Origin of the sequence: Enterobacter cloacae complex sp. Mu1197 (assembly GCF_040059225.1) — a bacterium.
GTDB classification, from domain to species: domain Bacteria; phylum Pseudomonadota; class Gammaproteobacteria; order Enterobacterales; family Enterobacteriaceae; genus Enterobacter; species Enterobacter quasiroggenkampii.
Genome location: NZ_CP157375.1, coordinates 2685218 through 2800560 on the forward strand (window position 1 = coordinate 2685218; position 115343 = coordinate 2800560).

The window sequence follows — 115343 nt, forward strand, 5'->3', positions numbered from 1 at the left end:
TATAGTTAAGCCCCAGATTGACCGCAACCGGGTTGTGGTAGCCGGTGCCGCTGTTGAACAGGTCAACGTTATCGCCAAAGTACTGCTCAAAGCTGACGCTGGTGTTCAGGTGATGAAACCACGGCAGCCAGGCTTTAGCGGTCACGTCATATCCGCGCGCCATGCGCTGCTCCTGAACGTCAGATCGCGCGCGCCATCCGGCAAAGGGCTGATAATAGTTCGCTGACAGGCGCAGATTTTCCCCCCACGCTTCCGCCCCCAGCCCGGCACGCTGCAAATTTTCATCCAGAAGATTATCGTAAAAGGTGTTGTAGCCCAGCAGCCACTTCCCGGCGACCCAGCGCTGACCGATTCCGGCATTGCTGACCAGGCCATCCGTCTGCTGCGTCAGGCCAAGCTGGCTCCAGCTCAGGTAGCGGTTAGTATCATTCCACGGGATAAACCAGCTCCCGCTGCTGCCGTTAAATTTGCCGTCGTTATCCACCAGCAGGTTCACGCTGGCGTTTCCCCAGGGCGACAGCCAGGACTCAATCTGCTGGTTCACTTCCCCGCTTACCGCGTCGCGCACCTGACCAAAGGCAAACTGACGCGCCTGCTCGCCGGTCGTCAGGCCATTGTCGGTCATGCTGGCTTCACCAAAGGCTTTCGCCATTTCGGCCAGGTGTTTTTCCCCTTCGCCGGTGGGCGCCGCCATGCCGAGATCGGGCAGACTGTCCCCGTTATTATCAAAGGGGTGCTGCGCCTGATGCATAAAGGAATTCGGCGCACCGTGAACGGCTCCGGCCGTAAGAAGGGGGAGTAAAAACAGCAAACGAATGCGGGACGATACAGCCATCAACGTCGTCAATAAGAACCTGTGTTTATGAATAAACTCTTATTATGTTAACGCGATAAGCCCTGAAATGCAGTCCTGGCGGACATTTCAGGATTATCCTGAAACAGCCCTTTCAGCTCCGGCACGCAGGAACCACAGTTCGTACCACAGCGCAGCTTAGCCCCCAGCGCGGTGACGGAATCACACCCTCCGGCAATCGCCTCCCGTATCGCCTCTTCCCCGACGCTGAAACAGCTACAGATAATGCGTCCCGGATCCGTCGCCCTCCCGACGCTCTGCCCGTTCAACAGGGCGTGGCGTTCTGCGGGCAGCACGGGTGGTGAATGAAAAGCGGCTTCAATCACCGTATGCGCCAGCGCCGGTAACGCGGTACCTTCCCAGAAACCCAGCATAAGCTGGCCTTCATACCAGGCCAGCACGCTGCTGCGTTCACCGGCCTGAGCAACCTGCAGTTGCCAGCCCCGGCCGCTGGCGTATTCCATTACCCACGACAGCAGCGGTTTATCGCACGCCACCGTCAGGCGTGAAGCTTTACGCCACCAGTAAACCGGAGAGGGCATTTCCAGTCCTTCGCGGGCATAGAGTTCTCCCTGCCAGGCGGGCTGCCAGGGCTGGATTCTGACGGCGGTTTGTTTACTCTCCGGCTGCCCCGAAACCGGATCGCAGCGCCCTTCCACCAGTGCATTCACCTTTCCCTGGCGGGCAAACTCAGCGTTCCAGTGCATCGGGGCAAAAGCGTTCCCTTCACGCTGAGCGTCGCTGATGCGCACTCTTCCTACCATGACGCCGCGCGGCGAACTGATGCGCGCCAGCTGGCCGCCGCACAGGGAAAACCGAACGGCGTCTGCGGGGCAAACCTCAACAAAGGGTTCGGCGATATGCTGCATGAGTCTGACCACATATCCTGTTCGCGTCATGGTATGCCACTGATCGCGGATGCGCCCGGAGTTGAGAATCAGCGGGTACAACGCGCTGACCGTCGCACCGTGCGACTGTGGGTCAACGGGAACAATGTTTCGGCACGGAAAATCCCCCCCAGGCCACTGCCAGGGCTCAAGCCGCTCCCACTCCTCACGGGTTAACGTAGCCAGGTCGTGAAGGTTTAAGGCCCGCGCGCCGTCATTTTCAAAGGCCGTCAGCGCCGCATGCTCGCAAAAAATCTCGTGGGGATGCTGCCAGGCAAAGGCGTCGCCGTGCCCCAGCCGTTTCGCCACCTGCGCGACGATCCACCAGTCCGGCTTTGCCTCACCGGGCGCGGGCAGAAACGCGCGCTGGCGCGAAATGCGTCGCTCGGAATTGGTTACCGTACCGTCCTTCTCTCCCCAGGCCAGCGCCGGAAAGCGAATATGGGCAAACCGGCTGGTGTCGGTATCGTTCATCACCTCAGAGACAATGACCAGCGGGCAGCGCCCCAGCGCCTGACACACCGCGTGGCTGTCCGGCAGCGAGACGGCAGGATTGGTGCCCATGATCCACACCGCCTTCACCTCGCCGCGGGCAATGGCGTCAAACAGCTCCACCGCCATCAAGCCCGGCGTCTGCGCAAGCCGTTCCGTTCCCCAGAAACGCGCCACCCGCGAGAGATCGTCCGGCTCAAAGTTCATGTGCGCCGCCAGCTGATTTGCCAGCCCGCCCACCTCTCTTCCGCCCATCGCGTTTGGCTGTCCGGTCAGCGAAAACGGGCCGCAGCCCGGACGGTTAAATTTCCCGCTGGCAAGGTGCACGTTAATGATGGCGCTGCATTTGTCGCTGCCGCTGGAGGACTGGTTGATTCCCATGGTGTAGAGCGTGATGGCCCTGGGCGCCGTCATAAACCAGTCGTAAAACGTACCAATATCCTGCGGCGAGAGGCAGCAAAACGCCGCCACGCGGGATATCGGCCACGCGTCCGTTCCCTGAATCACATTGAGCAGACCGACGAACAGCCCGGCGTCGCTGCCGGGAGTGAGCGCCAGATGCAGGTCAGCAATATCACAGGAGGCGGTTCTGCGCGGATCGATGACCACCACTTTCATCTCCGGATTGTTGTGCTTTGCCTGTACCAGGCGCTGATACAGCACCGGATGCGTCCAGGCCGCGTTTGAGCCCACCAGCACCACCAGATCGCTGTTTTCCACATCCTCGTAGCTGCACGGCACGACATCTTCACCAAAGGCGCGCTTGTAGCCAACGACCGCCGATGACATGCAGAGCCGGGAGTTGGTATCAATGTTCGCCGCGCCGATAAACCCTTTCATCAGCTTATTGGCGGCGTAATAATCCTCGGTAAGCAATTGCCCGGACGCGTAAAACGCCACCGCCTGCGGCCCCCATTTGTCGATAATGTCCTGGAGGCGCTCGCCTGCCGCTCCCAGCGCCTGCGCCCAGGCCACCTCAGCACCGTCAACAACGGGGCGCAGCAATCGCCCCTGTAACCCCATTGTTTCCCCCAGGGCCGATCCTTTCACGCACAAGCGGCCAAAGTTCGCAGGATGGGTTTCATCCCCCCGAACGCTGACCGTTTCACCGTCCACGCGGGCGACCACGCCGCAGCCGACCCCGCAGTAGGGACACGTTGTCCGGGTTTCCGTCATGAGGCCTCCGCACGCATTACCAGGGCATCATTACCGACCCACACCTTGCCGTTCTCAATTTTGACCGGCCAGGCGCGCACCGCGGGTTCGCCGTTCTCCACCTGACAGCCGTCGCGCAGGCGAATACGCTGCTTGTAGAGCGGAGAGATCACCACCGGCTCCCCCGCCGCATCGCCAAGAATGCCTCGGGAAAGCACGTTCGCGCTGCTGCCAGGCTCCCGGTCGTCAAGGGCATAGACGGTTTTGCCAAATCGGAACAACGCAATCGGCTTACGCCCAAGCCGCGCGCCAATGCCCGCCTGCTCGGGGATATCGTCGATGCCACAGATTTCCTGCCAGCGTTTACCTTGATCCGCTGTGATGTCGTTCACCGTCGTGCGGAACAGCGCCAGACGGTTCGGATCGTTAAGCGTGGTTTGCCATTCGCACTGGTAGGTCTCCACCACCCGGGCCATCTCCTGCTCCAGCTCGTGGGCGATGCCCAGGCTATCGTTGAGGATCACCTCCCGAAGGTAGTCGAGACCGCCTTCCAGGTTGTCCATCCAGGTGCTGGTGCGCTGCAGGCGATCCGCCGTGCGGATGTAGAACATCAGGAATCGATCGACGGTGCGGATCAGCGTGTCATCATCGAGATCGCTGGCGAAGAGATCCGCATGGCGAGGCTTCATGCCGCCGTTGCCGCACAGGTAGAGGTTCCACCCCTTATCGGTGGCAATCACCCCCACGTCTTTACTCTGCGCCTCGGCGCATTCGCGGGTACACCCTGAGACCGCCATTTTGATTTTGTGCGGTGCGCGCAGGCCTTTGTAACGGTGCTCGAGCCTGACTGCGAGGCCGGTGGAGTCCTGCACGCCGTAGCGACACCAGGTCGACCCGACGCAGGATTTCACCGTGCGCAGGGATTTGCCGTAGGCGTGCCCGGTTTCAAATCCGGCTTCCACCAGCGCCTGCCAGATCTCCGGCAGTTGTTCGAGCGTGGCGCCAAACAGGTCGATACGCTGGCCGCCGGTGATTTTGCTGTACAGTCTGTAGCGTTTCGCAATCTGGCCGATGGCGATCAGCCCGTCGGCGGTCACTTCCCCCGCAGGCATGCGCGGTACGATGGAGTAAGTACCGTCCTTCTGGATATTGGCGAAGTAGCGGTCGTTGGTGTCCTGCAGCGGCAGGTGTGCCGGTTTCAGCAGATACTCGTTCCAGCAGGAGGCGAGCACTGACCCCACCAGTGGCTTACAAATTTCGCACCCGTGTCCCTGACCGTAGCGGCTAATGAGCTGGTCAAAGGTGCGGATATGGTTGACGCGCACGAGGTGGTAAATCTCCTGACGCGAGTACGGGAAGTGTTCGCAGATGTCCTTTTTCACCTCCACGCCCTGCGCCGCCAGCTGGAACTCCATCACCTGCTTCACCAGTGCGCTACATCCTCCGCAGCCGGTCGCCGCTTTGGTGCACTGCTTAATCGCGCCGATATCCGTTGCGCCCGCACTTACCGCCTGACAGATATCGCCTTTGCTGACGTTATGACACGAACAGATTTGTGCGCTTTCCGGCAGCGCTGCCACGCCGAGCGCTTTTGGCGCACTGCCTGAAGACGCGGGTAATATCAGCGTTTCCGGCTCTTTTGGCAGGGCTATCCCGTTGAGCATCATCTGTACCAGCGTGGCGTATTCACTGGCATCACCCACCAGCACGCCGCCGAGCAGCGTTTTGCCGTCGTGGCTGACCACGATTTTCTTGTAGATTTGCTGCGGGCCGTGCGTCCACTGGTAACTCAGCGCCCCCGGCGTGCGCCCGTGAGCATCGCCGAAAGAGGCCACGTCCACGCCCAGCAGCTTGAGTTTGGTGCTCATATCCGCGCCGGCGAAGATGTTCTCCTCTCCCGCCAGCGCGGCGGCGGCCACCCGCGCCATCTGGTAGCCGGGCGCAACCAGCCCGAAGATTTTCCCTTCCCACAGGGCGCATTCACCAATGGCCAGCACGTCCGGATCGGAGGTCTGACAGCGGTCGTCAATGCCGATCCCGCCGCGCTCGCCGATAGCCAGCCCGCTGCTGCGCGCCAGCGCGTCCTGCGGACGAATGCCTGCAGAAAAGACCACCATGTCTGTTTCAAGCTGTTCGCCATCGGCAAAGCGCAACACCAGCCCGCCGTCCGCCGTGGCGATCTCCGTTGTCGCTTTACTGGTGTGAACGCCGACGCCCAGCGCCTCAATTTTCTTGCGCAGCATCGCCGCGCCGTCGTTGTCGAGCTGGACCGCCATCAGATTGGGCGCAAACTCCACCACGTGAGTTTTCAGCCCGAGCTGCTTCAGGGCATTCGCCGCCTCCAGCCCCAGCAGCCCGCCGCCAATCACTACACCCCGGCGTGAGCCCGCCGCATGCGCCGCAATCTTGTCCAGATCGTCAAGCGTGCGATAAACAAAACAGCCCGGTAGATCGTGGCCCGACACCGGTGGGACAAACGGATAGGACCCGGTCGCCAGCACCAGTTTATCCCAGTGGATCTCATGCCCGCTGGCGGTACGCACCACGCGCGCGTCACGATCGATAGCGACAATCTGCTGCGACAGGCGCAGCTCAATGCCGTTGTCGGCAAAGAAATCCCCTTCCACCAGCGAAAGCGACGCCGCGCTACGGCCGCCAAAATATTCCGACAGATGCACGCGGTCGTAGGCGGCATAGCGCTCCTCGCCAAAGACAACGATCTGATACTGCTGATGCAGATTGCGGTTCACGCAATCTTCGAGGAAATGATGGCCGACCATACCGTGCCCAACCACCACCAGAGTAGGTTTTGTCATAGCGTGCTGTCCTGCAACCTGCGGTTGCGTAGTGAAACGATCAAACAGCCAGTCCGCGTGCGCGGGCGCAGCCGTTGCCAGTAATTCGGTAAATGTCGCCGCGCTGCGGCAGTCCCCCATCAGCAGCACGCCAGCCAGCGCCCCCTGATGGATCAGTAAACGACGATAGTGACGGGTCAGCGGATCCCATGCGCTCCAGACCACATCGCCCTTCTGCTCTGCCGCGCGACCAAGGCTGAACAACTCCACGCCGGTCACCTTGAGGCGCATGCCGTTGTCGGTCAGGGCAAATGGCGCGGTGACGTCTCCGGCCAGCCGTGCGGCGAGGATATCCGCCTGCGCCAGACAGGGGGCGACCAGGCCAAACGTCTGGTCGTCAATTTCACAGCATTCGCCAATGGCGTAGACGTCCGGCACGGAGGTTTGCATTTGGTGATCCACCACGATGCCGCGCGCGCAGCGAATGCCGCTGGCCTGCGCCAGTACGACGTTAGGCTGCACGCCCGTCGCCAGCACCACGCGCGCGGCGGTGACGCTGCGTCCGTTCAGCAGCGTCACGCTATTCCCGTCAATCGCCGCGATGCCAGAGGCGAGCTCACAGCGCACGCCCCGCGCCGCCAGCGCCTCTTCCAGCAGCACGCCCGCCTGCTCATCCAGTTGCTGCTCCATCAGCCACAGACCGCGATGAACAAGGATGACGTTGTCCCCTGAGCGCGCCAGCGCTGCCGCCGTCTCAACCCCGAGCACGCCGCCGCCCAGCACTACCACCGGACCGGCGATCGCCCCTATGGCCCGGATATCCTCAAGGGTACGGAACGTGAAGACATGCGGCGCATCGCAGCCGGGAATTGGCGGAACAAAGGGCGTTGATCCGGTGGCAAACACCAGCGCATCCCAGCCCAGCGTGCGGACGGTGGTTTGCACTTCCCGCGTGTCCACATTCACGGCGAGCGCCTTTTCGCCCCGCAGCACCGTCACGCCCCGTTCCTGGTACCAGTCGTCATTCTGAAGACTGATGCCCGCCGCCGTTTTTTCACCGCCCAGCACCGGCGAAAGCTGGATGCGGTTATAGGCATGCTCCGGCTCGTCACCGATGACGGTAATTGCGAAACGATCGGCAGCACGCCCGGTGAGCGAGGCAATCAGCCGCGTGGCCGCCATGCCATTTCCGATAATGACCAGTCGCATCAAAGCCCCCTCGCTACGCCGCTTTCGGCTGCTTTTCATAGAGGAAATGCAGGATCTGCTGGCGCATGTGGTGATAGCGGCTGTCGTCAGCCAGCTGCACCCGGTTACGCGGGCGCGGCAGGTCAACGTGCAGGATCTCCCCGACGGTCGCCGCCGGGCCGTTGGTCATCATCAGCACGCGATCGGAGAGCAGCACCGCCTCGTCCACGTCGTGGGTAATCAGCACGATTGTGGTGTTCAGCGCCTGCTGGATCTGCATCACCGAGTCCTGCAGATGGGCGCGCGTCAGCGCATCCAGCGCGCCGAAGGGTTCATCCATCAGCAGGACTTTCGGCTTCATCGCCAGCGCGCGGGCAATTCCGACGCGCTGCTTCATGCCGCCGGAGATCTCCCCCGGGCGCTTGTGCAGGGCGTGCCCCATCTGTACGCGGTCGAGGTTGTGCTCAATCCACTCCCGGCGCTCCGCCTTGCTCATGCTGTGGCGAAACACGTGATCTACCGCCAGGGCCACGTTGTCGAAGCAGGTGAGCCACGGCAGCAGCGAATGGTTCTGGAATACCACCGCGCGCTCCGGACCCGGCCCGGCAATTTCGCGGTTGTCGCAAATCAGCCCGCCTTCCGTCGGCAGCGTGATCCCAGCGATAAGGTTAAGCAGCGTCGATTTACCGCAGCCGGAGTGCCCAATCAGGCTGACGGTTTCACCCTCATGGATATCAAAGGAGACGTTCTGCAGCGCCAGAAATTCGCCGCTGGCGGTGGAAAAACGCTGGCTCACGGCCTGGACCTGGATTAATGGTTTCATGTTCGCTCCTTATTTTTCCTGCCAGCTAAAGCGACGGGCGATCAGCATCAGCCCCTGCTCCAGCAGCAGCCCGACCACGCCAATGATGACGATGGCGAGGAGAATGTTTTCGACGTTGAGATTGTTCCACTCGTTCCAGATCCAGAAACCGATCCCTAAACCGCCGGTCAGCATCTCGGCGGCGACAATCACCAGCCAGGCGATGCCAATAGAGAGGCGCACCCCGGTCAGCACCGCGGGCAGCACCGCCGGGAAGAGAATGCGGCGCATGATGGTCCACTCTGAAAGCTGCAGCACCCGGGCGACGTTAAGGTAGTCCTGCGGGATACACCGCACGCCTTCGGCGGTGTTGATCACCATCGGCCAGATGGAGCAGATAAAAATGGTCCAGCTCGACGCGGGCTCCGCTTTCTGGAACAGCAGCAGGCCGATGGGCAGCCAGGCCAGCGGGCTAACCGGGCGTAATAGCGCGATCAGCGGGCCGAACATGCGCGAAAAAAAGGTGAAACGGCCAATCAGGAAACCAAGCGGGATCCCGGCGAACGCGGCCAGGCCAAACCCCACCGCCACGCGCTGTAATGAGGCGAGCACGTTCCAGCCGATGCCCATGTCGTTTGGCCCGTCGCGATAAAACGGATCGGCAAACAGGGTAATAGCGGAATCGAGCGTGCTGAGCGGCGTCGGGAAACCTTTGCTGTTAATCGCCGCCAGCTGCCAGAGCACCACCAGCAGTCCCAGCCCCAGAAAAGCCGGAATGATGCGCTGAAGGATCGCGTTAATACGACGCACAAACGTCGGCGTACGGCGGCGAACCTGCACCGGAGGCAGGAGAATCACCTCTCCACTCTCCGGCGTCTCGTGTGATTTTGTCTTTTGCAGATGCTGCATAATCAGGCCCCTTTACGGTGAATGGCGAAACGGCTGGCGTATCCTTCCGGGTCGGTACCGTTCCAGACGGTGCCGTCCATCAATGTGCTGCTGCGTAGTGGTGAAGTCGGTGTGGTAATGCCCCCCACCGCCGTGGCGGCATCCTGCCAGACCGCCGTCTGGTTAATGCGCTGTGCGATGCCCGTATAGTCCGGGGCGGCTTTGAGCAAGCCCCAGCGGCGGAACTGGGTTAAGAACCACATGCCGTCGGAGTGATACGGGTAGCTGACGGCCCCCTCGTTGAAGAAGCGGATCGGGTGCGCGTCCTGCCAGCGCTGGCCCAGGCCGTTGTCGTACTCGCCGAGCATGCGTCCGGTGAGATACTGCTCTTTGCAGTTGAGCCACGCCCGGCGGGAGAGGATCTGCGCGGTTTCGCGTTTGTTTTCCGGGGAGGCCTCAATCCAGCGCGCCGCCTCCAGCACTGCGCTCACCAGCGCCCGGGCGGTGTGCGGATTTTTCTCCACCCAGTCGCGACGCGTCCCGAGGATTTTTTCCGGATGGTCGGCCCAGATAGACTGCGACGTGGCGGCGGTAAAACCGATGCGGTCGTTGATGGCACGCGCGTTCCACGGCTCGCCGACGCAAAAGCCGACCATGTTGCCAATGCGCATGTTCATCACCATCTGCGGCGGCGGCACTACCACCGTACGCACGTCGTCAAAGGGGTGAATGCCCGCGCTGGCCAGCCAGTAGTAGAGCCACATGGCGTGCGTCCCGGTCGGGAAGGTGTGCGCGAAGGTATAGGTGCCAGGCGCCTGCTGCCCAATCAGCTTTTTCAGCCCGTCAAGGTCACGAACGCCCTTCTCTGCCAGATCGCTGGAGAGCGTAATCGCCTGGCCGTTCTGGTTGAGGGTCATCAGGTTAGCCATCTGCTGTGGCTTGCCAGCGATGCCCAGCTCCAGTCCGTACAGCAGGCCGTAAAGAATGTGCGCGGCATCGAGTTCGCCCGCCACCAGCTTGTCGCGCACCGCCGCCCAACTCGCCTCTTTGGTGGGCAGGATGGTAATACCGTATTTTTTATCAAACCCTTTCAGCGCAGCGATAACCACCGGGGCACAGTCGGTCAGCGGGATAAACCCGATGCGCACTGTTTCCTGCTCCGGTTTATCCGAGCCTGCCGCCCATGCGGCCTGCATGACACCCGGCAACAGAATTGCACCACTCGCCAGCATGCTGGCCTGCAAAAAACGCCGTCTCGACAAATCCGCCATGACCACTCCTGAAAAAAAACCAAAAAAAAGCGCCCACGGTGCCGAAGCACCAGTGGACGCCTTTATCCCGAAGACGGATGCACCGCCGTTGGCGCATCGTCAAAAATGGTTAATCTGATAATGCAAAGTGAATGCCAGGTTTTAACACACTGTTTCTTGCGGTGCTTACCGTTCTTCCCTCGCCTTTACGCACCGCAAACAGGCATAAAATGCCCACTGACCGTGCAGCTACTCCTTTGGTGTTACCTGCCATACATTCTTCACCATCAGCAGCGCGCGGGCGATATCCACCATCCTTTGGTTCTTGTCCATCGCCATTTTGCGCAGCGCCGTCCAGGCCTGTTCCTCACTCATATTCTGGTGGGTCATCAGCACGCTCTTCGCTTTATCAATGATTTTGCGCTCTTCAAGCGTATCGCGCAGCGACGCAAGCTGACGTGAGAGCTGCTCTATCTCGCGCGCCTGCTGGCGAACCAGGGTAAGCAACGGTTTTTCCGGATAGCGGATCGGCGGGTCATCCTGTTCATCGCCGGGGAGCGCGTACTCATCGTCACGGTGAATGCATTCGTCCACCGCGACCATCAGATCGGCGATGATCGTCTCCTCCAGCGTGCGCAGATGCTCAAGGCGCGCGGTTTGCAGAGCAAACCAGGCCAGTGCGGTAAGGCCGTTATCGGCGGCAGGCTGGCGGGTACAGGCCACGCGCCGGAGTTGCTCCGTTTCACGATCGGGCTGACAGTGCATTGAAAAGGTGGTCTGAACGTCAGCGGAGCTGTGTGAGAGAAAGATCTCAAAGCAGGCCTGCTGCCCGTCAATGCGGTCAACCAGCCTCTGACGAGTCACATCATCGAAAAAACCCTGCGTGAAGCCAATCGCCCCCAGCGCCCGCTCCTGTCCTGCCAGCTCTTTTCCCTGCATCAGGCTATAAAGCGCGACAAAACGTCCTGCGATTTGCGGATCGTCAATGCTGTCATTAAGCTGCGGCACGATACTGAGCAGATGGCGAAGCATACGGGAGTAGTGTTCCATCGCCTGGGGTGCCGTTACCGTCTGCTGAATCACACCGTCACGCAGCGCGGGAAGTGTATCCAGGCTCAGGAGCGCGCCGCCGATGCGTTCACAGACGGCACTTCCCGGGATCGGCGACTGTGTTTCAAGAATGCCGTAAAGGGCAGCGAGGTTTTCATCCACCAGCGCCCGGCTGGCTTTGCATTCGGGGGCGTACAGCTTGCCCTGTGAGCAGAGCCAGACGTTGGACGCCCCGCGCTCGCACTGTAACATGTGCACCAGTTGGCTAATGCCGTGCACAAGCACACCCAGCTGTGCCAGCTTGCTGAACTGCTCCTGGCGCATCATCTTTGCGCGCGTGAGCCATTCGGCAGCGCCTGGCGAAATGCCTGCCATTAATATCATGCTTACTCTCCCGGACAGCGAAACTCCGGGAAATTAAGCAATATTCGTGCCTTTATAAGAACAGGAGTCAACATGCAGAAGATTGTGATCGTCGCCAACGGTGCGGCCTACGGGAGTGAATCGCTTTTTAACAGCCTGCGCCTGGCCATTGCGCTGCGCGAAAAAGAGAGTGACCTCGCGTTACGCCTCTTTTTAATGTCGGACGCGGTCACCGCCGGGCTGAAGGGACAAAAACCGGCCGAGGGCTATAACATTCAGCAGATGCTGGAGATCCTGACCGCGCAAAACGTGCCGGTGAAGCTGTGCAAAACCTGCACCGACGGGCGCGGTATCACCGGGCTGCCGCTGATTGATGGCGTAGAAATTGGTACGCTGGTTGAGCTGGCCGAGTGGACGCTGTCCGCGGATAAAGTATTAACTTTTTAATAATAAACCCGTAAAAATATTATTTTCTTATGGACGCGGTTTCAGCATCAAGTTTACCTGCGGGGTTGCCGATAGGCATGGAAACAACACAGCAGGTATTTCACTTATGTTCAGATCGATTCGTGCACGCATCATCGCGGCGACGGCAGGCTGTCTGGTCGTCGCCCTTCTCCTCAATACCGTTATTAACTTCCAGGTCACACGCCAGGATAACCAGCAGTCACAGCGCGATATCCTGACCAGCACCAGCGCCAGCCATAACATGGCGATTGCCGACTGGGTCAAAAGCAAGATGACGGTGATTGCCTCTGCCCAGACCGTTGCGCTGAGTGACGATCCGGTTCCGGTGTTTAAACAGCTTGCACAGGCGGGTGGATTCACCAACGTTTATGTGGGCTACGCCAGCAAAACGGCGAAATTCTCTGAGCCCGCGGGTGTCCCGGCGGATTATGACCCGACCATTCGCCCGTGGTATCAGCAGGTGGTCAGCACGGACGGCCCGGTCGTCACCGCGCCCTACGTTGATGCCGGTACCGGTAAACTGGTGGTGACTTTCGCCGTACCGGTGAAAGAGAATGGCGCCCTGAAAGCGGTGGTGGCGGGCGATGTGGCCATGGACAGCGTGGTGGCGAACGTGCGCGGGATCCATCCAACCCCGTCCAGCAGCGGGTTGCTTCTGAACAGTGACGGCAGCGTGATAGCGGCTAACGATCCGGCGCTGACGCTTAAACCGTTCGCTGAGACCATCAAAGGCATCGATTTTGCTGCACTGAAAAGCGGTAACCTTGTCGACGGTACGCTTAACGACGTCGAAAAAACCTTCGTGGCGACAGCCGTGCCGGGCACAAACTGGCTGCTGGTCGTCGCCCTCGACAACGGTGACGCCACCTCCGGCATGCGTTCCCTGCTTAAGGCATCGGCGATTTCGCTGGTGATCCTGGCGCTGCTGAGCGCGGCCATTGTTCACCTCCTGATTGCCCGTCTGCTGAAGCGCCTGTCTGACATTCGCGACGCGATGCACAACATTGCCAACGGGACTAACGATCTGTCGCAGCGTCTGCCGGACAGCGGCGAGGACGAGGTGGCGCAGATTGCCCAGGCCTTTAACGCCTTCAGCGATAAGCTGTCGGTGGTGATGGTGCAGCTCCGTGATGCCAGTGAGTCGGTGAAAAACGCCGCCCAGGAGATTGCGGCGGGTAACCAGGATCTCTCCGGACGTACCGAGCAGGCGGCGTCCAGCCTGCGCGAGACGGCCAGCGCCGTGGAGCAGATCACCGCCTCCGTGACCCAGTCGAACGAGTCGGCGGCAGAAGCGAATGACCAGGCGAGCAAGGCCTCTGCGGCCGCTGCGCGCGGCGGCGAAGTGGTATCCCAGGCGATCAGCACCATGCAGTCCATCGAAGTCGCGTCGGCTAAAATTGGCGACATCACCAGCGTGATTGACGGTATCGCGTTCCAGACCAACATTCTGGCGCTGAACGCCTCCGTCGAGGCGGCCCGTGCCGGGGAGCAAGGGCGCGGGTTTGCCGTGGTAGCAGGCGAAGTGCGTAACCTGGCGAGCCGTAGCGCCCAGGCGGCAAAAGAGATCAAATCGCTGATCGATTCCACCACCGACAGCGTGGCCACCGGCTCCCGCTACGTGCATCTGGCCGGGGAAAGCATGGACGAGATCCGCTCCAGCATCGGCAGCGTTTCCGGCATCATGCGCGAAATCTCCATCGCCACCAGCGAGCAGATGAAAGGCATTCACGAGATCAACCACGCGGTGACCCATCTCGACCGCATGGTCCAGCAGAACGCCGAGCTGGTGGTGCAATCAGCCGCCGCTGCGGGTGCCCTGCAGAGCCAGGCGGGCGACCTTGCTGAAACCGCCGGCCATTTCCGCATTTAATTTTCTCGCGGCGCGCGTTTAGCGGGTAAAACGCGCGCCAGCGGAAATTCTGAGGAATTTTGTCATTTTTGTTTAATCGTTATGCCATTTTTTGATCAAAATCAGCATCCCTCCCCCTCCCCTTTGGTGTTATGCCATGAGTGAATTGTGAACAACATCACGCTCGGATATGGCAGCAGGGAGAGCGTTGTTTAAGACTACGGGGTAAAAAATGGCACTGGTAAAAACAAGTTTGAAGCTGTTTGGCGGGGATACGGTTGTGGTGCGTTGCTCAGAGCGCTGTCGTATTCATCTCATGAGTGCGAAAGCACAAAAACAATCCCAGGCGGATATCCTGACCGTGCAGGACGATAAGGCCTGGCTTACCGTGCCATATACCGGCACGTGGGATGTGCTGATCGACAGCCACAGCCAGTCGCTGGAGCATTCCGTCAGTTACGTAGCAGCATAACGTCAAACGCCCGGCAAGCCGGGCGTATTTTCAGGCAAAACCCGGTCGCAGCGTGCCGTTGAGCGGGTTTCCTTCCAGCAGCGCCTTCACCTTCGCCACCAGCTCATTCAGACAATCGTCCTGCATGCCGAGGCGGGTCAACTCCTGATCGAGGGAGAAGAGATACTGCGCGTTAGTTCCCAGCGGTCCGCTGGCGGCAGCAATCAACGGGGCAATGACCTGCGTGCGGGTGTCCGCTTCATACAGCGGATGGCGCGGGTCCATGATAAACACCAGCGCATTGACGGTGCGACCGTCGTCCAGCTCCAGCTTGCACCAGCTCGGCATATAGCAGCCGGTGATCATCTCACGCTTCCAGAGCAGCGTAAGCTCCTCTTCCAGCGTGGCATCCGGGAGGCGATACGCCACGCCCGTGGTGCGCCCGCCCTCTTTCAGTGCAAGCATACGTCCGGGTTGGCACGCGCTGCCGCGTCCGGCCGTCAGACGCAGGCAAAATGCGCGGTGCCAGCCAGGCAGCGTTCCCGTTGCCGATTCGACAAATTCCAGAGCCGGGTTCCACATCAGGGAGCCGTAGCCAAAAATCCATACCGGGCCATCATCCGGGCGGCAGGCAAGCGTGGCAGCAAGTGACGCCGCACGTTGTTCAGCTGACCAGAGAAGCGATTCCTCAATAGCACCAAATGCCGTCTTACAATCTGCCTTCATTAAGAAATCACGCGTTAACACTTTCCACCTCCGCCACTGCATGCTTCCTTGCGACATCTGTAATTCGCCTTCCGGGCCTTAGGTGCTGGTCATTTTGCCAGCAGTTAAATAACGATAAGCAATTAGCGGACCAGTTGCAATACAACGGCAGTTCAACCGCCTGAAAAGTCAAAATGAAGGCAGCGAATTATTTCACGGCTATTTCTTTTTGTGCCATTTATCGTCGTCTCCTTTTTCATATTCATGTTTTACGGCGGCCCAGGCGACTTTGTGTGCCGTCTCTTCACGACTGGCATCATCCCGGCGATCCTCCTTATCTTTGTACTGATCCCAGGCACTGTTAAACGCCTCTTTGTAGATATCCTGCGCGTGAGCGGGCAGCACGTTTTGCACGTTATCGGGTAATTCGCGTTTCGTTTTATATGGCATCACTCACCTCTCTTTTGCTTAAAGAGATAAGTGTGGACGACGATATGCCAGCGTGCCACCCGGTCTTAATTTATGGATTAACTTTATATCTAATTAATTGTTATTTAATAAATATTATGTGAAAACCGTCAATTACAGGAGTCAGATATTAAATTTATGACAAAGGGTAAAATTAAGTAAAAAATTAAGGGTATTTAACAGAGATCTGTTAATTTAATGCCCTCAAAAATCTATCTATAATTACAAGCACCTGCATTGATGGAGAAGCACATGACAGCAACACACGAGGCGGTAAAAACCCGCCACAAGGAGACGTCTCTCATTTTCCCGGTTCTGGCACTGGCTGTGCTGCTCTTCTGGGGAAGCAGTCAGTCACTGCCAGTGGTGGTTGGTATCAATATTCTTGCCCTGGTCGGTATCTTAACCAGCGCATTTAGCGTCGTTCGCCATGCGGACGTACTGGCCCACCGTCTGGGCGAGCCCTACGGATCGTTAATTCTCAGCCTTTCCGTCGTTATTCTCGAAGTCAGCCTGATTTCCGCGCTCATGGCGACCGGCGATGCCGCACCGACGCTGATGCGCGACACGCTTTACTCGATCATTATGATTGTGACGGGCGGCCTGGTGGGCTTCTCTCTGCTGCTGGGCGGGCGTAAATTCGCGACCCAGTATATGAACCTGTTCGGCATTAAACAGTATCTGATTGCCCTCTTCCCGCTGGCGATTATCGTGCTGGTCTTCCCGATGGCGCTGCCGGGTGCAAACTTCTCCACCGGTCAGGCGCTGCTGGTCGCGCTGATTTCCGCAGCCATGTACGGCGTGTTCCTGTTGATTCAGACCAAAACGCACCAGAGCCTGTTTGTGTATGAGCATGAAGACGACAGCGACGACGATGACCCGCACCACGGTAAGCCGTCGGCCCACAGCAGCGCGTGGCATACGGTTTGGCTGATCGTGCATCTGATTGCGGTGATTGCCGTCACCAAGATGAACGCCAACCCGCTGGAAACATTGTTAACCGAGCTGAACGCGCCGGTAGCCTTTACCGGCTTCCTGGTGGCACTGCTGATCCTGTCTCCTGAAGGGCTGGGCGCGCTGAAAGCCGTCTTAAACAATCAGGTACAGCGCGCAATGAACCTGTTCTTCGGCTCCGTGCTGGCGACCATTTCACTCACCGTGCCGGTGGTGACGCTGATTGCCTTTATGACCGGTAACGAGCTGCAGTTTGCGCTGGGCGCGCCGGAGATGATTGTGATGGTAGCCTCGTTGCTGCTGTGCCAGATTTCGTTCTCAACCGGGCGCACCAACGTGCTTAACGGGGCAGCGCATATGGCGCTGTTTGTGGCTTACTTGATGACAATTTTTGCGTAGCTTTTTGCCCAGCGGCGCTTCGCTTGCAGGGCCTACGGGTTTTGTAGGCCGGGTAAGCAAAGCGCCACCCGGCAAAATGCCCCATAAAAAAACCCGCCGAAGCGGGTTTTTTATTATTTGCTGGTATCCAGCTCGTCGAAGCTCTTCACCAGATCGTCAATCGCTTTAATCTGTTTCAGGAACGGCTCCAGCTTATCCAGCGGCAGCGCGGATGGGCCGTCACATTTTGCGTTATCCGGATCCGGGTGCGCTTCAATGAACAGACCCGCCAGACCGGTTGCCATACCGGCGCGCGCCAGTTCGGTCACCTGAGCACGACGGCCACCGGACGCGGCGCCAAACGGGTCGCGGCACTGCAGCGCGTGGGTCACGTCGAAAATCACCGGAGACTGGCCGGAGACATTTTTCATCACGCTGAAGCCCAGCATGTCCACCACCAGGTTGTCGTAACCGAAGTTAGCGCCACGGTCGCACAGGATCACCTGATCGTTACCACCTTCGATAAACTTATCGACGATGTTGCCCATCTGACCCGGGCTCACGAACTGTGGTTTTTTCACGTTGATCACGGCACCGGTTTTCGCCATCGCGGCAACCAGGTCGGTCTGACGAGCCAGGAATGCCGGGAGCTGAATCACGTCTACCACGTCTGCCACCGGCTGCGCCTGAGAGGCTTCATGCACGTCGGTGATCACTTTCACGCCAAAGGTCTGCTTCAGCTCCTGGAAAATCTTCATCCCCTCTTCCAGGCCCGGGCCACGGTAAGAGTTGATGGAGGAGCGGTTGGCTTTGTCAAAAGAGGCTTTAAACACGTACGGGATGCCCAGCTTCTGGGTCACGGTCACGTAGTGCTCGCAGATACGCATGGCGAGGTCGCGGGATTCCAGCACGTTCATGCCGCCAAACAGCACGAAAGGCAGGTCGTTTGCTACCTTGATATCACCAATGCTAACCACTTTTTGTTTCATAGGATCGCCTTATTCAGGTGTGAATCGGAATTAAGATTAATGCAGTGTAATTTGCTTGTGCGAGATCGCGTTGATCTGCGCACGAATCATTTCGCTAATGGGGTCTTCCGGACACTGCTCGACGAAATAGCTCAGATCGTTTAGCGCCACGTGCTCACAGTCGAGCTGGGCATAGATCAGCCCGCGGTCGCGAATTTCGTACGGGTCTTCCGGATTAAACTGCAGCAGCACTTCGCTGGCGCGCAGGGCCAACTCCATCTGACGCTCTTCCATTAACGCTGACTTCAGCGTATCGAGCAGCTTGCGGATCACTTCTGCGTTATCCGCCTCGTCGAGATCTTCGTTGAAGAGCTCAGCCACCGGGCTGATGTTGCCTTTCAGCCACACATCCAGCGTATGTTCATCCAGCGTGTCGCCGTTGAAGGGATTAATGAGCCACATCTCACCGTCCAGCCACTCCGCACGCAGGATCATCTGCGTCGGGAAAATGACCGGCACCAGCGGAATATCCAGGCGGTGCGCGACCCACAGTAAAATAGAGCCCAGCGCAACGGCGCTGCCCTGACGATTTTTTAAGACCTGGTCCAGCCATAATGCGTCAGACAGGCGATACACGCCCCGCGTGTCGCAGAAACCCCATTCGCCGTAGAAAAGCTCAAGCAGCTTCTCTAATTGCCAGTCTTGCGGTCGCGCCTGATTAATCTCTTCACGCGCCAGGCTGACCAGATTCTCCAGCTCATCGTAGACAAACTGCGACGAAAAATCGTCGCGAATCATCTCAGAAATCAGGATCATGCCATCGCAAAGCGGCACTTTATTAAATTCGAAATCGGCTAAGGACCTCATGACTTACCCCAGTAACGACCGAGCGCACAGCGACGCCCGGACGAGATAAAACTCAAAACGATGTAGATGATAACGCCAAACCGCCTTTCAGTCAGCCTTACGCCTTTATCAGTAAATGGCAGATAGCCTGCACTCATAGCCACTGCCCCAGCGTCAGGCGTTCATTGCCGCCGTAGTCGCGGCAGGTTTTGACGTCGGCGTAACCCGCCTGAGTAAACAATGCCCGCACACTTTCTCCCTGCGTCCAGCCATGCTCCACAAGAAGCCAGCCGCCGGAAAGTAAATGTTGTCGTGACATTGTCACAATGTGATCGAGGTCGGCTAAACCTTCCCTGGCGGCGACCAGCGCCGTCAGCGGTTCGAAGCGCACATCACCCTGTGCAAGGTGCGGATCATGCTCGTCAATATAGGGTGGGTTACTGACAATGATGCCGAACGTCTGGTTCTCCAGCGCGCTAAACCAGCTGCTTTGCAGCACCGTTACGTTGGTCAGGCCAAGACGTTCCACGTTGCGCTGCGCCAGCGCTACCGCGTCGGGCATCACATCTACCGCCGTCACCGCGCAGTCGGGTCGTTCACTGGCGAGCGCCAGCGCGATGGCCCCGGTGCCCGTACCGAGATCAAGAATGCGGCAGGCCGCCGTCGGTAAACGCGCCAGCGCCTGTTCGACCAGACACTCGGTATCGGGACGCGGGATCAGCGTCGCCGCCGAGACGTAAAGCGGTAACGACCAGAACTCGCGCTCACCGACAAGGTGCGCCACCGGCTCGCCGTGCTTACGGCGGGCAAGCAGCGTGGCGAGCCGTGCTTCCTGCTCAGCGGTCAGTTCGGTTTCACCGAAGGCCAGCAGGTACGTGCGGGCTTTGCCCGTCACATGCTCAAGTAAAATTTCGGCATCGCGTTTCGGGCTTTCGCTTTCGGAAAGCTCAGCGGCAGCCTCACGTAACCAGCGCTGAAAATCCATTATTCCTGCTCGGACAGTGCCGCCAGCTGGTCGGCCTGGTATTCCTGCACAATAGGCTCAATCAGCATATCCAGCTTCCCTTCCATCACCTCGTCCAGACGGTACAGCGTCAGGTTGATGCGGTGGTCGGTCACGCGCCCCTGCGGGAAGTTGTAGGTGCGGTTACGGTCGCTGCGATCGCCGCTCCCCAGCAGGTTACGACGCGTAGACGCTTCCGCCTGCTGGCGTTTCGCCATTTCGGCCGCGTGGATACGCGCGCCCAGCACGGACAGCGCTTTGGCTTTGTTTTTGTGCTGTGAACGCTCGTCCTGACACTCCACCACGATACCGGTTGGCAGGTGGGTAATACGGATGGCGGAGTCGGTGGTGTTAACGTGCTGACCACCCGCCCCGGAGGAGCGGAAGGTATCAATACGCAGGTCCGCCGGGTTGATGTCCGGCAGCTCCGCTTCCGGCAGCTCCGGCATCACCGCCACCGTACAGGCGGAGGTGTGGATACGGCCCTGAGATTCGGTGGCCGGAACGCGCTGCACGCGGTGACCGCCGGATTCAAACTTGAGACGACCGTATACGCCGTCGCCGCTGATCTTGGCGATAACCTCTTTGTAGCCACCGTGTTCGCCTTCGTTGGCGCTCATGATCTCCACGCGCCAGCGACGCGACTCGGCGTAGCGGCTGTACATGCGGAACAGATCCCCGGCAAACAGTGCCGCTTCGTCACCGCCGGTACCGGCGCGGACTTCCACGAACGCGTTACGCTCGTCGTCCGGATCTTTTGGCAGCAGAAGCACCTGAAGCTGCTGCTCCATCTCCTCAGAACGCGCTTTCGCATCCTGCAACTCTTCCTGCGCCATCTCGCGCATTTCAGGATCGTCGAGCATCATCTGCGCGGTTTCGATATCTTCCTGAACCTGTCGCCAGTCGGTAAAGCATTTAGAAACATCACTTAACTGCGCGTATTCACGTGAGAGCGCGCGAAAACGCTCCTGGTCCGCAATGGTCCCGGCATCGCCGAGCAGCGCCTGGACTTCTTCATGGCGCTCGTGCAGAGCTTCCAGTTTAGCGACGATAGAAGGCTTCATAGGCGTAAGTGCACCTTGTCTTAGAAAATGGGTATAGGGCGCTATTCCAGCCCGAGGCTGTTGCGCAGAATAGTCAGGCGTTCATCATCCCCGTCACGGGCAGCCTGCTGAAGAGATTTGGTTGGCGCATGGATCAGGCGGTTGGTCAGTTTCCACGCCAGATCCTGCATAATTGCATGTGCGTCGCCGCCCTGCTCCAGGGCCGCTAACGCTTTGGCTGTCAGGTCGTCACGCACCTGCTCCGCCTGTCCGCGATACTCGCGGATGGTCTCGCTGACGCTTTGCGCGCGCAGCCAGGCCATAAACTCACTGGTTTCCTGCTCAACAATGGTTTCCGCCTGCACCGCCGCCGCTTTACGCTGGGCGAGGTTGTGCGAAATGATGCTTTGCAGGTCATCCACGCTGTAGAGGTAGGCGTTAGGCAGCTTGCCCACTTCCGGCTCAACATCACGCGGGACGGCAATATCCACCAGCAGCATCGGCTGATTACGACGAGACTTCAGCGCACGCTCCACCATCCCTTTGCCGATAATCGGCAGCGGACTGGCGGTCGAGCTGATAATAATGTCCGCCTCTTTCAGACGTTCATCGATGTCGCTCAGGGCAACCACCTCTGCGCCCACTTCATCCGCCAGCACCTGCGCGCGTTCGCGAGTGCGGTTAGCGATAATCATCTTTTTCACTTTATGCTCGCGCAGATGGCGCGCCACAAGTTCGATGGTTTCGCCCGCGCCCACCAGCATCACGGTGACGGTGGAGAGGGATTCAAAGATTTGGCGTGCAAGGGTGCATGCCGCGAAAGCAACAGAAACCGCACTGGCACCAATGTCGGTTTCGGTTCGCACACGCTTCGCCACGGAGAATGACTTCTGGAACATGCGCTCCAGCTCGCTGGCCTTCAGATGCCCTTTTTGCGAATCCGCAAAGGCTTTTTTCACCTGACCCAGAATTTGCGGTTCGCCGAGCACCAGCGAATCCAGCCCGCTGGCCACGCGCATCAGATGGCTGACGGCATCGTTGTCCTGATGCCAGTACAGGCTGTTGCGCAGCTCGTCTTCATTGAGATTGTGGTAGTCGCATAACCAGCGGATCAGCGCTTCGTGCAGGTTATCCTGCTCTTCCACGCTTAAATAGAGCTCGGTACGGTTGCACGTCGAGAGCACCACGCCACCCTGCACCATCGGCTGTGCAAGCAGGCTGTCCAGCGCCAGGTCGAGCGTATCTGGCGAAAACGTTACGCGTTCTCGCAGCGAAACCGGGGCCGTTTTGTGGTTGATGCCGAGTGCTAATAGGGTCATGTTGAGCGGGAGTAGTACCAGCGTTAATAAGGTTAGCAGAACGCATCATACAGGATGCGCGAGATCAATAAAAGAGACAGCCCCCTTTCGGAGTAATAGGTTACACAACGCTTTGAGATAATTTGAACGTAGACGGTAGCCCCCTTCGACGCTAGCATTAACAGTTATAACTGCAACGTATCTCAAGGATTTGTCCTCATTATGACCCGACTGATTCGCCTGCTGCCCCTGGCGGCACTGGTTCTGACCGCGTGTACCGTCACTCAACCAAAAGGCCCGGGCAAAAGCCCTGACTCGCCACAGTGGCGTCAGCACCAGCAGGACGTCCGTAATTTGAACCAGTACCAGACCCGCGGCGCGTTTGCTTATCTTTCGGATGAGCAAAAAGTGTATGCACGCTTCTTCTGGCAACAAACGGGTCAGGACAACTATCGCCTGCTGCTGCTGAACCCGCTGGGCAGCACCGAGCTGGAGCTTATCGCGAAACCGGGCGAAGCGCAGATCACCGATAACAAAGGCCAGCACTACACCGCAACCGATGCCGAAGAGATGATTGGCAAGCTGACCGGAATGCCTATCCCGCTCAACAGCCTGCGCCAGTGGATCCTCGGCCTGCCGGGTGACGCCACCGACTACACGCTTGACGATCAATATCGTCTGAGCCAGGTGAACTACACCCAGAACGGCAAGACCTGGAAAGTGGTGTACAGCGACTATGACAGCAAGAGTAAACCGTCGCTGCCATCGAATATGGAACTGACCCAGGGCAGCCAGCGCATCAAGCTGAAAATGGACAACTGGATCGTTAAATGATGACCCACTGGCCCTCTCCGGCAAAACTGAATCTGTTTTTATACATTACCGGCCAGCGCGCTGACGGCTATCACACCCTGCAGACGCTGTTTCAGTTTATTGACTATGGCGACACGATCTCCATTGAACTGCGCCAGGACGGGCAGATTTGCCTCCTGACGCCGGTCGACGGCGTGGCGCATGAGGACAACCTGATTGTGCGCGCCGCGCGTCTGCTGATGAACGCCGCTGCGGAATCAGGTCGCCTGCCTGCGGGAAGCGGTGCGGATATTCGTATCGAGAAACGTCTGCCGATGGGCGGCGGTCTGGGCGGCGGCTCATCTAACGCCGCCACGGTGCTGGTTGCCCTGAACCACCTCTGGGGCTGCGGGCTGTCGCAGGACGAACTTGCCGCCCTGGGCTTGACGCTGGGCGCGGATGTTCCGGTGTTTGTTCGCGGTCATGCGGCCTTTGCCGAGGGCGTGGGGGAAATCCTCTCCCCGGTCAACCCGCCGGAAAAATGGTATCTGGTTGCTCACCCCGGCGTGAGCATTCCGACCCCGGTCATCTTTAAAGATCCTGACCTGAAAAGAAATACCCCGATTCGGTCAATAGAAACGTTATTAAATTGTGAATTCAGCAACGATTGCGAGGATATCGCAAGAAAACGTTTTCGCGAGGTTGATGCGGTGCTTTCCTGGCTGTTAGAATACGCGCCGTCGCGCCTGACTGGTACAGGGGCCTGTGTCTTTGCTGAATTTGACACCGAATCCGCCGCTCGTCAGGTGCTTGAGCAAGCGCCGGTTTGGCTGCATGGTTTTGTAGCGCGTGGGATGAACATTTCCCCCCTACAGCAGGCCATTCTGGCGCAGACTGAGTTTCGGTGACAACGTCACCCTGTTCCAGACGTTGCATCGCGCTCTTTAATACACCGCCTGGATAGCCTTTGCCTGGCCCGCACAGTTTACGGCGAACGCTATCCACCACTGGACGCATGCCTGAGGTTCTTCTCGTGCCTGATATGAAGCTTTTTGCTGGTAACGCCACCCCGGAACTAGCACAACGTATTGCCAACCGCCTGTACACTTCCCTCGGCGACGCCGCCGTAGGTCGCTTTAGCGACGGCGAAGTCAGCGTACAAATCAACGAAAATGTACGCGGTGGTGATATTTTCATCATCCAGTCCACCTGTGCTCCAACGAACGACAACCTGATGGAACTGGTTGTTATGGTCGACGCCCTGCGTCGCGCTTCCGCAGGCCGTATCACTGCTGTAATCCCTTACTTCGGCTATGCCCGCCAGGACCGTCGCGTCCGTTCCGCGCGTGTGCCAATTACCGCGAAAGTTGTCGCTGACTTCCTGTCCAGCGTTGGCGTTGACCGCGTACTGACCGTTGACCTGCACGCAGAGCAGATCCAGGGCTTCTTCGACGTCCCGGTTGATAACGTATTCGGCAGCCCAATCCTGCTGGAAGACATGCTGCAGCTGAACCTGGATAACCCAATCGTGGTTTCTCCGGACATCGGCGGCGTGGTACGTGCCCGTGCTATCGCTAAGCTGCTGAACGATACCGACATGGCGATCATCGACAAACGTCGTCCGCGCGCTAACGTTTCACAGGTGATGCACATCATCGGTGACGTGGCTGGCCGCGACTGCGTGCTGGTTGACGACATGATCGATACCGGCGGTACGCTGTGTAAAGCGGCTGAAGCGCTGAAAGAGCGTGGTGCCAAGCGCGTATTCGCTTACGCGACCCACCCGATCTTCTCCGGCAATGCCGTAAACAACCTGCGCAACTCCGTGATTGACGAAGTTGTGGTATGCGATACCATCCCACTGAGCGACGAGATCAAGGCACTGCCAAACGTGCGTACCCTGACCCTGTCTGGGATGCTGGCCGAAGCGATTCGTCGTATCAGCAACGAAGAATCCATCTCTGCAATGTTCGAACACTGATCGAGCACGGCCAAAAAACCCGCTGCGGCGGGTTTTTTTGTCTCTGGGTTTTATTTGTATGATTAATGCCTCCTTCACCTGCCATTCATATGACAGATGATGCGCATACGGATGATAGATAATTGTGAAAAACGTAGCCTCCTCACATGTTCTGCCCTTTCGCGCCCTCATCGACGCCTGCTGGAAAGAGAAGTACACCTCCTCACGCTTTGTGCGTGACCTGATTGCCGGGATCACCGTCGGCATTATTGCCATCCCGCTGGCGATGGCGCTGGCGATTGGCAGCGGCGTTGCGCCGCAGTACGGCCTGTACACCTCAGCCGTGGCCGGGATCGTCATCGCTCTGACCGGCGGCTCGCGCTTCAGCGTCTCCGGCCCGACTGCCGCCTTTGTGGTGATCCTCTACCCGGTTTCACAGCAGTTTGGTCTGGCAGGCCTGCTGGTCGCCACCCTGATGTCCGGGGTCTTTTTGATTCTGTTTGGTCTGGCCCGTTTTGGGCGGCTGATTGAGTACATCCCCCTTTCCGTGACGCTGGGGTTCACCTCGGGGATTGGGATCACCATCGGAACCATGCAGATCAAGGATTTCCTCGGCCTGCAAATGGCTCACGTCCCTGAACACTATCTGCAAAAAGTGGGCGCGCTGTTTATGGCGCTACCGACTGCGAACCTCGGCGACGCCGCCATCGGGATGGTGACGCTGGGCACGCTGATCGTCTGGCCTCGTCTGGGCATTCGACTGCCGGGCCATCTGCCCGCGCTGCTGCTGGGCTGCGCGGTGATGGCTATCGTCAATATGTTCGGTGGTCATGTCGCGACTATCGGCTCACAGTTCCACTATGTTCTGGCGGACGGTTCACAGGGCAGCGGCATTCCGCAACTGTTGCCGCAGCTGGTGCTGCCGTGGGATATGCCCGGCTCCAGCTTTACCTTAAGCTGGGACTCCCTGCGCGCCCTGCTTCCCGCCGCGTTCTCGATGGCGATGCTGGGGGCGATTGAATCCCTGCTCTGCGCCGTCGTTCTGGACGGGATGACCGGCACCAAGCACAAAGCTAACAGCGAACTGGTCGGTCAGGGATTGGGGAACCTCGTTGCGCCGTTCTTTGGCGGTATTACCGCAACGGCAGCCATCGCCCGTTCTGCAGCTAACGTGCGCGCGGGGGCAACGTCACCCGTTTCGGCAGTTATCCATTCCGTACTGGTGATCCTCGCCCTGCTGATCCTCGCCCCGCTGCTTTCCTGGCTACCGCTTTCCGCCATGGCCGCCCTGCTACTGATGGTGGCCTGGAACATGAGTGAGGCGCACAAGGTGGTGAACCTGCTGCGTCGTGCGCCGAAAGACGACATCATTGTGATGCTGATCTGTATGTCGCTGACCGTGCTGTTCGATATGGTCATCGCCATCAGCGTCGGGATCGTGCTGGCGTCCCTGCTGTTTATGCGCCGTATCGCGCAGATGACGCGCCTCTCCCCGGTCAACGTAGAGGTGCCTGACGATGTGCTGGTTCTGCGCGTGATTGGCCCGCTGTTCTTCGCCGCGGCGGAAGGCCTGTTCAGCGATCTGGAATCCCGCATCGCGGGCAAGCGGATTGTGGTGCTGAAATGGGATGCCGTACCGGTGCTGGACGCTGGCGGCCTGGATGCCTTCCAGCGCTTTGTTGCGCGTCTGCCGGAAGGCTGTGAACTGCGGGTGAGTAACCTCGAATTCCAGCCCCTGCGCACCATGGCGCGTGCGGGCGTGCAGCCGATCCCTGGCCGCCTTGCCTTTTATCCTAACCGTGAAGCCGCATTAGCGGATCTGTGAGCCGCCTGATGCAGAGGAACGTCTCTGCATCATCACCCCAATCGCCTGCTGAAGCCACCCAAGCACGGCAGGCGTCATCCATGTTCCCTTCATCAGATGCGGCTCCTGCTGCATGGCCGTGCGAAACTTTTGCTGGGTCTCCGGGCTGGTGCCTGCATATGACTGGAATAACGCCAGCCAGTTTTCAGCCAGCTTTTGCGCCTCCTCCGAGGCGGGATCGATATTCTCCCGCTGCGCCTGATGCAGTTTTGCCACCAGCGGCGGCCACTCCATCATGCGGTCAAAGTAGTGCTTCCGGGTAAAGGCCATCTCCTCGGCGGAAAGATATTTTTCCCAGATAATCAACTTCGACTCGGCGAACGCCCGTGTAATGTAATCGGTCATTCCCGGCGTGATGCCGGTCTGCACCTGCATCTGGGGCTCCACGCTGTGCATCTCATTCAGCCGGGTGAGAAACTCCGGCTTGCCCGCCGTGTCCTGCTCCAGGCGTTCCATCCAGCGCGTCGCCAGGTCCATCGCCCGCGGGTCCGAGACGGGTATGTGCTGTTTCAACAGCGTGTTTGCTTCCGCAACCAGCCCTGACCAGATGGCCGCCAGCGCATCCTTCTGCACCGCAAACGGCAGCTGCTGTAACTCTTCTTTGCTAAACCAGCGATCGTACATATTCATTAACTCCAGAGTCTGTAGCCAGGATTCCAGATCCGGCGTCGCATCGTTGAGCAGCCCGGTGCGCAGTTCGACCAGCCGGTCGCGCAGCGTATGTATGCTGCGCAGCTGTTTATCCAGCAGCGTGATTTGCGCATCGAGTAACTCGGTTAACGACAGCGACTCCTGTTCCAGGAAATCCCTGATTTCAGCAAGTTCCAGCCCCGCCTTTGCCAGCGCCTGGATCATATGCAGACGCTGAACATCCGCCAGGTTGTAGAGCCGGTAACCTGCTGCGCTTCTGGCAGAAGGCAGCAACAATCCTGTTTGCTCATAGTGATGCAATGTGCGTACGGTGATCCCGGCCCGTTTCGCCAGCTCACCCACCTGAATCAACATAACTGCTCCTTTTACTTTGCCAGTGCCGCTACTCTGGAGCCTTACGTTACGTGAGGGTCAACCCTTGATGCAAAAAAAAACGACTCACTGAGGAGCCGTTTCGGTATTCTTTAAGGTAGCGTCAACTGTGCTTATGCTGATCGCGACGACAGCGTTTATCGTAGTGGCGCACCCACCAGTATTTGTCACACACTTCCTCATGGCCGCTCACGCGTGCTCCCGCCAGCCACAACACTGCACCAATGAAGATGCTCAATATCGCACCATGCGCAAAGTATTGCGGGAGATCAAGCTGCGGCAACTGGTTTAAAATTGAATAACCCACGCCGGCTACCATCACGAACAGCCCCAACCCCATGAGCACGTTACCGAGTAACGAAGCGTTTTTGCGTTTCATGTGTCACCTCCGGAACTTTGGGTTGTCAGGGGAAAAGCCCCTAATCCTTGTGTGTAAAGTATAGACAACGCCCCTTTTATGAGTTGCGTGAATGATCACAATTACAGATAACTCCCAAACAAAAGTTTACAAATAACACGTTGAACAGCTTGAAATTCTAATTGTTTAGATAAGTAATTATTCGTATTTCGCTGCGACGATCGCAGAATTTTGTCAAGCGGCGCGCCAGACAGTAAACTACGCGCCAGATCTGGAACCCATTAGGAATTGAATCGTGACGATTAAACTGATTGTCGGCCTCGCCAACCCGGGCGCAGAATATGCGGCTACCCGCCACAATGCCGGAGCATGGTACGTCGATCTGCTGGCCGAGCGGTTACGTGCTCCCCTGCGTGAAGAACCTAAATTCTTCGGGTATACCTCGCGTATCAACCTTGCAGGCGCGGACGTTCGCCTGCTGGTCCCCACCACGTTTATGAACCTGAGCGGTAAAGCCGTGGCGGCAATGGCGACGTTTTATCGCATCAATCCGGATGAAATTCTGGTCGCCCACGATGAGCTGGATCTTCCCCCTGGCGTGGCAAAATTTAAGCTGGGCGGCGGGCACGGCGGCCACAACGGTCTTAAAGACATCATCAGCAAACTGGGCAATAACCCGAATTTCCACCGTTTGCGCGTGGGAATCGGCCATCCGGGCGATAAAAACAAAGTTGTCGGTTTCGTGCTCGGTAAGCCACCGGTTTCTGAGCAGAAACTGATTGACGAGGCGGTAGACGAAGCGGCACGCTGCACGGAAATCTGGCTGAAAGACGGCTTAACCAAATCGACAAACCGTTTACACGCTTTCAAAGCGCAATAATCCGCCCGATACGGCTTTTTTACCGCGCGTCATGCGGGTTACGTGTATAATAGGCGTAGTTATTTACTTTTCATCAATCGGTTATCGTTAACGGATTGATTATCAAGATATTAAGGTGATTTAGAAATGGGATTCAAATGCGGTATCGTCGGTCTGCCAAACGTGGGCAAATCCACCCTGTTTAACGCGCTTACCAAAGCGGGTATCGAAGCGGCGAACTTCCCGTTCTGTACCATCGAACCTAACACCGGCGTTGTGCCAATGCCTGATCCGCGTCTGGACCAGCTCGCGGAAATCGTGAAGCCGCAGCGCATTCTGCCAACCACCATGGAATTCGTTGACATCGCGGGCCTGGTAAAAGGCGCATCCAAAGGTGAAGGTCTGGGTAACCAGTTCCTGACCAACATTCGTGAAACCGAAGCGATCGGCCACGTTGTGCGCTGCTTCGAGAACGACAACATCATCCACGTTAACAACAAAGTGGATCCGGCTGACGACATCGACGTTATCAACACCGAGCTGGCGCTCTCTGACCTCGACACCTGCGAACGCGCGATTCACCGCGTGCAGAAGAAAGCCAAAGGCGGCGACAAGGACGCGAAAGCGGAACTGGCTGCGCTGGAAAAATGCCTGCCACAGCTGGAAAACGCCGGCATGCTGCGCGCGCTGAAAAACCTGACTGACGAAGACAAAGCGGCGATCAAATACCTGAGCTTCCTGACCCTGAAGCCAACCATGTACATCGCCAACGTTAACGAAGACGGTTTCGAGAACAACCCGTACCTGGACAAAGTGCGTGAAATCGCCGCGGCGGAAGGTTCTGTGGTTGTTGCCGTGTGCGCGGCCGTTGAATCCGACATCGCCGAGCTGGACGACGCCGACCGTGAAGAGTTCATGGCCGAGCTGGGTCTGGAAGAGCCGGGCCTGAACCGCGTGATCCGCGCGGGCTATGAGCTGCTGAACCTGCAGACCTACTTCACCGCTGGCGTGAAGGAAGTGCGTGCGTGGACCATCCCTGTGGGTGCGACTGCGCCTCAGGCGGCCGGTAAGATCCACACCGACTTCGAGAAAGGCTTTATTCGTGCACAGACTATCGCGTTTGAAGACTTTATCACCTACAAGGGTGAGCAAGGCGCGAAAGAAGCAGGCAAGATGCGTGCAGAAGGGAAAGATTACATCGTTAAAGATGGCGATGTGATGAACTTCCTGTTTAACGTTTGATTGGTTTTGAATGAAAAAAATCCACGCTTTGGCGTGGATTTTTTTCGTTCTTATTTACTTATTATTAACGTTAAAAAACACCTTCTTTTAGTGGATTATCTTTTTTTCCACCCCAAGGGTCGTCTAATAAAAACTTAGCTGTGACAGTGTTCTTTTCCGGCACAAGAGTGAAATTGTAATAAATTTCATCTTCTTCACAAATCTCATAATAGAGCGAATACGTTTTGTTGGTTACATTTATGTTTATGTCAAATTTCTCTGTCGCAGAAGCGATCTGAAGCTTATTTTTATCTGTAATAAAAAATGACACTACAATGCAGCGTTGAGCATTTTCATCTAAATTAAAAGTATTCTCTATTTTAATATTTACTTTTGCTCCAAATGCGTCCTCAGGTAAAGGATCAAAAATAACATAATCTTTATGAATCACAGCGCCTTGAGATACATTACCTTTACCCCACTGGCTCAGTTTTTCATCATAGTCTCGTGATCGTAGCAATATTTGACTATGTGAGATAAGTAGGTCAACTGTTTGTATGTTTTTATCATTCATTATTTTACCTTGACTTATATTCTTGTACCATCTGGCAATTCTGATAAAACATTACCAATATAATACTTGAAACCGTACCAGAGTTACTGCCTTTCTACATAAGTTATCAGCTCCAGCGTGCCGCTGGGCAAACCGTGGAATCAGAAGATCTCCGTCGCTTCAAGGCTGACAATACGGGCCAGCAAACTTTATTATCTGGATAGCTATGGCTAAGAATATGATGAGCCTCATATTTAGTGTTATGATTTTATTAAGCCACAAAAAATTTACTTTAAAATGGCTTTATCAGATTCTAATAAGATGGCGCCATTCTTGTTATCACTTTATTATCCAAGTCTAAAGAATAATGCCAATCATACCAACCATTTATTTTTTCCGAAAAGGAGCAGACAATCAAAACCTCTTTTTTATCGTTTAATGTCAAATAAGAAAAAGACGCACCTTCTGGAGGCGCAAATGTTGAAAGCAAAGTCCCATCTATATTTAAAACAGTTAATAGCACGGGAAGGGGTAATGGTTTACTCAATACAAAAATTAATTTTCTCTTTTCATCTATCATTGCCAGATCTAAATCATCTATAACGATAGTTACTTGGTGTGAATTATATACCCAATGCAATTCATTTTTTTCTTTATCACAGATAAAATTATTAATCATTTTAATCTCATTTTATAACTTAGGGCTTGAGCAACGACTCGTCAATAACTTCCAAATAATTCATGCGTTCTGCAGGTGGCACAGCCATTTCGACTTGTGAACCTCCACCAGGCAGATATACATTCGCACCTTTATCAACTTGAGGTCCAACTGCACCAATTTTAACTGGTAATGGTTTCTTAACTTCATAAGTTATTACTCTATCAATATCCGGTTTCCATTCCATTTTCACAGCGAGCTCATTTCTAACATATGAAGCATTAGGAATATCGTCAAATGTAGCAAACCCTCCAGGTCTCGTCGCTGGCTGGCCTGGAGATACGGCCATTTTTACTCGAGTCCCTGGGACTAATGTTGCATCTAAAGGAGGCTCATTTAATGGTCAAGGCGATTGTTCATTCACTAATTTTTTATAAGCAGAAGCCGCTTCAGTTGATGATTTGAAACGACCTTTATGCTGCCGCTGAAAATCATTCCAAGTATTAGTTCGCCCACATCGTAAACCTAATGGATCCCCCCACCCCAGCGCATTCGGCGCATACTGGTAAAGATTTATCCCTCCCGCCAGCCCTATCGGGTCCTGCTGCGTAAACCGTCCGCAGTCCGGGTCGTAATAACGGAACAGATTGTAGTGCAGCCCTGTCTCACGGTCCAGGTATTGCCCCTGCATGCGCAGGTTCTGAGAATATCCTGATATCTGCGTCTCGCTTTCCCGCAGCAGCTTGCCCCAGGCGCCGTTCACCCCTTTCCAGCGCACCTGCCCTTCGATATCCGTCATCCGCTCCGGCGTGCCGTTGGGTTGGCAGTGGAACCAGAAAATCTCCGGAGCATCAACGCCGTCAATACGCGCCAGCGGGTCGTAACTGTCCTGATCGCTGTAAACGTAGGTCAGCGGCACATCCCCGTGCACCTCCTGCAGCAGTCGGAACCCTTCCCAGACAAACCGGGTGGTGACCGGCTTGCCGGTTGGCTGTCCGCCCAGCATCTGGCGGCGCGTTTTGCTGATGCGGCGACCGAGCGGATCGTAGCGGAAGCTGACCTGCGTCTGCGGCTTGTTGCGATCCCGCGGCTGGCTGATGACTTCCGTCAGGCGATGTTCGCCATCGTAGCGGTAGTGCCAGCGGTACCAACTGAACGGGTTATCGTCCCGCTCTTCCCTCACCAGATTATTGCGGTAGTCGTAATCCCAGCTGCGGGACCCGCGGCGTGGCGACGGGCGCTGGGCATTGCGGGTAAAGACGTCCCGGCGATGCAGTCGGCCGAGGCGGTCGTACTCGCTGCGGATGGTCAGCAGCCACCGGGGATATTCTCAGGTTGGAGTCGTTCGTCGCGAGTATATTGAAAGTTTATGGAGGGAAAAGGTAAACAAGGCGCGAAAAAGCAAGCAAGCTGCGTGCAGAAGGGAAAAAGTATATTGTTAAAAATGGCTACATAATGAACCAATTGTTTAACATTTGTTTTTTGATGAAAACCCACGCCAAGGCGAGGATTTCATCAGAGATAAACCCCCTCTTCTAATGAGTTTTCAATACACGTTGCTTTTGCAAAGGAAATTAGAACATCTGAATCTTGCTTTTTATATTTAACTTCGTAACTACCAGGTTCTAAAGTAATAAACTCACCTGAAATAGCATCTGAGTCATCAGGCTCAAGATCTCCGCCGGTGACATCTTCTCCCGCCCCAATGAAAACCTTTCCAGAAGGTACATTTAAAAATAGCGACCCGGTATATTCATCAACATCACTTTTAATATGTACTTTATAGGCGCCATCACCTCCAAGATTGAGAAATAATACATTCCCTTTGTTTATTTCTTCAAGTTCATCTTCTGGAAGACTCCACCAATCTACATCATCATTAATTCTATGCTTTAATGACATCAAATCATAAATAACTAATGCGGCAGTATCTGTTTGTATGCTTATGATTTTTCTCATTGCGTAAGCAAAAGGCCGGAAATATCCCCCCGGCCTAGTCCATTAGTTAACAAAGCTTTCTAAAGATTTTATAACGCTTTTATAGAATTGAATCGACTCTTCACCGATTGGTATATTCTCAGTCGGTGAGTCAATTGCCACTCCACGCTGATCATATATTTTATTTCTGACAGGATTTTTAAAATAATGTTGTGGTAAAATATCCACTTCGCTCGTTTCGATAGTTTTAAACGTTACGAAATAACCGTTTTTCCAACATGAATTATTAGTAATAATTGGCGGCAATAGCAAATTATCTTTTGCCAATACAGCATCTTCTTGAAGTGAAGATGTAAAATAGTCATATATATATATAACTATAGCATTTTTGAATGGACCGACATCTATTTTACCCAGGGAGACCATACCATAGCCTAATCGACCATCATTTAACTGAAAATAAAAAACATCGCCTTCTTTAGGCCACTTTTTTTGTTTTTCATTTCCTGACACTACTGTAAGTCTGTCGGCCATTTTTCATTAATCCAATTTTTTTCAAGCCAATCTTTGCCCCACAAAATAGCATTTGAGGTTAAGTTACCTGTCAGACTCGTCAGCAAATGCCATCACACTCGTCAGCGGCTTATTAGGCAGAACGTAGAATATCAAATACTAATAAAAGATCATATAATGCTTTTGGTTAAGCAAATAATCCGTACTATTAATAGACACATCCACTAAGGCACGGTATGAGGTATATGTAGTTTTCAATTGACAACGAACAAACCGTAAAATTCTCAACCACTCATACCTTGGCCTTCGAGTATCGAGGGCCAGCATCGGTTTGAATATTAAAAACCTAAAGCCCCCGATTGTGTTTAAACATTACGTATTAAATCGAATATATTAAATTAAATAGCATTCGACCTTCATTTTCAAGGCTGATTTTGTATTCATGAGAAAATAACTTAAATATTTCTTCTTCATCCACAAAAAAACCTCTGTACGCTATAGAGGAAATTATTTGCCTAAACATATCTGAAGGAACATGCCTTCTTAGGTTTTTGAGATCTGATAAATTATTTCTGACAATATAATACGAATAATTCATTAGAATGAAATTTGATATTAGTAAGTTCTTTGTTGATTGATACTTGTCAAAACACTGTTCCAAAGCTCTATATATTATTTTTTTCGATTTTTTATATGTTTTGATAAAGTTATCAGGTTCGATAAGATAGCAATTTTTATCATTAAAAAACAGGCGATTATTACCGTCATCCGCAACAAACAAGAAATTCAACACCGATGTTTGATAGAGTTTTATATATTTAAGATCTTTAAAGCTTTTCTGTTTTTCAAATTGCGCATAAAATTGCTCAAGCAAAGACAATACTGATACTTTACCATGCCGAAGAGTATTTATACAGAGTCCATCATTAGTAATGCATAGCAAATTATAAGACTCATCATCCATGCCCATTTCAAAACACAAAAATCTTAAAAAAAAGCTTTTTGCTTTTATTACATAATCTTCTTTATTATTTTTTAAAGAAAAGAGTTGATACATATAAAACAAGATAAAGATATCTTTATCTATACGCTGTCGGTTATCTATTTGAAATAGATAACCTAATCGGGAAAGGAAAACTTCAAATGTATACTTTTCATCTTCACTTAAGTCTAACTTCTTTAAAGTACGCTGTAACATAACTTTAGGAAAGCAAGTTTGGCAACGACTCAACTCTGCATGCTTCCCATTTTCTTTTTTAAAACAAATGGGAAACAGATCCGGTTCATCCTGAACATAGACATAATTTCCAAAACTTTCAATCTCTGCTCTCGCATTAGTAAAGTGTTCAATTTTATGTAGATACATTTCAAAAATCATTAAGTAATCCTCTTACCACATTTCTTCCAATTACCTTTAGCATCTTTCTTTTCAATCTGGAATGAGGTGATTTTATCATTAAAACGAGAAAGGATATTTTTACCGATGCCCTTTGCTCCAGGTTCATTTTTCTTTGATAGAACGCCATCTTTCAGCCCAGTCTCTTTGTAATCAACTTTTGATATATCACTATGTTGATTAAGAAGCTCAACCCCAGAGTCATTTACGGTCATAACTGCACGATACTTTTCATTTCCAGGGTTAAATCCTGGTCGACTATCATGATTAACCCATATGGCTTTATCACCACGATTGTTAGGGACCAATCCGCCTTTACCACCGCGTTCAGAAGCTGATGCAATCGCTTCATCTTTACTCATATAGCGTATAACTTCCTCTTGTTTTAATCCCAGAGGGTCTATTCGCGTTAGACTATTTGCACCATACTGGTAAAGGTTTATCCCCCCCGCCAGCCCTATCGGAACCTGCTGCGTAAACCGTCCGCAGTCCGGGTCGTAATACCGGAACAGATTGTAGTGCAGCCCTGTCTCACGGTTCAGGTATTGCCCTGCATGCGCAGGTTCTGAGAATATCCTGATACCTGCGTCTCGCTTTCCCGCAGCAGCTTGCCCCAGGCGCTGTTTACCCCTTCCCAGCGCACCGGCCCTTCGATATCCGTCATCCGCTCCGGCGTGCCGTTGGGCTGGCAGTGGAACCAGAAAATCTCCGGAGCATCAACGCCGTCAATACGCGCCAGCGGGTCGTAACTGTCCTGATCGCTGTAAACGTAGGTCAGCGGCACATCCCCGTGCACTTCCTGCAGCAGCCGGAACCCTTCCCAGACAAACCGGGTGGTGACCGGCTTGCCGGTTGGCTGTCCGCCCAGCATCTGGCGGCGCGTTTTGCTGATGCGGCGACCGAGCGGATCGTAGCGGTAGTGCCAACGGGTCTGGCCGTTATCCTTCTCCACGGTGCGGCCATGGATGTCATAGCGCCAGCGAATGCCGTTCAGCTGTGTCAGGCGGTTGTGCGCGACCTTATCAGCAGATCCTTCCAGCGGGTTACCGGCAGCATCCCAGTGGTGGGACCAGCGGCGCGGCGATGGGTGCTAGCCATTGCTGGTAAAAACGTCACGGCGATGCAATCGACCAAGACGATCGTATTCGCTGCGGGTTGTCAGCAGCCACGGGGGCTATTCGCAGGATAGGGTTATTCGCCACGTGTATACTAACCACTTATTGAGGGCAAGGGTAAGCAAGGCGAGAAAGAAGCAGGCAAGATGCGTGCTGAAGGTGAAGATTACATCGTTAAAGATGGCGATGTGATGAACTTCTTGTTTATCGTTTGATTTGTTTTGAATGAAAAAATCCACGCTTAGCCTGGATTTTTTATTGCGGGTAATCTATCAATAAATAACCAGTTTTCCCGCTGGCCAAGTACCGGACCATCCACAGGGCATATGCCCAGCTTCATAAGCATTAATTAATCCGTCAAAAAAGAATGGCTCTTGTAGTAAAGAACTATACGCATCTTCAAGCAAATAATTCACAAGGTCCCATTTTAAGTTCTCAGTCATTGGACCTTTCTCACACTCTGGGAAGATTATTTTTGGGATAATATCATTCTCCACAACTTTCTTAGCTTCTTTGACCAAAGAGTTCCAGTATTGATATTTGCTAGTGTGTTTTTTTGCGAGATGACCTGTTATTTCATTACCAGCCTCCAAAGTGGCACTTTCCCACTCATCGCTATTCAAGCCTTTTATAAATAAGCTAAGGGACTGAGCCTGGATAACCCCTGGGAGGGTCATCGCTACACCAATATTAACAAACCAATTAATTTTTCTTAACCTTTCTATTGCTAGCGGAGATATTTTCACGTTTAAACCTGATTTATTCCTCCTGGGATCCTAGGTATGTTAACATTAGCAAACGATCCATGCTGATTTATAATAAAACTCTATGATTTGTGTCACAGACACTTTATTAAAAATATGAATAGCAAAGCAACAGAAATCGAATTAAATAAATCGATTAAATTTTTTAGTATTCTTTAAGAAAGATCCTCTTCTGCTACTAATCCGTCAGCAAAGTTGGCAAATGAATTTGTCAGATATCTTTGAAGTTTTGTGTGGTTCTCTTGCATAGTCAAATCCTCATCAAATGAATCTGTAGCAAAATATACAATTGAGTAATTATCTAAATTAAGACAGAAGAAATTCCCTCCCCAATCATTTGCGAAAGGAAACAGGTTTTTAGGAATCACTTCCCTATCCAACATGCTGATATAGCAACCGTCAATTAAAGATCCAGTGTCATCATTTGTCTGAGCATTATAAACAAACGATTTAAATCCTGCCACCTCTACTGGCTCAAAATCTTCATCACCGTCCCACCAACTTTTCACAGGAGTGCCACCATTAAATTGCAGATAATGCGAAACGAAATCATACGGAAGAGTAATAGATAATTTCTCTTCCGTTTTAGTAATATCTGCACGTCCAATCTTTTTTTCACAGTTAATGATATTATTCATGAGTATGTGGTTTAATGATTATTCTTGGTATGCAATTATATGGAACAAGCTTATTCTAGCTGTCTAAGTAACGTAAAACAGCGAGGTCTTCACGTTCTTTTGCATAAATAAAATTCAAAATATTTCTTAGGTCTATGCTTAAACGCACGCTCTTTGCCGTAGTTATACGCATCGTTAAAATATTTATACGCTTATTCGAATTGATTCAACTCATAACAAACCATGCCGAGGTCGATTAAGTGTGCGGTGTCTATATCCGATCCACGAGTGCGTAACGTCACCTCTCCCCATTTCATTGCCTCAACGTAATCCGCGAGATCAAAATATGCGCTGTACATGCATGCAGAGATCCAGTTAGCAAGTTCCGATTCGGACTTTGGCTCAGGAAGAGCTTGTCAGGCCTTTTGGTATTGTTCTAAAGCCTCGGCATATTTTTGGTTGTCGTGAAACTCGTTTCCTTTTTCTACAAGAGATGTAACTTTTTCATCAAATTTATCGAAACCGTTTTTCATATGCTTATTCATTATCAATCGAAAAGAGACCTCCTTGCCTATATAAAAGTGGTTTTAAGCGAAAAATGTTGTCAGAAGTAAGGAGGGTTCTAAAAGTGTTAGTTTTTATTATTAACCTAGCCAAAAAAGAATTGCTTAAAGCCTTCTGCCTCAACATCCTTTAGCTTGTTTTTTAGCATAAAATAGATATCTTTCAGAAAGTCCTCTCTAAAATTAAAATCATCATCTGTAGCATCACCATCATATTTACTTTGTTCTATCTCAATGGCAGAACAAAAAGCAGCCAAAAAGTCGGCTAACGAATTGGAAATAATGAAATTTCTTTTTTGAATACTACCATAAACAGGAGATGTGATATTTTGGGTATCACAAAAAAGAACATCTCCATTTCGTTCAGCAAAGATTATATATTCATCGCACCAGGTCGTGTCATTTTGAACTCGCCAGCCTGATAACATTTTATTAAGCTCCTGGGGCTCAATAATCTGTATAAAGAATGCACCATCAAATGTTGGGTGGTCATTTAAAATCAAATGGCTATAAAAAAATCGAATTTCACCATTTAAATTTACAGGAAAAGAAGTTTCATTTTCATCGTCTGCATAGTCTATCTCTCCCATATTTAAATCATTCATTTTGAATTTGTTAACAAAGTCTTGGATAGTATTTTTTATATGCATTATTCCTCTTTAAGAGTTAACATTATTGGCTACTCTTAAAATTACCATGATCCATAGTTGAAAAATGTACTCATAATCCAAAGAACTTCTTCGCGCCATTAAAAAAGAAAAACAAAGAATCAATAATGGCACGACACTATTCAATATTAAGGTAGTTTATTGCCCTTTCTTTTACGATTTGAGTCTATTTCGTAGAAATAATCTTCACAGAAAACGTCTAAAGCATTTTCCAGTGGAACAAGTTTCACCCCTCGGAAGCCTTTACTTTCTATAACTTCCTTGACTTCTTGTTTAACAATGATAAAACCACCTAACAATGTGTCATTCAACGAAAGTATATCATATTCCAGCGCATCATCCTTGAACTCAATTTTAAAAGGGATGATATCTCCGAACTTATCCTCTTCAAGAATAGATTTATCCTCATCTATTACATCGCCACCTGGAAAATATACATATTTAAAATCATCCCGAAGAACTTGACCATTCCCAATCGAAACTGGTGTTATATCTCGGCCAAAAAAAACAGTGTGCTTATAATTTTCAAAAATTGAAAATAAAGACTTATCCATCAAGTGTCCAAAGTCTTTTTTATAATAGTCAAATTTCAAAGCCCCAACATTTTTATTGCACAACAAGTAAATACGGTCTGGACATGCATCGTCTGTTATTCGATAAGGGAAGGAAAATGCAGAGCCTTCTATTTCCCAGTTTTCATCGATTTGTAATCTTTCATCAACCATGCCCTGTAAATTTCTTGGCATGAGTGATGATTCAAAGTCATTCATGATCACATAATAGGACATTAATTCATTCTCCTGCATTTTGTTGTGGGAACATGACCCATCCAAATTTTATTCTTCATATCAATCTGGATCCGCCTTATAGCTATCCTCGCCCCTTTAGCATCCAATCTTCCAGAATTATATCGTTGCTCTACACGAGCAATGCGCTGACGGACAATGTCACTATAGTTATGATGATTACTGCTATGGAAAACATCCATACCTTTCCCTGCATCTTGTTTCATCGCTGATGCACTACCTGGAACATGAATACCATTAAATGCAGAGTTCATGTCTTTTCCGATGCCAATATTATTGAAGAATGATTGGTTCTCTTTCCACACCTCAACGGGTATAACATGGTGAGCTGAAAGTCTATCACCAACTTTACCAGCCATAGCTTTATCTAATATACCGCTATTAGATAGCCCCCACGGATCCACCCACCCCAGCGCATTCGGCGCATACTGGTAAAGGTTTATCCCCCCCGCCAGCCCTATCGGGTCCTGCTGTGTAAACCTTCCGCAGTCCGGGTCGTAATACCGGAACAGATTGTAGTGCAGCCCTGTCTCACGGTCCAGGTATTGCCCCTGCATGCGCAGGTTCTGAGAATATCCTGATACCTGCGTCTCGCTTTCCCGCAGCAGCTTGCCCCAGGCGCTGTTTACCCCTTCCCAGCGCACCTGCCCTTCGATATCCGTCATCCGCTCCGGCGTGCCGTTGGGCTGGCAGTGGAACCAGAAAATCTCCGGAGCATCAACGCCGTCAATACGCGCCAGCGGGTCGTAACTGTCCTGATCGCTGTAAACGTAGGTCAGCGGCACATCCCCGTGCACTTCCTGCAGCAGCCGGAACCCTTCCCAGACAAACCGGGTGGTGACCGGCTTGCCGGTTGGCTGTCCGCCCAGCATCTGGCGGCGCGTTTTGCTGATGCGGCGACCGAGCGGATCGTAGCGGAAGCTGACCTGCGTCTGCGGTTTGTTGCGATCCCGCGGCTGGCTGATGACTTCCGTCAGGCGATGTTCGCCGTCGTAGCGGTAGTGCCAGCGGGTCTGGCCGTTATCCTTCTCCACGGTGCGGCCGTGGATGTCATAACGCCAGCGAATGCCGTTCAGCTGCGTCAGGCGGTTGTGTGTGACCTTCTCAGCAGATCCTTCGAGCGGGTTACCGGCCGCATCCCAGCGCCACTGCTCCTGGCCAGGCAGCGTACCGTCCTGAACGAGCAGGCGCCCGGCGCTGTCGTACTGCCAGCGGTACCAGCTGAACGGGTTATCGTCCCGCTCTTCGCGCACCAGATTATTGCGGTAGTCGTAATCCCAGCGGCGGGACCAGCGGCGCGGCGACGGGCGCTGCGCATTGCCGGTAAAGACGTCCCGGCGGTGCAGTCGGCCGAGGCGGTCGTACTCGCTGCGGGTGGTCAACAGCCCCTGGGTGCGGCTGGTCTCACGGTGGAGTTCGTCGCGAGTAAAATCGGAGACCGACAGCTTATCGAGAGCAATGCTGAGCAGATGTCCGCTGCCGTAGTAGAACTGCTTCAGCTCGCGGCCATCGGGCAGCGTGACGGAGGTGCGGTTGCCCAGCGCGTCATACTCCCACGTCAGCTCACCGTGCTCGCCCGCTTCGCGCATGACGCGACCGAGCGCGTCATACTCAAAGGCAAGCTCCTGCTCTGCCTCGGTGGTCCACACGTCGGCTGAAAGCGCAGGATGCAGACCAATCCGGCTTAATAGCCCGGACGGCGTGTAATGGTAGCGGGTCTGCCCTTCCGGTGTGGTGCGGGCGACCAGCTGGCCGCTCGCGCTCCAGGCGAAGGCGTGGGTGATAGCCTCCGGATGACCGGCGGCAAAGGTGCGCGCAATCGTGCGCCCGCAGGCATCATAGCGATACTGCGAGGCTACGCCATCGAGCCCCACCTCTTCCAGCAGCAGCGAGTCTGGCCCCCAGCGGAACTGATACGCTTCGCCGTTCTCGTTTTCCAGGGCAATCAGACGCCCGCGGCTGTCCCAGCGGCGTCGCACTTCTTCACCCTGCGTATTACGAGTGGCGGTTAAGCGCCCCGCCTCGTCGTATCTGAACTCACTTTCTTTCCCGTCGGCGCCCGCATGTTTCACCGGCAGGCCACGTTCGTTCCATTTGAGCGATTCTGTCCAGCCTTCCGGGCGATCGAGCTGCACCGGACGCCCTGCGGCGTCGTAGCGGTAGCGCGTCTCTTCACCGTCGGCGCCAGTCTCAGCCACCAGCCAGCCCAGCGGATGATAGCGATAGCGGGTAATACGCCCGGAACAGTCCGTCGAACGGACAATCTGCCCGGCCTCATTGTACTCCTGGTAGCGGCTGTTGCCTGCGGCATCGACCTCTTCCACGACCTGGCCAAATTCGTCCCGGCGCAACTGCGTCGTCTGCCCCATCGGGTCCACCACGCGCTTCAGCCCGTGATGTTCGTCGTACCAGAACCGGGTGGCGCTGCCGTCGGCTTCGATAATGGCCGCGGGAAGCGCGCGGTGCTCCAGCCAGGTGGTGGTGCGTGTAGTGCCGTCGGCATCGGTCTCCTGCACCCGGTTGCCCATCTCGTCGTAGACGAAGGTGACGGCGTTGCCGAGCGGATCGATGCGACGCGTGAGAAGCTCGTTATCATCCCACTTGTAGCGCCAGTTTTCACCACGCTCGTCAACGTAGCGGACAATCAGATTTTGCGCGTTCCAGTAGTGGCGGCGCGTCTGACCATCGTAGTGTTCGACGGTCGTCAGCCCGACGGCTAAATCATAGCTAAAGCGGCACCCGTCGCCGGTGCTGGTGCGGTTTTCCACCACGCGCCAGTGGTCGAATTTTTGCCAGCGGTATTCGCTCTCCAGACCGCCCGGCATCCGGTGCCAGACCATCAGGCCGTGGTCGTTGTAACGGTATTCACGCGTCACCACGCCGGAGGCGTCCGTCGCGCTCGCCAACTGGCCGCGCGCATCGTAGCACCACTGCATCAGCGGCCAGGTTTGGTTGCCGTCGAAATGGCTGGCTGCGGTCACGCGCAGCGGGAAGCGCTCATCTTCATAGCGCAGGGTGACGTCGATGGCCCGCGGCTCATCATGGATACCAATCAGCCTGCCGTGCTCGTCCCACGCCGTCAGCAGCGCGTTGCCGTATTCATCGCTAAGGGAGGCCAGACGCAGGATAGAAGGATTCATGCGGGTCGGTTTGTACAGACGCCACACCGCGCCGTCATCGTCGGCAATCGCCACGTCGCCGCTCTCATTGCGGCGGATAATGATGCCTTCGCTGATGCTGTAAAACGCGCGGTCGACAGGCGGCAGTTCAAAGCTCAGCTCGCGCCCGGTTTCATCGAACCAGGTCGCATGGTTATCTTCCAGCGCCAGATAGCTGTCAAAGGTCGTTGCCCAGCCCAGACCAAACAGCCCTTCGCGGGTGGTCAGGCTGTTGTAGCTGCGCTGCCAGCGAAGCGGGAAGCGCCCCGGCAGCGAGAAGTCGAGCTCATCGTCGTCGTTCAGCACCTTCACGCCGGTGGCGGCGTGAACCGGGTGCGAGGAGCCAAACACGGCGTTGACGGCCATATCCGCCAGCATCCCGCCGCCGGCCGCCGCCAGCGCGCAGGGCATGTTTTTCAGGATCTTGCCCGGACGCCCGCGCAGCAGGGAGAGCGCAATCATCCCCAGCGCCAGACCCGGCGTTTTACCGCTTTTGATATCGCGGACCGTGAGCGTGTCCCCGCCGATGATCACGTTCGGGGAGACGTCGTCGGAAACGGTGCCTTCGCAGGTGGTGCGATCTTTCGCACGCACCGCGGGCTGCCCGTTGATAAAGACGCTTTTAGAGCCTTCCGCCAGATACTGCGGCCCGGAGTGCTTTTCACACGCCACCTTGTCCTCTTCAAGCGGCGAGGTCCCCGCGGCTGCAGAGGCGACACTCGGCTGCCACATTTCGCTGCCAAACTGTCCGGCGGCGGAAAGCAACATGCCCGCGTAATCGGCAAAGCTGCCCGGTGACTGCGGCTCAGGGGACGGTGTATCGGCGGGCGTCAACGTCCCTGCCGCGCGGGCGGCGGGGATTGCGTTGGTCAGTACGTTGTTCGAACCGGTGGTAATTTTACCCGCAGGCGACGGCGGGAAAAGCGCATTGCCTAACCCTTCCGCGGCGTTGCTGATGTCGTCGGTGATCCCCGCCACGTTCGCCAGCACGCCACCGATAATCCCGCTTAACAGACAGCTGGACCCAATCGCTGCCACGCCCGCTGCGGCGGCTCCGGCACCGAGGAGTGGCGCGGCGGCCGTAGCCGCCAGCCCCACTGCCGCGCCGATCACCGCATAGGCGGCACCTTCCGCCACGATGCTGGTGATGTCAGCAAAAATGCTGGAGTGAATAATCTCGTCGCCCTTACGGGCCGCGTTGTTATCGCTCATGCCTTACACATTCCGGTTGTCATTTAGCGTCAGACTCTGCTTAAGCGCGCTCCAGCGCACCTCGTCCTCTTCGGTAAAGGCTCTTAATGCCGAGAGGGTAAAAATCATCAATAGTAGTTTGCCCGGCGTCTGCACGGCCAGCTGTTTTTGCCACAGGCGTTGCCCGTTACGGTCAAACGTGGTCTCAACTTCCAGCCCGTTAATTTTTCCGTCAGGCCCGGCGTTTACGTTCCGGAATTCGCTCTGGGCGATCTCACCCATCTGAGGACGCAACACATCCCACTGGCGGTGAAACTCTTGTTCGTAGTCGCTGCCATCGGGAATCACGCCGCGACTGACCACCACGGACAGCCCGCTTTCGTCATCGCGAATGATGTTCATGCTGTTATCCTGCCAGGCAGCAGGAAAAAGGGAAAATGAACCTTCCTGGAGGGTGTATTTCATAAGTAAACTCGGGATGATTAATATTGAGAGAAACAAGAAGGCCAATCGATGCTGGCCTTTTGGCTGACTGTTTTATTATTTACGCCATTGACCTGATTGTTCGACTAGTTAGCATAATTCATACTTATTTTTACAACCATATTATCCTTAATCTTAAATGAGAGTAACTTAATTCCTAACTCATAGGAAATCCATTGCTCCCCAGAATCATTTTCGCTCTGACCGGCCCCGTAAGCTTTATTGAGTTCTTCTATTGTTGAACCCACATGAATACCACGTGGTGTACTACACTCCCCGGAATTGATCGTAATTTGCGACACAATATAATCATTAACGTTTCGTTCGTTTTTATCCCACAAAAGATTGGAGCTAAAAACATCTAGCTCAGCCTGGTGATGTTGGTAGAATTTATAGTTAACTCCATCAAAAGGAATCTCACCAACAAATTGGCCTTCTGTTGGGACCTCAATTTCATGCGCAACATCATTACCCCATCTATCACCCAATGCGATAGATTTTTTATTTATCGCAATAGAAAAATCCAACTCTCTCAAAGCAGGTGGCACAGTATGAGCCACTACCTCAGAAGAATATAGAAAGCAAACAATAAAACTGAAACAAAAATATGCACGAATGAATTTGCTCACATTACGATTCTTTTTTAATCAGACTTTTTTCAACCGGCGGCACATCGCAAGCCAGTGTTAATCACTTCAATGAGAAGGATTATTTTATATCCAGGAAACCGCATCAACTTTCAGTGACAGTCATTGCTCTTAAAAAGCAATGACTGTTCGTCACTATATATTACAAATGAAGCTAATTACTCCAGTCACCCTTCTGGTTCATTAATATTTTATTGTTCTCAATTACTGTCAGTGTATTATCAGCTTTACTAAGCATATAAGTTGTGGACGCATTTTTAAACTTGTACCCAATAATAGGACAAGGCGAGGTAGAACACTCTGCTCGTATAGCTTTACCATGTAAGGTTACTGCTGCGCCATCTTTTTTTCGTTTCCCATAATAAGTTGCGTCATTGCACTCGCCGTTATCTGAACAGACAGTTGTTAACTTAATGGCATATGCCTTTGTATTAAAATATTCTGTTTTAGCTGCATCTTTATTGTTGTTTATTTGCGCAGCAAAATTCATATTCTTAAATCTTTCAGCCCAGCGCTGAATATCTTTATTGACAGGTTGTCCTTGTTCTGACGATTTATAGTTGATCACATCTGATTCAGGAACAACCCAGGCAGCATAAATCTTGCCGTCTGGGCTAATAACCGCAGCAGAGGCATTCTCCTGATAAAGATCTTTTAACCACCCTTCAATAAACACCCCTCCATCTGGGGTAACATGTGGCTCACCAAACACATCAAAATTGTTGGTAAAAGTCTCGTAGTCCTTTCCGAGCGTCTGCCTGAGATCATTAATGACTTCTTTGTCCTTAAAGATCCGACTCACCGTCTCCGGTTTACTATATTGCGCCAAATCGAGAGCAAGTGAGGATTCTATTGAGCAAATCAAACTAAGAGAAAACAATGAAGATAATACGATTTTTCTGAACATAAATCACTCACCTGATAATTTTAAAAATTCGTCCGCTTCACGGGCATAGCGCTTCTGAAGACCAGTACCGTAACGATCCCACCAGTTGTACTGCTTACCCCCTTGTGTAGTAATTGTATTTCCGTATATGGCCTTATCGTATTCTACACGGGCTTTTAGCAAGTTTTGCTGAAAATCTGCTGGCGACATATTTTCAATTTTTGTTATAGCTTCTGGCGTCAAGGTACCCGTCTTGGCTATTTCTCCGGACTCCATTGAGTTCAGTATAGCCTGCGCACCTGATGGGCCACGCATATGCGCCAGGGAAGTAATTGCACCTTGTTTACCAGGGTCAGTAAAATTCAGTGCTCCAGCAGACTTCGCCGAAGCACTCATAGCTTTGGAAACCTCTTCGAATTCTTCTGCGCTTCCCTGACCATATTTATTTCGCGCAGCCAGGATTTTGTCATAAGCGTTTCCATTTCCTTTTCTGAAGCCGTACAACTCGCGCCGTCCTCCTTGTTCCCCGGCACTCCCCTCTGAGGCCATGACCGATTTCACGACGCGATTATCAATCCTTCCTGGTTTTGTTGCTGATTGGGCCGTCTGCGCCACAGGTGCTTTTGTCGCCGACTGCGCAGTCTGTGTTGCCGGAGCTTTTGCCGCACCGCCTTTTTTTTGTTTCTCCGGCGCAAACTTCGCCTGCACCGCCGCATCAATATCCCCTTTATGCCCCGATCCCGGCGCCGTCGTGCCCGGCTTGGTTCCCGAGGTATTCAGATGCAGCTTACCGCCCGTGGTGATATACCCATCCCCTTCCACGAAGAAGTTAAACTCTTTGCCGATGAGGTTAATCTTGCCGTTAGCATTCAGCTCAATGGCACTCTCACCGGAGACCAGCCGCAGCTTCGTTCCGGAAGCAATGACGTACTGCTCCACCGCCGCATCCAGCTTGCCTTTCCCCGTCAGGATCTCGGTGCCACCTTTCACGGCCTGTGTCTGATTCGCTTCCACGCGATGCAGCTCATTTTTCTTCACGTAATGGCTGCGCTCGCCGCCGACGCTGTGCGTTTCATCATTTTTAACGCTGGTGTCCATGTTGCGCTCGGCCTGGATCCACACCTGCTCTGCACCCGCTTTATCCTCAAACCGCAGGGCGTTGGCGTTGTCCACGGAACCGTCTTTCGTGCGGCTCATAAAGCCCATCTGCGTCGCCGCAGCCGGCAGCGCCCACGGCGGCATGCTCGCGTCGTTGTACACGCGACCGGTAATGATCGGACGGTCCGGGTCGCCGTTGATAAAGTCCACCACCACCTCATCGCCGACGCGCGGGATTTGCACCCCGCCGTAGCCCTGGCCCGCCCACGCGCTCGACACGCGCACCCAGCAGGAGCTGGTGTCATCGCCCTTCGCCAGACGGTCCCAGTGGAACTTCACTTTCACCCGGCCGTATTTGTCCGTCCAGATACTCTCGCCCTTCGGCCCCACCACTTTCGCCGTCTGCGGGCCGTAGGTGCGCGGCCACGCCGTGGACTGCGCCGGACGGTAGGCAACCGACGCAGGAATGACCGTGAAATCGGTGCGGTGAATGGTCTCCCCCTCGCCGCTGGCATAGCGGTTCTCTTCGAGGTGGTAACCCGCCGCCGTCACCAGATACTCACCGTTGTCGCTGAAGAACGGCGCGTTGGTTAAGGTGAAGGTGTGCCCGGGCGCAATCCCCGCCGCCGTCGCGGTGGCCTGAATCTGCTGATGCTCCACCTGCCAGCGCTCCTGGCGGATACGGGCATAGAACTCCCCGTGCCCCTTGTCCACAAAGCGACCCGGCCAGTCGTACACGTCGATGCTGCCCGGCTTCGGCGATGCCGGGTTTTGCTGGGCCTGGAACAGCCACGCGTTCGGCTTGCGGAAGTCATAGTCGTCGAGGCTGTAAATCCCCGGCGTCACGCTGTCCTCCAGCGCCCACTGGCTGATGCCCTCTTCATCCGTACTGCCGCCTGACGGCGTCTGATGGTAAGGAATGACCTCATAGCCGCTGAACGGCTGGTACTGCGTGGCGGCGTCGGTGAGCACCAGGGTGTGCTTGTCCGCCTCATGGCGGAAGTGATACGCAATCCCCTCCAGCTCCATCAGGCGGCTGATGAAGTCCAGGCTCGACTCCTGATACTGCACGCAGTAGTCCCACACCCGGTAGCTGCCGGTGAGTTTATCCTCAACGTTGACCTGATGCTCACCCAGCAGGGTTTTCACAATCTGCGGCACCGTCTGGCCCTGGAAGATACGCAGGTTACGGTCGCGCTTCATCGGCCACAGGTCCGGCTCCACCGTCAGCTGGTACACCGCATAGCGGGTGCCCGTCAGCTCAACGGCGCTGACCGCCACGCGGGTAATTTTTCCGTTAATATAGCGGGACGTCAGCAGGTTCTGCGTCGGGATGGTCACCGTGACCGGCTGGCCCAGCAGCTTACTGCGGTCAATGCGCGCGTCCGTGCCGAGCACGGTCAGCGTCAGCGCGAACGACTCGGACATCGCCTCGCGGCCCGTCAGTTTCCAGAACAGAAGCCCCTCCACCGGGAGCTGAACGGTAATTCGGTTGAGCATAATCTTTATTCCATCTAGCTTATGCGATTCAGAAAAGAGGTTCGCATCAGTAACTGAGCGTCATTCTACGGATTCACCAGCCAGGTGCCCGGCTTGGCAATATCCAGCGTCTGGCCACGCGTTCTTCCGTTGCCCTGCAGTTCAATCTTCGCCTCACCGGCCGGCAGCTTGAGCGATGCATAACCGTTAGTTCCCGGGCGCAGCGCTTTTGGCTCGCCGTTTACTTTCAGCGTTTCGCCGTCGAGGATGCGGATATAGACCAACGCAACAGGGCTCGCGACAGGCGGTGGCGTCTGCTGTGCCGTCGCCTGCTCGCTCACCTTCGCCGTTTCTGGCTTCACGTCTGGCGCGTTCGCGGCGGTTTCGGTTGGACGCGTCTCTGCCGGTGCCTGCGCAGCCTGCTCTGGCGTATCTTTGCCGCCGCTAAACAGCATCGCGCCAGCGACAACGCCGACCAGCACGCCTGCGGCAACCATGCCCGGGATCCTGTAGCGACGCCAGTCGAGCAGCGACGCCGGTTTTTCGTCTTCCACCGGTACCAGCATCGTACCGGGCTTTTTCGCCGTCAGCACATCGTTGATACCCGCGACCGGCATCTCTATCAGCGCGGCGAACTCGTCGATGGACTGCGGACGGTCCTCCATGTGCAGCGCCAGCGCGCGGTCAATGGCCTGCAGCAGTGGAATGGAATAGCCCTGCGGCATGATTTCCACCAGCGGTTTGCAGGTATCCTGAATAGAGCGCACCACGCTGACCGGCGGCGGAGAACCCACAATCAGGGTACGCAGCACGGCGCCGAGGGCGTAAATATCCGTCCACGGGCCCTGCTCGCTTTCGTTGTCGTCGGTGTACTGCTCAATCGGCGCAAAGCCCGGACGCAGCATGGTTTCCGTTTCGTCGGAAAGGTTACCAATCGTGCGGCGCGCGGAGCCGAAATCGAGCAGCACCGGCAGGCCGTTATCCTGGATCTGGATGTTATCCAGGGAGATGTCGCGGTGCAGGTAGCCTTCGTCGTGGATGGTCTTGATCGCGCCAAACAGCATCGGCAGCGTGCGGCGGATCCAGGCTTCGTTGATCAGCTCCGGCTTTTCTTCACGCAGGCGTGACAGCGTGGTGCCGCTGTAAAACAGCGTCCCCATGTAGGCCGTGTCGTTTTGCACCCAGAAGCGCAGGACGTGCAGCAGGTTCGGGTGGTTAAAGCGCGCCAGCAGACGCGCTTCCTGAATGAAGCTGTTCAGGCCCGCGGAGAACGCTTTGCCAAAGCGCTCGCTGCGCAGCACCAGGGTCATGTCGTCGCCGCGAACGGCGAGCGAGGAAGGCATAAATTCTTTGATAGCGATAGTGCGTTCGAGCTGGTGATCCCACGCGCGATAGACAATGCCAAAACCGCCGCCGCCGATCACCTCTTTGATTTCAAACTCGTTGAAGCGGTACCCGACCGGGAGCGCGTTTGGGACAGTCCGATTGTTATCATTATCCGTCATCTTTTACAGTTCTCTTGATGATTATTACGCGGCAAACTGACAGTGAAACTCGCCCTGCTCGCAGGTGACGTGCAGACGTCGGTACTGCTCGTCGCTGCGGCTGGCGGTAAGTAAGATCTGGCTCATCTGAGGCAGCAGGGTGTTAGTCAGAATAGCGTCCACCATGCGGCCGCCGGACTCCACCTCGGTACAGCGCTGAACAATCTGTTCCACCACGCTGTCGTCAAACTCAGAAATAATGCTGTGATTCTCTTCCAGACGACGCTGAATGCGCCTGAGCTGCAGGCGAACAATCTGCCCCAGCATCTCGTCGCTGAGCGGGTAATACGGCACCACCAGCAGGCGGCCCAGCAACGCCGGTGGGAAGACCTCCAGCAGCGGCTGGCGCAGGGCACCGCTTAACGCGTCCGGCTCCGGCATCAACTCCGGATCGGCGCACATGGCGCTAATCAGCTCGGTGCCGACGTTGGACGTCAGAATAATAATGGTGTTGCGGAAATCAATGTGGCGCCCCTCGCCGTCCTCCATCCAGCCTTTATCAAAGACCTGGAAGAAGATCTCGTGGACGTCCGGGTGCGCTTTCTCAATTTCGTCCAGCAGCACCACGCTGTACGGGCGGCGGCGGACGGCTTCGGTTAATACCCCGCCTTCACCATACCCTACGTACCCTGGAGGCGCACCTTTTAAGGTGGAGACGGTGTGCGCTTCCTGGAACTCGCTCATGTTGATGGTGATGACGTTCTGCTCGCCGCCGTACAGGGATTCGGCGAGCGCCAGCGCGGTTTCGGTTTTACCGACGCCGGACGGACCGCACAGCATAAAGACGCCCACCGGCTTGTTCGGGTCGTCCAGCTTCGCCCGGGAGGTTTTCACGCGGCGGGCAATCAGATCCAGACCGTGACGCTGGCCGATAACACGCTGGTTCAGCGTGTCGGCAAGGTTCAGAACCGCGTCGATCTCGTTTTTCACCATCCGGCCCAGCGGGATCCCGGTCCAGTCAGAGACCACCGCGGCAACCACGTTTTCATCCACCGCGGCAAACAGCAGCGGCTCGTCACCCTGTAAGGCGTTCAGCGCCTGCTGCTGTTCCGCCAGCTTGCCGCGCAGCTCAGCGGTATCTTCCTCGCCCGCCGCGAACAGCGCGGCGCGCAGGCGGATAATCTCCTGCACCAGGCTGCGTTCTTCTTCCCAGCGCCCGGACAGGGCTTCGCGTTTTGTCTCATACGCGTCGCGTTCGGCGCGTAATGCCGTGACGCGCTCGGCATCACCGGCCCCCACGCGCGCTTCGCGTTCGGCAATCTCAATTTCCACATCCAGCGCGGCAAGATGGCGCAGGCAGTCTTCCAGCTGCGCCGGCGGTGCGCTCTGGCTGACCGCGACGCGGGCGCAAGCGGTGTCGAGCAGGGCCACGGCTTTGTCCGGCAGCTGACGCGCCGGAATGTAGCGATGCGACAGCTTCACCGCCGCACTGACCGCTTCGTCGAGCAGCAACACCTGGTGGTGCGTCTCCAGCGGCGACACGGTGCTGCGCAGCATGAGAATGGCTTTCGCTTCGTCCGGCTCGTGCACCTGCACCGTCTGGAAACGACGGGTCAGCGCCGGATCTTTCTCAATGTACTTTTTGTATTCTGCCCAGGTGGTGGCGCCGATAGTGCGCAGTTGGCCGCGCGCCAGCGCGGGCTTCAGCAGGTTTGCCGCATCGCCGGTCCCCTGCTGGCCGCCTGCGCCAATCAGGGTGTGGATCTCATCGATAAACAGAATGATCGGCGTGGCGCTGGACTGGACTTCGTTAATGAGCGCCTGCAGACGGGCTTCAAACTCGCCTTTCATGCCTGCACCGGCCTGCAGCATGCCGATATCCAGCAGCCACAGCTGAATATTTTGCAGCGGCTCCGGCACGTCGCCGTCGGCGATACGCAGCGCCAGACCTTCCACCACCGCCGTTTTGCCGACCCCGGCTTCCCCGGTCAGCAGCGGGTTGTTCTGACGACGGCGCATCAGGATATCGACCATCTGGCGGATCTCCTCGTCGCGCCCGACAACCGGATCAATCTTCCCGTCGCGGGCGCGGGCGGTCAGGTCCTGACCGTACTGGGCCAGCGTCCCCTGTGCAGCCGGTACCGCACCCGCCGGTGCGTCGACGGCGGCAGCGGCCTGCTGCGTCTCTTTACTGTTGGCGCAGATGGTATCGAACTGCTCAATCAATACCTCCACGTTAAGGCGGGTAAACTGCGCCGAAATGCTTTTCAGCAAGTTAGCCAGATTCCAGGTTTTCAGCATGCCGATCAGCAAATGGCCGCCGCGAATGCGGCTGACGCCAAACTTCAGCGAGCCGAAGACCCAGGCGCGCTCCACGGCGCTGTCGATATGCTCGGAGAGATCGGAAACGGAACTCGCCCCGCGCGGGAGCACATCCAGCGCGGCAACGATATCGCGCGTCAGCTGCTGTTCATCAAGGGCAAAGTGGCGGATGACCTGCTGCAGATCGCCATCCTGCTGCTGCATCAGCTGATGCAGCCAGTGCACCAGCTCAACATAGGGGTTGCCGCGCAGCTTGCAGAACGCAGTGGCGCTTTCCAGAGAGGTAAATAACAGCGTATCCAGTTTGCCGAAAAGCACGGCACGGCTAATTTCTGACATGTTAGTTTCCATTAACAATGATTCGGTATACGGAAGGATTACCGCTCTGCGCGATACACCAGATCGCCGCGCGGGACAGGCTGCGGCTGAAGGCCCAGCCAGGTGTTATAGCCTAATCGCGCATGACTGCCGAGCGTGGCGCCCTGCACCGCGTCTGCGCGCAGGATCATCCGCGTTTCCCATTCAAACTCCACTCCGGCGTACTGACGCACCCAGTCGCGCAGCTCGGTGACCCACGCTTCACCCGGCAGAAAGCGGTTGTACTCCTCCGCGCTCAGCGGGCCAATCTCGATGCGAAACTTATGCTGCACGTCGCGGACGGCGACACCGAGAAAGGCGGATTCACCCATGCGCGGCATGCGGCGTCCTGCTCCCAGCTGCGCCTGCTCGCGCGTGGAGAGCGGCATCCACTGCGGCACGTTGCTAACCAGTTTGACCGGCGCCTTAAAATAGCTGCGCAGGATCTTCTCCAGCCCCTCCGGATCCCGCCCGTGACGGGTCAGGTGCCCGGCGTGGGTAAAGCGTGCGTGTGAGCTCAGGCTGCCGTTGTCCAACTGACCCGGCTGGCCCATACCAATCAGCGACGCCAGATAGCCCTCAAAGCGCTTGTTATCGGCGCGGTCCAGCGAGACGGTGGGCTGCGCATCCGCCCAGGCGCGGTAAAACAGCAGCGCCAGACGATGGTGGAACAGATCGGCAAACGCGCTCAGGCTGGTGTCCTGATGATGATAAATACGCTCGCGGGCGTACTCGGTCATGTGGACCGGCAGCGGACCGTTCGGGCCAAACAGGCCGAAGCTGAGGATAGACACCTCATGCAGCCCGCTCTCTTCCCGCTGACGCACCCTGGCCAGCGTCGACGGGGCAAAACTCATCGACGGCTGCTGGCCGATGCGCAGCGGTTCAAATTTTGGCAGCGGCGCGCGGCCCAGCGGGTAGCGCTCGCCGCCCTGGGCATCAATGCGCCTTAACAGCTGAAACAGATCGTAGCGCCAGGGCGTCTCACGGACGCCGTGCCAGAACGCATCCGGCAGCTTCGTCAGGCGATGCACGCGCAGCGGTGCAGTGGCAGCGTCACTCATATCAGCGCCCTTTTACCCATGCGCGGCGCCCAGTAGCCAATCTCGCCGCGCTGCTGACTTTTCAGGGAGAACTCGGTGAAGCTGTTGATAGAGACCAGACGGGCAAAGAGGCGCTCCATCACGCTGCCGAAGAGCCACGGACTGGCCCCCGAAAAGGCTCGCTCATCCACCGTCAGGGTAATGCCGATCCCGCGGGCGAACACCACCGGGCCGGGTTCAGGCACGCGGCGGTGAACCGGCTCCAGCACGCAGTGACGAACGCCTTCCACCTGACGCGCCACGGGCGTTTCGGCCAGGTTGGCGTACAGCCCTAACAGCTGGCGCAGCGCGGCAGCCCCCTCCTCATTGTCACTGTCCATCAGGCTGAGGTAGTTCATCTGCAGCTGGCTGATAAGCCGCCAGGTGCTGAACCCTTCCGCCAGCGCCGGACGCGGTGGCGTCGGCCCTTTACGCAGCGTGAGGGATTTCACCGGCATGGAGTCCGCCATAATGAACTGCCCGAGCTCCTGCTGCAGCATCAGCGGCAGGTCGCGGCTGGTGCAGAGCACCTCGGCAGAGATATAGCGCAGGTTTTCCTGCCAGGGGGCGTGCTGTTCATCCACCAGCGAGACAAAGACCTCCGAGCCGATATAGCCGGTACGGGTGCCGTAGCGCAGGGCATGCTCGGACAGCACGCGCTGTTCACGGCGCAGGGAAAAATAGGCTCCGTAGTTGCCCGCATCACCGCTCCAGGTACTCCAGAACGGGCGAAACGTCTGGTCATCGCGTTGACCATCCGCGCTGCCATAGATTTTTTTGACCGCGTAAATCTCATAATCCAGCGGACGGATGTTATCGACCACCAGATGGTATTCATGCTGGCCTTCATTAAGCTTCTGACGCGCCGCGACCTTTGGGAACAGGTTGATGACCGGGGTGCAGTGCAGCGCCAGGTGGCTGGCATCGACCACGCGCTCCAGCTGTTCATCCGACTTTTCCAGCAGGATGAAGATGTCGAAGGCTTTTTCGCCTTCACAGCGCTGGATCAGCGTGCTCAGGCCGCTGAGGCTAATGAAGCGGAAACGGGCCGGAAACGCGAAATACTCCTGCAGCAGGCGATAGCCGTCGAAGTTACGCAGATCGTCCGGAAGCAGCGCCTGGTCAGGCTCAAAACCCTCCTGGCGCAGCGCGTCCGACGCCAGCAGCTGTCGCTGCGGCTGCGGGCTGACCGTCTGACAGACGATCCCGGCGTGGTGCTCCATCACCAGCTCCAGCAGCTTCAGCGCCTCGATATCCGGACCGGCGAGGAAAAACTCAAGACGGTCGAAATCCAGGTGCCCGAGATTTTGCGGGCCGTCGCAGGCGATGCGGATCCGCAGGGCGCTGCCGATCCCCCGCTGACTCAGACCCAGCTGTGCGAGCGGCAAATCGGCGGGGACACCGCCCAGCTCGACCTTGTCGATTTTCAGTGGCAGCAGGTTGACCTCGTGCGCCGTGGTATAGCTGCAGGTCACCCCGGTTTTTTTCAGCGCCAGGCTGTCCATCATGGTACCGCGCGGCACAATGAAGCCCTTGCTCAGGTCGCCCCGGCTGCTGTCGGGCTGAATCTCCGCAATCGCCATCGACGGCGTGGGCGCAAGATAGTTCGGCGCAATCATCTCCAGCAGACGCTGGGAGAAGCGCGGAAACTCCGCGTCCATTTTCATCTGCACGCGGGAGGTCAGGAAGGCGAACCCTTCCATCAGGCGTTCGGTATACGGGTCCGCCACGTCGATGCCGCGCATGCCCAGCCGTCCGGCGACTTTAGGGTAGCGTTCGGCAAACTCGGCCCCCATTTCGCGCAGGTAGGCCAGCTCACGGTTGTAGTATTCGAGCAGTTTACTTTCCATGATTACCCCGCATCTTTCAGTTCAAAATGGCCGTTTTCCAGATCGACATCGGTACGAAACAGAAACTCCAGCGGGTACGGCACACACCATAAACGCCCTTTTATCTCGATGGAGAGCACGTTGTGCAGATCCAGCGAGGAGGTATCCGACACGCAGCGGACCTGCAGCCCCTGCGGCAAAATGCGTGGTTCAAAATTGATGATGGCCTCGGTGAGCTTGCGCTGAATATCGTGCCATTCGATGTCCGACATTCTTTTCCCGGCCAGCGGCGCGACGCCGAAGTTAACCACCGAGCGGCTCACGTGCGGTAACGCGCTCAAATCACCGGAGGCATCGTGGTTGATGGTATTAAACAGCCACTGCAGATCCCGCAGCACATTGCGACGCAGGGCGGCATGGGTGATCAGATTACTGTTGGCCGACTCGCGTTTTTTTTCCGGATCGTTATCGGTGAGGCGATCGAGCAGCGAGGGCTGCATTTTGTCGCGCGCCCCCACCTTTTCCTGCTTGCTGCGGGCTTGCCAGCCGCTGCGCAGCAGATCGCCTTCGCCAGCGGGATTACTCATCGGCTCCATCCGTCGCGAACGTCACGAGGCTCAAGGACAGCAGCGGGCTTTCGCTTTGCTCGCTCAGCCAGGCCTTCTGGCCCTGGCCTTCATACAGCGTGCCGTCAGTATCGAGTGGGTGCCAGTCGGTGGTGCGCCCCAGTTTGACCGCATCAGAGGCTTCGGCTGCAAACGGGTAACGCGCCGGGATCTGACACACCTGTTCCGTTCCGTCGGTCAGGCGCACCAGCGCGTGACGCCAGACCAGATCGGTGACGCTGGCAGGCGCCTGGAAACGGATCTCCGCGATAGCGTTAAACGGCAGCCAGAAATAGCGGCCGTTGACGATGGTTTCGCATACCGGGCCGAGACGGGCATCGCCGTCCATCAGCCACTCAAAGGCCAGCGTCTCCTCGTTTTGAAGGGTGACACTACCAGGGTTTGCCTGCGCCTGTTCAAGGGCTTCCAGACGCAGCGCCTGCGCGCGTTCGCCCTCCTCGCTCAGCGCCGCGGCAAGGGTGGTCAGCCACGGCCACTGGGTTTCAGGCATCGCCGGACGCGCCTGTCCCGCCATCACCTGCGCGCGCTGCAGCTCGCCCTGAATGGACTGCTCCAGCAGCGTGACGGTGGGCTTCGCCTGCGGCTTTAGCGCCAGCCAGCTTTTCAGCTGGGTCAGGGCACGCGTCCAGTTGCCGCTCAGGGTTAAAAACTGCACGAACGCGGCGCGGAGGTCGGCATCTGCCGGACGGGCTTTGATTGCTGCTTCCAGACGCGCGAGCGCGTCGTTGAGCGACTCACCCGCCAGGTGTTGATAGAGCGTATTCATTGCCATTCCTTAATTTGCCGCGCGCCATGCGCCGACGGCCGGATCGCGCAGCTGAGGACGCAGGGTGTCAATCAGAACGATATTCAGCGGAGTGCCGGGTGCCACCCAGGCGCTCCAGGTTTTTTTCACCGCCGCGATACGCGCCTGCAGTTTTGCATCATCGCTGGCGGTTTCACGGGAAATCTCCACCGCGACCGTGCCGTTGCTCTTCCAGCTGTTCAGGGCGTTGTCGTAAGGCAGGATCATCCAGCTCTGGTCGCTGTTTGGGGTGCTGAATACCATGCGCTCTTTGTTGACGGAGGTGATCAGCGCGTTTTCCGGATCGGCGCTTTGATTCAGCCCGGTGACCGGGAAGCCATGAATGTATGTCACCGCCATCTCTTTCTGCCCGCCGTTGCGGGACTGCGACACAACGGTGTGTCCGCTCAGCCAGCTGCCGTTCCCGCAGCGGGTGGTGTCAGAATCCGGAATAAAGAGCGCCGGTGCAGAAGCGCCCCCTTCCCAGAAGGTCCGCAGGTGGCAGCCGTCCTGAAGCGTAAACTCCTGCCACGGCGTACGGTCGGCGGCAACGGTGCGGGAAGCCACGTTCTGATCGGGCGGCAGTAACGCGCCGCTGGCTGGGGTGGCGGTGACGGTCGCGGCAGACGCGGCCTGCTCCTGTTTCACCACCAGCGCCCAGTCCTGCGCTTTGCCAGCCGTGCCCTGCGCCAGCGTGGTACCCGCCGGATCGTTGAGCGTCCAGCTGAGTTTATTCACTTTGCTGCACTGGTGTTCCAGCAGTGAGCCAAGACGCGGCACAAAGTTCTCCAGCACGGAGACGTCTTTCTTGCCGTTCGCCACAATACGCAGCGCCACCTCAGGCTTACACCAGCTCTGCGGCGTGTTGTCTTTGATGTTGTCGATCCAGATATCCAGCTTCTGCGCAGGAGACTGCACGATGCGGAAATTTTCAGCCTGCGCGGTGGAGGTCGCCGCCAGAAGTGCCAAACCCGATAGCCAAAGTTTCATATCGTTCCTTGTGTGTCTAATCAGTTCCGCAGGGAAGAAATTGTGCTGCGTCAGAGAGGGTGTGCAGCAAAGTGGTGTCCTTAGGGTTGCCCATCCATACCGCCAGGGCAGTATAGTTATCCTGAGCATTCCCCTCCTGCTCGCCATTCTTTTGAATGATTTGGTTCATTAAGGTCAGCCACTCCTGCGGCGTATTCACCATGTGCAGCGACTGCTTCATTTGCTCTTCGCTGACGCCGTGCCAGAATCCGTCGGTGCAGAGTAAGAATGCATCGCCGTCTTCAACCTGTACCACGTCGCTGTAGCTCGCTTCCGGCCCGCCGTTTTCAATCCCGAGCGCCAGATAGAGCAGATTGCTGTTCAGGTTGTCGGTCTGGTGTCCGGCATCTTTCATCTGCTGCACCAGGCTGTGGTCGGTGGTCACATGCCACAGCCATCCGCGGCGGAACAGGTACAGGCGGCTGTCTCCGGCATGGGCCCAGTAGGCCAGCCCGTAATCACGGTCAATGAACAGGCTAACCAGCGTCGTGCCCATCCGGCGATAGTCCTGAACGGCCTGCTGTTCGCTGAGAATGGTGCGATTCGCCGTCTGCACGTAGTCGCGGATGTGCTGCGCATTAAGATGTTTGTCGCCATCGAAGCGGGAGATAATGCTGTTGCGGGCCAGCGCTGCGGCCACCTCGCCGCCCGGCAGCCCCGCGATGCCGTCGCAGACGACAAAGCAGGCTGAACGTTCCCCTATGGTTTCTCCCGTCTGATCCTGGTTGCTGGCGCGCGTCCCCTGGCGGGAGAGAGAAGCCGTTGCGATATTCATTTGTCTTCCGATCCGCTCTGTGAGTCTTTGTACTGATTGACCTCCATGTCATACGCATGAAGGAAGGCCTCGCCGAACAGGGTGTGGAAGTCGTCCTCAATCTCGCCCGCCGTCTCGCCATAGCTGCGAACAAAGTAGTCCCACAGGGCGGCTTTGCGGCTGCCCGGCAGCGCCAGACGCGAGGTCATGCCGTTCTGCTTCGCCTGCTCTTCCAGCTGCTCCGGGTTAAAGGACTGCAGCATCGCGGCAATGATGGCGCGGATGCCGGAGATCATACCCAACTGGTGCGCCTGCAGATCGATCAGCGCATCGCGCACGGATTTGGTTGGTGGCATAAAGCCCGGCATCGGGGTGCCGAACATTTGGATTAATACGGTTTTGCCGGTCGGCAACAGCTTGAACGGGTTGTTGGCATCGTCCAGCACCATGGTCATGTCGGCTTTTACGCCGCGCTTGAGGATAGAGCGCGAGGAGAGCAGCGCCACGGTCCCCTGAGAGAACATACCGAGGATCTGCCCCAGCTGACGCATATTTTCACGGTCAAACTGCGGAACGGGCTGCATTTCACTGAGCCCCATCCCCTCCAGCAGCGCTTCCAGCAGCTCGCCCTGCAGCACTTCACCCTTCTCACCGCTGTTTGCCGTGGCGGTTGGGGCGGCGGCGTTATTGACCGGGTCGATGCGCAGGCGGCCCTTCGGGGCCTGCGCGCTGCTGCGCGCAACGGCCTGCGGCGTAGGCATGGTGAAGCCTGCGTAATCCGGTCGCGCGGGTTCTTCTTCAGCACGCGGTTCTTCCTGCGGCTCAGGGGCGAACAGCGGGGAATCGGCCAGGACGTCCTCTTCCTGCTCAGGTTCCGACACGGGGGCAGGCTTCTCGCTGATAATGTCATCCGGATGGGTTAACGGCGCGCCGCCCATCAGCCCGAGCGGGTCGTCATTGCGCGCGGCTGGCGCGCTGGCTTTACCGCCAAACAGGGCCAGCGGATCGAGCTCGTCCGTTGCCTCTTCTTCTGGCTTAACGGGGCTCGACTCGCCCGGCGGCACCAGGGTTGACGGGGTGACGTCGTCAAAAATACTCTCTTTTTTAAACAACGCTTCGTCACTGAACAGCGTATCCGGATCGACATGCTTACGCTCGAGCTTTGGATCGCTGTCGTTGAACATCGCCAGCGGATCTTCGGCGTTACGCTCCGGAGCCGCAGGCTGGGAGAACGGATCGTGCGATGCAGCAGGCTGCGGCTTTGTGCGGTTACTGGAGATGCTGTCGGAGATGGAGAACTCCTGCATCAGGCTATCCCAGATCTCCGTTGGCACGGCGGTCGGCTCGGCTTTCCCGCGCGGTGCGGCGCTCGCCGGTTTCGGCTGCTGCGCAGGCGCAGGGGCGACCGTCGGACGCGCCTGCTGGTGCAGGCTGGCCGCCATGCGGCTTACGGGCTGCGTATCGTGGATCAGTTCGGTCACTTCAATACGGTAGTCATCAATACCGAGAACATCGCCATCCTGCAGCTCAACCTGACGTCCCCGCTCCAGCGGAATGTCATTTAATACCACGCGGGTGACGCTGCCGCGGTTGGTGACGCGGCATTCGCCCTGGGCGTCAACGTGAACAATCGCCTGCAGACGAGAGATGGTGCGGTCATTGTCCGGCAACACCAGATTGTTATCCGTACCGCGCCCAATGGTGCCGCCCGGGGCGTAAAAATCACAGCTGCTTTGCGGCGGCTGATGACCGGGTTTCGTAGAAATAATCGTGAATCGCATGGCGTATTCCTGCTGGTATGATTAGCGCTCAAACGCTGCCGCTCTCAGGACGAGAACGGCGGCGTTTGGGGGCGATTCCATTGCTTCTATTTTGCGGTTTTGAGCGGACGAATCGCGTCGCTGTTGGCGATTAAGCTGCACTTTAAAACCTGATATTGACCCGGTTCGGTACCGCCTACTTTCTCTTTCAGTAAAGAAACAATCACCTTGTCAGCTTTTTCAAAATTCTCAGCAGGGAGATTGCTTGCTTCCAGCCATGCGGCTGCACTGGCCTCTGCATCATCTTTGAGACTTTTACTGTCCGCAATCTTACTGATGCATCGATTTTGCACCCAGTTTTCAAAGATTTGTTGCTGAGAAAAAGCGCTAACATCAGGCAGGGTTTGGGCATAAACAGCAGGGGCATTTATAGCCAGGATCAGCAGTAATAAACGTTTCATTTCAGGCTCCAGAATGTTGCGTTGGTTGGAATAAATGAACCATTACCCGGTGAGCCCAGAAAATGGCAATCATCAGAGCAAATATTTCCATTCCAGAGTGTGACATGCCCGGTAGCGTCGCTCCAGCCGTGCCCGGTGAAGATGATAATGCCCTGTTTGCCTGCAAATTGCGCAGGAGTGGGAGAAGAGACAGACATATCGGCATTGCCCAGTACCGTGGGCAGAAATGCAATCATATCTTTAACGCGGAACATATAGCGCTTTTTGTCGTTTCCGGTCACTGTCGCATATTTACTGTTAGAAGGAATCGGAATGCCACAGTAATTTAAAACGTAGCTCATACGAATTGGGCAGGCATTTTTAAAAATACCGGCGTCAATATTATGCTGAACTTTTCCACCCAACAATTTGCCAACCTGTTCTACGCTTACGTTCACTTCTCTGAATCTGTTCCAGGCGGCACCAAAAGCAGGACGCATTTGAGACATCTTGTTTCTCCTTGATAAGAAGCTCAGGATGGGGCTGTCGCTCTCGGGGCGAGAACGGCGACGTTTGGGGTTAAACACATTCTATTCAGTCTGCGTAAGCTTAAACTGGCCTGAAGGACCTTCTTGTAAGGTGAAACGGGCCGCATAGCGAATAGAATCGTTTTTTCCTGACACTTTCAAAGCAACATCATATTCTCCGGCTTGCCACGCAATCCCCTTCCACTGGTGACACTGCTGGGTCGTTAACGTCACCTCAGGGCTAAACGTTGACGGCGGCGATATCGTTTTCCATTCATTTCCCGCTCGTTTCATAATGGTGGGTGAATGGCTGGTGACAGGCGCGTCTAACCCGGAATTAGCAGGGATAGCAAAGCAGGGTTCGTTGTTCTTTAGCGTAACCGAAAGTGACTGATATTGTGCAGGATGAGACACACAGGCGCTCACCGTAAATGCGATTGCCACAACACTGAGGAACTGTTTCATAACCATACCCGCCGGTCTTTAGGATTTTGAATAAACAACGATAACACCTGAAGGTATTTATCCTTCAGGTCTGGCCCGATAATTCCCTCAAACCCTGCAATATTTCGGAAATCACCCAGGCCGTAATTTATCAGATAATAAAAATCTGAAATGATAGAAGCCTGCTGCTCCATACCAAAGTCCGATAATTTTTTATCCGGGGGCAGAGAATAATTATAACTTGCAGCCCAACTGAATGCGCCTCGGGTTCGTACATTCATTCCAATCTGATGTTGCAACACATGCACCATCTCGTGAATAAACCAGTGTCTATATCGCGGAACTTCTATTGAGAAGTCATCCCGATAATGCGGCTCGCGAAAATAGAGCTCACCATTGGGTGTCATCGCAACATCAGTCGACTGCATATTAAATGGCAAATAGCTTTTGTTATGGACTTTAACTTCTGAATACTTTATTGCGTCACCAAAAACCGAGCGCGCCAGTGCTATTTCGCCAATGGTGAGAGGACGGGCGCCTCCTTCCTGCAAACTTGCCATGCTATCTTCCTTCCCGGTTGATAATGACCGGGGAAAACTCCCCGGCCACATACGCAATTACGCTTCTTTGTTTTCTTTGATGTTCCAGCCAGCGCTGCTTTCAGCACCTTTACCACCCGACGTGGTCTGCTCCCAGTACTGCTGTTTCACTTTCGCAGCCTGGAATGCGTAGGTCACACCAACGGTATCGCCGTTGTCTGCACCGGTGTACTGAACAGAGGTCACCAGCACATCTTCAAGCGTAATGCGGGAATATTCCACCTGCTGGCCGCCCGCTTTACAGACGGACAGCTCAACTTTGGTCAGGTGTTTACCGCTGGCGCAGTGTTTCAGGATAGCGGTGGTGGATTTGTCGATCAGCGCGTTAACGTGCAGGTCGTTAAAGTTAACTTTACCGGCACCGCCGCCACCGCCAACGCTCATATTACCTGGCTGGGAAGCGCCCCAGGAGAAGGAGGTAATATCAGTCCAGCCGGTGTGGTTAGAATCTTTAGATTCGCCCGTAACACCCTCGACCTTCAGAAACATATCAATAGCCATAATATCTACTCTTCGTGGATGAACAATATTGCTTTCGAAAAAGCACTTATATGGCAAACAGGAAAGCATGGGGCTGAATAAAACCGTCCATATTTTACCTCTGCCTCATATCAAATGACCCGCGTCATTTGACAGTCTTACATTCCCCCGCAATAACGGAATGAATGTGAAGTCATTATTACCGTGCGTTATTCTGGAACTTGTTAAGGACGGCATTAACAACTTAGCCGTCTTTCTTGCCGGGTGGCGCTGTGCTTACCCGGCCTACATTGAGCAACAGTATCAATAAGTTGCACGTTTCATCGTAGGCCCGTGCAAGCGTAGCGCCGCCGGGCGAAACTCACAAAACGCACGTTGCTCTTACGCGTCTTTCGTCTTCAGCGACGGCAGTTTAGATACCAGACGCAGGGAAACGGTCAGACCTTCCAGCTGGTAGTGAGGACGCAGGAAGAACTTCGCGGCGTAGTAGCCTGGGTTGTCCTCAATCTCCTGCACCTGCACTTCCGCAGCTGCCAGCGGTTTACGGGACTTGGTCTCCTGGGAGGAGTTCGCCGGGTCACCGTCGACGTAGTTCATGACCCAGTCGTTCAGCCAGCGTTCCATCTCTTCGCGCTCACGGAAGGAGCCGATTTTGTCGCGTACAATGCACTTCAGGTAGTGAGCAAAACGGCAGCAGGCGAACAGGTACGGAAGGCGTGATGCCAGGCGCGCGTTAGCGGTCGCATCCGGGTCGTGGTACTCCGCCGGTCTTTGCAGAGACTGCGCGCCGATGAAGGCGGCAAAGTCGGAGTTTTTGCGGTGAACCAGCGGCATAAAGCCGTTTTTCGCCAGCTCGGCTTCACGACGATCGCTGATGGCGATCTCGGTCGGGCATTTCATGTCCACACCGCCGTCATCGCTCGGGAAGGTGTGACACGGCAGGTTTTCCACCGCCCCGCCGGACTCCACGCCGCGAATCGAGGTGCACCAGCCGTACTCTTTGAAGGAGCGGTTGATGTTGGCGGCCATCGCATAGGCCGCGTTCGCCCAGGAGTAGCTGTTGTGGTTCGCGCCGTCGGTCTGCTCTTCAAAGTCAAAGCTGTCCACCGGGTTGGTGCGAATACCGTACGGCAGGCGCGACAGGAAGCGCGGCATCACCAGGCCCAGATAGCGGGCATCTTCCGATTCACGTAGTGAACGCCAGGCCGCGTACTCGGTGTTCTGGAAGATCTTGGTCAGGTCGCGCGGGTTGGCCAGCTCCTGCCAGGACTCCATCTGCATCACGCCCGGTGCGGTACCGGTAATGAACGGACAGTGCGCCGCAGAACCGATGCGCGCCATTTCCCCCAGCAGCTCAACATCCTGCGGGCTGTGGTCGAAGTAGTAGTCGCCGACAATGCAGCCAAACGGCTCGCCGCCGAACTGACCGTACTCCTGCTCGTAGATCTTCTTGAAGATCGGGCTCTGGTCCCAGCCCACGCCCTTATAGCGCTTCAGGGTGCGGCCCAGCTCCTGCTTGGAGATGCTCATAAAGCGGATCTTCAGCATCTCGTCGGTTTCAGTGTTGTTCACCAGGTAGCTCAGACCGCGCCAGGCGCTCTCCAGCTTCTGAAACTCTTCGTGGTGAATGATCTGGTTCACCTGCTGCGACAGCTGCTCGTCAATACCGGCAATCAGGTTCTGAATAGTGCGGTAGGTATCGTTCGAGAAGGTGACGGTATTTTCCAGCGCCTGCTGCGCCAGGGTTTTGACCGCGCTTTCGACGGCGGAACGCGCCTGGTCGGTTTTCGGGCGGAACTCTTTGTTCAGCAGCGCGCTGAATTCATCCTGGCTGAACGCCTGACCCGCCTGCTGCTCGTGTTGTTGAGTCTGGTTGCTCATCGATTATTCCTCGCTACCTTTCGCACTTTCGTCATTTTTCGGCAACTGGCTCAGGGATTTGAGCAGCGTCGGATCCTGCAGAATTTTTGCGATCAGCTCTTCCGCACCGTTTTTACCGTCCATATAGGTCAGCAGGTTGGAGAGCTGGGTACGCGCTTCCAGCAGCTTGTTCAGCGGCTCAACCTTGCGGGCTACCGCGTCCGGCAGGAAGTCGTCCATGCTGTCGAAGGTCAGATCCACGTTGAGCTTACCTTCGCCGGTCAGGGTGTTATCCACCTGGAACGCCACACGCGGCTTCAGCGCCTTCATGCGTTCGTCAAAGTTGTCGATGTCAATTTCGAGGAATTTACGCTCGTCGACGGCCGGCAGGTTTTCCACCGGTTTGCCGACCAGATCGGCCATGACGCCCATCACAAACGGCAGCTGAATCTTACGTTCTGCACCGTAGATCTCTACGTCGTACTCGATCTGCACGCGGGGGGCACGGTTACGTGCGATGAATTTCTGCCCACTGTTACTCATTGCCATGATGTTCTCCATCAAAGATGCGCGGTGAAGGTGAAACGCCAGGCTCCATGCCTGACGTCATAATGCCTGGACGCGCTATTCGCGGCGCCCAAAGATGTTTTCCAGTTGGTTAACGCCGTCTGGCGCCAGGTCGCGAATAATGTCCATAAAGTTGAGTTCTGACAGCCGCTGCACCCGTTCAATCATCAGCGGCGCGGGGTGACTCGGTTCGTACTGTGCAAAATACTGCTTCGCTTTTTCCAGCATCAGCTGGGCGTCGGCGCGGCTGGTGACCTGCACGCTGCGCCAGTCGGTGACCGGCTGAACGGGCTGCGTTGCCGCTGATGGCTGCTCCGCCTGTGGGTCCGCCTGCGCCTCACGGTTCGGCAGCAGCTTGCTGATGTCGGTCACCTGACAGGCGCTGGCCACCAGCCCCACGGTTTTCAGCAGCTGCTCCATCTCGGGCACGCCGCTTTCACCGAGATGCCCGGTGAGCAGCTCGCGAATCGCCAGCAGCCGTTCGTTGATGACGATAACCGCTGCGGTTCCCGGCTGGTCGCCGCGGGCCAGCTCGTCAATCAGCCGTGGACGGCCGCCGGGATAGTCGGGACACTCCGTCTTACTGCCGTCCAGCAGGGCCTGGGCATCCCTGAGCGAAATTTCATCGCCGTTTGAACGCAGCAGCGAGGCGTTACGCACGGCGACGGTGAGGTCAGACTTATCGCTCAACCCTGCCAGGGCGTTAATGCGGTAGAACGGATCGGTTTCGCCATACTCTTCCAGCAGCGGATAGAGCGGCTCCCAGTAACGGGCGATCGCCTCCTGCACCAGCAGCAATCCGTCCGCGTAGCCCGCCAGCCCGCGACGGCGGGTCCAGGCATGGGTTAACGCCAGCAGGACGCGAAGATCTTTGGTGCGGGTCAGCAGGCTGGTGGCGTATTTTTCGACCGTGTTCCAGTCAGCAGGCTCCGCCGGGATAATGGTGTCGCCAAACTGCTGTTCCGCTTTTCCAAGGCTTGCCTGGTTCATCGCCTGAAAGTCGGCGTCGTACTCCAGATTTTCGCCGCAGGGCTTGTCGGGGCTTATCGGCGCGAGAAATTCTTCGATATTCATGTGATCCCTGCTTATTCAAACATAGGCGGATAGAGACCGTGACGGCCCGGACGGGCCCCCCCTGCCGGATCGAACAGCAGGGTGAAAAGCTGCCCGGTGAAGTTACCGCTGTGAACGTGGGTGTACAGCGGGTAACCGTCGCAGCGGTTGGTCCACCAGTAGCTGGTCTGACGCAGCGGATCAAAACACTCTGCCGCCTGCGGCCAGCCCAGCGTGCTCTGACCGTCCTCGTCATAGCCAATCACATCCAGGATGTCGGAGCGCTTTTGCGGCTCGACCGGCTGCGGCGCCGGAATGGTCATCAACATCTCATCCAGCTGCGAGGCGGAAAAACTGTTGCGCACCGCGTGCAGCCCCAGGCGCCCAATCTGCTGATACCAGCTTTCGGCCTGGCTGAGCAGGCTGGTCGACCATTCGGACGGCGCGAAGCTCAGCTGAAGGCAAACCGGATATTGTCGGCCAACGCTGTCGCGGCCGGGCAGCAGACAGCCCATCTGGATCATCTGGCTGCCCAGCATGGGCGGTACCACAAAATTCCAGACTGGCGCTTTCTGAAACGGGCGCTCGCCGCTGCGCTGCTCTTCCTGCTGCCAGGCCAGCAGACCGACCTGGAACCAGTGCGACCACTGGCGCTGTAAGGTGTCAGGAAAGCGACGCTGCAAAAAATCTCCGGCGCTGGGTAACTTGCCATACCAGCTGTAGCGGTTCATCGCAGGGGTATTCGTCATACGGCTGTCCTTGCGGTTATGGGCATGAGAAACGGGGAAGCTGGAACGGGTTACGAATGCTGTTCGGCGCAAACTCCAGCGTGACCTGATGTCCGTCGACGTTGAAGGTGGCCTGACGGCTCAGGCTACCCGAGCCCGGACTGGTGCTCGCTTTATCGAAAAAGCGGTTCAGCGCCCAGGCGCCGTTGGTGACCAGCGTCGCCGTACTGCCGTTCGCCAGCCCCAGCTGCATACGGACCTGGTTGGTGCCGCCCGGCCCCGGCCAGTTCATGATCTGCACGGCCTGCGGGCCGTGGCTGTAGCGCAGCAGCTGACCGTCAACGTCCAGGGTCAGGTTCAGAATGGTGTTATCCATTCGCACGGTGCGAACCGTCACCTTGAAAGACGGCGTGGTTGCGCCGTTAGCAAAGAAGGCGTCGCGAATCGACTGGGCCTGCTGGAACGGCCTCAGCAGCCCTTCACTTCCCGGCAGCGTTTTCCCGTCAATGCCCGGCATAAAGCGCCAGTTGGCCTGCGTGGTATCCACCTTGTTGGTCAGATTGTCGCGGAAGAATGCGTCCATCAGCCCGGTTCCCGGCGCAAACATGCGCGCGAGATCGTCCGGCGTCACCTCGGTGCTGGCGCTGCGCACCAGCGGGTAGCGACCGGCAATTGCCTGGCGGCAAAATCCGCCCACTTCAACGTTAATGCGCTTACGTACGTTTTCCAGGTCACGGCGCTGGGTGTCGCTGCTGGCGCCTACCGCCATGTTGCTGAACATGGTTTGCAGCCCGCCTGGCAGACGACCGGCGCTGGCCTGCAGACGGCTGATCGCCTCCCCGCCCGGCGCAGGCATGCCGCTGTTGGCCGCATCCTGCACGGCGGTCAGGTAGCGATAGAGTTCATCCACCTGCTTGAGAAAATCATCAAACACGATGGTCTTCCCGCCCTTCTCCAGCGGCTGCGCCAGCTCAATCATCGGCGCATAGTGGTCGGTCACCAGCTGTTCCGGTGCCTGCGTGACCACCGCGGCCTGCGTCGGTGCTGCGTCGTTGTTGCTGAACAGGGCTTCCAGCGTACGGGTGGCGCGGTTGCTTTGATCCTGCGCTTTACCCGCATCTTCTGGCGCTGGCGCATTGCGTGACAGCGTCAGGACCTGGCTCAGGTTCTGCACCAGACGGCGCAGCGGTGAGTTGGCGCCGGAGAGCAGGCGCGCGGTGTTGATGCGCTGGGAAAGGTCGGCGCTGTTATTGAGCTGGATGTCGGCGAGGAAGCGATCCCAGTTGGCGATAAAGTCGCGCATATAAAGCTGACGCACGGCGTTATCGATCTGCTGCTTATCCTCCTGCGCGGTGGCGGCCCCCAGCACCCAGGCGTCGTCCTCGTGCAGGGCGGAGGTAACGCTGTCAATCTGTCCGTTAAAGCTTTTCCAGTAGCCGTCCGGCGTATAGAGACCCGGTACGCCCTCGCTCACCGGCTTGCCGCTTTTGCGCGAAAACACCAGCTCGCTCTGCGGTCCGCCGAGGTCGGAAAGGGAAACCGGCTTCAGGTTGTCATCATGTTCCAGCAGGCGCTTGAGGCGGCCATAGACGCGCGTGGAAAGCGGCTGCTGGTTGATCATCGCTCTTTCGCGTGCGACCAGGGATTCGTCCTGCGCGTACGGCGAGGCCTGAATTTTCGGTTCCAGCAGCTGCGTCAGATGCCATTCAAGCTGCTGCAGCTGCGCCTTCGTGACGTTCTGCGGCAGGTTACGCTGCAGGTTGAGCATTACCCATGAATGCAGGAATTTGCCATCATAGTGTTTCGGCTGATACAGCATCTGATAGGCTTTCAGCGCTTCATAGCTGTATTCCACATCGCTGCCGTTGTCGTTGCGCAGCCAGGTGGTGATGTGCATGGCAACGGCAGGCAGCAGCATCTGATCCAGCGCTTTCTGGTACAGGGACTGGGAGGCGTCGCTGACGTCATCCCCGCGATAAAGCCCCATGCGGCGGGAGATCGGCGGATCGTTCACATCAAAGGCGTCGCTTTTCGGCAGATCCACCAGGCTATTCAGCAGCGGCAGCAGTTCGAACAGGTCACGCTGAGTCTGGTTCTGTAAGGCTTTGCTCTGCTGGTCAAGTAGGGGCACCTTCGCATCCACCTCTTCCAGGTAGGCCTTGTTTTTGGCATAGCTGGTGAGCCACAGCCCGCCCAGGATCGCGAGCAGAGCCAGCAGCGCCGCATAGCCTGACCAGATCACCGCCCGGTTGCGCAGCTCCCACCAGCGGTTTTCCCCGGCGATCCCGGCTTCCTGGAAGATGACGTTTTGCAGCAGGTTCTTGATAAAGAAACTCTGGCCTTTTGCGCCCGGGATTGGCGCTTCTTTGCTGACCGAATCCCAGTTATCGCTCTCTGCCCCTTCCGGCAGCGACAGGGCGCGGTTCAGTTCGCCCATCACGCGGTCGAACGGCATGCCTTCCTGCGTCCCGCTGGCGAAGTAGATCCCGCGCGGGGAGAATTCGGTTTCGAAGTTCGAGCGGGCGAAAACGGTGCTCAGGTAATCCGCCAGCAGCGGACGCAGCGCGGCGAACTCCTGCGGGAAGAGATACGCTTCTGCGCGGGTTTTCGCGTCATGCTCTTTAAGCATGGTTTCCGGCAGCCCGGCGTCGAGGCGCTGCTGCAGCAGAGAAAACTCCTGCTGGAAGTTGCCCATCAGGTCGTAATCGGCGTGTTTAGTTTGTTCCCACGGCAGCGTGAAGCCCCAGATCTGATCGCGCTGCGCTTTGTCGTAGTCGGCAAACCAGGCGCGGAAGCCTTTAAGCAGGTCGGCCTTGGTCACCATCACGTAGACCGGGAAGCGGATACCCAGCTGTTCATGCAGCTCGGACAGACGCTGACGCAGGTTTACCGCCTGCTGGCGGGACGCCTCGGCTGACTGGGTGAGCAGGTCAGAAATGCTGATGGTAACGATCACGCCGTTGATCGGCTGGCGGCGGCGATACTTACGCAGTAACCCCATAAACTGCAGCCATTCCCCGGCGTCCTGCACCTGCTCGCTCTCCTGGGTGGTATAGCGACCCGCGGTGTCCAGCAGCACGGCCTCGTTGGTGAACCACCAGTCGCAGTTACGCGTGCCGCCAATACCCCGCAGGGCGGTCTTACCGAAACGGTCGGCCAGCGGGAACTGCAGCCCGGAGTTGACCAGCGCCGTGGTTTTACCGGATCCCGGCGCGCCGATAATGACGTACCACGGCAGCTGGTAGAGGTACTGCGTGCTGAAGCGCTGCGTCCACTGGGCGCCCTGTCCCGCCTTGCTGAAGTGCGCTTTTTTCAGCATCTGCGCGGCTTCATCAAAACGGCTGGCGAGGATCTGCTCCTCGCTGTTCAGTCGCTTCTGCGGATCCGCCGCTTCCGGGCTGGCGGTATTCTCTTTGAGCTTATCCATCAGCTTGCGGTTCAGCCAGGCGTTGTACAGGCGCGGCAGAATATGGCCCTGCGCCCAGAGCAGGTAGACCACGGCAATGCTGATGATGCGGTTCTGTTCCGATTCAAGCGGTCGGGTGTCCACGATGGACAGCAGCGGTCCAATCATCCAGATCACCGCCGCCAGCGCCGTGACGCCGAGGAAGCTCCACAGAATGCGGTTAGTCAGTATGGAAAGAAGAGTCGTCAGCATTCCTTAGTTTCCTTGCGGCAATCCGTTCAGCTCGGCCTGGGTATTTTCAGGCGACACCAGCAGAGTAATTTCCACACGGCGGTTACGGGCGCGGTTTTCAGGCGTCGTGTTCGGCGCCACCGGGTTAATCTCGCCCCGCCCTTCCGCTTTCACGCGGCCAGGCTGAGAGAGGCTTCCCTGCAGCATTTTCTGTACCGAGCGGGCGCGTTCCAGAGAGAGTTCATAGTTAGAGGCAAAGCGCGCGCTGCGGATCGGCACGTTGTCGCTGTAGCCCACCACCAGAATTTTGCCGCTCACGTTATTCATCGCCTGCGCGATGCGGTGGATGACCGGTTCATAGCGGTCACGCACGACGGTCGAGGCAGAGGCAAACAGCCCGTCGCCTTTCAGGATAACCACACTGCGATCCGCTTCATCTTTCACCGCGACGAGGCCAGCCTCGATTTCCGGTTTCAGGAAGCCGCGCAGGTTCAGCACCGCCGGAAGCTGACGCGCCGGCTGCTGAATAGTGGTTTCCGGCAGCTGGGACTGGTAAATCTTCGCCAGCACCGGGTTGGTGCTGTCGCCAAGACGCCAGTTAAGCACGATATAAAACAGGCAGGCGATAAACCCGGCCAGCGCCACGCAGGCCCACAGGGGGACCATGGGCCGCCAGAGCTTGCGCAGCACCGGACGATCTTCCGGATGAGGAGAAAGCGGCGGCGGATAGCTGCCGCGCACGCCGCGGATCATCTGCCACAGCCGCTGCTTGATGGTCTCAAGCTGGGTGCGGCCATTGTCCAGCACCCGATAGCGCCCTTCGAAGCCGAGCAGCAGACAGTAGTTGATCATCTCCAGCAGCAGAATGTGCTCGCGCGGGTTTTGCGACAGGCGCGCCAGCAGCTGGAAAAACTTCTCGCCGCCCCAGGTTTCGTTATGGAACGTCACCAGCAGGCCATTGCTTGACCAGACCCCGCTGCTGCCCCAGGGGGTGAGCGCGGCAGCCTCATCGAGCGCCGTACACAGGCAGTAGCGTGCCCCGACGATCACTTCGTAGGGCAGCCCCGCCTGCTGGCAACGGACTTCGAAACGGCGAATTTCATCGATCAGGCGCTGGCGTAGCGCCACCTGATCGTCATGCGATACCGAATGACGGATCTGCGGAATCGCATTGAGCAGCGGATTGGCGGCCGCCACCAGCTGATTGTTGCTACTGGCCCCGGTGAACGCGGCATCGCTGCCGGTATCCTGTCGTTCCTGCATATTTAGCGCTCGCTTTATTATTCTGTCGGGTTACGGATGGCCCAAAACTCCATATCCAGCCCCGGGAACTCCCCTGCAAGGTGCAGGGCGAATGCGCCGGACTTATCCATCTCGTGCCACAGCTCGCTGCCCTTCTCGAGCTCGAAGTAGCTGTAGCCGGCATGCCACGGAATCTGCGGCGGTGCGACCGGCATGGCGCGCAGCATAATGCCCGGCAGCTGAAGCTGAACCAGATCGCGGATTTTCGACACCGGTGCGACCTTCATCTGCGCCGGGAAATGGGTTTGCAGGTGTTCGCCCGGCACATTGGCTTTGACCGCCAGCACGAAGCCGAACTCACGCACCATGCTGGTTTCAGGCACCGTGGCGATGTTGAGGCCGTGAGAGCGTTCGTTAAGTGGCAACTGGATCGCATGGTCTTCCATCACCAGCGACAGCCCCTGACGCAGCATCAGCATCAGCTTGCTGAAGCAGTTTGCCAGATCGTCATGATCGTAAATCGGCAGCACGCTTTCAGCGGTTCGCTGCGATGTCCAGGTGGCAAGTTCGGTCGCGAACGGCAGCCAGCTGCGCCAGAGCGTTTCCGGGTGCAGCAGCGGAAGGGTTTTTAAATGAGACACCTCGCCAAGGTGACGGTTAACCAGCGACAGCAGCGTGAACTCAATCAGTTCAGAGGTGTTAAAGCGGCCGGGCTGGCGCAAACGGCCGCCAATTTGCTGGCTGCGCTGCACCAGCAAGCCGTGCAGATCGTTGATCATGCTGTAGATCTGCGGGCTGTTATTGGCATTCAGCATCGGCGGGATGTAGCTGTTGTCGAGCCGTACGTGGTTGTCGTTACGCTTTTCGGTCACAAACGCCACGCCGATGGCGGTCCACTCTGCCGTGAGGTCTTTTTCGAGCATCAGGGTCAGACGCAGGCGGCCAAACTGGACGGTGGCATCCCCCACCGACATGGCGTTATCGTCTTCCACCTCTTGCTCAAACGCGATAAAGCGCGCCAGCGAGGCTGGCTCTTCGCTGAAAATCACCTCTTCTCTCTCACCCCGACGAACCGGCAGTGCGAGCACCACTTTTTCGTTGGTGAGATTGTCAGGAATTTTCAACGGTACAGGACCGTTGCGCCCGTTACGGACCTGGAAAAAGGTGCCGTCCGGCAGCAGCCCACTGCAGTAGCTCAGGGCTATGCATCCCTGACGAAGCATCGCTTCATCCAGTTCAACGTCGAGAAAGCCCCAGAGATACGATCGCTGCAGCGCGCCCCATTCACGAACATGGTTGAGCAGATAGCTTTCAGTCCGCTGAAAATGGTGTGGACGCAGGAACATGCCTTCGGTCCAGACGACCTTTTCTGCTTTCGTCATGATGATGTGTTTCCTGTTTTGAAGCGCGTTACTGGCTGATGACCCGAATGCCGTTCACGTCGAGAAAAACGTTGGCCTGAAGTTCATCTGCGGACCATTTCCAGAACTGGTAGATATGATTTTCGCCAGGCACGGGCAGAGGGAGTGAAACGCGCCATTTTTTGCCATCCAGCACCTGATACTCCGCCATCACGCCGATGTAGCGAGCCTCCGGCGAGCTTTGCCCGCTGAGGGTTTTTGACAGCTGTCCCGGCATCAGGAAGAACACATCGCTGTTCAGCAGATTCGCGCCAAGCGTAGCTGACGCGTTGTTCTGCAGGGAGTAGAAGTCGCTGGACATGAAATCCGCATCGGATTTCAGCAACAGTACCCGGACCTTAAGCGGCGCAGATTCATTGATTTGTGGATGAGCCTGAAACTGCAGATTGTAGCGGGAGGGGTCGCTGTGTGAAGACGACGTACAACCACTGACCAGCGCGAAAATCATCGCGTAAAAGGGTAACCACAGCTTATGAAAATTTTTATTATTCATAAAAATGCGCTCATGAAAGCCGTTTAGTTCAGGATCCAGGTACCGTTAGCGCTGTCTTTGCAGGCTTTGCTGTTACCGTCGACATCAACACAGGTCGCTTTTTTACGCGCCTTTGGACGAATAGCCTGTTTACGCACGGTGGCTTCGTACTGGTCGGCCTTGATAACAGCGCGCATCGGAACGTAACCAATCAGCTGTTCGTTACCTTCATCGGCAAGCGCCATCCAGTAGTGTTCAACCTGCCCCAGTACCACGTACGTTTTTCCGGTCTCGAGAGTGCGGATAACTTTACCGCCAAAGTCAGGACGGCTCATCAGGGAGGCCGGATACATGGCACGATACGGCTCGTTAACCGGGTTGAACTCCGTCGGCGCCGTCACAGCGTGACGGTGGGTTAAGGTGACGCCGTTGACCTGGCTGGTCTCGATCGTATCGTCGTTGATCACAGGTTTCTGCGGTGCTTTACAGCCCGCCACCGCCATTACAAACAGAAGTGAAAACAGTACGCGCATTTTCATATGCTTTTCCGTAGCGATATTTCGATGATGGAGATAAGGGGATGAAGTTTGACTTAAGTGCTATTGTTAAAATAGCCAGGATATTTTCGGGGCGTTACTACTTTAAGGGCATAGCTACCGCACGAGCCTTTCAGAATAAGGCCCAGTGTCTTCCTGACATATTTTGACAAACGGTAAACAAGTTTACATGAGCTTCGTATCAATTCAATATTTACCGCCGCGTAACTGTTGGTAAATGAAGCAGTCGGAAAATTATAGGATTAATCCTATGATAAAAAACGTTATGGCCCACCCTTTCTTATTTCTTCACCACAAAACGACATAACTTTATGTTTTATATATTAAAAAACACAAAGGAGAACCACTTTCATTAACGCAATCACGCTATTATCGCCACTACCATAATTAGTAGAATTCGCGTTTTTTTGATGTCAAAGGAATATATCTCTGATGAATTATTTGTTGCACTAACAGGGTATCTTTAATATTGAAGACGCTTCATCGCCTGGGTGAGAATATTTCACTTATGCAGCAAGATGTTAATTTCATGCCGCAAAAAAAGCGTATATTTTCGGCCGTAATAATTCCACTGTCAGGTATACCTTATATCTATTATTCATTAAGCGTGAGTAAACCTTCCTGCCATTCTCTCAATTGAAAAATGCCTCGAGCAGCCCACCAGCCGCGAATCGCGGCGATATCCCCAGCGCATCAGCTTCATTCGAAGTTTTACTGGCGCTACATACTTTCCTGCTCACCGCCATCTATCTCGCCTACCGGACGATAGATAAGATTTATTATTAAAATGATAAAAATTCGTTATAATTTCTTTAAATATTTAAACACCAGACCAGATAAATTACTGTAATAAAAAGAGTTTGCGTTAAGGCACTTTTCCGTTCCGTATGTGCGTTGCCATTCGGTCGTCATTGCTTTCACCTATTGCTCTCGTCAGTGATTTTTTGAGCTCAGGCGTTGTGTGATCGAACAAATCAGGAGTGGGTATGAACAAGAAAAGACGCTCGGTGCCAGGCATCAGACACTATGACGGCCCTGCCGGCGGCTGGGGCGCATTGAAAGCAACGGCCATTGCGGTACGCACCCAAATGGATACCCTTGACGCCCCCGCGACGCTGCTGCGCACCAACCAACCTGACGGCTTCGACTGCCCGGGCTGCGCGTGGCCTGATAAAGAACACAAATCGACGTTCCAGTTCTGCGAAAACGGCGCCAAAGCGGTGACCTGGGAAGCAACCAGCAAACGCGTCACCCCCGCGTTTCTGGCCGAAAACAGCGTCTCCTCGCTGCTGGCAAAATCGGACTTTGAGCTGGAAGGCTACGGTCGGCTCACGCACCCCCTGCGCTATGATCGGGCGAGTGACACCTTCCGCCCCGTCGACTGGGACGCGGCGTTTCAACGCATCGGCGAAGTATTGCGCGGGCTCGAGCCGGACCAGGTCGAGTTCTATACCTCCGGACGCGCCTCTAACGAAGCGGCTTATCTGTTCCAGCTGTTTGCTCGCGAATACGGCACCAACAACTTCCCCGACTGCTCGAATATGTGTCACGAGGCCACCAGCGTCGGTTTGCCCCGTTCGATCGGGATTGGGAAAGGGACCGTCTCGCTGGATGACTTTGATAAGACTGAACTGGTGATCTCCATCGGCCATAACCCCGGCACTAACCATCCGCGCATGATGGGGACCCTCCACGAGCTGGCCCGCCGCAACGTGCCGATTATCGTCTTTAACCCGCTGCGCGAGCGCGCTCTGGAACGTTTTGCGGATCCGCAGAGCGTAATTGAAATGGCGACCTATAGCTCCACGGATATCGCCTCGACCTATTTCCAGGTGAAGGCCGGAGGCGATGCCGCCGCGCTGAAAGGGATTGCCAAACACTTGCTGGAAATGGAGGCCGAACGCGGGGACGTGCTCGATCGCGCGTTTATTGCCGAACACACCCAGGGCTTTGAGGACTTTGCCGACGATATCGCACACACCCGCTGGGACGACATTGAGCGCGAGTCGGGTCTGAGCCAGGCGGCGCTCAAACAGGTGGCTGAGGCCTATGCGAAATCGAATGCCACCATCATTACCTACGGGATGGGCATTACCCAGCACAATAAAGGGACGGCTAACGTCCGCCTGATCGCTGACGTGCTGCTGATGCGCGGGAATATCGGCAAGCCCGGCGCGGGAATATGCCCGCTGCGCGGTCACTCAAACGTGCAGGGGAACCGTACCGTCGGGATTAGCGAGAAGCCCACGCCAGCCTTCCTGAACAGTCTGAAGGAGGTTTTCGGCTTTGAGCCACCGTCTCACCACGGCCATGACGCGGTGCAGGCCACGCAGGCGATGATCGACGGCCGCGCAAAAGCGCTCATTTGCCTCGGCGGTAATTTTGCGGTGGCGATGCCCGATCATGAACGCGGCTTTCCGGCCATGGGCTCCCTCGATTTGAGCGTTCACGTCGGGACCAAGTTGAACCGTACCCATCTGCTGGTGGGCAAAGAGACCTTTATTTTCCCGTGTCTTGGCCGTACCGAGCTGGATATTCAGGCCACCGGCCGCCAGTCCATTACCGTCGAAGACTCGATGTCGATGGTCCATGCCTCATCCGGCAAGCTAAAACCCGCTTCGCCTTTACTCCGCTCGGAACCCGCTATCGTCGCGGGCATGGCGAAAGCCACCCTGCCGGATACCCGCGTGGACTGGATGACGCTGGTTGAGGATTACGACCAGATCCGCGATCTGATCGAGCAGACCATTCCGGGCTTTGAGAACTATAACGCGCGGATCCGCGTTCCCGGCGGCTTCCGTATGCCGCTGCCGCCAACGCAACGTCTCTGGCCAACGGCGACGGGAAAAGCGATGTTCTCGGTCTTCGACGGCGTACATGAGAACGCCAGCGGTGAAGGTGAGCACGTTCTGCGCCTGATCACGCTGCGCAGCCACGACCAGTACAACACCACCATTTACGCGCTGGATGACCGCTACCGTGGCGTGTTTGGCCGTCGCGACGTGCTGTTTATGAACGAAGACGATATGGCGCAGTCAGGGCTGGAACACGGCGACCGCGTGGATATCGAAACCGCCCTGCCCGGCAACGGACAGCGTCTGGAAGACATTACCGTGGTGGCGTACAACATCGCGCCGGGGACCGTCGGGGCCTATTATCCGGAGGCCAACGTGCTGGTACCGCTTGATTATCTGGATAAGGACAGCGGTACGCCGTCGTATAAATCCGTTCCGGTTCGCATCACCCTGCGCTCAAAAGAGATCCGCATGCTGTAAGGCTGTTCGCGCAAAGAAAAAGATGGATATTAAACAGTTAAAATATTTAATCGCACTCGACGAGACCCGCCATTTTGGCAAGGCGGCCTCGCAGTGCAACATCACCCAGCCGACCCTCTCCATGCGCATCCGCAGCCTGGAAGAGGAGCTGGGGCTGGTGCTGATTGTGCGCGGGCAGCGCTTTGAAGGGTTTACGCCGGAGGGTGAACGCATCCTCGCATGGGCCCGCGCGCTGCTGGCCGCGCATGACGGGCTACAGGCGGAAGCCGCGCTGTGCAAAGGCCAGGTGGTGGGTGAACTCCGTCTGGGGATGGTGCCGCTGGCGAGTGTGGATCCGATGATCTTTATTCGCCTGCTGACGCAAAAATACCCGGAGCTGACCTATAGCCTCTATTCCATGTCCTCCGCGCAGATTGCCGACGGCGTCAGCCGCAATCAGCTTGAGCTGGGGATTTGCTATCTCAACAGCATCGACACCAGCCAGTTCGATATTATCCAGCTTCCCAAAACGAAGATGGGCCTGCTGCATGACGTCCGCCATTTCCAGCTCGGCCAGGAGAGATTGACCTGGCGCGACCTGACGGATTTTCCGCTGGGGTTCCTGACCAAAGGGATGCATTACCGGGCGCATATGGAGGCCAGCTTTCAGTCTGCTGGCATTGAACCGAGGTCCGTTTTCGAGAGCGACACCACGTTCCAGATCATTCAGGCGGTGCAAAGCGGCGTATGCTGCGCCGTGATGCCGCTGAACAACGGACTGGAAGATCTGAACAGCCATTTCAGGATTGTCCCCATCGCCGATGCGAACATTGAGGCCCCTGTCGGCCTGATTATGCGCAGGCAAAAACCGGTCTCCTCGCTGGCGCTGCGTTGCTTTACCGACGCGCAGGAGATTTATCACGCCAGCAATGAGGCGTAGGCCTGACGCGTCACGACGCTAAACCCCTCAATCAGTACCGCGTCGCAAACGGCCCGGTGTTCCGGCAAACTCACCAGCGCGTGGAGCGCATCGCGAAGGGCGTTCAGGGTGTCAGGCGAAGTGTGGGGCGAGGTAATGAGCGGCAGCCCTGGCGTCAGCGGGGTACGGTCAATGACAGCCAGCCCCGTCAGACCTTCCGGTTCGTGACGCTGCAGCAGTGCCCAGGTGACACAGTCGATGGCCGCGATATCCCCTGCTCCGCGTTTGACATCCTTCAGCGACTGGCGATGGCTGCCGCTAAAGGACGTTTGCGCGAAAAACGGACCGTCCGCCGCCAGAGGCGCTACTTTTTTTCGCAGCGCATTGTAGCCGGACTGCGAGTCCGCAGAGTTACAGACCGCCCGTCGGCCGCGAAAATCCGCCAGCGTGAGATGCCGATCCGCCTCGCGCACTACCAGAAAGCTGCGGTACTGGATCCCTTCGCAGCCCGTGGCCGCGTAGTGAAAACAGCCGACAACTTGCACGTCCGGAAGTTGCGTGACCAGCGGGTAACCGCAGGTCTGGCTGAGGATAAGCCCGGGCTGTTGCCAGTGCGTGAGCAGATCGGACTCCGGCCCGTCGGGGACATCATCGACGGGCACACCGCGTGCGGCCAGCAGCCCCTTTACCGCCAGCCAGAGCGCACGCGTGTCGGCGCGATCCACCGCATACATGGGAAACGCCAGCAGGTTACTCATACCCTTCTCCCTGTTGCTTTCCGGGGTGAACGGTGACGTCGACGGGACTGAGCCAGAACCGGCGCAGCCATTCACCGTAGCCCCTGACCAGAAAACCGCGGTTTCGCTCCCGGTACGCCTCCCGGTTTTGCTGGTAGATCGCCTTCAGTCCGTACCATGGCACGCCCGGTAGATCATGATGTACTGAATGATAGTTGAGATTCAAAAACAGTATCCGCCAGAACAGCCCGGCCTCGTTAATGACGGAGCGCGCCAGCGGATCGTCCGCCGCACGATGTTCGAAAAACGATCGTACCTTGGTCAGCGCCAGCGCCGGATAACTGACCGCCAGCACAAACCAGACGGGTGAAAAACCAACGTCCGTCATCCAGGCGAAGAGTGCCGCCAGCAGCGTAATGTGAACCAGCCACATCGTCATCGCCCGCAGGTGAAGATGACGAAACGCCGCCACGGCGTTGCCCAGCGTCTGAACGATATCCAGCAGCGGCGCCAGCAGAAGCCGCCCGGCAAAGGTATTACGGGCCCGGATCAGGCGCTTCTGCCAGGGGGAAAAGCGCGCCCAGCTTGCCTCGGTAAAATAGTACGACTCCGGGTCATCCACCGGATGGGTCAGGCTATCGTACCGATGGTGGGCCAGATGGGAATCCCGGTACAGGCCGTACGGGTACCAGACCGCCAGCGGGAGCGTGCCGAACAGCTGGTTAAGCCAGGCAAAACGGGTGGGATGCCCGTGGATCAGCTCATGCTGCAACGACATGTACCAGGCGGTAAACCCGATGAGCAGCAGCGTGGCGGGCAGCAGGCCGAGCGTTTGCCAGAACGCCAGCGTGGCAAACCAGCCCGCATAAATCGTGAACATTAACAGCCAGGTGGGCAGTTCGCTTCGCCACAAGAAACCCGACGCGAGGCGGTGGATTTGATTGCGTTGTTGTGGATGTAAATAGAGGGAGCTTCGTTTACCCATTCCTTCAGACGCCGTTTCGCCAGAGACAGAGCCCTGAAGATCGGGGATAACGCCTGAAATAACAAAGAACTTAAATCGCTTTGCTTTGCCAGAAACACAGAGCGCACGCGTCGCTTGACTTATTCTGTATTAAAGGTACTTTTCAGGACATGAAGAAGATCCTGATTATCGTTCCCGACGGCGGCATGCTGTTTGAAGCCGCCGGTATCGCCGACATTCTGATGCAGGCCAACCGGCTGCATCCGGAAGGGCTTGCGCAGCCCCGCTACCGGATTATCATCGCCACCACGCAGCCTCACCAGGTGATCCACGGCCAGTCCGGTCTGAACCTGCTGGCGGACTATCGGCTTCCGGAGCTGGATCCGCGCGAACCGCTGGACACCATTATCATCACCGGACGCGGTATGAACGAGCAGGAGAGCACCGCCGTAGTCGACTGGCTGCACCTCGCTGCGCCGCACGCCCGGCGGATCGCCTCTATCTGCGGCGGCGCGATGCTGCTGGCCCAGACCGGCTTGCTGGACGGTCGTCGCGCCACCACCCACTGGCGGCTGCTGGAGACCATGCAAACCCTATATCCGGCTATCACCGTCGAAGGCGGCCCACTCTACATTCAGGACGGCCCCATCTGGACCTCTGGCGGCGTGAGTTCCGGGTTCGACCTGACCCTGGCGCTGGTGGAGGACGACTACGGATTTACCCTCGCCCGCGACGTGGCGCAGGATATGGTGATGTATCTGCGACGTCCCGGCGGACAGCTGCAGTTCAGCCGCTACAGCCTGCAGCAGCCCGGCACAGCAGGGCCGATAGGCGAGGTGCAAAGCTGGATCCTGCAGAATCTCACCGCCGATCTGTGCGTGGAGAACCTGGCCGAGAAAGCGGCGATGAGCCCGCGTAACTTCACCCGCGTGTTTACCCGCGAGGCCGGGGTCTCGCCTGCCCGCTACGTGACCGAAGCGCGTCTGGCCGCCGCCCGCCAGCTGCTTGAACAGACCCGCGATCCCCTTGAGCGCGTTGCTGAGCAAAGCGGCTTTGGTACCAGCATTAACTTGCGCCGCATCTTTGAGAAACAGCTTCACCTCACGCCCGGCGAATACCGCCAGCGCTTTCACTGCCGCAAGATGGCGTAATCTGATCCTTTTTTGTCGTTTACGCCAAGCGGCCCGACGCCTACAGTGACTCCAGACAACAGAGATAAGGAGTGCACCATGGTTAAGGTCGGTATTAACGGTTTCGGCCGTATCGGACGTAATGTCCTGCGCGCGGCGCTGGGCAACCCGGCGCTTCAGATTGTGGCCATCAACGATCTGACAGACAGTAAAACCCTCGCCCATCTGCTGAAACATGATTCCCTTCTGGGCAAGCTGCCCGCGCCCGTTGAAGCGGCTGACGGCGCGCTGCAGGTAGACGGCCAGCGGATCGCCGTATTTAGCGAACGCGATCCGGCGAATATCCCGTGGCGTGATGCCGGGGTAGACGTGGTGATTGAAGCCACCGGCTTCTTCACTGAACGGGAGAAAGCGGCGGTGCATATCACCCACGGCGGCGCTAAGCGCGTCATCATTTCCGCTCCCGCGAAAAACGACGACCTGACGATTGTGATGGGCGTCAACCATGATCAGTACGATCCCGACCGGCACGCGGTGGTAAGCAACGGGAGTTGCACCACGAACGGTCTGGCACCAGCCGCTCAGGTGCTGCACCAGCAGTTCGGGATTGAGCATGGCCTGATGAACACGACGCACGCCTACACCAACAGCCAGGCGCTGCACGATCAGCCGGAAAAAGATCTGCGCGGCGCCCGCGCGGCGGCGCTGTCGATTGTGCCCTACTCCAGCGGCGCGGCGAAAGCGCTGGGGAAAGTGATCCCCTCCCTGGACGGCAAGCTGACCGGGTACTCCCTGCGCGTGCCGGTGCCGGTGGTGTCGATTGTCGATTTAACCGTGACGCTGAGCCGCAACGTGACCGCCGAAGAGGTGAATGACGCGTTCCGCAACGCGGCCGCCAGCGGCCCCCTGAAAGATATCCTGGGCTACAGCGATGAACCGCTGGTTTCCAGCGATTACCAGGGCGACCCGCGCTCGTCAATTATCGACGGGCTTTCCACGCTGGTCATTGGTGGAAACATGGTGAAGATCCTGGCGTGGTATGACAACGAATGGGGCTTCTCTAATCGCCTGGTGGATCTGGCGGTGCTGATGGATAAGAAAGGGCTGTAAACCTGAGGCCGGGTGGCACGAACGCTCACCCGGCAAAAAATCACTCCGCTTTCACTTTCACACCCATAAACACAATCACCATCGCCGTTACCAGCAGGAAACCGCTGCCCGCGAACACGCCGCTGGCGCCGTTAAGATCAAACACTGCCCCACCTCCGGCCGCACCGGCGCTTATCGCCAGCTGGATTGAGGCCACCAGCAGCCCCCCTGCACTTTCGGCTTCATCCGGAACAGTGGTCGCAAGCCAGGTGGACCAGCCCACCGGAACCAGGCCAAATGCAAAGCCCCACAGCGCAACCAGCAGCCCGTCCAGCATGGCCAGATGACCAAAGGCGACCATCATGAGTGCGAGAACGCCCATCGCAAACGGCACCAGCGCCAGCGTCAGGCGCAGATTACGTGCCAGCAGATGCCCGGCCACGGAGGTGCCCACAAAGTTGGCGATACCAAAGCCCAGCAGGATCAGTGAAATGGTCTCCACGCTCGCCTGGCCTACCGTCTCCAGGAACGGACGCAGGTAGGTAAAGAAAGCGAAATGGCCGCTGAAGATCAGGATGGTTGCCAGCATGCCGCCGATCATCCCCGGACGGCGCAGCACGCGGAACAGCGTACTCAGGCTACCGCTGCTCTCCGGCTTCATGGACGGCAGCACCCAGAGCTGCCACAGCAGCGCCAGCATGCTCGGCAGAATGCAGAGCACAAAGACGTTGCGCCAGCCGATCAGGCTGCCCAGATAGCTACCCAGCGGCGCCGCGACTACCGTGGCAATCGACACGCTGGAGAAGATCACCGCCAGCGCTTTCGGCACTTTATCTGCCGGAACCAGGCGCATCGTCGTGGCCGTCGACATCGCCCAGAATCCCCCGATCGCTATCCCCAGAAGCAGGCGCCCCATTAGCAGGACGTGCAGATTGGGCGCAAAGGCCACCAGCAGGCTGGAGATAATTTGCAGCACCGAGAAAAACATCAGAACCCAGCGGCGGTCGATACTCTTGGTTGCCGGGGTGATCAGCAGTCCGGTGACCAGCGCCACCAGCGCGGTGGCGGTGACAGCTTGTCCAGCCATCCCCTCGGTAACGCCCAGGCTCGCGGCCATGGGGGTTAACAAGCTGGCGGGCAGAAATTCGGCCGTAATCAAACCAAATACCCCCAGCCCCAGTGAATAGACGGCCCGCCAGGCGGGTTTTGCAGGCGCTACCGCCTCGCTCGCCGCGACACATGAACTCATCTGTTGATCTCCCGTTATAAAAATGTGACTAGTGTCGCAAAAGAATAGAAGGTTCACCCTGGACGATCTATGACATATAATCTCCACTTATTGATTATTCGTCCGGAGTTGCGCCATGACCGTCCAGTCACCCGATTTGATCAGCGAACTTTTACGCGGCATGCGCCTGTCAGGCGTGAAATACCGGCGGATTGAAGCCAGTGCGCCATTTGGCGTCGCGTTTCATCAGGCTCCCGGCAGGGCGCAGTTTCATTTTGTGAGCCACGGTAGCGCCCTGTTGCGCATGGAGAGCGGTGCAACGTTCGAACTGAGCGGTGGCGACGCCCTCTTTATCCCCGGCGGGAATTCCCATGCCCTGCTCTCTGACGAACAGGCCACCCTTACCCCTGTCAACGCCTTTCCGAGCGAGCCTATCTGCAGCTCGGTCTGTGCTATCACCTGCGAGCCCTGCCCGGAGAGCGAGAACACCCTTATCTTTAGCGGATGCATGGATTTTGAGCTGGGCGGCATGCAGCCGCTGATCAAGGCGATGCCGGAAGTGATGATGGTCAGCCGGCTGATGTCCACCTGGCCGGAAATTCATCCGCTGCTGGCGGCGATGGAGCGGGAATCCGCGGCGCGTCAGGCCGGGTATGCCGGGATCCTTGCGCGGCTGGCCGATGTGGTGGCGGCGTTAATTGTGCGGGGCTGGGTTGAAGGCGGCTGTGGCAAAGCCACCGGCTGGGTGCAGGTGCTGCGCGACCCGCGCCTGAGCCGGGCCATTTACGCCATGCACCAGCAGCCAGGCCTGAACTGGAGCGTCGCCGATCTGGCAAAAGAAGCCGGGACATCCCGATCCGTTTTCGCGGAACGGTTTCTCGCGGCGACGGGAACGACCCCGGCAAAATATCTCAGCGAGCTGAGAATGCGGCTGGCCATTCAGTATATTCGTCATGAGAACCAGCCGATCGAAACCGTCGCGCTGCGGCTGGGTTACGGATCGCTGGCGGCTTTTAGCCGGGCATTTAAGCGCATCATTGGCCATGCGCCGGGCACGCTGCGGGAAGCCAGCCAGACTCCGGAAGAAGCCTGACTGGCGTACGGCATCAGAAATAGTATTTAAAGCGTACGCGTCCGCCGTAGCGATCGTCGTTTTTATTGTCACCCTCTTTTGGAGAGGCGTTGACCCAGGACGCATACGCGCCCAGATAGATGTTGAAGTTTTTCATCTTCATGACGTTCGGAATGAGGTACGACGTATGGATGGTATGAATGTCGTATTCGCCCGGGTCGCTGATCCAGCAGTCGTTTTCACACTCGGCGTCAAAGGTTGAGGTATTAAACTCGTCGATTTCGTTATGAGCATAGATATAGCCCAGCTCAAAATTACGCCAAAGGGCATTGATGCCTGAGGTAAAGTCGGTTTCGCCCGTCGCGTCCAGGTAAGCCGTGTTGAAGTTCATGACCACCCCGTTTTCCGGATCGGTTTTAAGTCCGTCCCAGGTCATAGTAAACCCGTAGCCGGTCCGGTCTGACTGATCGACCCAGCGCCCGGCATCGTCACGATAGCCGTAAGCGTTGTTTACCAGGTTGGTCTCCATAGCGAACGCGGTTGAAAACGGTCCGCTCTGCCATGAGACAACCGGGCGCACGTAGGCGACGTTTTTATCGTTCTCAAGCTCCGCGCCGTGATAACGCTGGTCGACGTACAGATCGCTGCCGTCCTTAAACAGGGTATTCAGTTCGAAATACCAGTTGTCCAGCGTTTTGCTCACCAGGAAGTTACCGCCGCTGTCGGTTCGGCCACGTCCCTCTTTCAGCATATAGATATAGCCGTAGCCGTCGCTGTAAAGGTCGTCTGCCGTATTGCCCGAGTATTCCACAAAGGTATCCTGATTGAGCGGAAACATATCATACGCTTCGAAGCGGCCAACCTTAATTTCCCAGTCTTTTTCAGAGCCGAAGAAAAATACGGCGTCATCCAGATACATTTGCCCAGCAAGATCGCCGAGCGGCTGAACGGAGAATCCGGCATAATTGCCGTTATTCATTTTACGATAACCATCAAAACCCAGCAGAATACGGCCATTAATATCCCAGCGTTCTTTATCCCCGGGTGCCCAGTCGTTATTAGCGCTTTGCTTAACAGACGTCAGGCTACCCGTTTTACTGGCAGCATCCATATTAAGCTCAACGTCACCATAAAATTTAATATCGCCAAAACCTGACAGCGTCAGTTTCGGCGGCGCCTCGTTGTTGACCGGCTCCTCTGACTGCACGGTGACCGTCGCTGCCTGCTGTACCGTCGCCTGTTGCTGCTTAAGCACTTCGATTTGCGCTTCCAGCTGCGCCAGCTTTTCCTCCACGCTTGCTGAGGACTGGGCGGCTAAAAGCGCCCCGGAATAGAGCGCACCTGTCAATATGACCATTTTCTTTAATTTCATAGATTCCGTCCTGATTAAAAAGGAAATACCCAATGATTGAGTTTCGCCATTTCGTACAAATACAGGCAGGAACGCTATTATGTTTTTTGATAACTGAATTATGAATTTTAACTTGTGTGAACCGGGCAGAATAATTCCTTTATTATTAACGAGAGAAACACAACCCGCCTCACATTATTATTTCATCGACTCGCCCGACGTTTATTATATAAAATGCAAATATAATTATTTAAGATAATAATTAGACCGATTTCATTCCCACAACAAATTATCAAACGTCCTGCAGCCTGCCTGAGAACGCGGTAATTTGTCTGGTTCTGCGCAAAATGGGATATTCAACACGCGAAGCGGGCAATATTCGTCTAAGGTTTTCAGGTGATTGACAACAGCGGTCACGCTGCCCGGTAAAGACAGGAGACGAAAAGATGATAAAACCTCGTACATTGCGCCCCGCTTGTTTACATCTCGCGCTGGGAGGCGCGCTGCTCGGTGTCGCAACGTTTGGCTATGCCAACGAACAACCTGCGACTCAGACAACCCCGCCCGATATTTTACTGGGGCCCCTCTTCAATGATGTGCAAAGCGCTAAACTGTTTCCCGATCAAAAAACCTTTGCGGATGCAGTCCCCAAAAGTGACCCGCTGATGATTCTGGCGGATTACAGGATGCAGCATGCGCAGTCCAGCTTTGACCTGCGCCATTTTGTCGAGATGAATTTCACCCTGCCCGAAGAGGGAGAAAAGTATGTTCCACCGGCGGGGCAATCGTTACGTGAGCACATTGACGATCTCTGGCCCGTACTGACGCGCACCACCGATAAAGCCAGCAACAAATGGGATTCCCTTCTGCCGTTACCGAAGCCTTACGTTGTGCCCGGCGGTCGTTTCCGCGAGGTCTACTACTGGGACAGCTATTTCACCATGCTGGGCCTGGCTGAGAGCGATCATTGGGACAAAATCAGCGACATGGTGGATAACTTTGCGTATGAGATCGACACCTTCGGCCACATTCCCAACGGCAACCGCAGCTATTACCTGAGCCGCTCCCAGCCGCCGTTTTTCTCACTGATGGTTGAACTGCTGGCGACCCATGACAGCGATGCGCTGAAGAAATATCGTCCGCAGATGGAGAAAGAGTATGCCTACTGGATGGACGGCGTCGATGCCCTGCAGCCGGGGCAAGCCAGCAAGCGCGTGGTGAAGCTGGATGACGGCGCGATCCTCAACCGCTACTGGGACGATCGCGACACCCCGCGCCCGGAGTCCTGGCTTGACGATGTGAATACCGCGAAAAGTAACCCTAACCGACCGGCAACCGAGATCTACCGTGATTTGCGTTCCGCCGCGGCCTCGGGATGGGACTTTAGCTCCCGCTGGATGGACGATCCGCAAAAACTCGGCACCATCCGGACCACCAGCATTGTGCCCGTGGACCTGAATGCCCTGATGTTCAAGATGGAAAAACTGCTGGCCCGGGCAAGCCAAGAGAGTGGCGATGCCGCCAGCGCAAACAAGTATGAGGCGCTGGCCTCCGCGCGCCAGAAAGCCATCGAGAGCCACCTGTGGAATGACAAAGAGGGCTGGTACGCCGATTACGATCTGAAGAGTAAGAAGGTACGCAATCAGCTCACGGCTGCGGCCCTGTTCCCGCTTTACGTGAAGGCTGCGGCGCAGGATCGTGCCGATAAAGTCGCCGCGGCAACCTCCTCACGTCTGCTACAGCCGGGCGGAATAGCGACCACCACCGTCAACAGCGGTCAGCAGTGGGATGCGCCAAACGGCTGGGCCCCGCTGCAATGGGTGGCGGCGGAAGGGTTGCAGAATTACGGGCAAGAGAAGGTCTCGATGGATGTGACCTGGCGCTTCCTGAAAAACGTTCAGCATACTTATGACCGGGAAAAGAAACTGGTCGAGAAATACGACGTGTCGACAACCGGTGCGGGCGGCGGCGGCGGCGAGTATCCGCTGCAGGACGGCTTCGGCTGGAGCAACGGCGTGACGCTGAAGATGCTGGATCGGGTCTGCCCGAAAGAGAAACCGTGCGACAGCGTGCCGGAGAATCGGCCTGCCGCGAATGATGAGGTGGCGCCGGTGAAGGCGACGGCGCAGTAAGTGAGTATTGCCGGGTGGCGGCTACGCCTTACCCGGCCTACTTTTTAAACTCACAGGGCTTTGCTTAGAAACTGTAACTCGCCCCTAGCTGATACGTTCTGTCGCGCCCAATCCAGCAGTTGGTCGCGTCGTAGCAGGTCAGCGTCTCTTTGTTGGTGATGTTCTGTGCGCTGGCCTTAAGCGTCAGCCCTGCCAGCGAAGGCAGGATTTCGCCCATCCGATAGGATGCCGCCAGATCGTACTGGGTGGTACCGCCCAGCTTACCCGCATCGTTAGCAGGTGAGATTTCCATCGGGCCGGTATAGCGCGCCCCCGCCCCCAGCATCAGCCCTTTCAGCGGCGTGTTCTCAAAGGTGTAATCCCCCCAGAGATTGAAGGCATTCTCCGGCACCTGCGTTGGACGTTTCCCTTTGTACTTATCATCTTCCGTATTGATCGCGTGGGTGTAGGCATAGTTCGCAATCAGCGTCAGGTTGTCCGTCGGGCGGCTGATGGCAGACAGCTCAGCCCCTTTGGATTCCACCTCCCCGGTCTGACGATAGTTCAGGAAGCCCGGATCGGAGGTGACGACATTTTTCTGACGGATGTTGAACACCGAGGCGGTAAAGGTGGTGGCGTAGTCGGCCAGCAGATATTTCACGCCGCCCTCCACCTGCTTGCTGGTGGTCGGTTTGACGTCTTTCGCCGCGAGCGTTCCCTTCGGCGACACCGGTGCAAAGCCTTCGGAATAGCTGATAAACGGTGACAGACCATTATCAAAAGCGTAAAGCGCGCCCAGGCGTTTGGTGACGCGATCCTGAGAGACCCAGTCCTTATCACCGTTTTGCAGATAATTGGTGGTCACGGAGCGATAATCGTCGTAGCGCAGGCTGCCCAGCAGATTTAAGCCCCCCCACTCCACCTGATCCTGCAGGTAGTAGCCGTTCTGCTGATAGCTCAGACGGTTTTTCTGGGCGGTATACAGGCCCAGCGCGCTTTCGCCGATCTGCGAATAGTCAGGGTTGCGCATATCCATGCCCGGCGTGGTCGACGCGTAACGGTAGTGGAAATGGGAGTTCAGCTTCTGATAGTCAAACCCGGCCAGCAGATGGTGTTGCCAGTCGCCCAGCGCCACGGTTTTCGTCACCTGGTTATCGATGTTGAAGCTCTGCAGATCTTCATCGGTGGTGTAGGCAAAGCGGTTGAGCTGATAGACCTCGCTTCCCGTGCCCGTCGCATAGACGCTGCGCTGATGCGTATCGACGTCGAAATAGCGCGCCTTCTGGTTAAAGCCCCAGCCGCTGTCGAACGCATGTTCAAAGCTGTAGCCCAGCATCCACTGGCGCTGCTTAAATCCGTTCCACTCATCACCGGCATAGTCGCGCTTGCCCGCGTATTTCGATCGCAGGTAGGCGAGCGGCAGCGGGTTCGACGGCGTCAGACTCGGGGTGTTTTGCGCCAGCGCGTCCAGGGTGAGGCGGGTTTTGCTGTCCGGTTGCCAGGTTACGGACGGGGCAACCAGGTAATTTTCATACCGGGTGGTGTGCGGCTGATCGTCATTTTCCGTCGCTTTCCCCAGCAGACGGTAGTTCCAGTCGCTGTCGGCGATCTGCCCGGTTGAGTCGAGATAGCCCTCTTTCAGGTTGCGGTTGCCGGTGTTAAAACCGAATTCGGTTCGCGCTTCTCGCTGCGGCTTTTTACTCTGGATATTCACCAGCCCGCCCGGCGAGCCGCCGCCGTAGAGAACCGATGAGGGGCCTTTCAGGATATCAACGCTGTCAATCAACAGCGGATCGATGCGGGCTTTGGTATTGCCGGTGACGTTATAGGGCAGCTGCAGCCCGTTGTAGAACTCCTGGTCGACGGTAAAGCCACGAATTTTATATTCGCTCATGTAGGAGGTATTTCCCCGCACCTCGGTTGAGACCCCTGGCGCATAGCGCAGGATTTCATTCACGGAATTCGCATGGCGCTTGTCAATTTCCGGCGCAGAGAGGGTCGTGATGACCTGCGGCGTTTTACTTTCAGCAACGGCCGATTTCGTGGCGCTGTTCGTCCAGGCCGGCAGCGCGCTGCCCTGCTCTGCGCCAGTGACGACGATAGTGGATTCTTCGGCGAATGCCGGAACGTGCAGTGCGAGCGAGACGGCGCCTGCCAGGGCGCATAGCGTAAAACGTGAAGGAGTCATAATGTCGTCTTGTTGTTAGATGCGATACGGAACGACAATTATTATCATTTAGATTAACAAATCAATACGCAGGCAAAAAAACGGCCCTCCGCAGAGAGCCGTTTACGTCATGTTATGCTCGTCGCAGTAACCTGAATATGCCCAGCACCACAATGGCGCCCACGACAGCGACCAGAAAACTGTGCAGGTCAAAACCACTTATGTTGCCTCCGAAGCCAAACATCGTCGCCAGCCAGCCGCCCACAACCGCACCAACGACCCCGAGTACACAGGTCAAAATAAAGCCGCCGCCATCGTTTCCCGGCATGATCAATTTCGCGATAGCGCCAGCAATAAGACCAAAGATAATCCAGGCGATGATACCCATAGCGATGCCCTCTTGCAGGTTTAACGCATGCGCAGAAAACCTTCTGCACAGCTAACATAAGTATAGGTCATCGCCGGAAAATCATTTTCTTCTCACCGACTTATCTTTGTCTAAACAGGCAAAAAAAACTCACCGGTTTGTATTAAGTTTCATCGCAGATTGCCGATAACGCTAAGACAGTCTGTCATCTATCAAGGAGCCATCCGGCGTGAGTCATTACAGTGAGCAGTTCCTCAAGCAAAATCCGCTGGCTGTATTAGGGGTATTACGCGACCTGCAAAAAGGTGAAGTGCCGCTGCGCATCAGCTGGTCGAATAATCAGTTCATCAGCAAGATCCTTGACGCCTCGCAGGAGCGGCTGGTGATTGATTTAGGCAGCCAGGAGTATGAAAACCGCGCGGCGCTGAAGGCGGAGAATATCGCCGTGATGGCCGAAACGCAGGGCGCCAAAGTGGAGTTTGTCCTGTCGCGACTGGAACTGAGCGAATATCAGGGGCTTCCGGCCTTTGTGACCCCCCTTCCTGGCAATCTCTGGTTTGTCCAGCGTCGCGAATATTTCCGCATCAACGCCCCGCTTCACCCCGCTTACTTCTGCAAGGCCAAAATGCCGGACAAAAAAGAGATCCGCTTCCGTCTCTTCGATCTGTCGCTGGGCGGTATGGGTGCGCTGATGGATACGCCGAAGCCTGACGGACTGGTAGAGGGCATGCGTTTCACGCAAATTGAACTGGATATGGGGGGCTGGGGGCGCTTTTATTTCGATGCACAGCTGATTGCCATCAGCGACCGCACCGTCGTGGACAGCAAAAATGAAACCATCACCACGCCGCGTCTGAGCTTCCGTTTCCTGAATGTCGGGCCCGGCGCAGAGCGCGAGCTGCAGCGCATTATCTACTCCCTGGAGCGCGAGGCGCGGGAACGCGCAAATAAGGTTTTGTAAGAAACATCGGGCAGCGTGACCGCCGCCCGTCTGCGGCATTACATGGCATCCATCGCTTTCTGTACTTTCCAGATATAACGAGGCGCCTGTGGTGCCGGGTGATTTTTCGCCACATGCTCAAAGAATTCGTCTTTGTCCATGCCGTTAATCTCTTCTATCGCCTCTTTGCGGTCAGAGGAGAAGGTTCTCAGCAACGCGCCGGCACCGTTAACGTAAGAGACCACCAGCGCGTACTGCATCACCTCCGGATCCTTAATGCCCTTCAGCACGCCGTGCTCCATGATGCTCAGATAGGCCGTGCCCATTGAAATGTTGCGTTCCGGATTCTTCAGCTCGCTGGTCGACGGCTGACCGCTCCAGCCCATATAGCGGTAAACTTCTTTCCCCGCCGTTGACGCTTTAAGCTGCATCAGCCCCACCGCGTTGGATTTGCTGACAAGCGTGGGGTTACCGCCGGACTCCACCGCAATGATCGCCGTGATGAGACGCGGACTGACGCCCCAGGCTTTCCCGGCTTGTTCACTGATCGGCATCCACTGCATCGCCCGCTTCACCGGCACTTCCGGGTTCCAGGGTGGGTTTTGATAATCATGTTTTGAACTACAGCCAGCGAGTAACACAATCAAAAAAGCAAACCATCTCAATTTCACGTCATCTATCCTTATAGCCGGTCATCGCGGTGCGCCGCTCTTGAAGCAGGCGGCGTATAAGCGGCATGATATAGACAATTAGTTTCTCATTCAGCAAGGAATTGCCATGTCTCAGTTTCATCTCATCGCGCCGTCGGGCTACTGCATTAACCAGGACGCGGCGCAGCGGGGCGTTCAGCGTTTGCTGGAGTCGGGCCACCGGGTAGAAAATCAGACGATTATCCCCCGCCGCCAGCAGCGTTTTGCCGGTACCGAAGCGCAGCGGCTGAATGATATCAACAGCCTGGTTAACCTGAAGGGTGAAAATAGCATAGTGCTGGCGGTGCGCGGCGGATATGGCGCGAGCAGGCTGCTGGAGAGCATTGACTGGCAGGGCCTGGCGCAGCGCCAGCAGCAGGATCCGCTGCTGATATGCGGCCACAGCGATTTCACCGTCATCCAGCTTGGGCTGCTGGCGCTGCATAACGTTATCACCTTCAGTGGCCCGATGCTGGCCGGTAACTTCGGCGCCCCGGAGCTGAATGCGTTCACCGTGGAACACTTCTGGCGCGCGCTGCGCAATCCCACCTACAGCGTGGAGTGGCGGGGCTTTGGACCGCACTGGGAATGTGAAGGCCAGCTCTGGGGCGGCAACCTGGCGATGCTGGTTTCGCTTATCGGCACGCCGTGGATGCCGCACATCGAGGACGGAATTCTGGTGCTGGAAGATATCAACGAACATCCGTTCCGCGTCGAGCGCATGCTGTTGCAGCTCTATCATGCCGGTATTCTTGAGCGCCAGTCCGCGATCGTGCTGGGCAGCTTCAGCGGCTCTGCCCCGAATGACTATGACGCGGGTTACTCCCTGGAAACCATGATTGAGTTCATTCGCTCGCGGCTGGATATTCCGGTGATCGCCGGTCTGGATTTCGGCCATGAGCAGCGCACCGTGACCCTGGCGCTGGGGGCGCACGCCTCCCTGATCCATAATGAGTCCGGCTCCCGGCTGACCATCAGCGGCCATCCTGTCATAAAGGCATAAAAAAGCCGTTATACCCCCTTAATAAAACGCTGTTGCCGTCGTTAATATGTTAGGGTTTTAGTAACAGCGTTAACATTGAGGTGGGAGTAAGAGAACATTGGATGCCGCAGCGATAATCAGCCTTTTCATTCTGGGTTCGGTCCTTGTAACCAGCAGTATTTTATTAAGTTCATTTTCATCGCGTCTCGGCATACCTATTCTTGTTATTTTCCTCGCCATCGGCATGCTGGCCGGCATTGATGGCATTGGCGGTATCCCATTCGATAACTATCCTTTCGCCTACATGGTGAGTAACCTGGCGCTGGCGGTGATCCTGCTGGACGGCGGCATGCGCACCCAGGCGAGCTCCTTCCGCGTGGCCTTAGGGCCCGCGCTGTCGCTCGCGACGGTTGGCGTGTTGATAACCTCCGGCCTCACCGGAATGATGGCGGCGTGGCTCTTCCATCTCAATATCATGGAAGGTTTGCTGATTGGCGCGATTGTCGGCTCAACCGATGCGGCAGCGGTGTTTTCTCTGCTTGGTGGAAAAGGGCTCAACGAACGCGTTGGATCCACGCTTGAGATTGAATCCGGCAGTAACGACCCGATGGCGGTGTTTCTCACCATAACGCTTATCGAGATGATTCAGCAGCACGAAAGCGGGCTGAGTTGGACGTTTGCGTGGCATATCCTGCAGCAGTTTGGCCTGGGGATTGTTATCGGCCTGGCGGGCGGCTATCTGCTTCAGCAGACAATCAACCGCATATCGCTGCCGTTGGGGCTTTACCCGTTGCTGGCGCTGAGCGGCGGCATCCTCATTTTTGCCGTTACCACGGCGCTGGACGGCAGCGGCATTCTCGCCGTCTACCTCTGCGGGTTCCTGATGGGCAACCGCCCTATTCGCAACCGGCATGCCATTTTGCAGAACTTCGACGGTCTGGCCTGGCTGGCGCAGATCGGCATGTTCCTGGTGCTGGGGCTTCTGGTCACCCCCTCAGACCTGCTGCCCATCGCGGTTCCGGCGCTGCTGCTGTCCGCGTGGATGATTTTCTTCGCCCGTCCGCTGTCGGTATTTGCAGGCCTGCTGCCGTTTCGCGGCTTCAACCTGCGCGAGCGGATATTCATCAGTTGGGTGGGCCTGCGCGGCGCGGTGCCGATTATCCTTGCCGTCTTCCCGATGATGGCGGGTCTGGATAACGCCCGGCTGTTCTTTAACGTGGCGTTCTTCGTGGTGCTGATTTCGCTGCTGTTCCAGGGAACGTCCCTCGGGTGGGCGGCGAAAAAAGCCAAAGTGGTGGTGCCTCCCGTGGGCTGGCCGGTTTCCCGCGTGGGGCTCGACATTCATCCGGAAAACCCGTGGGAACAGTTCGTCTATCAGCTAAGCGCCGACAAATGGTGCGTGGGGGCTTCGCTGCGCGATTTGCACATGCCGGCCGAAACGCGCATTGCCGCCCTGTTCCGCGACAATGTTCTGCTGCACCCTACCGGCAGCACCCGCCTGCGCGAAGGGGACATTCTCTGCGTGATTGGCCGCGAGCGCGACCTGCCCGCACTGGGCAAGCTGTTCAGCCAGTCGCCTCCGGTGGCGCTGGACCAGCGTTTCTTCGGCGATTTCATTCTGGAAGCCAGCGCCAGGTTTGCCGATGTGGCGCTGATTTACGGCCTGGATGAAGGTGCTGAAGACGGAGATAGCCAGCAAACGCTGGGCGAAATCATCCAGCAGCGGCTTGGCGCTGCCCCGGTCGTGGGCGATCAGGTCGAGTTTGCCGGGATGATCTGGACGGTAGCAGAGAAAGAAGATAACGCTGTGAGGAAAGTCGGTTTGAGGCCGATGGAAGAGGAAGCGGAGTAGCGGTTTTTTTTGCCGGGTGGCGCTAACGCTTACCCGGCCTACACTCGAGGATTTTGTAGGTCGGGTAAGGCGAAGCCGCCACCCGACACAAACATTTGTTACACCGTCACAACCGGCACTCTCGGTGCCAGCGCGCACATCAGTTCATACCCTACCGTCCCTGCTGCGGCTGCCACGTCATCAATTTTGATTTCGTTACCCCACAGCTCAACCGGCGAACCGATACCCGCCTGCGGGCAGGGCGTCAGGTCAACGGCCAGCATATCCATTGATACGGTGCCTACCGTCCCCGTGCGGACACCATCGACCCACACAGGCGTGCCGGTCGGCGCAATGCGCGGGTAGCCGTCGGCATAGCCGCCCGCCACGATACCAATCCGCTGCTCGCCCTTTGCCCGATAGCGGCTACCGTAGCCCACCGTGTCGCCAGCCTTCAGGGTTTGCACACCAATGATTTCGCTGCGCAGGGTCATTACCGGCTTCAGGCCGCTGTTGGCGATATCCTGCCACTGGCCCGAGGGCGACGCGCCGTACAGAACGATCCCCGGACGCACCCAGTTGTAGTGCGCCTCGGGATGCCAGAGCGTGGCCGCCGAGTTGGAGAGCGAGCGCGGACAGTCCAGCCCTTCTGCCGCCTGCTCAATGCGGACCATGGCATCGGCAATGCCGTCCGGTTTTTCCGCATCGGCAAAATGCGCCATCAGCGTCATTTCACCTACGTTCTTCAGCGCACGCAGTTGCTGCCAGACCGTATGCACCCGCTCAGGCTGGAACCCCAGGCGGTTCATGCCGCTGTTCACCTTGAGATAGATATCCAGCGGAGCATGGAGCTTCGCATCCTGAATCGCTTTGATCTGCCAGTTGCTGTGAACGCTGGTGGTCAGCCGGTACTTATCCAGCAGCGGCAGATCGTCGGCGTGGAAGAAGCCCTCGAGCAGCAGTATGGGCCCTTTCCAGCCGCGCTCGCGCAGCAAAATGGCCTCTTCCAGATTAAGTAACGCAAAGCCATCGGTGGCGCTCAGGGCGCTCCAGATACGGTCAATGCCGTGGCCGTAGGCATTCGCTTTCACGACCGACCACACGCGTGCGCCAGGTGCCGCCCGGCGAACAATCTGCAGGTTATCCTTCAGGGCCTGCAGGTTCAGCTGAGCCAGAACAGGACGGGACATGACAACTCCTTAGTTATGCGCGCCGTGCAGGTGCTGTGGACGCGACGGCGTAAACCCCGATTGATAGCGCGCGGCGCTTAAATCGTCAAACGGAATGGCTGGCGTGCGTCCGGAAATCAGGTCGCTCAGCAGCTGGCCGGAGCCACAGGCCATCGTCCAGCCAAGCGTGCCGTGTCCGGTATTGGTCCACAGGTTTTTGAACGGCGTGCGCCCCACAATCGGCGTACCGTCCGGCGTCATTGGACGCAGGCCGGTCCAGAACGTCGCCTGCTCGACAAAGCCACCGCGCGGGAAGAGATCCCCTACCACCATCTCCAGCGTTTCACGACGCGGTTTCAGCAGCTCGGTATTGAAGCCGACGATCTCCGCCATGCCGCCTACGCGGATGCGGTTATCGAAGCGGGTAATGGCGATTTTGTAGGTTTCATCCAGAATGGTAGAAACCGGCGCGCCGCTCTCCTCTTTTACCGGAATGGTCAGCGAGTAGCCTTTTAGCGGGTAGACCGGAATATCGAGAATGCCCTTCAGCATGGCGGTGGAGTACGAGCCAAACGCCATGACGTAAGCATCCGCTTTGATCACCTCTTCGCCACACTTCACGCCGTAAATTTTTTCCCCTTCCGACAGCAGCTTGTCGACAGCGGTGTTAAAGCGGAACTTCACCCCCGCCTGCTCGCACATCTGCGCCAGACGCTGCGTAAAGAGCTGGCAGTCGCCGGTTTCGTCGTTCGGCAGGCGCAGGCCGCCCGTCAGCTTATGCGCCACTTCCGCCAGCGCCGGTTCAACCTGACCAAGCTGGCTGGCTTCCAGCAGCTGGTACGGTACGCCAGCATCTTCCAGCACGGCGATATCGCGGGTGGCATTTTCGTACTGCTGCGCCGTGCGGAACAGCTGCAGCGTTCCGCCCTGACGGCCTTCGTACTCAATCCCCGTCGACGCGCGCAGCGCTTTCAGGCAGTCGCGGCTGTATTCCGCCAGGCGCACCATGCGCCCTTTATTCTCCATGTAGTGGCGGGTGTCGCAGTTGCGCAGCATCTGCCACATCCACTTCAGCTGGAACTGCGTGCCGTCAAGGCTGATGGCCAGCGGCGCGTGGCGCTGGAACATCCATTTAATCGCCTTCAGCGGAACGCCCGGCGCTGCCCACGGTGCCGCATAGCCGGGAGAGATTTGCCCGGCGTTCGCCGCGCTGGTTTCCAGCGCAGGGCCTGACTCACGATCGATAACGGTGACGTCATGTCCCGCCTGACTTAAATACCAGGCGCTGGTTACCCCAACGACACCACTTCCCAGTATGACAACACGCATAGCCACTCCATTATGTGCAAAAGAACAATCTTCTAATTACAGATTGATAACCTAGTTGAAAATATTATTCAACATACGACTTTTTTATGGTGACTTACCTCACACATCCCCCAGCATCAGGGGATAGTGCTAATTTGGGATCTCCTGCTGCGCGTTATTTTTAACCAGCATAATATGCTGATGGACGCCCTTTTTTTGCCGTATCAAAAACGCGAAATCGCAAAGAAAAAATTTCTGCCTCAGCACGCTTTTTAACACGTTGATCTATGCTTGAAAGGAGGCTCTCCAGACAGAGAGAGCACCCACAACGAGGGCGCGCTAATGGCTACTATTGATTCCCTGAACAAGGACAACACACGTCTGAGCGATGGACCCGACTGGACCTTCGAGCTGCTGGATGTTTACCTCGCCGAGATCGACCGGGTCGCAAAACTGTATCGCCTGGATACATACCCCCATCAGATTGAAGTCATTACATCCGAACAGATGATGGACGCCTACTCCAGCGTCGGGATGCCGATCAACTATCCGCACTGGTCGTTTGGTAAGAAATTTATTGAAACGGAGCGGCTGTATAAGCACGGCCAGCAGGGTCTGGCGTATGAAATCGTCATCAATTCCAATCCGTGTATCGCCTATTTAATGGAAGAGAACACCATTACCATGCAGGCGCTGGTGATGGCGCACGCCTGCTACGGGCATAACTCTTTTTTCAAGAATAACTATCTGTTCCGCAGCTGGACGGATGCCAGCTCCATCGTCGATTACCTGATCTTCGCCCGTAAATACATTACCGACTGCGAAGAGCGCTACGGCGTGGACGAAGTGGAAAAACTGCTCGACTCCTGCCACGCGCTGATGAACTACGGCGTAGACCGCTATAAACGTCCGCAGAAAATCTCCCTGCAGGAGGAGAAAGCGCGGCAGAAAAGCCGCGAAGAGTATCTCCAGAGCCAGGTGAACATGCTGTGGCGCACCCTGCCGAAGCGTGAGGAGGAAAAAACGATCGCCGAAGCGCGTCGCTATCCGTCCGAGCCGCAGGAAAACCTGCTCTATTTTATGGAGAAGAACGCCCCGCTGCTGGAGCCGTGGCAGCGTGAGATCCTGCGCATCGTGCGTAAGGTGAGCCAGTATTTCTATCCGCAAAAGCAGACGCAGGTGATGAACGAAGGCTGGGCGACATTCTGGCACTACACCATCCTCAACCACCTGTATGACGAGGGGAAAGTTACCGAGCGGTTCATGATGGAGTTTCTCCACAGCCATACCAACGTGGTGTTCCAGCCGCCCTACAACAGCCCGTGGTACAGCGGCATTAACCCGTATGCGCTTGGTTTTGCCATGTTCCAGGACATCAAGCGTATCTGCCAGTCGCCGACGGAAGAAGACAAGTACTGGTTCCCGGATATCGCCGGGTCTGACTGGCTGGAAACGCTGCACTTTGCGATGCGCGACTTTAAGGATGAGAGCTTCATCAGCCAGTTTATGTCGCCGAAGATCATGCGTGACTTCCGCTTCTTCACCGTGCTGGACGATGACCGCAACAACTATCTGGAGATCTCCGCAATCCACAACGAGGAGGGATACCGTGAGATCCGCTCTCGCCTCTCTTCCCAGTACAACCTGAGCAACCTTGAACCGAATATTCAGGTCTGGAACGTGGATTTACGCGGTGACCGCTCCCTGACGCTGCGCTATATCCCGCACAATCGCGCGCCGCTGGATAAAGGGCGTAAAGAGGTGCTTAAGCATGTGCATCGCCTGTGGGGCTTTGATGTGCAACTGGAGCAGCAGAATGAAGACGGGAGCGTTGAGCTGCTGGAACGCTGCCCGGCGCGGTTGAATACGCTGTAGTGCAGCCTTTTTTGCCCGGTGGCGCTACGCTTACCGGGCCTACAAGACCCGTAGGTCGGGTAAGGCGTAGCCGCCACCCGACGAAAAAAAACCTCTCATACGAGAGGTTTTTTATTTCAGCGGCTCTGAATCGCCAAATCGCCCGGCAGCGTTTTCTGCATGCGGTGCCAGATTTCACCGGAATCGTGACCGTAGCGGCGCACCGTCTCATAAACCTGATCGTGCAGGCCTTCAGAGCACAGCTTGCTCAGCTTATGGTAGAAGCCCAGCGCCAGGCTGCGGGCTTCTGGATTGGCAAAGTAGTGGCGGCCAATGCGGGTGTAGAGCCCTTTCATGCCGTTGAGGATCAGACCGTACACCGGGTTGCCGGAGGCAAACGCCAGCCCACGGAAGACGTTGTAATCGAGGGTGGCAAACGCGTCGGCGTGATCTTCCACTTCGTTGGCACTGGCCAGTACCGCAAGCGCATCTTCCGGATGCTGACGGAAAGCCGTACGAATGAAGATCGTCGCGATGTTGGTGCGAACGGAGAGCAGATTATCAATGAGCTGCGGCACGCTTTCATGATCGAGACGCGCCAGCGTTTCAAGAATGTTCAGCCCGGAGGTTTCCCAGAAGTTGTTCACTTTTGTTGTCTTGCCGTGCTGGATCGTCAACCAGCCATCGCGCGCCAGTCGCTGAAGCACTTCACGCAGCGTGGTGCGAGTGACGCCAATCAGTTCAGAGAGTTCGCGTTCAGCCGGAAGAATGGACCCCGCAGGGAAACGATTATTCCAGATGCTTTCAATGATGTACTCTTCCGCGAAACCCGCCGGGCTCTGCGCCTTAATGACCATAGTGAGATTTCCATTACACAGCTTTAGCAAATTGGACTCATCATACCAGAGGCACGCAGTGGCAGGTAGCGCGGCAAAGAGAGAAAAGAGGGATCGCCGTTTCATTTTTGTGAAATTTACACTGCAGCGTTATCCGCCTCCGGCCCGCGATTTTTGCGTATACTGATGTTTTGTCTTACTTGACGGGGAAGGACGTCTGTCGTGGAAATTTCATTTGGGCGCGCGCTGTGGCGCAATTTTTTAGGCCAGTCTCCTGACTGGTACAAACTTATACTTCTGGTGTTCCTGGTCGTTAACCCCCTCCTCTTTAGCGTGAGCCCGTTTATGGCCGGGTGGCTGCTGGTGGCGGAATTTATCTTCACCCTGGCGATGGCACTGAAATGTTATCCCCTTCTGCCGGGCGGACTGCTGGCGTTTGAGGCCGTCGTCATCGGCATGACCCGCGCTGAGCACGTTAAGGCCGAGCTGGCATCCAATCTTGAAGTGCTTCTGCTGCTGATGTTTATGGTGGCGGGCATCTACTTTATGAAACAGCTGCTGCTGTTTATCTTCACGCGTCTGCTGCTCAGCATTCCGTCGAAAATGTTCCTCTCGCTGTCGTTTTGCCTTGCGGCTGCCTTCCTGTCGGCCTTCCTGGACGCGCTGACGGTGGTCGCGGTAGTGATAAGCGTGGCGGTGGGGTTTTACGGTATTTATCACCGCGTGGCCTCCTCTCGTCCGGGTGAGGATTTGCAGGATGACAGCCACGTCGATGCGCATAACCGTGAGGTACTGGAGCAGTTTCGCGCCTTCCTGCGCAGCCTGATGATGCATGCCGGCGTCGGTACCGCTCTGGGGGGCGTGATGACGATGGTGGGCGAGCCGCAAAACCTGATCATTGCCAAAGCGGCGGGCTGGCACTTCGGTGATTTCTTCCTGAGAATGGCACCAGTGAGCGTGCCGGTGCTGATCTGCGGTCTGGCGACCTGTCTGCTGGTGGAGAAGTTTCGCCTCTTTGGGTACGGAGCACAACTTCCGGAGCCGGTGCGCCAGGAGCTGCATAAATTTGATCTGCAGAGCCGACGCCAGCGGACGCGCCAGGAGACACTGCGTCTGATTGCTCAGGGGATCATCGGCGTCTGGCTGATCGCCGCGCTGGCGTTCCATCTGGCTGAAGTGGGGCTGATTGGCCTGTCGGTCATTATTCTCGCCACCACCTTTACCGGCGTAACGGATGAGCATGCCATCGGCAAAGCCTTTACCGAAGCCCTGCCGTTTACCGCCCTGCTGGCGGTGTTCTTTGCGGTCGTGGCGGTGATTATCGACCAGCATCTGTTCGCGCCGATTATTGCTTTTGTCTTAAAGGCGTCGCCGGATGCTCAACTGTCGCTGTTTTACCTGTTTAATGGCCTGCTCTCGTCGATCTCAGATAACGTCTTTGTCGGGACGGTCTACATCAACGAGGCCAAAGCGGCCATGGAGCAAGGCGTGATCAGCGCCGGACAGTTTGAGCTGCTGGCCGTGGCGATCAACACCGGTACCAACCTGCCGTCGGTGGCGACGCCAAACGGCCAGGCCGCCTTCCTGTTCCTGCTGACCTCCGCCCTCGCCCCCCTCATACGTCTTTCTTATGGCCGGATGGTGTGGATGGCGCTGCCCTATACGCTGGTGCTCACGATCGTGGGATTGCTTTGCGTCAAAATTACCCTCATTCCCTGTACGCAATGGTTGATACAAGCGGGTATACTTGCGGCGCAGTAAATACTGCAACTCGGGCAGTTCGCTGCCCGTTTGCCTTTTCGCACGATAAACATCCAATTACGTTTTATTTCGCCAGGTACAGGTGGCGCGAAAAACGAATTCGTTTACACTGCGATTTCTAAGCATGTTCCAGGGAAATGATTATGTTGAGATTTTTAAACCAGTGCTCCCGCGGTCGCGGAGCGTGGTTGTTAATGGCCCTGACCGCCTTTGCGCTGGAAATGGTGGCGCTATGGTTCCAGCACGTGATGGGACTGAAACCTTGCGTACTCTGTATTTACGAACGCTGCGCCCTGTTCGGCATTATGGGTGCGGGCCTGGTAGGCGCGATTGCCCCGAAATCGCCGCTTCGCTACGCCGCTATCGCGATCTGGCTGTACAGCGCCTGGAAAGGCATTGAACTCTCCTGGCAGCACACCATGATGCAGCTGCATCCGTCACCGTTTATGACCTGCGATTTTGCCGCCCGCTTCCCGAGCTGGCTGCCGCTGGACAAATGGCTGCCGCAGGTGTTTGTTGCATCCGGTGACTGCTCCGTTCGCCAGTGGGAATTCCTGACCCTCGAGATGCCGCAGTGGCTGGTGGGCATTTTTGCCGCCTACTTCGTCGTGGCGCTGCTGGTGCTGATCGCTCAGCCGTTCAAACCGAAGAAACGCGATCTATTTGGGCGCTAATTCGCCCGGCGGCGCTTCGCTTGCGCGGGCCTACGGTTTTGTAGGTCGGGTAAGCACAGCGCCACCCGATATAATAAAAAACCCGCCTCGGCGGGTTTTTTAATCTCAGCGGGTCGGGTGGTTCATGATGTGGTCTTCCCAGTCACGCACCTCGGACTCTTTCACCGCAATATGGCGCACGGAGATACGCTCGCCGTGCATCGCCGCTTTTGAACCGGTCAGCAGCGGATGCCAGGCCGGCAGATCTTTCCCTTCCGCCAGCAGGCGATACGCGCAGGTATGCGGCAGCCATTCGAAGGTGGGCAGATTATCCCGGGTTAACTTGATGCAGTCCGGCTCAAACTCAAAGCGGCGCTCATAGTTGCGGCACTGGCAGGTCTTAATGTTGAGCTGCTTACAGGCCACGTTGGTGAAGTAGATTTCATCCGTGTCTTCATCCATCAGCTTGTGCAGGCAGCACTGACCACAGCCGTCGCATAAGGATTCCCATTCCGCATCAGTCATGTCGTCGAGAGTTTTGCTTTGCCAGAAAGGGATGTCGTTCATCAGGATGTCCACACGTCAAAAGAAAGCGCACCTTATAACGAGTCTGGCACGTCGTTGCAAGTTTTGCCGCCCTTTTCAGGCGGCAAGAGGAAGTTACAGCACGCGGGTTTTCAGCGACAGGCCGTTAAAACCGACCTCCAGTTCATCACCGCTCACGAGCGGACCAACGCCTTCCGGCGTGCCGGTCAGGATCACATCACCCGGCTTCAGGGTAAAGAAGCGGCTCATGTAGGCGATCAGCGGCACAATCTTATGGATCATGTCTGCCGTGGTGCCCTGCTGGCGGATTTCACCGTTAACCTTCAGGCTGAGCGGGGTATCCTGCGGATCGCCGGTAAATTCGCTCACCGGCACAAACGCCGAAATCGGGCAGGAATTATCAAACCCTTTGGCTTTTTCCCACGGCTGTCCGGCTTTCTTCATTTTGCCCTGCACGTCGCGTAGCGTCAGATCCAGCGCCACGCCGTATCCGGCAATCGCTTTCTGAACATGCTCTTCGGAAGCCTGACGCAGCGTCGCGCCAATCAGTACGGCGAGTTCAACCTCGTGATGCACCGAGCCGAGCCCCTGCGGCAGGGCCAGCGGCTGGCGGATATCGCAAAGCGCCGTTTCAGGCTTAATAAACAGAACCGGCTCTTCTGGCGTCGCACTGCCCATCTCCTGAATATGTTTTGCATAGTTGCTGCCCACGCAAACCACTTTGCTGACGGGATAATCCAGTAATGCACCTTGCCAGTTATGATGTTGATACATGGTCGACCCCTAAACGGTTGATGTGTTGTGCTCAAAAACAGTTGAGACTATTTTTTTCCGTTCGCCTCAAGATGCTGTTTTAATAAATTCTCCGGTGGCGGCGGAAGCTGTAAATAATAGCCCTGCTCGGCTAATGCCGTTTTCACTTTCTCCAGATCGGCATTCACCAGTTTCTTGCGACCATCAAGCGGCAGCAGCATCGCCATCTGCGGTCGGCCAAAGCTCTTCATTAATTCTTCAGGCACGCGTGAAAAATCGTCTTTCTTTTCGACATAAAGATAGGTCTGGTCACGGGTTGTACTTCTGTAGATCACACAAAACATGTTTTTACTCTGAATTAATGGGTGGTTGCTTGCCTCAATATACTCCTGACTATAACATGCCTGATACTCTTCGGAATATCGCAGCGAGTGGTTGCGGTTAATAGCAAATTGAGTAAGGCCAGGATGTCAAACACGCCCATCGAGCTTAAAGGCAGTAGCTTCACCTTATCAGTGGTACATTTGCATGATGCAAAACCCGAGGTTATTCGTCAGGCGTTAGAAGACAAAATCGCCCAGGCTCCCGCCTTTCTGAAGCATGCCCCTGTTGTGATCAACGTCAGCGGTCTTGAGGCGCCGGTTAACTGGAAACTTCTCCAGCAGGCCGTCTCCTCCACCGGACTGCGTATTGTCGGCATCAGCGGCTGCAAAGATACTGAACTGAAAGCGGAAATCGACCGTGCGGGGCTGCCGCTTCTGAATGAAGGCAAAGAAAAAGCCCCCCGTGCGGCACCCGTTGCCGTCGAAACGCCCCCTCCTGCGGCGCAAAACGTTACAACCATCACAAAAACGCGAATGATTGATGTGCCGGTTCGTTCCGGTCAGCGCATTTATGCACCAAACTGTGATCTGATTGTTACAAGCCACGTCAGCGCTGGCGCTGAGCTGATTGCAGATGGCAATATTCACGTATACGGTATGATGCGTGGACGTGCGCTCGCGGGTGCAAGTGGCGATCGGGACGCGCAAATATTTTGTACTCACCTGACGGCGGAACTGGTGTCCATCGCAGGTGAATATTGGCTGAGCGACAAGATCCCAGCCGAATTTTATGGCAAAGCGGCTCGCCTGCTTCTGGCAGACGACGCGTTGACCGTTCAACCGTTGAATTGATCCCTTTTTAACAAGGAATTTCTATGGCACGCATTATTGTTGTTACTTCGGGTAAAGGAGGCGTTGGCAAGACCACCTCCAGCGCGGCCATCGCTACTGGTTTGGCCCAGAAGGGAAAGAAAACCGTCGTTATCGACTTCGATATCGGCCTGCGTAACCTCGACCTCATCATGGGATGTGAGCGTCGCGTCGTGTATGACTTCGTGAACGTCATTCAGGGCGATGCCACGCTGAACCAGGCGCTGATTAAAGACAAGCGCACCGAGAACCTCTACATTCTCCCGGCCTCTCAGACGCGTGACAAAGACGCCCTGACCCGTGAAGGGGTAGAAAAGGTGCTCGACGAGCTGAAAAAAATGGAGTTCGACTTCATCGTCTGTGACTCCCCTGCCGGCATCGAAACCGGTGCCCTGATGGCGCTCTACTTCGCTGATGAAGCGATCATCACCACCAACCCTGAAGTTTCATCCGTGCGTGACTCAGACCGTATTCTTGGGATCCTCGCCTCTAAATCCCGTCGTGCGGAAAATGGCGAAGACCCGATTAAAGAACACCTGCTGCTCACCCGCTACAACCCGGGCCGCGTGAACAAAGGTGACATGCTGAGCATGGAAGACGTGCTGGAGATCCTGCGCATTAAGCTGGTGGGCGTTATCCCGGAAGATCAGTCCGTGTTACGCGCCTCTAACCAGGGCGAGCCAGTGATCCTGGATACAATGGCAGATGCAGGTAAAGCTTACGCCGATACCGTTGACCGTCTGCTGGGAGAAGAACGTCCTTTCCGCTTCATTGAAGAAGAGAAGAAAGGTTTCCTCAAACGCCTGTTCGGAGGATAAGTTATGGCATTACTGGACTTTTTTCTCTCGCGGAAAAAGAACACCGCCAACATCGCAAAAGAACGTCTGCAAATTATCGTTGCGGAGCGTCGTCGTAGCGACGCCGAGCCTCACTACCTGCCGCAGCTGCGTAAGGACATCCTGGAAGTGATCTGTAAGTACGTGCAGATCGACCCGGAGATGGTGACGGTGCAGCTGGAACAAAAAGACGGGGATATTTCGATTCTGGAGCTGAACGTGACGCTCCCTGAAGCGGAAGAGTCGCGTCCGTAGGTTTGTGATTTCGTAGCCCCGGTAAGCGCAGCGCCACCGGGGGAATATGCCGGGTTATCCCCCGGCATATTTTTTATCGCGGATAACCTTCCAGCAGCGTATTCAGGCGATCGGCCATCAATTCCCCGCGCCATCCCGCCATCATTTCCGGTACGCCATTCTGTGGCTTCAGCTTCCAGTGCCAGTTCAGCAGCTGATTAATCTGACGGCGTGAGGCGAGCAGTTCCGCGCTCAGCTTGCTTTCCGTTGCCACCGTCTGCACCAGCGCTTTGATATCTTTAAACGCTTTGCGATAGCCCGGCATATCCATCAGGTTCAGCAGCGGTTCCGGCAGCGCGTCGTCGGGTAATTCTTGCGCTTTTGCGACCAGCGCCAGCAGGGTTTTGCCGTGGAAACGGATCTCACTGCCCGAAAGCCCAATGCTGTCCAGCTCGCCGAGGCTGCCCGGCATATAGCGCGCCACCGCCCAGAGATGCTCTTCGCGGACGACAAAGTTAACGGCCAGATCGCGCTCGCGCGCTTTACGCAAGCGCCAGTCTGCCAGCAGCTGCAGGCATGCCAGCTGACGCGTGCGCAGCTGCCAGGCGTTGCTGATGTCGCGCCAGGCCTCTTTCGGATCCACCACTTCCTGACGACGCTGCTGGGTCATACGGCACTCATCCAGCGCTGCCGGGAGCCATCCGGAGGCTTCCGCCTCTTTCATCAGCTGTCCGGCGATCGGCAGCAGGTAAAACACGTCAGCCGCCGCATACTCCAGCTGGCGGGCGGTAAGCGGACGCGCCAGCCAGTCGGTACGGGATTCGCTTTTATCCAGGGTCAGGCCCGTATACTCCTCCACCATGGCGGCAAAGCCCCATGAGAGTGGGCGACCGCTGAACGCCGCGAGGATCTGCGTATCAATCAGCGGCTGAGGCATGATGCCAAAGGTATTCAGAAAGACTTCCAGATCTTCACTGCCTGCATGCAGGTATTTCGTGACGGCGGTATCGAGCAGCAGGTCGCGCATCGGCGTCCAGTCGGTAATGCCGAGAGGGTCAATCAGCGACACGTTTTTACCGTCGTACATCTGAATCAACCCCAGCTGCGGATAGTACGTCCGGGTACGGACAAACTCGGTATCCAGGGCAATGGCAGGAAAGTCGCGCGTCACTTCGCACAGCGAAGCCAGCTCGTCGTTGGTCGTGATCATCTGGTAATTCAAATCGGATTCTCTTTTGTTTGCGCCCATAAAAAACGCCGGCTTAACCGGCGTCTGGGCGATTAACGTGTAGCTCAGGCCTTATTGTCTACTTTGGCACGGGCTTCGTCACGTAATTCTCGTCGTAATATCTTCCCGACGTTGGATTTCGGCAGCTCATCGCGGAATTCCACCAGCTTCGGCACTTTATAGCCCGTCAGTTGACGACGACAAAACGTTACCAGCGCTTCCTCGGTGAGAGAAGGATCTTTCTTGACCACAAATATCTTCACCGCTTCACCGCTGCTGCCGGAAGGCACGCCGACCGCTGCCACTTCGAGTACGCCGCTGTGCTGCATGACCACGTCTTCGATCTCATTCGGATAGACGTTGAAGCCGGAGACCAGGATCATATCTTTCTTGCGATCGACAATGCGCAGGAAGCCCTCGTCATCCATCACCGCGATGTCACCGGTATGCAGCCAGCCGTCTTTGATGATTTCGTCAGTCGCGTCGGGACGCTGCCAGTAGCCCAGCATCACCTGTGGACCTTTGACGCACAGCTCGCCCGGCTCACCCGGCGCAACTTCATTATCGTTATCATCGACCAGTTTCGCTTCAGTGGAAGGAACGGGCAGACCAATGCTTCCGCTGTGGTAGTCGATGTCATGCGGGTTAACGCTGACCAGCGGCGCGCATTCCGTCAGGCCATAGCCCTCGAGCAGATACTGTCCGGTGAGCTTCACCCAGCGCTCGGCCACTGCCTGCTGAACCGGCATACCGCCGCCCGCAGAGAGGTGCAGCGTGGAGAAGTCCAGCTGCTGGAACTCTTTGTTATTAAGCAGCGCGTTGAAAAGGGTATTTACCCCGGTCATGGCGGTGAACGGGTATTTTGCCAGCTCTTTCACCAGCCCCGGGATATCACGCGGGTTGGTAATCAGCACGTTTTGACCGCCCAGCTCAATAAACAGCAGGCAGTTCATGGTCAGTGCGAAAATGTGGTACAGCGGCAGCGCCGTGATGACCAGCTCTTTGCCGGGATGCAGCAGCGGCCCGTAGGTTGCGTTGACCTGCTCAAGGTTCGCCAGCATGTTGCGGTGAGTCAGCATTGCGCCTTTCGCCACGCCGGTGGTGCCACCGGTATACTGCAGGAAGGCGAGATCTTCTGAGACCACTTCCGGCTTGACGTACTGCATCCGATAGCCCGCATGCAGCGCGCGGCGGAAGGAGATAGCGTCCGGCAGATGGTATTTTGGCACCAGGCGTTTGACGTATTTGACGACAAAGTTAACCAGCGTGCCTTTGGCGGTAGAGAGCTGATCCCCCATGCGCGTCAGGATGACGTGTTTCACCTGGGTTTTGTCGACCACTTTTTCCAGCGTATGGGCAAAGTTGGACACAATGACAATTGCAACCGCGCCGCTGTCGTTCAGCTGATGCTCCAGCTCGCGCGGGGTATACAGCGGGTTGACGTTGACGACGATCATCCCGGCACGCAGGATACCGAACAGCGCCACCGGGTATTGCAGCAGGTTCGGCATCATCAGCGCGACGCGATCCCCTTTTTGCAGACCCAGCCCTTCCTGCAGGTACGCCGCAAACGCCCGGCTGCGCTCCTCCAGCTTACGGAACGTCATCACCTCGCCCATATTCACAAATGCGGGCTGATCCGCGTAGCGCCTCACCGAGTGTTCAAATAATTCCACCAGGGATTGATAACGGTCAGGATTGATCTCAGCAGGAACATCTGCGGGATAACGGTTAAGCCAAACCTTCTTCAATGCATCACCTCTGAAATGAGTGTTCGTCGTCATCACAACCCCGATAATAAACAGTTTGTTAACATTATATTAACTCAGCGTACCAGTTTATTAATTGTTCAGATTTAAGGTTGCGAAGCGCGTCACTCTTTTTTTTCGTTTTATCCGTAAAAAAACAGAGACAGCGGCTGAGCCGCTGTCTCTTTTCTAGCAATAACAGTAAGTTACTCAGTAACGATCGTCTGTACCTGTGCAGGTCCCGGGTTATACCAGCCCCAGCCCGGGTAGCCGTAGCGATAAGGATGCGGACCCCACATCCACGGATCGATCGGCTGCGGCGGCATAATCACCTGCTGGGCCAGCCGCCAGCGCTTGTATCCGTTGACCTGCATGGTCATGAATTTATACGGCGTGTTGCCGATTTTGCCCTGCACGGCGCCGGTAATCGGCCCGACGACGGTCACCAGCTGTCCGCGAAAATCGACCGGATCGAGGAACCCGCTGACGTCCGCATAGATACGTCCCCGGGAGGCCTCGCCCAGTACAGGCCGCGCGCCGCTGTCCAGCGGAACGGTGGCGATCTCCAGGCGGGTTTTCCCCTGCTGGTTTTGTACGTCAATCACCTTACCGCCAAAGCGCGCTTCCTGGCCGACGTACAGTTCAGGCGCATTCATCACCCGAACCAGATCCTGCTGTGGCGTCGGGCTGCTGCCCTTAATCGCATCAGGAACGGAAACGCATCCGCTCAGTGCTATGGCAACCGCGCCTGCCATAATAAGGCGTACTACTTTAGTCTGAACCGCCATGATGCGACTCCTTTTTCTCAGTTCCTGTTACTGAGATTCACTCGCGGCCCGGAAGTTTCTTCCACGCGACGGTGTTTCGCAAATAAACCGGTTCCGCCTGTTCAACAGCCACGGTTTTGCCTGCTGCGAGCAACTGGCTGGCAATCGGAAGCATATCTTCCGCAGCCGGCAAAAGCATGTTGCCGTCCACCAGCGTCAACCCGGTGTCTTTCGCCATCTCAGGCCACGCTGGCCAGCCCGTGCCGACGGTCGCCCACTCGCCGGACAGCTGCTTCAGTCGTTCTGTCACCGCTTCTGGCTTAAGCACGGCCTCCGTCTCTTCACCGTGCCACACGCCCTGCTCGTCACGGGTGTATTCGGCCCAGTAGACTTCGCCCATGCGGGCATCAATCGCTGCCAGGACGCGCGTTGCCCCGGTCATGCGCCATGCGCCCTGCGCCATGGTGGCGAGGGTAGAGACGCCGATCATCGGCAGTTCGGCGCCCAGCGCCAGCCCCTGCGCAATGCCAATCCCGATACGTACGCCCGTAAAGCTGCCGGGGCCGCGGCCAAAGGCCAGCGCGTCGAGGTCGGTTAAGGAGGTGTTTCCCTGGGTTAAAATGGCTTTTACCAGGGGCAGAATGCGTTGGGTGTGTTCCCGGGGGCACTCTTCGAAATGGGCAGAAACAGCACCGTCGTTCAACAGGGCAACAGAGCAAGCCTCTGTCGCGGTATCAATAGCCAGAATTCGCATCGGTCGTCGCGCTCTCGCAAGGGTCAGTCACAAAATGGCGCGCATCTTAGCACACTCCGGGGTAAATTACTCCGCCGTTGGGTTTGCCAGGAAACGCACCGCGCGTTTTATGTCCCGCGTCCGCGGCGCGGGCGGCAGGCTTGCAAGGAAAGTCGCACCGTAAGGACGCATCACCAGCCGGTTATCGCAGATGACCAGCACGCCGCGGTCGGTGACGTCACGGATTAAGCGCCCTACCCCTTGCTTAAGCGTAATGACCGCATCCGGCAGCTGAACCTCGTCAAACGGATCGCCGCCGCGCAGGCGACAGTCTTCCATCCGCGCCTTCAGCAGCGGATCGTCAGGGGAGGTAAACGGCAACTTATCAATGATCACCAGCGAAAGCGTGTCGCCGCGCACGTCCACCCCTTCCCAGAAGCTGCTGGTTGCGACCAGCAGGGCATTACCGGCACTCACGAACTGCTGCAGCAGCTGGCCTTTGCTGGTTTCGCCCTGCAGCAGCACCGGTAGCGTCATCGTAGCGCGGAACTGCTCAGCGAGGTCGCGCATCATGGCGTGGGAGGTGCAGAGCATAAAGCAGCGGCCGTTATTGGCCTCGATCATTGGCTTCAGCATCGCCGCCAGCAGCCGGGCCGCACCCGGCTGGTTGGGAAGCGGCAGATTTCGCGGCACACAGAGCAGCGCCTGCTTTTCGTAATCGAACGGGCTGGGCAGAAGCAGCGATTCCGCCTGCTCAATGCCGAGGCGCTCGGTGAAGTGGTGCAGATCGTCATTCACCGACAGGGTTGCCGACGTAAAGATCCAGCTGCCCGGCTTCTGCGCCATCACCTCTTTAAATTTATCCGCCACCGTCAGCGGCGTCAGCGCCAGGGTAAAGTGGCGCGAAGTGCACTCGTACCAGTAGCTGTAACCCGGCTGGTTAATCTCTTTCAGCCGTTTGAGCCGCCCGCGATAGAGCGTGGCGCGCTCGAAGGCCGCATCCAGCAGCGCGGAGCGGCCGAGTGACAGTTTTGCCACGTCGTAGCAGAGCTCAAGCGCATCATCGAGCAGCAGCAGCGCGCGCTGGATGTTTTTGTCCGCCAGCAGCTCGCGCAGGTTACCACGATAGCCCGGCTCGCCGAGCTGTAAACGGAAATCCTGCGCGCTCTGCGCCAGACGGTCGGCGCACTTCTGCAGCTGCTGGGTATCTTTGAGTTCGGTCCGGTAAGCAATGGTGAAATCTTTCGCCAGATCCTGCAGCTGACGGCTGGAGAGCGACTGACCAAAGTACTGGCTGGCGATGTCCGGCAGCTGGTGGGCTTCGTCGAAGATCATCACGTCCGCTTCCGGGATCAGCTCGCCGAAACCGCTATCCTTGACGACCATATCCGCGAGGAACAGATGGTGGTTCACCACCACCACATCCGCATCCATCGCCGTTTTGCGCGCTTTCACCACGAAGCAGTCTTTATACAGCGGGCAGTCGCTGCCGAGGCAGTTGTCGTTGGTGCTGGTCACCAGCGGCCAGGCAGGAGAGTCTTCCGGCACGCTCGCGCAGGTGCTGATATCGCCCTCTTCGGTCTGGTTCGCCCAGGCGCGAAGGATAATGACGTCGCTCAGGGTTTGCACCGGCAGGTCGCCGCCCGCCAGCGCCTGCTGCTCAAGGCGTTCCAGACAGAGATAGTTGGAGCGCCCCTTCAGCAGGGCCAGACGGCCTTTATATTTCAGCGCTTTTGCCACGGTGGGCAAATCACGGCTGTAGAGCTGATCCTGCAGCGCCTTCGAACCGGTGGAAATAATCACCTTCTTTTTCGCCCGCAGCGCCGGCGCAAGGTAAGCATAGGTTTTACCCGTGCCGGTACCGGCTTCGACCACCAGCGGCTGAGCCTTATCGATGGCGCGTGCAACGGCGTGCGCCATCTGTCGCTGAGGCTCACGGGGTTTGAAGCCGGGGATAGCCTGCGCTAATTGACCTTCAGGGGAAAAATCGTCTGCCACGGTGCTCTCTCACTGTATTTTTGCACAGGGATTATGTCAGCCCATCCACTCATGTGCCACCCCAAATAGTGACGACAGATGAACAATATGGCAGTCTTGCCGCCTGACGACGAAAAATAACGAGGAAACGTTTATGACAATTGTGCGCATTGATGCCGAAGCCCGCTGGTCTGATGTGGTGATCCATAACCAGACGCTCTACTACACCGGCGTCCCGGCTAACCTGGACGCGGATGCGTTCGAGCAGACGGCTAATACCCTGGCGCAGATTGACGCGGTGCTGGAAAAACAGGGCAGCGACAAATCCCGCATTCTGGATGCGACGATTTTCCTGGCAAACAAAGATGACTTCGCGGCAATGAACAAAGCCTGGGACGCGTGGGTGGTGGCGGGTCACGCGCCTGTACGTTGCACCGTACAGGCCACGCTGATGAAGCCGGAATACAAGGTAGAGATTAAGATTATCGCGGCGGTTTAAGCCCGATCACTCTTCATCTTCATCCTCGAAACGCGCCACGATCCGCTCGCCGGTATGCGTGGCGCGCAGTTCTTCCGCCACCTGGGAAATCGCCTGTCCGCTGCTCATCCCCTGGGACATCAGTTCCTGAATTCGCTCAACCGCTTTCTGCTGCTGTTCATGGCTCAGAGAAGGTAAACCTGCAAACATCGTCAACTCCTGCTAAATTATTCGCGCTAATTATTTCACGCTGCCCGGTAGTATGCCACACATGAACATGCGCTTCCCCACTGTTATTACCCTGCCCTGGCGGACAGACGCCGCTGAATACTGGTTTGCCCGCCTGAGCCATCTTCCGTTTGCGATGCTGCTGCACTCCGGCCATGCGGACCATCCCTATAGCCGCTTTGATATTCTGGTCGCAGATCCGCTGAAGACGCTGACAACCGATGACCTGTCGCTGACGGACGATCCGCTGGCGCAGCTTCAGCACGACATTAACGCGCTGGGCTTATCTGCCACACCCAACCCGGACCTTCCTTTTCAGGGGGGCGCGCTGGGCCTGTTTGGCTACGATTTGGGTCGCCGTTTCGAAACGCTGCCCGAGCATGCACAGGCTGATATTCCCCTGCCCGACATGGCCGTGGGGCTGTATGACTGGGCGTTAATTGTCGATCACCAGAAAAAAACGGTTTCCCTGCTGAGCCATCGTGACGTGCAGGCGCGTCTGGCCTGGCTTGAGGCGCAACAGGCTGCATCGGCTGAGACGTTCACGCTGACCTCCGGCTGGCGCTCCAACATGAGCGCCGCGGAGTATGGCGAAAAATTCGCGCGCGTTCAGGCGTATCTGCAAAGCGGCGACTGCTATCAGGTTAACCTCGCCCAGCGCTTCGAGGCGACCTATCGGGGAGATGAGTGGCAGGCGTTTACCCGTCTTAATGCCAGCAATAAGGCGCCGTTCAGCGCCTTTGTGCGTCTGGAACAGGGGGCGATCCTCAGCCTGTCGCCCGAGCGCTTTATTCATCTGGCCGAGGACACGATTCAAACCCGCCCGATTAAGGGCACGCTTCCACGCCTTGCCGATCCTGATGCCGATCGCCAGCAGGCGGAAAAACTGGCCGCCTCGCCAAAAGACCGCGCCGAAAACCTGATGATTGTCGATCTGATGCGTAACGACATTGGCCGGGTGGCCGTGCCGGGCAGCGTCCGCGTGCCGGAACTGTTTGTCGTTGAGCCTTTCCCGGCGGTGCATCATCTGGTCAGCACCATTACCGCGCGGCTGCCTGACTCGCGCACTGCCTGCGATCTTCTGCGCGCCGCGTTCCCGGGCGGCTCCATCACCGGCGCGCCGAAGGTGCGGGCAATGGAGATCATTGATGAGCTGGAGCCCCACCGCCGTAATGCCTGGTGCGGTAGCATCGGCTATATCAGCCTGTGCGGCACGCTGGATACCAGCATTACCATCCGTACGCTGACCGCCTGCAACGGAAACCTTTACTGTTCGGCCGGGGGCGGCATTGTTGCCGACAGCCAGGTCGATGCGGAATATCAGGAAACCTTTGATAAAGTTAACCGTATCCTGAAACAACTGGAGTAAACACGGGTGGAAAAAGAGAATCT

General features: G+C 56.4%; 102 protein-coding genes and 4 pseudogenes (2 of these 106 running past the window's edge). 29 read left to right on the forward strand and 77 right to left on the reverse strand.

Features of this window, described 5'->3' with window-relative positions; all coding sequences use genetic code 11:
* From ABFV38_RS12710 to nasR, 7 genes are all read right to left on the reverse strand, one after another.
* Positions 1-835 carry the 5' portion of a YchO/YchP family invasin gene (locus tag ABFV38_RS12710; protein WP_348957371.1) on the reverse strand. 572 nt of this gene lie to the left of the window's left edge, so the window shows 835 of its 1407 coding nt (coding positions 1-835); it begins with the start codon at positions 833-835; its stop codon lies beyond the left edge, outside the window.
* Between the two features lie 47 nt (positions 836-882).
* Positions 883-3408 (reverse strand): molybdopterin-dependent oxidoreductase, encoded by a 2526-nt coding sequence (locus ABFV38_RS12715; RefSeq protein WP_348957372.1) that lies wholly within the window; start codon positions 3406-3408, stop codon positions 883-885.
* A complete protein-coding gene (gene nirB / locus ABFV38_RS12720; protein ID WP_348957373.1) occupies positions 3405-7391 on the reverse strand; it encodes a nitrite reductase large subunit NirB in 3987 nt (1328 codons plus the stop codon). The genes ABFV38_RS12715 and nirB overlap by 4 nt, the downstream gene beginning before the upstream one ends.
* Before the next feature lie 13 nt (positions 7392-7404).
* Positions 7405-8193, reverse strand: a complete 789-nt coding sequence (locus ABFV38_RS12725; protein WP_021240347.1) for an ABC transporter ATP-binding protein — start codon at positions 8191-8193, stop codon at positions 7405-7407.
* A 9-nt stretch (positions 8194-8202) separates the two neighbouring features.
* Entirely contained in the window at positions 8203-9081 is an 879-nt protein-coding gene (gene ntrB, locus ABFV38_RS12730; protein ID WP_348957374.1) for a nitrate ABC transporter permease, read from the reverse strand.
* A 2-nt stretch (positions 9082-9083) separates the two neighbouring features.
* Positions 9084-10331, reverse strand: a complete 1248-nt coding sequence (locus ABFV38_RS12735) for a CmpA/NrtA family ABC transporter substrate-binding protein (protein ID WP_045908982.1) — start codon at positions 10329-10331, stop codon at positions 9084-9086.
* A gap of 228 nt (positions 10332-10559) precedes the next feature.
* Entirely contained in the window at positions 10560-11744 is a 1185-nt protein-coding gene (nasR, locus tag ABFV38_RS12740) for a nitrate regulatory protein NasR (RefSeq protein ID WP_024907076.1), read from the reverse strand.
* Between the two features lie 72 nt (positions 11745-11816).
* Here nasR and ABFV38_RS12745 point away from each other — a divergent pair, with 72 nt between their 5' ends.
* From ABFV38_RS12745 to ABFV38_RS12755, 3 genes are all read left to right on the forward strand, one after another.
* Entirely contained in the window at positions 11817-12170 is a 354-nt protein-coding gene (locus ABFV38_RS12745) for a DsrE/DsrF/TusD sulfur relay family protein (protein WP_008499522.1), read from the forward strand.
* Between the two features lie 106 nt (positions 12171-12276).
* Positions 12277-14061 (forward strand): methyl-accepting chemotaxis protein, encoded by a 1785-nt coding sequence (locus ABFV38_RS12750; protein ID WP_008499521.1) that lies wholly within the window; start codon positions 12277-12279, stop codon positions 14059-14061.
* A 211-nt stretch (positions 14062-14272) separates the two neighbouring features.
* Entirely contained in the window at positions 14273-14512 is a 240-nt protein-coding gene (locus ABFV38_RS12755; protein WP_013096243.1) for a DUF1883 domain-containing protein, read from the forward strand.
* A gap of 30 nt (positions 14513-14542) precedes the next feature.
* Here ABFV38_RS12755 and ABFV38_RS12760 read toward each other — a convergent pair whose 3' ends face one another.
* Together ABFV38_RS12760 and chaB are read right to left on the reverse strand one after the other, a co-directional pair.
* The gene (locus tag ABFV38_RS12760; protein WP_023618421.1) at positions 14543-15238 is read right to left on the reverse strand and encodes a gamma-glutamylcyclotransferase; all 696 of its coding nucleotides are present in this window, start codon (positions 15236-15238) and stop codon (positions 14543-14545) included.
* A gap of 177 nt (positions 15239-15415) precedes the next feature.
* Positions 15416-15646, reverse strand: a complete 231-nt coding sequence (gene chaB, locus ABFV38_RS12765) for a putative cation transport regulator ChaB (protein WP_045908986.1) — start codon at positions 15644-15646, stop codon at positions 15416-15418.
* A gap of 270 nt (positions 15647-15916) precedes the next feature.
* On the opposite strand from chaB, the gene chaA reads away from it, so the two are divergent.
* Positions 15917-17017, forward strand: coding sequence for a sodium-potassium/proton antiporter ChaA (chaA, locus tag ABFV38_RS12770; RefSeq protein WP_008499517.1), 1101 nt, complete (start codon positions 15917-15919; stop codon positions 17015-17017).
* A gap of 113 nt (positions 17018-17130) precedes the next feature.
* On the opposite strand, the gene kdsA is transcribed toward chaA, so the two are convergent.
* The 6 genes and pseudogenes from kdsA to hemA form a co-directional block, all read right to left on the reverse strand.
* On the reverse strand, positions 17131-17985 hold the full coding sequence (gene kdsA / locus ABFV38_RS12775) for a 3-deoxy-8-phosphooctulonate synthase (RefSeq protein WP_023312123.1): 855 nt from the start codon (positions 17983-17985) through the stop codon (positions 17131-17133).
* Between the two features lie 36 nt (positions 17986-18021).
* Positions 18022-18831 carry an invasion regulator SirB1 gene (gene sirB1 / locus ABFV38_RS12780; protein ID WP_348957375.1) on the reverse strand — a complete coding sequence of 270 codons (810 nt, stop codon included), beginning with the start codon at positions 18829-18831 and terminating at the stop codon, positions 18022-18024.
* 29 nt (positions 18832-18860) lie between these two features.
* Positions 18861-18983 (reverse strand): annotated as a pseudogene (locus ABFV38_RS12785) (siroheme synthase); the annotation flags it as partial.
* Entirely contained in the window at positions 18965-19795 is an 831-nt protein-coding gene (gene prmC, locus ABFV38_RS12790; protein ID WP_196346469.1) for a peptide chain release factor N(5)-glutamine methyltransferase, read from the reverse strand. The pseudogene ABFV38_RS12785 and the gene prmC, both read right to left, overlap by 19 nt.
* Positions 19795-20877, reverse strand: coding sequence for a peptide chain release factor 1 (prfA, locus tag ABFV38_RS12795; RefSeq protein ID WP_021240360.1), 1083 nt, complete (start codon positions 20875-20877; stop codon positions 19795-19797). The genes prmC and prfA overlap by 1 nt, the downstream gene beginning before the upstream one ends.
* Before the next feature lie 41 nt (positions 20878-20918).
* Positions 20919-22175, reverse strand: a complete 1257-nt coding sequence (gene hemA, locus ABFV38_RS12800) for a glutamyl-tRNA reductase (RefSeq protein ID WP_024907067.1) — start codon at positions 22173-22175, stop codon at positions 20919-20921.
* 201 nt (positions 22176-22376) lie between these two features.
* On the opposite strand from hemA, the gene lolB reads away from it, so the two are divergent.
* The 4 genes from lolB to dauA all read left to right on the forward strand — a co-directional run bounded on the left by lolB (position 22377) and on the right by dauA (position 26731).
* On the forward strand, positions 22377-22988 hold the full coding sequence (gene lolB, locus ABFV38_RS12805; protein WP_063621904.1) for a lipoprotein insertase outer membrane protein LolB: 612 nt from the start codon (positions 22377-22379) through the stop codon (positions 22986-22988).
* Positions 22985-23854 (forward strand): 4-(cytidine 5'-diphospho)-2-C-methyl-D-erythritol kinase, encoded by an 870-nt coding sequence (gene ispE / locus ABFV38_RS12810; RefSeq protein ID WP_167211156.1) that lies wholly within the window; start codon positions 22985-22987, stop codon positions 23852-23854. The genes lolB and ispE overlap by 4 nt, the downstream gene beginning before the upstream one ends.
* Positions 23855-23979: 125 nt before the next feature.
* Positions 23980-24927, forward strand: a complete 948-nt coding sequence (prs, locus tag ABFV38_RS12815; RefSeq protein ID WP_003856663.1) for a ribose-phosphate diphosphokinase — start codon at positions 23980-23982, stop codon at positions 24925-24927.
* Positions 24928-25051: 124 nt separating this feature from the next.
* The gene (gene dauA / locus ABFV38_RS12820; RefSeq protein ID WP_048029739.1) at positions 25052-26731 is read left to right on the forward strand and encodes a C4-dicarboxylic acid transporter DauA; all 1680 of its coding nucleotides are present in this window, start codon (positions 25052-25054) and stop codon (positions 26729-26731) included.
* On the opposite strand, the gene ABFV38_RS12825 is transcribed toward dauA, so the two are convergent.
* Both ABFV38_RS12825 and ychH read right to left on the reverse strand, forming a co-directional pair.
* Positions 26717-27775, reverse strand: coding sequence for a MerR family transcriptional regulator (locus ABFV38_RS12825; RefSeq protein ID WP_348957376.1), 1059 nt, complete (start codon positions 27773-27775; stop codon positions 26717-26719). The two genes, dauA and ABFV38_RS12825, sit on opposite strands and share 15 nt — an antisense overlap.
* Before the next feature lie 121 nt (positions 27776-27896).
* Entirely contained in the window at positions 27897-28172 is a 276-nt protein-coding gene (gene ychH / locus ABFV38_RS12830; protein ID WP_024907062.1) for a stress-induced protein YchH, read from the reverse strand.
* Positions 28173-28446: 274 nt separating this feature from the next.
* Between ychH and pth the strand changes: the two genes are divergently transcribed.
* Positions 28447-29031, forward strand: a complete 585-nt coding sequence (gene pth / locus ABFV38_RS12835; RefSeq protein WP_348957377.1) for an aminoacyl-tRNA hydrolase — start codon at positions 28447-28449, stop codon at positions 29029-29031.
* A 126-nt stretch (positions 29032-29157) separates the two neighbouring features.
* Positions 29158-30252, forward strand: a complete 1095-nt coding sequence (gene ychF / locus ABFV38_RS12840; protein WP_003856650.1) for a redox-regulated ATPase YchF — start codon at positions 29158-29160, stop codon at positions 30250-30252.
* A gap of 70 nt (positions 30253-30322) precedes the next feature.
* On the opposite strand, the gene comJ is transcribed toward ychF, so the two are convergent.
* From comJ to ABFV38_RS12885, 9 genes and pseudogenes are all read right to left on the reverse strand, one after another.
* Positions 30323-30805 (reverse strand): competence protein ComJ, encoded by a 483-nt coding sequence (gene comJ, locus ABFV38_RS12845; RefSeq protein ID WP_348957378.1) that lies wholly within the window; start codon positions 30803-30805, stop codon positions 30323-30325.
* A gap of 292 nt (positions 30806-31097) precedes the next feature.
* Complete coding sequence (locus ABFV38_RS12850; protein WP_348957379.1) at positions 31098-31463, reverse strand: hypothetical protein; 366 nt, start codon at positions 31461-31463, stop codon at positions 31098-31100.
* Between the two features lie 19 nt (positions 31464-31482).
* Positions 31483-31791 carry a hypothetical protein gene (locus ABFV38_RS12855; protein ID WP_044857620.1) on the reverse strand — a complete coding sequence of 103 codons (309 nt, stop codon included), beginning with the start codon at positions 31789-31791 and terminating at the stop codon, positions 31483-31485.
* Positions 31792-31845: 54 nt separating this feature from the next.
* Positions 31846-32757, reverse strand: a pseudogene (locus ABFV38_RS12860) (RHS repeat-associated core domain-containing protein); the annotation flags it as partial.
* Positions 32758-32957: 200 nt separating this feature from the next.
* On the reverse strand, positions 32958-33401 hold the full coding sequence (locus ABFV38_RS12865; protein ID WP_348957380.1) for a DUF6386 family protein: 444 nt from the start codon (positions 33399-33401) through the stop codon (positions 32958-32960).
* A 42-nt stretch (positions 33402-33443) separates the two neighbouring features.
* Positions 33444-33914, reverse strand: coding sequence for an Imm26 family immunity protein (locus ABFV38_RS12870; protein ID WP_348957381.1), 471 nt, complete (start codon positions 33912-33914; stop codon positions 33444-33446).
* A 358-nt stretch (positions 33915-34272) separates the two neighbouring features.
* On the reverse strand, positions 34273-35271 hold the full coding sequence (locus ABFV38_RS12875) for a hypothetical protein (protein WP_348957382.1): 999 nt from the start codon (positions 35269-35271) through the stop codon (positions 34273-34275).
* A complete protein-coding gene (locus ABFV38_RS12880; protein ID WP_348959448.1) occupies positions 35271-35651 on the reverse strand; it encodes a hypothetical protein in 381 nt (126 codons plus the stop codon). Before ABFV38_RS12880 ends, ABFV38_RS12875 begins: the two co-directional genes overlap by 1 nt.
* 24 nt (positions 35652-35675) lie before the next feature.
* Positions 35676-36454 (reverse strand): annotated as a pseudogene (locus ABFV38_RS12885) (RHS repeat-associated core domain-containing protein); the annotation flags it as partial.
* A 63-nt stretch (positions 36455-36517) separates the two neighbouring features.
* Between ABFV38_RS12885 and ABFV38_RS12890 the strand changes: the two are divergent.
* Positions 36518-36619, forward strand: a pseudogene (locus ABFV38_RS12890) (DUF933 domain-containing protein); the annotation flags it as partial.
* Between the two features lie 57 nt (positions 36620-36676).
* Here ABFV38_RS12890 and ABFV38_RS12895 read toward each other — a convergent pair.
* The 32 genes from ABFV38_RS12895 to ABFV38_RS13050 form a co-directional block, all read right to left on the reverse strand.
* A complete protein-coding gene (locus tag ABFV38_RS12895; protein WP_235404804.1) occupies positions 36677-37150 on the reverse strand; it encodes a hypothetical protein in 474 nt (157 codons plus the stop codon).
* A 173-nt stretch (positions 37151-37323) separates the two neighbouring features.
* Positions 37324-37806 (reverse strand): SMI1/KNR4 family protein, encoded by a 483-nt coding sequence (locus ABFV38_RS12900; RefSeq protein ID WP_235404803.1) that lies wholly within the window; start codon positions 37804-37806, stop codon positions 37324-37326.
* Between the two features lie 628 nt (positions 37807-38434).
* Positions 38435-38998 (reverse strand): hypothetical protein, encoded by a 564-nt coding sequence (locus ABFV38_RS12905; RefSeq protein ID WP_348957383.1) that lies wholly within the window; start codon positions 38996-38998, stop codon positions 38435-38437.
* A gap of 146 nt (positions 38999-39144) precedes the next feature.
* Positions 39145-39804, reverse strand: coding sequence for an Imm43 family immunity protein (locus ABFV38_RS12910; RefSeq protein WP_044596593.1), 660 nt, complete (start codon positions 39802-39804; stop codon positions 39145-39147).
* Positions 39804-44192 (reverse strand): RHS repeat-associated core domain-containing protein, encoded by a 4389-nt coding sequence (locus tag ABFV38_RS12915; RefSeq protein WP_348957384.1) that lies wholly within the window; start codon positions 44190-44192, stop codon positions 39804-39806. The genes ABFV38_RS12910 and ABFV38_RS12915 overlap by 1 nt, the downstream gene beginning before the upstream one ends.
* Before the next feature lie 3 nt (positions 44193-44195).
* Entirely contained in the window at positions 44196-44636 is a 441-nt protein-coding gene (locus tag ABFV38_RS12920; RefSeq protein ID WP_348957385.1) for a DcrB-related protein, read from the reverse strand.
* A 104-nt stretch (positions 44637-44740) separates the two neighbouring features.
* Complete coding sequence (locus ABFV38_RS12925; RefSeq protein WP_348957386.1) at positions 44741-45283, reverse strand: hypothetical protein; 543 nt, start codon at positions 45281-45283, stop codon at positions 44741-44743.
* A 172-nt stretch (positions 45284-45455) separates the two neighbouring features.
* A complete protein-coding gene (locus ABFV38_RS12930; protein WP_348957387.1) occupies positions 45456-46208 on the reverse strand; it encodes a hypothetical protein in 753 nt (250 codons plus the stop codon).
* 3 nt (positions 46209-46211) lie between these two features.
* Positions 46212-48785, reverse strand: a complete 2574-nt coding sequence (locus ABFV38_RS12935; RefSeq protein ID WP_325818030.1) for a type VI secretion system tip protein VgrG — start codon at positions 48783-48785, stop codon at positions 46212-46214.
* Positions 48786-48850: 65 nt separating this feature from the next.
* Entirely contained in the window at positions 48851-50269 is a 1419-nt protein-coding gene (locus tag ABFV38_RS12940; RefSeq protein WP_348957388.1) for a protein kinase, read from the reverse strand.
* Between the two features lie 24 nt (positions 50270-50293).
* Positions 50294-52909, reverse strand: coding sequence for a type VI secretion system ATPase TssH (tssH, locus tag ABFV38_RS12945; RefSeq protein ID WP_348957389.1), 2616 nt, complete (start codon positions 52907-52909; stop codon positions 50294-50296).
* A gap of 38 nt (positions 52910-52947) precedes the next feature.
* Positions 52948-53991 carry a type VI secretion system baseplate subunit TssG gene (gene tssG / locus ABFV38_RS12950; protein ID WP_348957390.1) on the reverse strand — a complete coding sequence of 348 codons (1044 nt, stop codon included), beginning with the start codon at positions 53989-53991 and terminating at the stop codon, positions 52948-52950.
* Positions 53988-55859: a type VI secretion system baseplate subunit TssF gene (tssF, locus tag ABFV38_RS12955; protein ID WP_348957391.1), complete on the reverse strand. Its 1872-nt coding sequence runs from the start codon at positions 55857-55859 to the stop codon at positions 53988-53990. Before tssF ends, tssG begins: the two co-directional genes overlap by 4 nt.
* 2 nt (positions 55860-55861) lie before the next feature.
* Positions 55862-56425, reverse strand: a complete 564-nt coding sequence (gene tssE / locus ABFV38_RS12960) for a type VI secretion system baseplate subunit TssE (RefSeq protein WP_024909842.1) — start codon at positions 56423-56425, stop codon at positions 55862-55864.
* Positions 56418-57230, reverse strand: a complete 813-nt coding sequence (locus ABFV38_RS12965) for a type VI secretion system accessory protein TagJ (RefSeq protein ID WP_348957392.1) — start codon at positions 57228-57230, stop codon at positions 56418-56420. Before ABFV38_RS12965 ends, tssE begins: the two co-directional genes overlap by 8 nt.
* Before the next feature lie 9 nt (positions 57231-57239).
* Complete coding sequence (locus ABFV38_RS12970; RefSeq protein ID WP_048029471.1) at positions 57240-58238, reverse strand: hypothetical protein; 999 nt, start codon at positions 58236-58238, stop codon at positions 57240-57242.
* 16 nt (positions 58239-58254) lie between these two features.
* The gene (locus ABFV38_RS12975; RefSeq protein ID WP_348957393.1) at positions 58255-59052 is read right to left on the reverse strand and encodes a protein phosphatase 2C domain-containing protein; all 798 of its coding nucleotides are present in this window, start codon (positions 59050-59052) and stop codon (positions 58255-58257) included.
* Entirely contained in the window at positions 59049-60812 is a 1764-nt protein-coding gene (gene tagH, locus ABFV38_RS12980) for a type VI secretion system-associated FHA domain protein TagH (protein ID WP_348957394.1), read from the reverse strand. Before tagH ends, ABFV38_RS12975 begins: the two co-directional genes overlap by 4 nt.
* An 86-nt stretch (positions 60813-60898) precedes the next feature.
* Positions 60899-61252, reverse strand: coding sequence for a T6SS amidase immunity protein Tai4 family protein (locus ABFV38_RS12985; RefSeq protein WP_045908268.1), 354 nt, complete (start codon positions 61250-61252; stop codon positions 60899-60901).
* Positions 61249-61740: a type VI secretion system amidase effector protein Tae4 gene (locus ABFV38_RS12990; protein WP_032645536.1), complete on the reverse strand. Its 492-nt coding sequence runs from the start codon at positions 61738-61740 to the stop codon at positions 61249-61251. Before ABFV38_RS12990 ends, ABFV38_RS12985 begins: the two co-directional genes overlap by 4 nt.
* An 81-nt stretch (positions 61741-61821) precedes the next feature.
* Positions 61822-62223 carry a putative T6SS immunity periplasmic lipoprotein gene (locus ABFV38_RS12995; protein ID WP_348957395.1) on the reverse strand — a complete coding sequence of 134 codons (402 nt, stop codon included), beginning with the start codon at positions 62221-62223 and terminating at the stop codon, positions 61822-61824.
* Positions 62220-62762, reverse strand: a complete 543-nt coding sequence (locus ABFV38_RS13000; protein WP_235403655.1) for a hypothetical protein — start codon at positions 62760-62762, stop codon at positions 62220-62222. Before ABFV38_RS13000 ends, ABFV38_RS12995 begins: the two co-directional genes overlap by 4 nt.
* 57 nt (positions 62763-62819) lie before the next feature.
* Positions 62820-63302, reverse strand: a complete 483-nt coding sequence (locus ABFV38_RS13005) for a type VI secretion system tube protein Hcp (RefSeq protein WP_008502640.1) — start codon at positions 63300-63302, stop codon at positions 62820-62822.
* A gap of 360 nt (positions 63303-63662) precedes the next feature.
* Positions 63663-65162 (reverse strand): type VI secretion system contractile sheath large subunit, encoded by a 1500-nt coding sequence (gene tssC, locus ABFV38_RS13010; RefSeq protein ID WP_348957396.1) that lies wholly within the window; start codon positions 65160-65162, stop codon positions 63663-63665.
* 3 nt (positions 65163-65165) lie between these two features.
* Complete coding sequence (gene tssB, locus ABFV38_RS13015; RefSeq protein ID WP_008502644.1) at positions 65166-65690, reverse strand: type VI secretion system contractile sheath small subunit; 525 nt, start codon at positions 65688-65690, stop codon at positions 65166-65168.
* A gap of 75 nt (positions 65691-65765) precedes the next feature.
* Complete coding sequence (gene tssA / locus ABFV38_RS13020; RefSeq protein ID WP_348957397.1) at positions 65766-66782, reverse strand: type VI secretion system protein TssA; 1017 nt, start codon at positions 66780-66782, stop codon at positions 65766-65768.
* Between the two features lie 11 nt (positions 66783-66793).
* Positions 66794-67510, reverse strand: coding sequence for a type VI secretion system-associated protein TagF (tagF, locus tag ABFV38_RS13025; protein ID WP_045908265.1), 717 nt, complete (start codon positions 67508-67510; stop codon positions 66794-66796).
* Between the two features lie 16 nt (positions 67511-67526).
* Positions 67527-71147, reverse strand: coding sequence for a type VI secretion system membrane subunit TssM (gene tssM, locus ABFV38_RS13030; RefSeq protein WP_348957398.1), 3621 nt, complete (start codon positions 71145-71147; stop codon positions 67527-67529).
* Between the two features lie 3 nt (positions 71148-71150).
* Positions 71151-72389, reverse strand: a complete 1239-nt coding sequence (locus ABFV38_RS13035) for a DotU family type VI secretion system protein (protein ID WP_045908263.1) — start codon at positions 72387-72389, stop codon at positions 71151-71153.
* Between the two features lie 17 nt (positions 72390-72406).
* The gene (tssK, locus tag ABFV38_RS13040; protein ID WP_348957399.1) at positions 72407-73750 is read right to left on the reverse strand and encodes a type VI secretion system baseplate subunit TssK; all 1344 of its coding nucleotides are present in this window, start codon (positions 73748-73750) and stop codon (positions 72407-72409) included.
* A gap of 28 nt (positions 73751-73778) precedes the next feature.
* Positions 73779-74282 carry a type VI secretion system lipoprotein TssJ gene (tssJ, locus tag ABFV38_RS13045; protein WP_023618341.1) on the reverse strand — a complete coding sequence of 168 codons (504 nt, stop codon included), beginning with the start codon at positions 74280-74282 and terminating at the stop codon, positions 73779-73781.
* 23 nt (positions 74283-74305) lie between these two features.
* Complete coding sequence (locus ABFV38_RS13050; protein ID WP_023344390.1) at positions 74306-74800, reverse strand: hypothetical protein; 495 nt, start codon at positions 74798-74800, stop codon at positions 74306-74308.
* Positions 74801-75804: 1004 nt separating this feature from the next.
* Between ABFV38_RS13050 and ABFV38_RS13055 the strand changes: the two genes are divergently transcribed.
* Entirely contained in the window at positions 75805-78093 is a 2289-nt protein-coding gene (locus tag ABFV38_RS13055; RefSeq protein WP_348957400.1) for an FdhF/YdeP family oxidoreductase, read from the forward strand.
* Positions 78094-78115: 22 nt separating this feature from the next.
* Positions 78116-79012, forward strand: a complete 897-nt coding sequence (locus tag ABFV38_RS13060) for a LysR family transcriptional regulator (RefSeq protein WP_348957401.1) — start codon at positions 78116-78118, stop codon at positions 79010-79012.
* Here the strand turns inward: ABFV38_RS13060 and ABFV38_RS13065 are convergent.
* Positions 78991-79749: a PhnD/SsuA/transferrin family substrate-binding protein gene (locus tag ABFV38_RS13065; protein ID WP_348957402.1), complete on the reverse strand. Its 759-nt coding sequence runs from the start codon at positions 79747-79749 to the stop codon at positions 78991-78993. The genes ABFV38_RS13060 and ABFV38_RS13065 overlap by 22 nt on opposite strands.
* The gene (locus ABFV38_RS13070) at positions 79742-80713 is read right to left on the reverse strand and encodes a fatty acid desaturase (protein WP_348957403.1); all 972 of its coding nucleotides are present in this window, start codon (positions 80711-80713) and stop codon (positions 79742-79744) included. The genes ABFV38_RS13065 and ABFV38_RS13070 overlap by 8 nt, the downstream gene beginning before the upstream one ends.
* Before the next feature lie 149 nt (positions 80714-80862).
* Between ABFV38_RS13070 and ABFV38_RS13075 the strand changes: the two genes are divergently transcribed.
* Both ABFV38_RS13075 and gap read left to right on the forward strand, forming a co-directional pair.
* A complete protein-coding gene (locus ABFV38_RS13075) occupies positions 80863-81843 on the forward strand; it encodes a helix-turn-helix domain-containing protein (RefSeq protein ID WP_167211231.1) in 981 nt (326 codons plus the stop codon).
* A 78-nt stretch (positions 81844-81921) separates the two neighbouring features.
* Positions 81922-82932 carry a type I glyceraldehyde-3-phosphate dehydrogenase gene (gene gap, locus ABFV38_RS13080; RefSeq protein ID WP_048223692.1) on the forward strand — a complete coding sequence of 337 codons (1011 nt, stop codon included), beginning with the start codon at positions 81922-81924 and terminating at the stop codon, positions 82930-82932.
* Between the two features lie 40 nt (positions 82933-82972).
* On the opposite strand, the gene ABFV38_RS13085 is transcribed toward gap, so the two are convergent.
* Entirely contained in the window at positions 82973-84160 is a 1188-nt protein-coding gene (locus tag ABFV38_RS13085) for an MFS transporter (protein ID WP_032675011.1), read from the reverse strand.
* Positions 84161-84275: 115 nt separating this feature from the next.
* On the opposite strand from ABFV38_RS13085, the gene ABFV38_RS13090 reads away from it, so the two are divergent.
* On the forward strand, positions 84276-85232 hold the full coding sequence (locus ABFV38_RS13090; protein ID WP_048029460.1) for an AraC family transcriptional regulator: 957 nt from the start codon (positions 84276-84278) through the stop codon (positions 85230-85232).
* A 13-nt stretch (positions 85233-85245) separates the two neighbouring features.
* Here ABFV38_RS13090 and ABFV38_RS13095 read toward each other — a convergent pair whose 3' ends face one another.
* Complete coding sequence (locus tag ABFV38_RS13095; RefSeq protein ID WP_048029459.1) at positions 85246-86583, reverse strand: carbohydrate porin; 1338 nt, start codon at positions 86581-86583, stop codon at positions 85246-85248.
* Between the two features lie 425 nt (positions 86584-87008).
* On the opposite strand from ABFV38_RS13095, the gene ABFV38_RS13100 reads away from it, so the two are divergent.
* A complete protein-coding gene (locus tag ABFV38_RS13100; protein WP_348957404.1) occupies positions 87009-88694 on the forward strand; it encodes an alpha,alpha-trehalase in 1686 nt (561 codons plus the stop codon).
* Positions 88695-88758: 64 nt separating this feature from the next.
* Here ABFV38_RS13100 and ABFV38_RS13105 read toward each other — a convergent pair whose 3' ends face one another.
* Entirely contained in the window at positions 88759-90861 is a 2103-nt protein-coding gene (locus ABFV38_RS13105; RefSeq protein WP_348957405.1) for a TonB-dependent siderophore receptor, read from the reverse strand.
* Positions 90862-90973: 112 nt separating this feature from the next.
* Positions 90974-91228, reverse strand: coding sequence for a GlsB/YeaQ/YmgE family stress response membrane protein (locus tag ABFV38_RS13110; protein WP_008502662.1), 255 nt, complete (start codon positions 91226-91228; stop codon positions 90974-90976).
* Between the two features lie 208 nt (positions 91229-91436).
* On the opposite strand from ABFV38_RS13110, the gene ABFV38_RS13115 reads away from it, so the two are divergent.
* Complete coding sequence (locus tag ABFV38_RS13115; RefSeq protein ID WP_048029456.1) at positions 91437-92168, forward strand: flagellar brake protein; 732 nt, start codon at positions 91437-91439, stop codon at positions 92166-92168.
* A gap of 38 nt (positions 92169-92206) precedes the next feature.
* Here the strand turns inward: ABFV38_RS13115 and emtA are convergent, their stop codons facing one another.
* Complete coding sequence (emtA, locus tag ABFV38_RS13120; RefSeq protein ID WP_024909815.1) at positions 92207-92818, reverse strand: membrane-bound lytic murein transglycosylase EmtA; 612 nt, start codon at positions 92816-92818, stop codon at positions 92207-92209.
* A gap of 106 nt (positions 92819-92924) precedes the next feature.
* Here emtA and ldcA point away from each other — a divergent pair, with 106 nt between their 5' ends.
* Complete coding sequence (gene ldcA, locus ABFV38_RS13125; protein ID WP_348957406.1) at positions 92925-93839, forward strand: muramoyltetrapeptide carboxypeptidase; 915 nt, start codon at positions 92925-92927, stop codon at positions 93837-93839.
* A 97-nt stretch (positions 93840-93936) separates the two neighbouring features.
* A complete protein-coding gene (locus ABFV38_RS13130) occupies positions 93937-95670 on the forward strand; it encodes a potassium/proton antiporter (protein WP_045908249.1) in 1734 nt (577 codons plus the stop codon).
* A 98-nt stretch (positions 95671-95768) separates the two neighbouring features.
* Here the strand turns inward: ABFV38_RS13130 and dadX are convergent, their stop codons facing one another.
* Positions 95769-96839: a catabolic alanine racemase DadX gene (dadX, locus tag ABFV38_RS13135; protein WP_008500515.1), complete on the reverse strand. Its 1071-nt coding sequence runs from the start codon at positions 96837-96839 to the stop codon at positions 95769-95771.
* 9 nt (positions 96840-96848) lie between these two features.
* Entirely contained in the window at positions 96849-98147 is a 1299-nt protein-coding gene (locus ABFV38_RS13140) for a D-amino acid dehydrogenase (RefSeq protein ID WP_045908248.1), read from the reverse strand.
* Positions 98148-98468: 321 nt separating this feature from the next.
* On the opposite strand from ABFV38_RS13140, the gene ABFV38_RS13145 reads away from it, so the two are divergent.
* Positions 98469-100001, forward strand: a complete 1533-nt coding sequence (locus ABFV38_RS13145; RefSeq protein WP_023293929.1) for a SpoVR family protein — start codon at positions 98469-98471, stop codon at positions 99999-100001.
* A gap of 116 nt (positions 100002-100117) precedes the next feature.
* Here the strand turns inward: ABFV38_RS13145 and fadR are convergent, their stop codons facing one another.
* Positions 100118-100837 carry a fatty acid metabolism transcriptional regulator FadR gene (fadR, locus tag ABFV38_RS13150; RefSeq protein WP_348957407.1) on the reverse strand — a complete coding sequence of 240 codons (720 nt, stop codon included), beginning with the start codon at positions 100835-100837 and terminating at the stop codon, positions 100118-100120.
* 201 nt (positions 100838-101038) lie between these two features.
* Between fadR and nhaB the strand changes: the two genes are divergently transcribed.
* Positions 101039-102577, forward strand: a complete 1539-nt coding sequence (gene nhaB / locus ABFV38_RS13155; RefSeq protein WP_348957408.1) for a sodium/proton antiporter NhaB — start codon at positions 101039-101041, stop codon at positions 102575-102577.
* 143 nt (positions 102578-102720) lie between these two features.
* A complete protein-coding gene (gene dsbB, locus ABFV38_RS13160; protein WP_045908244.1) occupies positions 102721-103251 on the forward strand; it encodes a disulfide bond formation protein DsbB in 531 nt (176 codons plus the stop codon).
* Positions 103252-103356: 105 nt separating this feature from the next.
* Here the strand turns inward: dsbB and ABFV38_RS13165 are convergent, their stop codons facing one another.
* From ABFV38_RS13165 to ABFV38_RS13175, 3 genes are all read right to left on the reverse strand, one after another.
* Positions 103357-103797: a YcgN family cysteine cluster protein gene (locus tag ABFV38_RS13165; protein WP_045908282.1), complete on the reverse strand. Its 441-nt coding sequence runs from the start codon at positions 103795-103797 to the stop codon at positions 103357-103359.
* Between the two features lie 93 nt (positions 103798-103890).
* Positions 103891-104550 carry a fumarylacetoacetate hydrolase family protein gene (locus ABFV38_RS13170; protein WP_024909871.1) on the reverse strand — a complete coding sequence of 220 codons (660 nt, stop codon included), beginning with the start codon at positions 104548-104550 and terminating at the stop codon, positions 103891-103893.
* Positions 104551-104597: 47 nt separating this feature from the next.
* The gene (locus tag ABFV38_RS13175) at positions 104598-104873 is read right to left on the reverse strand and encodes a YcgL domain-containing protein (RefSeq protein WP_008500507.1); all 276 of its coding nucleotides are present in this window, start codon (positions 104871-104873) and stop codon (positions 104598-104600) included.
* Positions 104874-104996: 123 nt separating this feature from the next.
* Between ABFV38_RS13175 and minC the strand changes: the two genes are divergently transcribed.
* From minC to minE, 3 genes are read left to right on the forward strand one after another with little or no spacing between them, the layout of a single operon-like run.
* Complete coding sequence (minC, locus tag ABFV38_RS13180; RefSeq protein WP_045908243.1) at positions 104997-105704, forward strand: septum site-determining protein MinC; 708 nt, start codon at positions 104997-104999, stop codon at positions 105702-105704.
* 23 nt (positions 105705-105727) lie between these two features.
* Complete coding sequence (gene minD, locus ABFV38_RS13185; RefSeq protein WP_008500505.1) at positions 105728-106540, forward strand: septum site-determining protein MinD; 813 nt, start codon at positions 105728-105730, stop codon at positions 106538-106540.
* Positions 106541-106543: 3 nt separating this feature from the next.
* The gene (gene minE, locus ABFV38_RS13190) at positions 106544-106813 is read left to right on the forward strand and encodes a cell division topological specificity factor MinE (RefSeq protein WP_008500504.1); all 270 of its coding nucleotides are present in this window, start codon (positions 106544-106546) and stop codon (positions 106811-106813) included.
* Between the two features lie 73 nt (positions 106814-106886).
* On the opposite strand, the gene rnd is transcribed toward minE, so the two are convergent.
* The 5 genes from rnd to ABFV38_RS13215 all read right to left on the reverse strand — a co-directional run bounded on the left by rnd (position 106887) and on the right by ABFV38_RS13215 (position 113266).
* Positions 106887-108014: a ribonuclease D gene (rnd, locus tag ABFV38_RS13195; protein ID WP_111967062.1), complete on the reverse strand. Its 1128-nt coding sequence runs from the start codon at positions 108012-108014 to the stop codon at positions 106887-106889.
* A gap of 71 nt (positions 108015-108085) precedes the next feature.
* The gene (gene fadD / locus ABFV38_RS13200) at positions 108086-109771 is read right to left on the reverse strand and encodes a long-chain-fatty-acid--CoA ligase FadD (protein ID WP_074180385.1); all 1686 of its coding nucleotides are present in this window, start codon (positions 109769-109771) and stop codon (positions 108086-108088) included.
* Positions 109772-109974: 203 nt separating this feature from the next.
* Positions 109975-110556, reverse strand: a complete 582-nt coding sequence (locus tag ABFV38_RS13205) for a Slp family lipoprotein (protein ID WP_028018678.1) — start codon at positions 110554-110556, stop codon at positions 109975-109977.
* A 37-nt stretch (positions 110557-110593) separates the two neighbouring features.
* Positions 110594-111289, reverse strand: coding sequence for a tRNA (adenosine(37)-N6)-threonylcarbamoyltransferase complex dimerization subunit type 1 TsaB (gene tsaB, locus ABFV38_RS13210; protein ID WP_348957409.1), 696 nt, complete (start codon positions 111287-111289; stop codon positions 110594-110596).
* Between the two features lie 66 nt (positions 111290-111355).
* Positions 111356-113266, reverse strand: a complete 1911-nt coding sequence (locus ABFV38_RS13215) for an ATP-dependent DNA helicase (protein WP_023325496.1) — start codon at positions 113264-113266, stop codon at positions 111356-111358.
* Positions 113267-113399: 133 nt separating this feature from the next.
* Between ABFV38_RS13215 and ABFV38_RS13220 the strand changes: the two genes are divergently transcribed.
* Positions 113400-113744, forward strand: coding sequence for a RidA family protein (locus ABFV38_RS13220; RefSeq protein ID WP_008500498.1), 345 nt, complete (start codon positions 113400-113402; stop codon positions 113742-113744).
* 6 nt (positions 113745-113750) lie between these two features.
* On the opposite strand, the gene ABFV38_RS13225 is transcribed toward ABFV38_RS13220, so the two are convergent.
* Positions 113751-113933 carry a YoaH family protein gene (locus ABFV38_RS13225; RefSeq protein WP_008500497.1) on the reverse strand — a complete coding sequence of 61 codons (183 nt, stop codon included), beginning with the start codon at positions 113931-113933 and terminating at the stop codon, positions 113751-113753.
* Between the two features lie 61 nt (positions 113934-113994).
* Between ABFV38_RS13225 and pabB the strand changes: the two genes are divergently transcribed.
* Together pabB and ABFV38_RS13235 are read left to right on the forward strand one after the other, a co-directional pair.
* Complete coding sequence (pabB, locus tag ABFV38_RS13230; protein WP_348959423.1) at positions 113995-115320, forward strand: aminodeoxychorismate synthase component 1; 1326 nt, start codon at positions 113995-113997, stop codon at positions 115318-115320.
* A gap of 6 nt (positions 115321-115326) precedes the next feature.
* Positions 115327-115343, forward strand: partial view of a CoA pyrophosphatase gene (locus ABFV38_RS13235; protein WP_348957410.1) — the start only. The gene runs 562 nt beyond the window's last position; 17 of the gene's 579 nt are visible here — the first part of the coding sequence; it begins with the start codon at positions 115327-115329; its stop codon lies beyond the right edge, outside the window.

Coding starts and splice junctions, on each gene's coding strand:
- ABFV38_RS12715 (WP_348957372.1), bottom strand. CDS start 3,408: ATGACGGAAACCCGGACAACGTGTCCCTACTGCGGGGTCGGCTGCGGC.
- nirB (WP_348957373.1), bottom strand. CDS start 7,391: ATGCGACTGGTCATTATCGGAAATGGCATGGCGGCCACGCGGCTGATT.
- ABFV38_RS12725 (WP_021240347.1), bottom strand. CDS start 8,193: ATGAAACCATTAATCCAGGTCCAGGCCGTGAGCCAGCGTTTTTCCACC.
- ntrB (WP_348957374.1), bottom strand. CDS start 9,081: ATGCAGCATCTGCAAAAGACAAAATCACACGAGACGCCGGAGAGTGGA.
- ABFV38_RS12735 (WP_045908982.1), bottom strand. CDS start 10,331: ATGGCGGATTTGTCGAGACGGCGTTTTTTGCAGGCCAGCATGCTGGCG.
- nasR (WP_024907076.1), bottom strand. CDS start 11,744: ATGATATTAATGGCAGGCATTTCGCCAGGCGCTGCCGAATGGCTCACG.
- ABFV38_RS12745 (WP_008499522.1), top strand. CDS start 11,817: ATGCAGAAGATTGTGATCGTCGCCAACGGTGCGGCCTACGGGAGTGAA.
- ABFV38_RS12750 (WP_008499521.1), top strand. CDS start 12,277: ATGTTCAGATCGATTCGTGCACGCATCATCGCGGCGACGGCAGGCTGT.
- ABFV38_RS12755 (WP_013096243.1), top strand. CDS start 14,273: ATGGCACTGGTAAAAACAAGTTTGAAGCTGTTTGGCGGGGATACGGTT.
- chaB (WP_045908986.1), bottom strand. CDS start 15,646: ATGCCATATAAAACGAAACGCGAATTACCCGATAACGTGCAAAACGTG.
- chaA (WP_008499517.1), top strand. CDS start 15,917: ATGACAGCAACACACGAGGCGGTAAAAACCCGCCACAAGGAGACGTCT.
- kdsA (WP_023312123.1), bottom strand. CDS start 17,985: ATGAAACAAAAAGTGGTTAGCATTGGTGATATCAAGGTAGCAAACGAC.
- sirB1 (WP_348957375.1), bottom strand. CDS start 18,831: ATGAGGTCCTTAGCCGATTTCGAATTTAATAAAGTGCCGCTTTGCGAT.
- prmC (WP_196346469.1), bottom strand. CDS start 19,795: ATGGATTTTCAGCGCTGGTTACGTGAGGCTGCCGCTGAGCTTTCCGAA.
- prfA (WP_021240360.1), bottom strand. CDS start 20,877: ATGAAGCCTTCTATCGTCGCTAAACTGGAAGCTCTGCACGAGCGCCAT.
- hemA (WP_024907067.1), bottom strand. CDS start 22,175: ATGACCCTATTAGCACTCGGCATCAACCACAAAACGGCCCCGGTTTCG.
- lolB (WP_063621904.1), top strand. CDS start 22,377: ATGACCCGACTGATTCGCCTGCTGCCCCTGGCGGCACTGGTTCTGACC.
- ispE (WP_167211156.1), top strand. CDS start 22,985: ATGATGACCCACTGGCCCTCTCCGGCAAAACTGAATCTGTTTTTATAC.
- ABFV38_RS12825 (WP_348957376.1), bottom strand. CDS start 27,775: ATGTTGATTCAGGTGGGTGAGCTGGCGAAACGGGCCGGGATCACCGTA.
- ychH (WP_024907062.1), bottom strand. CDS start 28,172: ATGAAACGCAAAAACGCTTCGTTACTCGGTAACGTGCTCATGGGGTTG.
- ychF (WP_003856650.1), top strand. CDS start 29,158: ATGGGATTCAAATGCGGTATCGTCGGTCTGCCAAACGTGGGCAAATCC.
- comJ (WP_348957378.1), bottom strand. CDS start 30,805: ATGAATGATAAAAACATACAAACAGTTGACCTACTTATCTCACATAGT.
- ABFV38_RS12850 (WP_348957379.1), bottom strand. CDS start 31,463: ATGATTAATAATTTTATCTGTGATAAAGAAAAAAATGAATTGCATTGG.
- ABFV38_RS12855 (WP_044857620.1), bottom strand. CDS start 31,791: ATGGCCGTATCTCCAGGCCAGCCAGCGACGAGACCTGGAGGGTTTGCT.
- ABFV38_RS12865 (WP_348957380.1), bottom strand. CDS start 33,401: ATGAGAAAAATCATAAGCATACAAACAGATACTGCCGCATTAGTTATT.
- ABFV38_RS12870 (WP_348957381.1), bottom strand. CDS start 33,914: ATGGCCGACAGACTTACAGTAGTGTCAGGAAATGAAAAACAAAAAAAG.
- ABFV38_RS12875 (WP_348957382.1), bottom strand. CDS start 35,271: ATGATTTTTGAAATGTATCTACATAAAATTGAACACTTTACTAATGCG.
- ABFV38_RS12880 (WP_348959448.1), bottom strand. CDS start 35,651: ATGAGTAAAGATGAAGCGATTGCATCAGCTTCTGAACGCGGTGGTAAA.
- ABFV38_RS12900 (WP_235404803.1), bottom strand. CDS start 37,806: ATGAATAATATCATTAACTGTGAAAAAAAGATTGGACGTGCAGATATT.
- ABFV38_RS12905 (WP_348957383.1), bottom strand. CDS start 38,998: ATGCATATAAAAAATACTATCCAAGACTTTGTTAACAAATTCAAAATG.
- ABFV38_RS12910 (WP_044596593.1), bottom strand. CDS start 39,804: ATGTCCTATTATGTGATCATGAATGACTTTGAATCATCACTCATGCCA.
- ABFV38_RS12915 (WP_348957384.1), bottom strand. CDS start 44,192: ATGAGCGATAACAACGCGGCCCGTAAGGGCGACGAGATTATTCACTCC.
- ABFV38_RS12920 (WP_348957385.1), bottom strand. CDS start 44,636: ATGAAATACACCCTCCAGGAAGGTTCATTTTCCCTTTTTCCTGCTGCC.
- ABFV38_RS12930 (WP_348957387.1), bottom strand. CDS start 46,208: ATGTTCAGAAAAATCGTATTATCTTCATTGTTTTCTCTTAGTTTGATT.
- ABFV38_RS12935 (WP_325818030.1), bottom strand. CDS start 48,785: ATGCTCAACCGAATTACCGTTCAGCTCCCGGTGGAGGGGCTTCTGTTC.
- ABFV38_RS12940 (WP_348957388.1), bottom strand. CDS start 50,269: ATGACGGATAATGATAACAATCGGACTGTCCCAAACGCGCTCCCGGTC.
- tssH (WP_348957389.1), bottom strand. CDS start 52,909: ATGTCAGAAATTAGCCGTGCCGTGCTTTTCGGCAAACTGGATACGCTG.
- tssG (WP_348957390.1), bottom strand. CDS start 53,991: ATGAGTGACGCTGCCACTGCACCGCTGCGCGTGCATCGCCTGACGAAG.
- tssF (WP_348957391.1), bottom strand. CDS start 55,859: ATGGAAAGTAAACTGCTCGAATACTACAACCGTGAGCTGGCCTACCTG.
- tssE (WP_024909842.1), bottom strand. CDS start 56,425: ATGAGTAATCCCGCTGGCGAAGGCGATCTGCTGCGCAGCGGCTGGCAA.
- ABFV38_RS12965 (WP_348957392.1), bottom strand. CDS start 57,230: ATGAATACGCTCTATCAACACCTGGCGGGTGAGTCGCTCAACGACGCG.
- ABFV38_RS12970 (WP_048029471.1), bottom strand. CDS start 58,238: ATGAAACTTTGGCTATCGGGTTTGGCACTTCTGGCGGCGACCTCCACC.
- ABFV38_RS12975 (WP_348957393.1), bottom strand. CDS start 59,052: ATGAATATCGCAACGGCTTCTCTCTCCCGCCAGGGGACGCGCGCCAGC.
- tagH (WP_348957394.1), bottom strand. CDS start 60,812: ATGCGATTCACGATTATTTCTACGAAACCCGGTCATCAGCCGCCGCAA.
- ABFV38_RS12985 (WP_045908268.1), bottom strand. CDS start 61,252: ATGAAACGTTTATTACTGCTGATCCTGGCTATAAATGCCCCTGCTGTT.
- ABFV38_RS12990 (WP_032645536.1), bottom strand. CDS start 61,740: ATGTCTCAAATGCGTCCTGCTTTTGGTGCCGCCTGGAACAGATTCAGA.
- ABFV38_RS12995 (WP_348957395.1), bottom strand. CDS start 62,223: ATGAAACAGTTCCTCAGTGTTGTGGCAATCGCATTTACGGTGAGCGCC.
- ABFV38_RS13000 (WP_235403655.1), bottom strand. CDS start 62,762: ATGGCAAGTTTGCAGGAAGGAGGCGCCCGTCCTCTCACCATTGGCGAA.
- ABFV38_RS13005 (WP_008502640.1), bottom strand. CDS start 63,302: ATGGCTATTGATATGTTTCTGAAGGTCGAGGGTGTTACGGGCGAATCT.
- tssC (WP_348957396.1), bottom strand. CDS start 65,162: ATGAGCAACCAGACTCAACAACACGAGCAGCAGGCGGGTCAGGCGTTC.
- tssB (WP_008502644.1), bottom strand. CDS start 65,690: ATGGCAATGAGTAACAGTGGGCAGAAATTCATCGCACGTAACCGTGCC.
- tssA (WP_348957397.1), bottom strand. CDS start 66,782: ATGAATATCGAAGAATTTCTCGCGCCGATAAGCCCCGACAAGCCCTGC.
- tagF (WP_045908265.1), bottom strand. CDS start 67,510: ATGACGAATACCCCTGCGATGAACCGCTACAGCTGGTATGGCAAGTTA.
- tssM (WP_348957398.1), bottom strand. CDS start 71,147: ATGCTGACGACTCTTCTTTCCATACTGACTAACCGCATTCTGTGGAGC.
- ABFV38_RS13035 (WP_045908263.1), bottom strand. CDS start 72,389: ATGCAGGAACGACAGGATACCGGCAGCGATGCCGCGTTCACCGGGGCC.
- tssK (WP_348957399.1), bottom strand. CDS start 73,750: ATGACGAAAGCAGAAAAGGTCGTCTGGACCGAAGGCATGTTCCTGCGT.
- tssJ (WP_023618341.1), bottom strand. CDS start 74,282: ATGAATAATAAAAATTTTCATAAGCTGTGGTTACCCTTTTACGCGATG.
- ABFV38_RS13050 (WP_023344390.1), bottom strand. CDS start 74,800: ATGAAAATGCGCGTACTGTTTTCACTTCTGTTTGTAATGGCGGTGGCG.
- ABFV38_RS13055 (WP_348957400.1), top strand. CDS start 75,805: ATGAACAAGAAAAGACGCTCGGTGCCAGGCATCAGACACTATGACGGC.
- ABFV38_RS13060 (WP_348957401.1), top strand. CDS start 78,116: ATGGATATTAAACAGTTAAAATATTTAATCGCACTCGACGAGACCCGC.
- ABFV38_RS13065 (WP_348957402.1), bottom strand. CDS start 79,749: ATGAGTAACCTGCTGGCGTTTCCCATGTATGCGGTGGATCGCGCCGAC.
- ABFV38_RS13070 (WP_348957403.1), bottom strand. CDS start 80,713: ATGGGTAAACGAAGCTCCCTCTATTTACATCCACAACAACGCAATCAA.
- ABFV38_RS13075 (WP_167211231.1), top strand. CDS start 80,863: ATGAAGAAGATCCTGATTATCGTTCCCGACGGCGGCATGCTGTTTGAA.
- gap (WP_048223692.1), top strand. CDS start 81,922: ATGGTTAAGGTCGGTATTAACGGTTTCGGCCGTATCGGACGTAATGTC.
- ABFV38_RS13085 (WP_032675011.1), bottom strand. CDS start 84,160: ATGAGTTCATGTGTCGCGGCGAGCGAGGCGGTAGCGCCTGCAAAACCC.
- ABFV38_RS13090 (WP_048029460.1), top strand. CDS start 84,276: ATGACCGTCCAGTCACCCGATTTGATCAGCGAACTTTTACGCGGCATG.
- ABFV38_RS13095 (WP_048029459.1), bottom strand. CDS start 86,583: ATGAAATTAAAGAAAATGGTCATATTGACAGGTGCGCTCTATTCCGGG.
- ABFV38_RS13100 (WP_348957404.1), top strand. CDS start 87,009: ATGATAAAACCTCGTACATTGCGCCCCGCTTGTTTACATCTCGCGCTG.
- ABFV38_RS13105 (WP_348957405.1), bottom strand. CDS start 90,861: ATGACTCCTTCACGTTTTACGCTATGCGCCCTGGCAGGCGCCGTCTCG.
- ABFV38_RS13110 (WP_008502662.1), bottom strand. CDS start 91,228: ATGGGTATCATCGCCTGGATTATCTTTGGTCTTATTGCTGGCGCTATC.
- ldcA (WP_348957406.1), top strand. CDS start 92,925: ATGTCTCAGTTTCATCTCATCGCGCCGTCGGGCTACTGCATTAACCAG.
- dadX (WP_008500515.1), bottom strand. CDS start 96,839: ATGTCCCGTCCTGTTCTGGCTCAGCTGAACCTGCAGGCCCTGAAGGAT.
- ABFV38_RS13140 (WP_045908248.1), bottom strand. CDS start 98,147: ATGCGTGTTGTCATACTGGGAAGTGGTGTCGTTGGGGTAACCAGCGCC.
- ABFV38_RS13145 (WP_023293929.1), top strand. CDS start 98,469: ATGGCTACTATTGATTCCCTGAACAAGGACAACACACGTCTGAGCGAT.
- fadR (WP_348957407.1), bottom strand. CDS start 100,837: ATGGTCATTAAGGCGCAGAGCCCGGCGGGTTTCGCGGAAGAGTACATC.
- dsbB (WP_045908244.1), top strand. CDS start 102,721: ATGTTGAGATTTTTAAACCAGTGCTCCCGCGGTCGCGGAGCGTGGTTG.
- ABFV38_RS13165 (WP_045908282.1), bottom strand. CDS start 103,797: ATGAACGACATCCCTTTCTGGCAAAGCAAAACTCTCGACGACATGACT.
- ABFV38_RS13170 (WP_024909871.1), bottom strand. CDS start 104,550: ATGTATCAACATCATAACTGGCAAGGTGCATTACTGGATTATCCCGTC.
- ABFV38_RS13175 (WP_008500507.1), bottom strand. CDS start 104,873: ATGTTTTGTGTGATCTACAGAAGTACAACCCGTGACCAGACCTATCTT.
- minC (WP_045908243.1), top strand. CDS start 104,997: ATGTCAAACACGCCCATCGAGCTTAAAGGCAGTAGCTTCACCTTATCA.
- minD (WP_008500505.1), top strand. CDS start 105,728: ATGGCACGCATTATTGTTGTTACTTCGGGTAAAGGAGGCGTTGGCAAG.
- minE (WP_008500504.1), top strand. CDS start 106,544: ATGGCATTACTGGACTTTTTTCTCTCGCGGAAAAAGAACACCGCCAAC.
- ABFV38_RS13205 (WP_028018678.1), bottom strand. CDS start 110,556: ATGGCGGTTCAGACTAAAGTAGTACGCCTTATTATGGCAGGCGCGGTT.
- tsaB (WP_348957409.1), bottom strand. CDS start 111,289: ATGCGAATTCTGGCTATTGATACCGCGACAGAGGCTTGCTCTGTTGCC.
- ABFV38_RS13220 (WP_008500498.1), top strand. CDS start 113,400: ATGACAATTGTGCGCATTGATGCCGAAGCCCGCTGGTCTGATGTGGTG.
- ABFV38_RS13225 (WP_008500497.1), bottom strand. CDS start 113,933: ATGTTTGCAGGTTTACCTTCTCTGAGCCATGAACAGCAGCAGAAAGCG.
- pabB (WP_348959423.1), top strand. CDS start 113,995: ATGAACATGCGCTTCCCCACTGTTATTACCCTGCCCTGGCGGACAGAC.